Source organism: Streptomyces sp. HUAS TT7 (assembly GCF_051550175.1).
GTDB lineage: Bacteria > Actinomycetota > Actinomycetes > Streptomycetales > Streptomycetaceae > Streptomyces.
On the sequence record NZ_CP196175.1, the window covers coordinates 623,174 to 732,939 of the forward strand.

Annotated in this window: 107 protein-coding genes and 3 pseudogenes (2 of these 110 running past the window's edge); 46 read left to right on the forward strand and 64 right to left on the reverse strand. The window is 71.1% G+C overall.

What is annotated here, in order from left to right:
* Together ACSHXC_RS02945 and ACSHXC_RS02950 are read right to left on the reverse strand one after the other, a co-directional pair.
* Positions 1–681 carry the 5' portion of an alkaline phosphatase family protein gene (locus ACSHXC_RS02945; protein WP_438290007.1) on the reverse strand. Its footprint begins 198 nt before the window's first position, so the window shows 681 of its 879 coding nt (coding positions 1–681); the start codon lies at positions 679–681; its stop codon lies off the left edge, out of view.
* Between the two features lie 119 nt (positions 682–800).
* Positions 801–1,691 (reverse strand): LysR family transcriptional regulator, encoded by an 891-nt coding sequence (locus ACSHXC_RS02950; RefSeq protein WP_438290008.1) that lies wholly within the window; start codon positions 1,689–1,691, stop codon positions 801–803.
* Positions 1,692–1,797: 106 nt separating this feature from the next.
* Between ACSHXC_RS02950 and ACSHXC_RS02955 the strand changes: the two genes are divergently transcribed.
* Positions 1,798–2,163 carry a YybH family protein gene (locus ACSHXC_RS02955; protein ID WP_438290009.1) on the forward strand — a complete coding sequence of 122 codons (366 nt, stop codon included), beginning with the start codon at positions 1,798–1,800 and terminating at the stop codon, positions 2,161–2,163.
* Positions 2,164–2,407: 244 nt separating this feature from the next.
* Positions 2,408–3,079 (forward strand): NADPH-dependent FMN reductase, encoded by a 672-nt coding sequence (locus tag ACSHXC_RS02960; RefSeq protein WP_438290010.1) that lies wholly within the window; start codon positions 2,408–2,410, stop codon positions 3,077–3,079.
* 46 nt (positions 3,080–3,125) lie between these two features.
* Here the strand turns inward: ACSHXC_RS02960 and ACSHXC_RS02965 are convergent, their stop codons facing one another.
* From ACSHXC_RS02965 to tatA, 9 genes are all read right to left on the reverse strand, one after another.
* A complete protein-coding gene (locus ACSHXC_RS02965; protein ID WP_438290011.1) occupies positions 3,126–4,064 on the reverse strand; it encodes a metallophosphoesterase family protein in 939 nt (312 codons plus the stop codon).
* The gene (locus ACSHXC_RS02970; protein ID WP_438290012.1) at positions 4,061–4,525 is read right to left on the reverse strand and encodes a cupredoxin domain-containing protein; all 465 of its coding nucleotides are present in this window, start codon (positions 4,523–4,525) and stop codon (positions 4,061–4,063) included. The genes ACSHXC_RS02965 and ACSHXC_RS02970 overlap by 4 nt, the downstream gene beginning before the upstream one ends.
* A gap of 62 nt (positions 4,526–4,587) precedes the next feature.
* A complete protein-coding gene (locus tag ACSHXC_RS02975) occupies positions 4,588–5,319 on the reverse strand; it encodes a ubiquinol-cytochrome c reductase iron-sulfur subunit (protein ID WP_438290013.1) in 732 nt (243 codons plus the stop codon).
* Positions 5,309–5,956, reverse strand: coding sequence for an RNA polymerase sigma factor (locus ACSHXC_RS02980; RefSeq protein WP_438290014.1), 648 nt, complete (start codon positions 5,954–5,956; stop codon positions 5,309–5,311). Before ACSHXC_RS02980 ends, ACSHXC_RS02975 begins: the two co-directional genes overlap by 11 nt.
* 172 nt (positions 5,957–6,128) lie before the next feature.
* The gene (locus ACSHXC_RS02985) at positions 6,129–6,689 is read right to left on the reverse strand and encodes a disulfide bond formation protein B (protein WP_438290015.1); all 561 of its coding nucleotides are present in this window, start codon (positions 6,687–6,689) and stop codon (positions 6,129–6,131) included.
* A gap of 19 nt (positions 6,690–6,708) precedes the next feature.
* A complete protein-coding gene (locus ACSHXC_RS02990; RefSeq protein WP_438290016.1) occupies positions 6,709–6,867 on the reverse strand; it encodes a DUF5993 family protein in 159 nt (52 codons plus the stop codon).
* A 339-nt stretch (positions 6,868–7,206) separates the two neighbouring features.
* Positions 7,207–7,710 (reverse strand): hypothetical protein, encoded by a 504-nt coding sequence (locus ACSHXC_RS02995; protein ID WP_438297099.1) that lies wholly within the window; start codon positions 7,708–7,710, stop codon positions 7,207–7,209.
* Positions 7,622–8,251 (reverse strand): NAD(P)-binding domain-containing protein, encoded by a 630-nt coding sequence (locus tag ACSHXC_RS03000; RefSeq protein WP_438290017.1) that lies wholly within the window; start codon positions 8,249–8,251, stop codon positions 7,622–7,624. Before ACSHXC_RS03000 ends, ACSHXC_RS02995 begins: the two co-directional genes overlap by 89 nt.
* A gap of 87 nt (positions 8,252–8,338) precedes the next feature.
* Positions 8,339–8,623: a Sec-independent protein translocase subunit TatA gene (gene tatA / locus ACSHXC_RS03005; RefSeq protein WP_438290018.1), complete on the reverse strand. Its 285-nt coding sequence runs from the start codon at positions 8,621–8,623 to the stop codon at positions 8,339–8,341.
* A 150-nt stretch (positions 8,624–8,773) separates the two neighbouring features.
* Here tatA and ACSHXC_RS03010 point away from each other — a divergent pair, with 150 nt between their 5' ends.
* Together ACSHXC_RS03010 and ACSHXC_RS03015 are read left to right on the forward strand one after the other, a co-directional pair.
* Positions 8,774–10,291, forward strand: a complete 1,518-nt coding sequence (locus ACSHXC_RS03010) for an LCP family protein (protein ID WP_438290019.1) — start codon at positions 8,774–8,776, stop codon at positions 10,289–10,291.
* Between the two features lie 61 nt (positions 10,292–10,352).
* Complete coding sequence (locus ACSHXC_RS03015; protein WP_438290020.1) at positions 10,353–11,717, forward strand: hypothetical protein; 1,365 nt, start codon at positions 10,353–10,355, stop codon at positions 11,715–11,717.
* A 121-nt stretch (positions 11,718–11,838) separates the two neighbouring features.
* On the opposite strand, the gene ACSHXC_RS03020 is transcribed toward ACSHXC_RS03015, so the two are convergent.
* From ACSHXC_RS03020 to ACSHXC_RS03030, 3 genes are all read right to left on the reverse strand, one after another.
* Positions 11,839–12,198, reverse strand: a complete 360-nt coding sequence (locus ACSHXC_RS03020) for an ArsR/SmtB family transcription factor (RefSeq protein ID WP_438290021.1) — start codon at positions 12,196–12,198, stop codon at positions 11,839–11,841.
* Positions 12,199–12,375: 177 nt separating this feature from the next.
* Complete coding sequence (locus ACSHXC_RS03025) at positions 12,376–13,938, reverse strand: LCP family protein (RefSeq protein ID WP_438290022.1); 1,563 nt, start codon at positions 13,936–13,938, stop codon at positions 12,376–12,378.
* Entirely contained in the window at positions 13,931–14,380 is a 450-nt protein-coding gene (locus ACSHXC_RS03030) for a DUF6542 domain-containing protein (protein ID WP_438290023.1), read from the reverse strand. The genes ACSHXC_RS03025 and ACSHXC_RS03030 overlap by 8 nt, the downstream gene beginning before the upstream one ends.
* Positions 14,381–14,814: 434 nt before the next feature.
* Between ACSHXC_RS03030 and ACSHXC_RS03035 the strand changes: the two genes are divergently transcribed.
* The 3 genes from ACSHXC_RS03035 to ACSHXC_RS03045 all read left to right on the forward strand — a co-directional run bounded on the left by ACSHXC_RS03035 (position 14,815) and on the right by ACSHXC_RS03045 (position 17,705).
* The gene (locus tag ACSHXC_RS03035) at positions 14,815–15,240 is read left to right on the forward strand and encodes a sec-independent translocase (protein ID WP_438290024.1); all 426 of its coding nucleotides are present in this window, start codon (positions 14,815–14,817) and stop codon (positions 15,238–15,240) included.
* A gap of 118 nt (positions 15,241–15,358) precedes the next feature.
* Complete coding sequence (locus ACSHXC_RS03040) at positions 15,359–16,141, forward strand: phosphotransferase (RefSeq protein ID WP_438290025.1); 783 nt, start codon at positions 15,359–15,361, stop codon at positions 16,139–16,141.
* Positions 16,142–16,346: 205 nt separating this feature from the next.
* Positions 16,347–17,705 (forward strand): (2,3-dihydroxybenzoyl)adenylate synthase, encoded by a 1,359-nt coding sequence (locus ACSHXC_RS03045; protein WP_438296411.1) that lies wholly within the window; start codon positions 16,347–16,349, stop codon positions 17,703–17,705.
* A gap of 427 nt (positions 17,706–18,132) precedes the next feature.
* Here the strand turns inward: ACSHXC_RS03045 and ACSHXC_RS03050 are convergent.
* Positions 18,133–18,780: pseudogene (locus tag ACSHXC_RS03050) on the reverse strand (eCIS core domain-containing protein); the annotation flags it as partial.
* A 150-nt stretch (positions 18,781–18,930) separates the two neighbouring features.
* Positions 18,931–19,977 carry a glycosyl hydrolase family 18 protein gene (locus ACSHXC_RS03055; RefSeq protein ID WP_438290026.1) on the reverse strand — a complete coding sequence of 349 codons (1,047 nt, stop codon included), beginning with the start codon at positions 19,975–19,977 and terminating at the stop codon, positions 18,931–18,933.
* Positions 19,978–20,048: 71 nt separating this feature from the next.
* Here ACSHXC_RS03055 and ACSHXC_RS03060 point away from each other — a divergent pair, with 71 nt between their 5' ends.
* Positions 20,049–20,510, forward strand: a complete 462-nt coding sequence (locus tag ACSHXC_RS03060) for a type II toxin-antitoxin system PemK/MazF family toxin (protein WP_438290027.1) — start codon at positions 20,049–20,051, stop codon at positions 20,508–20,510.
* A gap of 27 nt (positions 20,511–20,537) precedes the next feature.
* Here ACSHXC_RS03060 and ACSHXC_RS03065 read toward each other — a convergent pair whose 3' ends face one another.
* On the reverse strand, positions 20,538–21,386 hold the full coding sequence (locus tag ACSHXC_RS03065; RefSeq protein WP_438290028.1) for a TIGR02452 family protein: 849 nt from the start codon (positions 21,384–21,386) through the stop codon (positions 20,538–20,540).
* 136 nt (positions 21,387–21,522) lie between these two features.
* Here ACSHXC_RS03065 and egtA point away from each other — a divergent pair, with 136 nt between their 5' ends.
* From egtA to egtD, 4 genes are read left to right on the forward strand one after another with little or no spacing between them, the layout of a single operon-like run.
* The gene (gene egtA / locus ACSHXC_RS03070) at positions 21,523–22,776 is read left to right on the forward strand and encodes an ergothioneine biosynthesis glutamate--cysteine ligase EgtA (RefSeq protein WP_438290029.1); all 1,254 of its coding nucleotides are present in this window, start codon (positions 21,523–21,525) and stop codon (positions 22,774–22,776) included.
* Positions 22,773–24,074, forward strand: coding sequence for an ergothioneine biosynthesis protein EgtB (gene egtB / locus ACSHXC_RS03075; RefSeq protein ID WP_438290030.1), 1,302 nt, complete (start codon positions 22,773–22,775; stop codon positions 24,072–24,074). Before egtA ends, egtB begins: the two co-directional genes overlap by 4 nt.
* Complete coding sequence (gene egtC, locus ACSHXC_RS03080) at positions 24,074–24,826, forward strand: ergothioneine biosynthesis protein EgtC (RefSeq protein ID WP_438290031.1); 753 nt, start codon at positions 24,074–24,076, stop codon at positions 24,824–24,826. The genes egtB and egtC overlap by 1 nt, the downstream gene beginning before the upstream one ends.
* Positions 24,826–25,788 (forward strand): L-histidine N(alpha)-methyltransferase, encoded by a 963-nt coding sequence (gene egtD / locus ACSHXC_RS03085; protein ID WP_438290032.1) that lies wholly within the window; start codon positions 24,826–24,828, stop codon positions 25,786–25,788. Before egtC ends, egtD begins: the two co-directional genes overlap by 1 nt.
* A 56-nt stretch (positions 25,789–25,844) precedes the next feature.
* On the opposite strand, the gene ACSHXC_RS03090 is transcribed toward egtD, so the two are convergent.
* Positions 25,845–26,291: a nitroreductase family deazaflavin-dependent oxidoreductase gene (locus tag ACSHXC_RS03090; RefSeq protein WP_438290033.1), complete on the reverse strand. Its 447-nt coding sequence runs from the start codon at positions 26,289–26,291 to the stop codon at positions 25,845–25,847.
* 271 nt (positions 26,292–26,562) lie between these two features.
* Between ACSHXC_RS03090 and ACSHXC_RS03095 the strand changes: the two genes are divergently transcribed.
* Positions 26,563–27,051 (forward strand): DUF2243 domain-containing protein, encoded by a 489-nt coding sequence (locus ACSHXC_RS03095; RefSeq protein ID WP_438290034.1) that lies wholly within the window; start codon positions 26,563–26,565, stop codon positions 27,049–27,051.
* A gap of 14 nt (positions 27,052–27,065) precedes the next feature.
* A complete protein-coding gene (locus ACSHXC_RS03100; protein WP_438290035.1) occupies positions 27,066–27,893 on the forward strand; it encodes a cytochrome c oxidase assembly protein in 828 nt (275 codons plus the stop codon).
* On the opposite strand, the gene ACSHXC_RS03105 is transcribed toward ACSHXC_RS03100, so the two are convergent.
* The 3 genes from ACSHXC_RS03105 to ACSHXC_RS03115 form a co-directional block, all read right to left on the reverse strand.
* The gene (locus ACSHXC_RS03105; RefSeq protein ID WP_438290036.1) at positions 27,873–29,234 is read right to left on the reverse strand and encodes an NAD(P)/FAD-dependent oxidoreductase; all 1,362 of its coding nucleotides are present in this window, start codon (positions 29,232–29,234) and stop codon (positions 27,873–27,875) included. The two genes, ACSHXC_RS03100 and ACSHXC_RS03105, sit on opposite strands and share 21 nt — an antisense overlap.
* A gap of 210 nt (positions 29,235–29,444) precedes the next feature.
* On the reverse strand, positions 29,445–29,936 hold the full coding sequence (locus ACSHXC_RS03110) for a peptidylprolyl isomerase (RefSeq protein ID WP_438290037.1): 492 nt from the start codon (positions 29,934–29,936) through the stop codon (positions 29,445–29,447).
* Between the two features lie 84 nt (positions 29,937–30,020).
* Complete coding sequence (locus ACSHXC_RS03115; protein WP_438290038.1) at positions 30,021–31,157, reverse strand: extracellular solute-binding protein; 1,137 nt, start codon at positions 31,155–31,157, stop codon at positions 30,021–30,023.
* 356 nt (positions 31,158–31,513) lie between these two features.
* Between ACSHXC_RS03115 and ACSHXC_RS03120 the strand changes: the two genes are divergently transcribed.
* Complete coding sequence (locus ACSHXC_RS03120; RefSeq protein WP_438290039.1) at positions 31,514–31,735, forward strand: dodecin; 222 nt, start codon at positions 31,514–31,516, stop codon at positions 31,733–31,735.
* Positions 31,736–31,937: 202 nt separating this feature from the next.
* On the opposite strand, the gene ACSHXC_RS03125 is transcribed toward ACSHXC_RS03120, so the two are convergent.
* Complete coding sequence (locus ACSHXC_RS03125) at positions 31,938–32,426, reverse strand: LNS2 domain-containing protein (protein WP_438290040.1); 489 nt, start codon at positions 32,424–32,426, stop codon at positions 31,938–31,940.
* A gap of 81 nt (positions 32,427–32,507) precedes the next feature.
* On the opposite strand from ACSHXC_RS03125, the gene ACSHXC_RS03130 reads away from it, so the two are divergent.
* The 3 genes from ACSHXC_RS03130 to ACSHXC_RS03140 all read left to right on the forward strand — a co-directional run bounded on the left by ACSHXC_RS03130 (position 32,508) and on the right by ACSHXC_RS03140 (position 37,832).
* The gene (locus ACSHXC_RS03130) at positions 32,508–33,530 is read left to right on the forward strand and encodes an LLM class flavin-dependent oxidoreductase (protein WP_438290041.1); all 1,023 of its coding nucleotides are present in this window, start codon (positions 32,508–32,510) and stop codon (positions 33,528–33,530) included.
* Between the two features lie 55 nt (positions 33,531–33,585).
* The gene (locus ACSHXC_RS03135; protein WP_438290042.1) at positions 33,586–35,928 is read left to right on the forward strand and encodes an ATP-binding cassette domain-containing protein; all 2,343 of its coding nucleotides are present in this window, start codon (positions 33,586–33,588) and stop codon (positions 35,926–35,928) included.
* Between the two features lie 155 nt (positions 35,929–36,083).
* Positions 36,084–37,832, forward strand: a complete 1,749-nt coding sequence (locus tag ACSHXC_RS03140; protein ID WP_438290043.1) for a glycosyl hydrolase family 18 protein — start codon at positions 36,084–36,086, stop codon at positions 37,830–37,832.
* Positions 37,833–37,894: 62 nt separating this feature from the next.
* On the opposite strand, the gene ACSHXC_RS03145 is transcribed toward ACSHXC_RS03140, so the two are convergent.
* The 3 genes from ACSHXC_RS03145 to ACSHXC_RS03155 form a co-directional block, all read right to left on the reverse strand.
* On the reverse strand, positions 37,895–38,305 hold the full coding sequence (locus ACSHXC_RS03145; RefSeq protein ID WP_438290044.1) for a transposase family protein: 411 nt from the start codon (positions 38,303–38,305) through the stop codon (positions 37,895–37,897).
* On the reverse strand, positions 38,283–38,624 hold the full coding sequence (locus tag ACSHXC_RS03150; protein ID WP_438290045.1) for a helix-turn-helix domain-containing protein: 342 nt from the start codon (positions 38,622–38,624) through the stop codon (positions 38,283–38,285). Before ACSHXC_RS03150 ends, ACSHXC_RS03145 begins: the two co-directional genes overlap by 23 nt.
* A gap of 242 nt (positions 38,625–38,866) precedes the next feature.
* Positions 38,867–39,973: a hypothetical protein gene (locus ACSHXC_RS03155; protein ID WP_438290046.1), complete on the reverse strand. Its 1,107-nt coding sequence runs from the start codon at positions 39,971–39,973 to the stop codon at positions 38,867–38,869.
* A 413-nt stretch (positions 39,974–40,386) separates the two neighbouring features.
* Here ACSHXC_RS03155 and ACSHXC_RS03160 point away from each other — a divergent pair, with 413 nt between their 5' ends.
* The 4 genes from ACSHXC_RS03160 (at position 40,387) to ACSHXC_RS03175 (ending at position 43,282) form a co-directional block, all read left to right on the forward strand.
* Entirely contained in the window at positions 40,387–40,728 is a 342-nt protein-coding gene (locus ACSHXC_RS03160) for a helix-turn-helix domain-containing protein (RefSeq protein WP_438290045.1), read from the forward strand.
* Positions 40,706–41,116 carry a transposase family protein gene (locus ACSHXC_RS03165; RefSeq protein ID WP_438290044.1) on the forward strand — a complete coding sequence of 137 codons (411 nt, stop codon included), beginning with the start codon at positions 40,706–40,708 and terminating at the stop codon, positions 41,114–41,116. The genes ACSHXC_RS03160 and ACSHXC_RS03165 overlap by 23 nt, the downstream gene beginning before the upstream one ends.
* 181 nt (positions 41,117–41,297) lie before the next feature.
* Positions 41,298–42,617, forward strand: coding sequence for a hypothetical protein (locus ACSHXC_RS03170; protein WP_438290047.1), 1,320 nt, complete (start codon positions 41,298–41,300; stop codon positions 42,615–42,617).
* Positions 42,557–43,282, forward strand: coding sequence for a hypothetical protein (locus tag ACSHXC_RS03175; protein WP_438290048.1), 726 nt, complete (start codon positions 42,557–42,559; stop codon positions 43,280–43,282). Before ACSHXC_RS03170 ends, ACSHXC_RS03175 begins: the two co-directional genes overlap by 61 nt.
* On the opposite strand, the pseudogene ACSHXC_RS03180 reads toward ACSHXC_RS03175, so the two are convergent.
* A pseudogene (locus ACSHXC_RS03180) lies at positions 43,264–43,389 on the reverse strand (epoxide hydrolase); the annotation flags it as partial. The gene ACSHXC_RS03175 and the pseudogene ACSHXC_RS03180 sit on opposite strands and share 19 nt — an antisense overlap.
* A 245-nt stretch (positions 43,390–43,634) precedes the next feature.
* On the reverse strand, positions 43,635–44,219 hold the full coding sequence (locus tag ACSHXC_RS03185) for a TetR/AcrR family transcriptional regulator (protein WP_438290049.1): 585 nt from the start codon (positions 44,217–44,219) through the stop codon (positions 43,635–43,637).
* 90 nt (positions 44,220–44,309) lie between these two features.
* Here ACSHXC_RS03185 and ACSHXC_RS03190 point away from each other — a divergent pair, with 90 nt between their 5' ends.
* The 3 genes from ACSHXC_RS03190 to ACSHXC_RS03200 all read left to right on the forward strand — a co-directional run bounded on the left by ACSHXC_RS03190 (position 44,310) and on the right by ACSHXC_RS03200 (position 46,365).
* Positions 44,310–44,756, forward strand: coding sequence for an anthrone oxygenase family protein (locus ACSHXC_RS03190; RefSeq protein ID WP_438290050.1), 447 nt, complete (start codon positions 44,310–44,312; stop codon positions 44,754–44,756).
* 224 nt (positions 44,757–44,980) lie between these two features.
* Positions 44,981–45,406: a DUF4267 domain-containing protein gene (locus ACSHXC_RS03195; RefSeq protein ID WP_438290051.1), complete on the forward strand. Its 426-nt coding sequence runs from the start codon at positions 44,981–44,983 to the stop codon at positions 45,404–45,406.
* Between the two features lie 278 nt (positions 45,407–45,684).
* Positions 45,685–46,365, forward strand: coding sequence for a hypothetical protein (locus ACSHXC_RS03200; RefSeq protein ID WP_438290052.1), 681 nt, complete (start codon positions 45,685–45,687; stop codon positions 46,363–46,365).
* A 68-nt stretch (positions 46,366–46,433) separates the two neighbouring features.
* On the opposite strand, the gene ACSHXC_RS03205 is transcribed toward ACSHXC_RS03200, so the two are convergent.
* From ACSHXC_RS03205 to ACSHXC_RS03215, 3 genes are read right to left on the reverse strand one after another with little or no spacing between them, the layout of a single operon-like run.
* On the reverse strand, positions 46,434–47,228 hold the full coding sequence (locus tag ACSHXC_RS03205; RefSeq protein ID WP_438290053.1) for a succinate dehydrogenase/fumarate reductase iron-sulfur subunit: 795 nt from the start codon (positions 47,226–47,228) through the stop codon (positions 46,434–46,436).
* Complete coding sequence (locus ACSHXC_RS03210; protein ID WP_438290054.1) at positions 47,225–49,174, reverse strand: fumarate reductase/succinate dehydrogenase flavoprotein subunit; 1,950 nt, start codon at positions 49,172–49,174, stop codon at positions 47,225–47,227. Before ACSHXC_RS03210 ends, ACSHXC_RS03205 begins: the two co-directional genes overlap by 4 nt.
* 1 nt (position 49,175) lies before the next feature.
* On the reverse strand, positions 49,176–49,880 hold the full coding sequence (locus tag ACSHXC_RS03215; protein WP_438290055.1) for a succinate dehydrogenase: 705 nt from the start codon (positions 49,878–49,880) through the stop codon (positions 49,176–49,178).
* 83 nt (positions 49,881–49,963) lie between these two features.
* Between ACSHXC_RS03215 and ACSHXC_RS03220 the strand changes: the two genes are divergently transcribed.
* Positions 49,964–50,866, forward strand: coding sequence for a LysR family transcriptional regulator (locus tag ACSHXC_RS03220; RefSeq protein ID WP_438290056.1), 903 nt, complete (start codon positions 49,964–49,966; stop codon positions 50,864–50,866).
* A gap of 21 nt (positions 50,867–50,887) precedes the next feature.
* On the opposite strand, the gene ACSHXC_RS03225 is transcribed toward ACSHXC_RS03220, so the two are convergent.
* From ACSHXC_RS03225 to ACSHXC_RS03235, 3 genes are all read right to left on the reverse strand, one after another.
* Complete coding sequence (locus ACSHXC_RS03225; protein WP_438290057.1) at positions 50,888–53,062, reverse strand: putative bifunctional diguanylate cyclase/phosphodiesterase; 2,175 nt, start codon at positions 53,060–53,062, stop codon at positions 50,888–50,890.
* Positions 53,059–53,871, reverse strand: coding sequence for an SAM-dependent methyltransferase (locus tag ACSHXC_RS03230; protein ID WP_438290058.1), 813 nt, complete (start codon positions 53,869–53,871; stop codon positions 53,059–53,061). The genes ACSHXC_RS03225 and ACSHXC_RS03230 overlap by 4 nt, the downstream gene beginning before the upstream one ends.
* A gap of 257 nt (positions 53,872–54,128) precedes the next feature.
* Positions 54,129–55,085, reverse strand: coding sequence for an SCO0930 family lipoprotein (locus ACSHXC_RS03235; RefSeq protein ID WP_438290059.1), 957 nt, complete (start codon positions 55,083–55,085; stop codon positions 54,129–54,131).
* Between the two features lie 227 nt (positions 55,086–55,312).
* On the opposite strand from ACSHXC_RS03235, the gene ACSHXC_RS03240 reads away from it, so the two are divergent.
* From ACSHXC_RS03240 to ACSHXC_RS03250, 3 genes are all read left to right on the forward strand, one after another.
* Positions 55,313–55,891 carry a hypothetical protein gene (locus ACSHXC_RS03240; protein WP_438290060.1) on the forward strand — a complete coding sequence of 193 codons (579 nt, stop codon included), beginning with the start codon at positions 55,313–55,315 and terminating at the stop codon, positions 55,889–55,891.
* A 24-nt stretch (positions 55,892–55,915) separates the two neighbouring features.
* Entirely contained in the window at positions 55,916–56,677 is a 762-nt protein-coding gene (locus tag ACSHXC_RS03245) for a DUF4239 domain-containing protein (protein ID WP_438290061.1), read from the forward strand.
* 197 nt (positions 56,678–56,874) lie between these two features.
* Positions 56,875–57,429 (forward strand): hypothetical protein, encoded by a 555-nt coding sequence (locus ACSHXC_RS03250; RefSeq protein ID WP_438290062.1) that lies wholly within the window; start codon positions 56,875–56,877, stop codon positions 57,427–57,429.
* Between the two features lie 87 nt (positions 57,430–57,516).
* On the opposite strand, the gene ACSHXC_RS03255 is transcribed toward ACSHXC_RS03250, so the two are convergent.
* On the reverse strand, positions 57,517–57,996 hold the full coding sequence (locus ACSHXC_RS03255; protein ID WP_438290063.1) for a hypothetical protein: 480 nt from the start codon (positions 57,994–57,996) through the stop codon (positions 57,517–57,519).
* Positions 57,997–58,328: 332 nt separating this feature from the next.
* Here ACSHXC_RS03255 and ACSHXC_RS03260 point away from each other — a divergent pair, with 332 nt between their 5' ends.
* Positions 58,329–58,988, forward strand: a complete 660-nt coding sequence (locus tag ACSHXC_RS03260; RefSeq protein ID WP_438290064.1) for a class F sortase — start codon at positions 58,329–58,331, stop codon at positions 58,986–58,988.
* Positions 58,989–59,000: 12 nt separating this feature from the next.
* On the opposite strand, the gene ACSHXC_RS03265 is transcribed toward ACSHXC_RS03260, so the two are convergent.
* On the reverse strand, positions 59,001–59,846 hold the full coding sequence (locus ACSHXC_RS03265) for a polysaccharide deacetylase family protein (RefSeq protein WP_438290065.1): 846 nt from the start codon (positions 59,844–59,846) through the stop codon (positions 59,001–59,003).
* Between the two features lie 129 nt (positions 59,847–59,975).
* Positions 59,976–63,248 (reverse strand): bifunctional lysylphosphatidylglycerol synthetase/lysine--tRNA ligase LysX, encoded by a 3,273-nt coding sequence (gene lysX, locus ACSHXC_RS03270; protein ID WP_438290066.1) that lies wholly within the window; start codon positions 63,246–63,248, stop codon positions 59,976–59,978.
* A 71-nt stretch (positions 63,249–63,319) separates the two neighbouring features.
* On the opposite strand from lysX, the gene ACSHXC_RS03275 reads away from it, so the two are divergent.
* Positions 63,320–63,799: a universal stress protein gene (locus ACSHXC_RS03275; RefSeq protein ID WP_053730901.1), complete on the forward strand. Its 480-nt coding sequence runs from the start codon at positions 63,320–63,322 to the stop codon at positions 63,797–63,799.
* On the opposite strand, the gene ACSHXC_RS03280 is transcribed toward ACSHXC_RS03275, so the two are convergent.
* On the reverse strand, positions 63,783–65,003 hold the full coding sequence (locus ACSHXC_RS03280) for a CapA family protein (protein ID WP_438290067.1): 1,221 nt from the start codon (positions 65,001–65,003) through the stop codon (positions 63,783–63,785). The two genes, ACSHXC_RS03275 and ACSHXC_RS03280, sit on opposite strands and share 17 nt — an antisense overlap.
* A 267-nt stretch (positions 65,004–65,270) precedes the next feature.
* Here ACSHXC_RS03280 and ACSHXC_RS03285 point away from each other — a divergent pair, with 267 nt between their 5' ends.
* Positions 65,271–65,891, forward strand: coding sequence for a sigma-70 family RNA polymerase sigma factor (locus ACSHXC_RS03285; protein WP_438290068.1), 621 nt, complete (start codon positions 65,271–65,273; stop codon positions 65,889–65,891).
* On the opposite strand, the gene ACSHXC_RS03290 is transcribed toward ACSHXC_RS03285, so the two are convergent.
* Positions 65,792–66,178, reverse strand: a complete 387-nt coding sequence (locus ACSHXC_RS03290; protein WP_438290069.1) for a zf-HC2 domain-containing protein — start codon at positions 66,176–66,178, stop codon at positions 65,792–65,794. The two genes, ACSHXC_RS03285 and ACSHXC_RS03290, sit on opposite strands and share 100 nt — an antisense overlap.
* On the opposite strand from ACSHXC_RS03290, the gene ACSHXC_RS03295 reads away from it, so the two are divergent.
* On the forward strand, positions 66,121–66,615 hold the full coding sequence (locus ACSHXC_RS03295; RefSeq protein WP_438290070.1) for a hypothetical protein: 495 nt from the start codon (positions 66,121–66,123) through the stop codon (positions 66,613–66,615). The genes ACSHXC_RS03290 and ACSHXC_RS03295 overlap by 58 nt on opposite strands.
* A 26-nt stretch (positions 66,616–66,641) precedes the next feature.
* Here the strand turns inward: ACSHXC_RS03295 and ACSHXC_RS03300 are convergent, their stop codons facing one another.
* The 4 genes and pseudogenes from ACSHXC_RS03300 to ACSHXC_RS03315 all read right to left on the reverse strand — a co-directional run bounded on the left by ACSHXC_RS03300 (position 66,642) and on the right by ACSHXC_RS03315 (position 70,721).
* A complete protein-coding gene (locus ACSHXC_RS03300) occupies positions 66,642–67,823 on the reverse strand; it encodes a sensor histidine kinase (RefSeq protein WP_438290071.1) in 1,182 nt (393 codons plus the stop codon).
* Complete coding sequence (locus ACSHXC_RS03305) at positions 67,820–69,499, reverse strand: cation acetate symporter (RefSeq protein WP_438290072.1); 1,680 nt, start codon at positions 69,497–69,499, stop codon at positions 67,820–67,822. Before ACSHXC_RS03305 ends, ACSHXC_RS03300 begins: the two co-directional genes overlap by 4 nt.
* Positions 69,500–69,576: 77 nt before the next feature.
* Positions 69,577–69,930: pseudogene (locus ACSHXC_RS03310) on the reverse strand (hypothetical protein); the annotation flags it as partial.
* Between the two features lie 44 nt (positions 69,931–69,974).
* Entirely contained in the window at positions 69,975–70,721 is a 747-nt protein-coding gene (locus ACSHXC_RS03315) for a LytR/AlgR family response regulator transcription factor (protein ID WP_438290073.1), read from the reverse strand.
* Between the two features lie 123 nt (positions 70,722–70,844).
* Between ACSHXC_RS03315 and ACSHXC_RS03320 the strand changes: the two genes are divergently transcribed.
* Entirely contained in the window at positions 70,845–71,465 is a 621-nt protein-coding gene (locus ACSHXC_RS03320; RefSeq protein ID WP_438290074.1) for an anti-sigma factor family protein, read from the forward strand.
* A gap of 7 nt (positions 71,466–71,472) precedes the next feature.
* Here the strand turns inward: ACSHXC_RS03320 and ACSHXC_RS03325 are convergent, their stop codons facing one another.
* From ACSHXC_RS03325 to ACSHXC_RS03350, 6 genes are all read right to left on the reverse strand, one after another.
* Positions 71,473–72,333: an Fpg/Nei family DNA glycosylase gene (locus ACSHXC_RS03325; protein ID WP_438290075.1), complete on the reverse strand. Its 861-nt coding sequence runs from the start codon at positions 72,331–72,333 to the stop codon at positions 71,473–71,475.
* Between the two features lie 29 nt (positions 72,334–72,362).
* The gene (locus ACSHXC_RS03330; RefSeq protein WP_438290076.1) at positions 72,363–73,697 is read right to left on the reverse strand and encodes a wax ester/triacylglycerol synthase family O-acyltransferase; all 1,335 of its coding nucleotides are present in this window, start codon (positions 73,695–73,697) and stop codon (positions 72,363–72,365) included.
* A gap of 187 nt (positions 73,698–73,884) precedes the next feature.
* Complete coding sequence (locus ACSHXC_RS03335) at positions 73,885–75,879, reverse strand: SpoIIE family protein phosphatase (protein ID WP_438296413.1); 1,995 nt, start codon at positions 75,877–75,879, stop codon at positions 73,885–73,887.
* Between the two features lie 321 nt (positions 75,880–76,200).
* Positions 76,201–77,424: a DUF6777 domain-containing protein gene (locus tag ACSHXC_RS03340; RefSeq protein ID WP_438290077.1), complete on the reverse strand. Its 1,224-nt coding sequence runs from the start codon at positions 77,422–77,424 to the stop codon at positions 76,201–76,203.
* Positions 77,425–77,512: 88 nt separating this feature from the next.
* On the reverse strand, positions 77,513–79,876 hold the full coding sequence (locus ACSHXC_RS03345; RefSeq protein WP_438290078.1) for an alpha-L-fucosidase: 2,364 nt from the start codon (positions 79,874–79,876) through the stop codon (positions 77,513–77,515).
* 174 nt (positions 79,877–80,050) lie between these two features.
* Positions 80,051–82,078 (reverse strand): prolyl oligopeptidase family serine peptidase, encoded by a 2,028-nt coding sequence (locus tag ACSHXC_RS03350; protein WP_438290079.1) that lies wholly within the window; start codon positions 82,076–82,078, stop codon positions 80,051–80,053.
* Positions 82,079–82,419: 341 nt separating this feature from the next.
* Here ACSHXC_RS03350 and ACSHXC_RS03355 point away from each other — a divergent pair, with 341 nt between their 5' ends.
* On the forward strand, positions 82,420–84,090 hold the full coding sequence (locus ACSHXC_RS03355; RefSeq protein WP_438290080.1) for an amidohydrolase: 1,671 nt from the start codon (positions 82,420–82,422) through the stop codon (positions 84,088–84,090).
* 66 nt (positions 84,091–84,156) lie between these two features.
* On the opposite strand, the gene ACSHXC_RS03360 is transcribed toward ACSHXC_RS03355, so the two are convergent.
* On the reverse strand, positions 84,157–84,330 hold the full coding sequence (locus ACSHXC_RS03360; RefSeq protein ID WP_167152006.1) for a hypothetical protein: 174 nt from the start codon (positions 84,328–84,330) through the stop codon (positions 84,157–84,159).
* A 343-nt stretch (positions 84,331–84,673) separates the two neighbouring features.
* Here ACSHXC_RS03360 and ACSHXC_RS03365 point away from each other — a divergent pair, with 343 nt between their 5' ends.
* The gene (locus ACSHXC_RS03365; protein WP_438290081.1) at positions 84,674–85,246 is read left to right on the forward strand and encodes an inositol oxygenase family protein; all 573 of its coding nucleotides are present in this window, start codon (positions 84,674–84,676) and stop codon (positions 85,244–85,246) included.
* A 70-nt stretch (positions 85,247–85,316) separates the two neighbouring features.
* Here the strand turns inward: ACSHXC_RS03365 and ACSHXC_RS03370 are convergent, their stop codons facing one another.
* The 4 genes from ACSHXC_RS03370 to ACSHXC_RS03385 all read right to left on the reverse strand — a co-directional run bounded on the left by ACSHXC_RS03370 (position 85,317) and on the right by ACSHXC_RS03385 (position 90,411).
* The gene (locus ACSHXC_RS03370) at positions 85,317–86,843 is read right to left on the reverse strand and encodes an SDR family NAD(P)-dependent oxidoreductase (RefSeq protein WP_438290082.1); all 1,527 of its coding nucleotides are present in this window, start codon (positions 86,841–86,843) and stop codon (positions 85,317–85,319) included.
* A 229-nt stretch (positions 86,844–87,072) separates the two neighbouring features.
* A complete protein-coding gene (locus ACSHXC_RS03375; protein ID WP_438290083.1) occupies positions 87,073–89,415 on the reverse strand; it encodes a GH92 family glycosyl hydrolase in 2,343 nt (780 codons plus the stop codon).
* A gap of 202 nt (positions 89,416–89,617) precedes the next feature.
* Positions 89,618–90,166 carry a Clp protease N-terminal domain-containing protein gene (locus ACSHXC_RS03380; protein ID WP_438290084.1) on the reverse strand — a complete coding sequence of 183 codons (549 nt, stop codon included), beginning with the start codon at positions 90,164–90,166 and terminating at the stop codon, positions 89,618–89,620.
* A gap of 2 nt (positions 90,167–90,168) precedes the next feature.
* A complete protein-coding gene (locus tag ACSHXC_RS03385) occupies positions 90,169–90,411 on the reverse strand; it encodes a hypothetical protein (RefSeq protein ID WP_438290085.1) in 243 nt (80 codons plus the stop codon).
* 341 nt (positions 90,412–90,752) lie between these two features.
* Here ACSHXC_RS03385 and ACSHXC_RS03390 point away from each other — a divergent pair, with 341 nt between their 5' ends.
* Complete coding sequence (locus ACSHXC_RS03390; protein ID WP_438290086.1) at positions 90,753–91,682, forward strand: DMT family transporter; 930 nt, start codon at positions 90,753–90,755, stop codon at positions 91,680–91,682.
* Here the strand turns inward: ACSHXC_RS03390 and ACSHXC_RS03395 are convergent.
* Complete coding sequence (locus tag ACSHXC_RS03395; protein WP_438290087.1) at positions 91,652–92,821, reverse strand: transglycosylase family protein; 1,170 nt, start codon at positions 92,819–92,821, stop codon at positions 91,652–91,654. The two genes, ACSHXC_RS03390 and ACSHXC_RS03395, sit on opposite strands and share 31 nt — an antisense overlap.
* A gap of 231 nt (positions 92,822–93,052) precedes the next feature.
* Between ACSHXC_RS03395 and gndA the strand changes: the two genes are divergently transcribed.
* Positions 93,053–94,495 carry an NADP-dependent phosphogluconate dehydrogenase gene (gndA, locus tag ACSHXC_RS03400; RefSeq protein WP_438290088.1) on the forward strand — a complete coding sequence of 481 codons (1,443 nt, stop codon included), beginning with the start codon at positions 93,053–93,055 and terminating at the stop codon, positions 94,493–94,495.
* Positions 94,496–94,984: 489 nt separating this feature from the next.
* Here gndA and ACSHXC_RS03405 read toward each other — a convergent pair whose 3' ends face one another.
* The 6 genes from ACSHXC_RS03405 to ACSHXC_RS03430 form a co-directional block, all read right to left on the reverse strand.
* The gene (locus tag ACSHXC_RS03405; protein WP_438296414.1) at positions 94,985–95,611 is read right to left on the reverse strand and encodes an aspartate/glutamate racemase family protein; all 627 of its coding nucleotides are present in this window, start codon (positions 95,609–95,611) and stop codon (positions 94,985–94,987) included.
* A gap of 2 nt (positions 95,612–95,613) precedes the next feature.
* Positions 95,614–95,952, reverse strand: coding sequence for a GNAT family N-acetyltransferase (locus ACSHXC_RS03410; protein WP_438290089.1), 339 nt, complete (start codon positions 95,950–95,952; stop codon positions 95,614–95,616).
* A 30-nt stretch (positions 95,953–95,982) separates the two neighbouring features.
* Positions 95,983–96,411 (reverse strand): aspartate 1-decarboxylase, encoded by a 429-nt coding sequence (gene panD / locus ACSHXC_RS03415; RefSeq protein WP_438290090.1) that lies wholly within the window; start codon positions 96,409–96,411, stop codon positions 95,983–95,985.
* A gap of 156 nt (positions 96,412–96,567) precedes the next feature.
* A complete protein-coding gene (locus ACSHXC_RS03420; protein ID WP_438290091.1) occupies positions 96,568–97,098 on the reverse strand; it encodes a DoxX family protein in 531 nt (176 codons plus the stop codon).
* Positions 97,099–97,209: 111 nt separating this feature from the next.
* On the reverse strand, positions 97,210–98,151 hold the full coding sequence (locus tag ACSHXC_RS03425) for a M56 family metallopeptidase (protein WP_438290092.1): 942 nt from the start codon (positions 98,149–98,151) through the stop codon (positions 97,210–97,212).
* Positions 98,148–98,543: a BlaI/MecI/CopY family transcriptional regulator gene (locus ACSHXC_RS03430; RefSeq protein ID WP_438290093.1), complete on the reverse strand. Its 396-nt coding sequence runs from the start codon at positions 98,541–98,543 to the stop codon at positions 98,148–98,150. Before ACSHXC_RS03430 ends, ACSHXC_RS03425 begins: the two co-directional genes overlap by 4 nt.
* Positions 98,544–98,666: 123 nt before the next feature.
* Between ACSHXC_RS03430 and ACSHXC_RS03435 the strand changes: the two genes are divergently transcribed.
* Both ACSHXC_RS03435 and ACSHXC_RS03440 read left to right on the forward strand, forming a co-directional pair.
* Entirely contained in the window at positions 98,667–99,341 is a 675-nt protein-coding gene (locus tag ACSHXC_RS03435; protein ID WP_438290094.1) for a DedA family protein, read from the forward strand.
* Positions 99,342–99,384: 43 nt separating this feature from the next.
* Positions 99,385–100,086, forward strand: coding sequence for a phosphatase PAP2 family protein (locus ACSHXC_RS03440; protein WP_438290095.1), 702 nt, complete (start codon positions 99,385–99,387; stop codon positions 100,084–100,086).
* A 46-nt stretch (positions 100,087–100,132) separates the two neighbouring features.
* On the opposite strand, the gene ACSHXC_RS03445 is transcribed toward ACSHXC_RS03440, so the two are convergent.
* Positions 100,133–100,333, reverse strand: a complete 201-nt coding sequence (locus tag ACSHXC_RS03445) for a hypothetical protein (protein ID WP_386151567.1) — start codon at positions 100,331–100,333, stop codon at positions 100,133–100,135.
* 347 nt (positions 100,334–100,680) lie between these two features.
* Entirely contained in the window at positions 100,681–101,916 is a 1,236-nt protein-coding gene (locus ACSHXC_RS03450; protein ID WP_438290096.1) for a hypothetical protein, read from the reverse strand.
* A 306-nt stretch (positions 101,917–102,222) separates the two neighbouring features.
* On the opposite strand from ACSHXC_RS03450, the gene ACSHXC_RS03455 reads away from it, so the two are divergent.
* The 3 genes from ACSHXC_RS03455 (at position 102,223) to ACSHXC_RS03465 (ending at position 104,522) form a co-directional block, all read left to right on the forward strand.
* Positions 102,223–103,227: an SPFH domain-containing protein gene (locus ACSHXC_RS03455; protein WP_438290097.1), complete on the forward strand. Its 1,005-nt coding sequence runs from the start codon at positions 102,223–102,225 to the stop codon at positions 103,225–103,227.
* Positions 103,224–104,123 carry a hypothetical protein gene (locus ACSHXC_RS03460; protein WP_438290098.1) on the forward strand — a complete coding sequence of 300 codons (900 nt, stop codon included), beginning with the start codon at positions 103,224–103,226 and terminating at the stop codon, positions 104,121–104,123. Before ACSHXC_RS03455 ends, ACSHXC_RS03460 begins: the two co-directional genes overlap by 4 nt.
* Before the next feature lie 141 nt (positions 104,124–104,264).
* Positions 104,265–104,522: a hypothetical protein gene (locus tag ACSHXC_RS03465; RefSeq protein WP_438290099.1), complete on the forward strand. Its 258-nt coding sequence runs from the start codon at positions 104,265–104,267 to the stop codon at positions 104,520–104,522.
* Positions 104,523–104,546: 24 nt separating this feature from the next.
* Here ACSHXC_RS03465 and ACSHXC_RS03470 read toward each other — a convergent pair whose 3' ends face one another.
* Positions 104,547–105,371, reverse strand: a complete 825-nt coding sequence (locus ACSHXC_RS03470; RefSeq protein WP_438290100.1) for an SAM-dependent methyltransferase — start codon at positions 105,369–105,371, stop codon at positions 104,547–104,549.
* Positions 105,372–105,843: 472 nt separating this feature from the next.
* Between ACSHXC_RS03470 and ACSHXC_RS03475 the strand changes: the two genes are divergently transcribed.
* The 3 genes from ACSHXC_RS03475 to ACSHXC_RS03485 are packed head-to-tail and all read left to right on the forward strand — an operon-like array spanning position 105,844 to position 109,432.
* Positions 105,844–107,190, forward strand: coding sequence for a discoidin domain-containing protein (locus ACSHXC_RS03475; RefSeq protein ID WP_438290101.1), 1,347 nt, complete (start codon positions 105,844–105,846; stop codon positions 107,188–107,190).
* Complete coding sequence (locus ACSHXC_RS03480; protein WP_438290102.1) at positions 107,190–108,455, forward strand: MFS transporter; 1,266 nt, start codon at positions 107,190–107,192, stop codon at positions 108,453–108,455. The genes ACSHXC_RS03475 and ACSHXC_RS03480 overlap by 1 nt, the downstream gene beginning before the upstream one ends.
* Complete coding sequence (locus ACSHXC_RS03485; protein ID WP_438290103.1) at positions 108,452–109,432, forward strand: TolB family protein; 981 nt, start codon at positions 108,452–108,454, stop codon at positions 109,430–109,432. Before ACSHXC_RS03480 ends, ACSHXC_RS03485 begins: the two co-directional genes overlap by 4 nt.
* A 1-nt stretch (position 109,433) precedes the next feature.
* Here the strand turns inward: ACSHXC_RS03485 and ACSHXC_RS03490 are convergent, their stop codons facing one another.
* Positions 109,434–109,766 carry the end of a cytochrome P450 family protein gene (locus ACSHXC_RS03490; protein ID WP_438290104.1) on the reverse strand. Its footprint extends 903 nt past the window's final position, so only the last 333 of its 1,236 coding nucleotides appear in the window; its start codon lies off the right edge, out of view — the gene reads right to left on this strand; the stop codon is at positions 109,434–109,436.

A 109,766-nucleotide genomic window follows, 5' to 3' on the forward strand; every position in this document is an offset into this window, starting at 1 on the left:
GACCACGAGCAGACTGTTGTGGCTCTGAGCCCAGTCCGCGTACGCACCCAGGTTGTTCTGCAGCCAGGTGTCACCCGTGGACACCGAGCAGTCGTGCATGTCGCTGCACAGGTTCGGCACGACGTACGACACCTGCGGCAGCGTGCTGTAGTCGGTGGGGAACTGGTCGAAGGTGTACGCCGAGTCCGTGGGCACGTTGGAGAAGCCGAACCACGGGTTGTGCTTCTGCGCGTAGTCCCCGGCCCTGCAGTCGGTCGCCCCCTGGCTGGGCAGCGACTCGTTGTAGCTGGCCCATGTCCTGCCGGCGCCGATCAGCTCGGAGGCGAGATTGGGCGCGGAGGAGAAGCCGGGGGTGACACAGCTGTCGTCCGTGATGCCCTGGGTGGAGCCGGAGAACATCGCGTAGTAGTTGGGCTGACTCGGATGCGTCTCGGCGTACGAGGCCGTCAGGTTGGCGCCGCCGGATGCCAGAGAGTTGATGTATGGGGCGCTGGAGCTGCCGATGACCTGGTTGTACGCGTGGTTCTCCATGACCACGACCACCACGTGGTCGGGGGTGGGCACCCCGGCCGCGGCATGCGAGGTTCCGCCGAGGCCGAGCCAGAGGCCGGTGGACGCGGCGACCAGGCTCAGGGCGGACAGAAACGCGGTGCGGGTACGGCGCGTGGACTCGCCGGACACAACTACCTCCGAATTGTGGGGGATATGAGGGAAGGCACCTGGAGGTTAGGAGTGTTCATGCCAACCCGACAGCCAGCGGCAGGTGAAGACCGGGCGAACGTCTCATGCGGCCCCGGCCACTACTTGGGTTCGGGCTTGGCGAAGGCTTGCCGGCTGTGCACGAGCAGCTCACGCACCGCCGGGCTGTGCGTGTTCTTCCAGATCAGGGCGAGCAACGCTGGTGTTTCGACGTCATCGATGGTGCGTGCGGTGAGCCGGTCACGGTAGTTCGCGGCCGTCGATTCGCTGAGGACGGCGGCGGCGAGCCCCCGGGCTGCGAGGTCGGCAATGGCGTCCGCCGCGCTGGCTTGCAGCGCGATCACGGGCCTGAGGTTCTGTGCGGCGCAGGCACGGTCGAGTACCGTGCGCAGCCCGGTGCCGGGTGGCATGCACACGATCGGGTGGGCGACCAGGTCGCGCAGGGTGACCCGCCGCCGCTTCGCCAGCGGGTGCCCGGCCGGAACCGCCACGACGAGCCGCTCGCTGATGATGGTCAGTGCGTCAAGCCCGTCGGGGGTGGCGCTGCCGGTCCCGATGAGAGCCAGGTCGATGGTGCCGGCGCGCACTCCCTCGACCAGCCGGTCCGAGTTGTCCTCCAGCAAGGAGAGCTCTACGCGGGGATGTTCCTGGTGGAACGCCGAGAGAGCCTCGAACAACGGCGTGATGGTGCAGCCGATGACCATCCCGACCGTGAGCCGCCCCCGGATCAGGTCGGTGACCTCACCCACCGCCTGGCCGACGGCCCCGGCCGCGGCGAGCGCCGCGCGGGCGTGTTCGAGCGCGGCCTTTCCCGCGACGGTGAGGGTTACGGTGCGTGCCGACCGGTCGAACAGCTCGGCACCGAGTTCGCGTTCCAGCTGTCGGATCTGGGCGCTGACGCCGGACTGGCTGATGTGCACCCGCTCGGCCGCCCGGGTGAAGTTCTGCTCTTCGGCGACGGCGACGAAGTATTCCAGCTGCCTCAGGTCCATGACTGACGATTCTACTTTCCAGAAGAACCATCTGTTGGACTTCTGGCCAGCCGACGACCAGGCTGGGAGTCACAGAAGCCCGATGCAGGAGGAAAGGGAAGGAACCATGCCGGAATACGAGAAGGCCATGCGTCCCGAAGACATCACGCGCCTGTTCGTCGAGCGGTCCAACGCCGGCGATGCGGCCGGGGTCGCCGCGCTCTACGAGGAGAACGCGGTGATGGCCTACCCGCCCGGTGCGGAGACGGTGGGCCGGGAGGCGATCCGGGCGCTGTGGGAAAAGGTGCTGGCCAACCGTCCCCGCTTCGAGCCGGAGCAGCCCTTGCCGACGCTGATCAGCGGCGACATCGCCCTCACTTCGACCCCGCCGAAGGACGGGAGCGGAGCCCGGGCACAGGTCGTCCGGCGCCAGCCCGACGGAAGCTGGCTGCGCCTGCTCGACCAGCCCGAGTTCGTGCCACCCGCCCGCTGATCCAGCCGGCCCTTGCGGGAGGCCGCCGGTCATCGGCCAGGAAGCCCGTCGAGATCGGTCTGGGACCCCGCGACGGGTCCCACCGCTCGGGGTGGCCTCTCTCCCGCCCCGGGTCTTGCGGCCGGCGCGCCGCCAGAGCAGCATTCCCTTGCCGAGTCGTCGGCGGTACAAGGACGAGCCACCATGGGCAGAGCGGCCCTCGCCCACCACCGTCGTCCCCTGTCGACACATGGAGGTCCATCCCATGGCCTCAGACACCGCGCACGAGGCAGAGCACGATCCTGTGAGGGTGCTCGTCTTCGGGGCGTCGATGCGTGCCGATTCCCTGAACGGCCGTCTCGCCTCGCTGGTCGCCCGGCTGGTGGAACGCGCGGGCGCGACAGCCGACCTCGCCCATATGCGGGAGTTCTCCATGCCGGTCTACGACGGGGACGTCGAATCGGCCGAGGGGCTGCCTCCCGGCGCGCTGGCCCTGCACGAGCGCATCAAGGCATGCGACGCGTTCGTGATCTCCGCTCCCGAGTACAACGCATCGGTGCCCGGAGTACTGAAGAACGCAGTCGACTGGGTGTCGCGCGTCCGGCCCCAGCCGTTCAAGGACAAGCACGCGCTTCTGGTTTCAGCCTCACCCTCCATGGTCGGGGGCAACCGCGGGCTGTGGGCACTCCGGGTCCCGTTGGAACACCTGGGCACCCGCGTGTATCCGGACATGTTCAGTCTCGCCAAGGCGCACGAGGGCTTCACCGAGAGTGGTGACCTGGCCGACTCCGGTCTCCAGGAGCGCCTGGCCGACGCGGCGGACTCCTTCCTGCGGTTGGTGGAGGCCGACACCCGTTACGTCTGCCTGCGCCGCCGCTGGTACGAGTTCCTGGGCGACCGTACGGACGCGCCCGTCACTCAGCGCGCGCAGGACTGACCGCTTCCCACGGCTGCCCCCTGCGCGGCGCTGACCACCCGGCCCCTCATGCCAAGTCGTGGTCCCTGACGACCGGAGAGCCTGAGCCCCGCTTGTAGGTCACGTCCCGGATGCCGAGTGCTTGTCGCAGCCGGCCTGCGGGGAGGGTGACCGGTGCGGGGGCGGGTCCGTCGCCGGGGTGGGGCAGGGGGTAGGCCGTGGTGGTGGCGCTGTGGAAGGTCACGTTGCCCTCGGTCTTGGTGAAGAGCTGGTGCACATGGCCGTTGAGACACGTCACCGAGGTGAAGCGGCGCAGGTAGGAGAGCGTCTGAACCGCGTCGTCCGTGCCCCATCCCCAGGCCGGGTACATGGCGAACAGCGGGATGTGGCTGAACACCACGATGGGTGTGTCGCCGGACAGCCCCGCGACGTCCTTGCGTACGAACTCAAGCTGGTCGGCGCCGAGATGGCCCAGCTTCTTCAGGTTCAGCGAGTTGACGAGCGCGATGACATGGACACCCTTGGCGTCGAAGCTGTACCACCCGTCGCCCCGGCTTCCGGCCCCGAAGGCGCTCCGGTACTTCTGCCCCGCGTCGTCGATGGCATCGTGTTCGCCGGGCACGGTGTGCACCTGCCCGGTCCGCAGGCCGGTCATCATCTGCTTCACCTGGTCGAACTGGGCAGGTGTCGCCAGATGGGTCAGGTCGCCGGTGTGCATCACGAAATCGGGGCGCTGGTCGAGGGAGTTGACGCGTTCGACGGCACGCGAGAACGACCCGGTGACGTCCGTGTTGGCGGCGCCGCGGAAGCCGAGGTGGCTGTCGCTGAGCTGGACGATGCTCAGCGTCCCCGGTCCCGTCTTCGTCGGCTCGTGCCCGGACCCGACGAGATGACTGACGATCTCACCACCGCCGACGGTCAGGACGACCGCGGACCCGAACCATGCGCTGTGCCGCAGAAGTTGACGGCGCGTCATGCGCTGCCGTTCCTCGCCCGGCCCGCTCACGGTGTCACCGTCACGGTGCCGTGCATGAAGGGGTGGATCGTGCACAGATAGGTGTATGTCCCCGGTGTGGTGAAGGTGAAGTGGTAGACCGCTCCTGTGTCCAGGCCGGGCGAGTGAAGAGGGCCGTTCGCGTCCGAGGTGACGGTGTGCGGTTCCTCGTCGTCATTGGTCCAGGTGACCGTGGTGCCCGCCTTGACCGTGAGGAGTTCGGGCGTGAAGGCGTCGTTCTTGATGGATACGGAGCCGGCGGTGGAAGGGCTCTCACCGCCGGCTCCGGTCTGCCGGGACCCACTCGCCGCAGGTGCGCCGGCGCCGGGCATCGCAGAGTGCCCGGCCGGCGCGGACGCGCTCCCACCTCCCTGTGGCGATCCGCATGCGGCGAGCAGGGCGAGCATGGCCGCCGCCGTCGCGATCGCCCGTCCACGCCTACTTGTCCGGCGTGCGAGATTCGGTATGCGCATCTGATTCCCCCGTATTCGGCCCGCCCCTACGGCGAACCCGGCAAGCCCCCGTTGTGCGGGCCTCACCCTTGAATAGGGGGTGGGGTTACACCCGATGGCGGCGGCACGTACACCTGCACCTGTCCATGCGTCTCGCGCACCGCGATACGCGGCAATGCCGGGAGAGCGATGGGGAGTTGATGGTGCAGGACTTCGCCGGTGACCGCGAAGGCGGAGTTGTGGCACGGGCAGTCGAGCTGCCGGGCCGCCCGGTCCAGGACGAGCGCACAGCCTTGATGGGTGCACACCCCCGAGACCGCTCGCAGCCGCGCGCCCTCACGCGAAACGAAGCCGGACACAGCCCCGGTCTCGAAGCCGCGCACCGCACCGCTGGGGAGGTCGGCGCCGGCCACGACCGTCCGCCACTCCCCTCGATTCGGCCGCAGCGTCGCCGATGCCGAACCCCCTTGCTCCGTCGGGCCCGTGGTACTGGCGCCGAGCGATCGCCCCACGACGACACCGACGGCCGACGCCGCCACGAGCGCCGCACCCTGCACAACGCGTCTGCGGGTACGGCCCGTCCGCCGCTCCGCCGCGGGACGGGCTCCCGGCTTCCCCTCGGTCATCTCCCGGGCAAGCCGGGCATGCAGCGCGCCGACGAACTCCTCGCGGGGTACGTCGCTCCCCGGCCGGGCCGCCCGCAGGGTGATGGCCGTGCGCAGCACCTCGGTGTCCTGGGGCCGGGTCCGGAAGGGCCGTGGCCGACCCGACCGCAGCAACGCTTCGACGTAGCGCCACAACGCGTCAGAGCTCATCGTCCTCGCCCTCCTGCTCCTCGGCGGGTGCCGCGCCACGGGCCGCCTGGCGCAGGGCACGGTGCTGGAGCACCTTCGCATGGGTCACGGACACTCCGAGTTCGGCTGCCGCCTCCTTCACCGATCGCGCTTCCAGGAAACGGAGTTCGAGGATGCGCCGGTACCGTTCCGGAAGAGCATCGAGTATCGCGCGGGCCCGCTGCGGCGCGTCCGACACCTGGTCGGAAGGTTCGCGTTCCGCGAGCTCGTCCAGGTAGCCGGCTGCCAGCGTCGTCACCTCGTGCCCCAGCACGCGCCGCCAGTACGCGGCAAGAACCGTGCGGGCGGTGGCCAGCAAGTAGGCGCGTACTTCGGGCACGGTCGCCGTCGTGCGCAGGGGACCCAGCGCGGCGAGGAACACCTCCGTGGTCAGGTCCTCGGCGTCCATGCGGTTGCCGACCCTGGAGAACATCACCCGGAACACCAGACTCACATTGTCCCGGTAGACGGATTCCCAGTCCGCGTACACCTCACCGCGCACGAGCCGCAGGCGCTGCGCATCCGCGCCTGCGTCCGCCCCGTCCCGATCCCCCGGGCACGCCGGGACGTCCCGGCCACCGGGTTCGCGCCCGTGTCGCTTCGGTCGGCGAATCGCCATGCCTCACCATCCCGGCCCACCGCTCCCCCAAGGCAACGACCTTCCCCATAAGGAGATAGCAGAGGGGGTTACACCGTGGGGCCGGCAGCCGCGCGACCGTACGGTGGCCACGTCCCTGACCATGGGCGGGCGACCCCAGCGGGTCGCCTACCGCGCGGACCGGTCCCGGACCTCAGAACAGTTCGTAGCGGACCGGGTCGTCGGGGAGGGTGAGGTGGAAGCCCTCCTCGGCGAAGGTCATCACAGTAATGACCACGGCGATGGCGACGAGCAGCCACAGCAGCGCCTTGGACGGCGTGCCGAAGGTGACGCCCTTCGGCATCAGCTGCGGGGCAAACACGAAGGCCAGGGCGCCGTAGAGGAGCACCACCAGGAAGGTCACGGCGGCCCAGGTGTACATGTGCAGGCCGAGTACCGCGGGCCCGTACCCCTTGGGATCGTTGAGGTGCAGCATCACCTGACGGGCCGCCATCAGGAGTCCGCCGAACGCCGCGACGCCGGCCAGGCCGTACCCGGCCATGTAGTCCGCGGCACTGACCGCCCCGCTGCGCGAGCGGACGATGACGTACGCGGCGCCGCCCGCCGTGAGCAGCATCGCCATGCGCTGCACGACGCACAGGGGACAGGGCATGTCACCGTTGAAGATCTGGAAGCACAGGCTGGTGAGCAGGATCGCGCAGTAGGCGAGCACGAAGAGGTGGGCGAGGAGGTAGCCGAGCCGATTGGTGGTCATTGCGCTGGCCGTTCCCCGCTCAGTAGTGGAAACCGAGCGAGTCGGTCGCGTGGTGGTTGAACATCAACAGCGCCGCCACGGTCGAGGCGAGCATCAGCCCGATCACCCAGGCACGCGGCTTGTCCCGCACGACCGCGAGCAGCGCGACCACGATGAGCAGGAAGATCAGGGTGTCCACACGGCCACCTCGGCGAGTTCGGCAACATCTCTGACAGAGCGTCAGCCGCATGCTAGGCCCGCCGCCACGGGCGTCCGGCAACCCGCCGCGCGGCATTCCGGTGAACCGTGCGGAGCCACGCGAGCCCATGGGTCTGGCCCTATGCCGCTCTCACCCGCGTTCCCTGGATCTGCTGCTCAGCCTCATCGGGCCGGGCAGCCCCGGCCGGGCGCCGAGGCGACGGGATCAGTCGGCTCTCACCGACCGATCCGACCGCGCCGTCCCCTGTTCAACCGGAGAAGCAGGGCCGGCAGGCCGTACGGGAGTTCAGTCCTGCTGCGCGGAGCGGATGCCGCGGCGCTACGCCAAGGCGAGCTCTGCTTCGTTGCGTAGCGGCTCCTCGGAAATGGCCAGCGGGATCATCAGCATGATGACGGTCTCCGGATTCCTTTGTCGGTTCGGGTCACCTGTTGCCTCTTCCACCTCGGGACGTACCTCCATGGCGGTGTGCTTGCTGCGGTCCAGGTGTGTCAGCGCATCGGTGATGTAGCGCAACTGTGCTTCCAGGACGGTGGGGACAGCGACGTTGCCGTTGAGGATGTTGGGCCCGAGGAGAAGGAAGAGATTGGGATATCCGCTGACACTGGTCCCGAGATAGGCGCGTCGGCCCTCTTGCCACCGCTCGTGCAGCGTCCTGCCCTGACTTCCGTACACCCGACGTGAGAGAGGCGTTTCGCCGATGTGGAAGCCGGTGGCCAGGACAATGACGTCCGCGTCAATCTGTCGCCCGTCGGCCCCCACGATGATGCTGCCCTCGATGTGTTCCGCACGGGTGGGGTGCAGGGTGACGTTGGGAGCCGACACCGCCGAAGGCGAGGCGCAGGGCCAGGCCGATGGCTTCTTGCGTCCAGTGGTGCATTCCCCGAACGAGGCGCCGCGCCGTGGGCCGGCGTTCCAGAAGTCTGCGAACCTTTGTGGGGAGCGCGTAGTCCGGCTTGGGCAGGACCCACGGGGCGGTGCTCTGGAATACGTCGATGTGTGCGCCGCGCCGCTGGAGTTCGGGGAGGAACTGCACGGTGGATGCCGCGTTGCCGACGACAGCGATGCGGCGGCCGTCCAGATCGGCCTCGTGGTCCCAGCGGGCCGAGTGGAAGACGGCACCGGGAAAGCCTGCCAGTCCGGGGATGTCGGGATACCGGGGCTGGTGCCAGGGGCCCGCCGCCATGACCAAGGCTTTCGCGGCATATGAGCCCGCCGTCGTGGTCACGAGCCAGCGTCGGCCGGGCTGGTCCCATCGGCAGGCCCGCACCTCGACGCCGTAGCGAATGACATCGTCGGCGCCGTGCTCGTAGCAGGAGCCGAGAAGGGCAGAAGGCGGACGTCGACGCGGGTGAGGCAGCACCACACGCCTCCTACCAGCGGGTTCCGGCCGGCCGAACGTTCCCGCCCGGCCAGGAGGTTGACCCGTCCGTGTAACGCGGCCGGGCGAGGGTCAGCGCGTGCCGTGGGAGCCTTCTGCGGCAGGGCGGGCCGAGGAGGTGTCCCCGGGGGCGTTCTGGATGGTGCGTGGTGTCTCGGGCGTGGCCGGGCTGGGCTCGGAGGAAGCCGTCGGTGGCGTGCCGCCTTCTTCCTTCATCGCCTTGGCCTCGCTCTTGAGGATGCGCATCGACTTTCCCAGCGCCCTGGCGGCGTCCGGCAGTTTCTTGGAGCCGAACAGCAACACGATCACGGTCACCAGGATCAGCAGATGCCATGGTTCCAGCGCATTTCGGAGCATTCCATCCTCGCCTTCCTCTCGCAGGGCCGGACGGGGGAGTCAGGAGCACACCCGCCGAAAAGATTGCTACATTGCGCAACTGTACAACTGTTGGGCGGGATCAACGCGTCCCCTTCTTCGGTATGGACCGCACGGACAAGGGGCGCGCACATGGCGGGCAGCCATAAGGTGTCGGGGCATCGTCGGGCTGGTGGCCGGGCCGTGGCGGCGGGTCGGCAGCGCAGGCGCAGCAGGGCGAAGAGTGGGATTGCGGTGGCGGTCTTCCTGCTCGTGCTGCTGACGGCGGGCACGGGCTGGGTCTACATCCAGCTCGACGGCAACATCGAGACCTTCGGTGCGGACGAAATCTCCGACAACCGGCCGCCCGCGTCGGCCAATGGGTCGAACGTGCTGGTCATCGGCACAGACGCACGGACCGACGGCAACAGCGGCCTGGGCGGCGGGAACAAGAGCGACATCGGCCGGTCCGACACCGCCTTCCTGCTGCATGTGTTCGCCGATCGGAAGCATGCTGTCGCCGTTTCCATTCCCCGCGACACTCTGGTCAACATCCCCGCCTGCAAGCTGCCCGATGGCAGCTGGACCAGTCCGCAGACCAACACCATGTTCAACGCGGCCTATTCGGTGGGCCGGTCCGCCAGGGGAAATCCGGCCTGCACCCAGAACACCGTGGAGAAACTGACCGGGCTGCGCGTCGACCACACCGTGGTCGTCGACTTCACGGGCTTCGCGAGGATGACCGAGGCCGTCGGCGGCGTCCAGGTCTGCCTGCCCCAGGACATCTACCAGAAGGACCTCAATCCCCACCGGCCCACCCTCGGCGACCAGATCTTCGCCAAGGGCCCGCAGACCGTCTCCGGCCAGAGAGCACTGGACTACGTACGCATCCGGCACGGCATCGGCGACGGCTCCGACATGGGGCGCATCAAACGCCAGCAAGCCTTCGTGGCTGCCCTGTTGAGGAAGATCAGGAGTGACGGCATGAGCCCCACCAGCCTGCTCCCGCTCGCCAACGCCGCCACCGAGTCACTCACTGTGGACCCCGGGCTCGGCTCCGCCCAGAAGCTGATCTCCTTCGCCATGTCGCTGAGGAACGTCGACCTGCGCAACACCAAGTTCGTCACCCTTCCCTGGCGGTACCAGGGTGCGCGGGTCGCGATCGTCCACCCGGACGCCGAGGCCCTGTGGTCCGCGCTGAAAGCGGACCACACCCTGGACGGCCAGGACGCCGGCGGCCACCACGCCGAGCAGGCCAGCAACCCGTCCCCGTCGCCGAACACCCCGGAATCCGTGTCCGGCAGCGGGATCTCCGTCGCCGTGGTCAACGCCACCACGATCACCGGACTGGCCACTCGCGCCGCGGACGCGCTCAAGCAGCACGGCTTCACGGTCACCGGCACGGCGACTGCTCATAGCCAGGACCACCAGATGACCGTCATCACCTACGGTCCCGGCAGCAACACCCGGGCCACGACCCTCGCCCGCCTGTTTCCGGGCGCGGAGCTCCAGCCCTCCACCGCCTCCGGCGTCAGCGTGATCCTCGGCACGGCGTACGCCGCCACCCCGGCCACCACCGCATCGGCCGCGCCGACCGCGCTGCCCTCCACCGTCGCAGGAGGCGCCCGCTCCGCCGACGACGACCCCTGCTCCGACCTCTCCTATGGCTGACCGCCACAGGAGAGCGAACTCAGGCCATCCGGCCACCTCTCACACCCGAGGAGAATCCCCCATGCCTGCCTGTCCCCGGGCCGCACGACCGAGCTGGGCCACGGCTCTGGCCGCGTTGCTGCTCGCCCTGGCCGCCGCCCTCGTCCCCGTACCCGCCCATGCCGCGAGCGGCACGGCGACGGTGGCCGACGCGCTGAAGAAGAGCCCGGTCTACGTCGATCCGCGAGCCGAGGCCCAGCTGCCGAAGCCGGATGCCGAGGCGCTCGCGAAGAAGATCAAGGATGCGGGTAAGCCGGTCTTCGTGGCCGTCCTGCCCCAGGGTGCCGAATTTCCGTCGGCCACCGTCCTGAAGGACGTGCGCTCGCTCACCGGCGTCACCGGGCTGTACGCGATCCGGCTCGGCGACGGCTTCAACGCGGGAGCCGATCGGCAGGTGATGGCCAAGAACGCCGTCGAGAACCTGGTGGGCGCCGTCAAGCGGTCCTCGCCTGCGGACGCGAAGACGGAGCTCAACGCCTTCGTGGACCAGGCCCTGCACCAGACCAGAGGCAAGGCCCCCGACTCCTGGTCGGGCGGCGGTAAGGACGGCTCCGCCACCGCCGCGTGGCTCGCCGTCGGCGGAGTACTCGTGGTGGGCGGCGGCGCCGGATACGCCTTGCTGAGGCGGTCGCGGAAGAAGCGCCAGGAGCGCGAGCGCGCCGAACTGGAGGCCCTGCGCACCGTGGTGGACGAGGACATCACCGCCTTCGGCGAAGAACTCGACCGGCTCGCCTTCACCCCCTCCGAGTCCGGCGCCACCGACGCCATGCGCAAGGATTACGAGCACGCCCTCGACGCCTACGACAAGGCGAAGGAGCAGATGGCGGCGGCCCGTGCACCGCAGGACGTCTCGCCGGTGGCCGAGACGCTCGCCGACGGCCGGTTCGCCCTGGCCACCCTGGAAGCGCGACGCGGCGGCCGGCTTCTGCCCGAGCGCCGACTGCCGTGTTTCTTCGACCCCCGCCACGGCCCTTCGGTGACCGACGTTCAGTGGGCCCCGCCCGGGGGCAGCCCGCGCCCGGTGCCGGCCTGCGCCGACGACACCGCACGCGTCAACTCCGGGCAGGACCCCGAGGCCCGCATGGTCCCCACCGACCAGGGCCCGCAGCCGTACTGGAATGCCGGGCCCGCCTACGCCCCCTGGGCGGGCGGCTACTTCGGCGGTGCCGGCGGCATCCTCGGCGGTCTCCTCGTGGGCACCATGCTCGGCAGCCTGATCAGCGCGCCGAGCGCGTTCGCCGAGCCGGGCCTGGCCGGAGCCGAAAGCCTGCCGGGCGGCGGCGAGTCCAGCGGCTCCGACTTCAACCCGTCCGACTTCTCGGGAAGTTTCGGCGGCGGTGGGTTCGGCGGTGACTCGGGAGGCGACTTCGGCGGCGGCGACTGGTAGCCGTCACGATCCGAGACCCGGCCCCGGCGCCGCAACCGGGGCCGGCTCCGTACTCGGCCAGTCGGCCGGTCCACCCTCACGTCACACTGCACTACCGACGGATGGTGAACCGCTCCCGGCCTCAGGACCTCACGGAACGCAGGAGAGGTTCAGGGGCTGCCCGATCGACGGCCCGCCTCAGCTGACGCACCATCAACTGCACGACGGCGACGATGTCCTGGTCGTCCACGTAGTAGATCTGGCGGCGCCCCTCGCGCCGCGAGCCCACGAGGCCGGCGAGCTTCAGCTTCGCCAGATGCTGGCTCGTCGCAGGAAGCGCTCCGCCCACCCGCTCCGCGAGCCCCGACACATCGCTCTCGCCCTGGGCGAGCGTCCACATGATGTGCAGGCGGGCGGGCGAGGCCAGCAGGCCGAACGCCGCAGCGGCGTCGGCCATGACCTCCACGGTCGGGTCCGTGAACTCGCCGCTGCCCGCTGCCATCTCGTCCGCCCTCCCATCGCGTCCCGGTCACGTCCTGTGCCCGGGGGCGCCCTCAGTGTAGGCACCGCACTGCCGCCCACAGGGAGACGCCCTCAGCAGCCTCCAGATAGTTACGCAACTGTGCGACGGAGGCTCGCCGAAGCCGCCGGAGCCTTGGGGCCCACCGATGGTGGCGGGTCAGTTGACGCAGGGCACTCCGCCGGCTTTGACCGCCGGGCCGCTGTCCCCGGTGTCCGCCGCGGAGGCGGTGTCGCTGGGAGCGGGTGAGGGCGCCTTGTTGTCCGGGGGTGTGTAGTCGCGGCCCAGGGTGACGCGCACATGTCCGGCCGGGATGGTGGAGCCCGCGGTGGCCGCGCCCGTCTTGAGGCGGGACGCGATCTGCTGGGCGGCCTGCTGGGCGCCTGCTCCGTAGGCCACGGTGGTGTGGGCCTGGGCGGGTGCGTTGCCGGTCTGGCCTGCGGTGTAGCCGAGTGCGGTCAGGGCTTTGAGTGCGGTGTCGGCAAGACCACCGCTGCCGTTGCCGTTGCGGACGTCGACGGTGGCGTGTGCGGCCTTCGCGCCGGGCTTGGAGTCACCGTCGTCGGGTGCGGTGGACGGGGCGGGGCTGGGGGCGAAGGTCTGCTGGACGATCGCCTTGATCTTCTCGGCGTCGACGAGGTTGACCGATTCGCCCTTGCGGGTGGCGAATCCGGTGATGGGCAGGGTGTGGAACTCGACGTTGCCGCCGGTCAGGTTGGGCGCTTGCTGGGCGAAGTCCAGTACCTGCCAGGTGCTGTCGAGGACCAGGTCCTTCTTGATGACGCCGAACAGTCCTTGCAGCTTGCCCAGGTCGCCGAAGAGGCCCTCGTCCTTGAGCTGGTGGGTGATGCTGGAGATGAAGGCCTGCTGGCGGCGGGTGCGGTCGAGGTCGCCGTTGTCGAGGCCGTGGCGCTGGCGGACGAAGGCGAGGGCCTGTTTGGCGTCGACCTTCTGCACCCCGGCGGGGAAGTCCGCGCCGGAATAGCGGTCCTTGACCGGGTGCTTGAGGCAGACGGTGATGGGCTCGAGGACTTTGGCGATGTCGTAGAAGCCGAGCAGGTTGACCTCGGCGAAGTGGTCGATCGGCACGCCGGTGAACTTCTGCACGGTGGCGAGCGTGGCCTCGCGTCCGGCCTCGCGGCTCTTGCCTTCGAGGTCCGGGCCCTTGATGCCCTGCTTGGAGAGGCGTTCGCTGGCGCCGGTGTAGGCGTTGGCGTACGCCTCCTTTATCTTGTGCTCGCCCTGGGAGGAGCCGTCGCCGTTGAGGGTCTCCACGTAGTCGTCCCGGGGGATGGAGAACGCGCTGACCTTCCCGCCGTCCGCCGGGATGTGCATCAGGATCAGCGTGTTCGTGTTGTAGTAGCCGATCTCGCTGGACCCGGCGTGCAACTGGTCCTGGACGAACTCCTTCGGCAGGTCGTTGCCGTTCATGTCCTTGCGCGAATCAAGGCCTATCAGCAACAGGTTCACCGAACTGTCGAGATGTTTGGGCGCGTTCTTCTTCACCGCGTCCAGGGCGTCCGACGTGGTGAGGCCGTTCGTCAGTGACCGGTACGCGAACCACGTCACGCCACACCCGACGAGCACGACGGCGGAGGTCACCCACACCAGGGCGCGCAGCGCAACGACCCACCCCGGCCGGCGCGTGCGGCCGGCGGCCGGTGAACCGGGCGACGACGTGCGGCGGCGGCCCGGCGGGCGGGAGGAAGGGGTGTCAGGCATGGTGGCGCCTCCGGCTGCGCAGGGACTCAAGGCCGCGTACCGCCAGCACGGCCAGTACCGCGCACTCGGCGGCGGCCATGGCGGGGAACACGGCTACCGCCCACCGGACCAGGTCCGTTGACGTCGACGTGCCGCCGGCGCCGGAAGGCCCTGTCGCCAGGCGCACCGCCGCGGCCAGCGCGGCAACCACCAGGGCGGGCAGCGGCGCCACCCACGACAGCGCCTTTCGCCTGGCCCCCAGCACGGCCGATGCGGCCGCACCGACCACACCGCCGACCAGCAGCCCCCACCCGGAACCGGAGCCGAGCCCAGCATCGACACAGGCACCCGTCAGCGGCGGCACCACCAGGGTCAGCGCCAGAGCAGCACGCGTCGGTCCACGGCCGCGGGCCGACCGGGACCGGCGCCCGGCCACCTCACCCGGAGATGGAGAAACGGGCACCGTCCGCCCTCCGCGTACCGGACCGGCTCCGCCGGGCTCCCGCCGCGGCGGATTGCCGCCCGGCACAGCCGGATATCGCTGCTGCATGCACCCGTCCTCATCAGTCCGTCCGAGAGGCTCCCCTCCCGCGACCCGCTACGGCCACCCCTCATGCCGTTTCCGCAGAGGTAGACGTACCGCCCATCCCATTGGTTGCAGACTTACGCAATATTGCAAGCATCGTGACCCGTGACGAGAGTCACGACCTGGCGCCAAGCACCCTGCGCCGGGACCGCATTCCGCCAAGCCGAACATCCAGCGATTCCACGACCGCGACCGACAGGGCGAACCACAGAAGCCGACGGTTCTATACTTGCGCAAGCTTTAAAGTGTTAAGGAGTGTGGCCCGTCGCGCTCGCGGCGAGCGGGTGCTTTGTCGATCAAGGAGCGAGCGGATGTTCACTGAACTGAGCCCGATGAAAGTGGTCGCCATCGCCATCGTCGCGATCTTCGTCTTCGGGCCGGACAAGCTGCCCGAGTTCATCCGGAACGCGACCGGCGTCCTGCGCAGGGTTCGAGCCTTCGCAGACAGCGCCAAACACGACCTCCGCTCAGAACTCGGCCCGGAGTTCAAGGACTTCGAGTTCGAGGACCTCCACCCGAAGACCTTCGTACGCAAACACGTGCTGGACGGTGACGGCCTCGCCGGGGTGGAGGAGATCCGCAACGCCTTCGACCCACGCCCCGAACTGGAAGAGATCACGGCCGCCGTGCGTGACACGGCCGACGGCGGGGGCCGGGCGCCGGGCGCCGTCTCACTGACCAAGGAAGCACAAGCAACACCGTCGACGCGGCACGTGTTCGACCCCGACGCCACGTGACCACCGCCCGGCTGGGCGGGATGCTCGCGGCGGCCGGGGCGGGCCAGGCGTGGGCCCCGGGCTCCACTGCCGGGAAATGCGGAGGCGCAGGCGGTCCGGCGTGCGGTACAACCAGGGCATGGATGAGCAGCGTCTGCCCGGGGGCCGGACCGTCGGTGCGGTGCGAATCGGGGATGCCGTCCACCGGCCCGTACAGCCCTGGACTCCTGCCGTGCACGCCGTGCTTCGTCATCTGGAGGAGGTGGGGTTCGGCGGCGCGCCGCGGGTGTTGGGGATGGACGAGCACGGGCGTGAGGTCCTGACCCATCTCGTCGGTGAGACCGCCGGCGAGGATCTTCCGTGGCCCGCGTGGGTGTACTCGGACACCGCGTTGGTGCACGTCGGCCGCTGGGCCCGTCGGCTGCACGATGCGACGGAGACGTTCGTCCCGCCGACCGGCGTGCGCTGGCTCGCCGGGCAGACCTGGCGGCCGGGGCTGGTCATCGGGCACCACGACGCCGCCCCGTGGAACGCGGTATGGCGGGACGGCGAGCTGGCCGGGTTCTTCGACTGGGACACCGCCAGCCCTTCCTCGCGCGAGTTCGATCTGGCGTTCATGGCGTTGACCTGGGTGCCGTTGCACGCCCGTCGCCTGGCCGAGAAGACCGGGTTCACCGCGTTCGACGACCGGGCCCGGCGTCTGCACCTGCTGCTCGATGCCTACGGCTACGACGGCGACCGGTCCGCGTTCGGGACCGTGGTCGCCGCCCGCGCCCGCACCAACGCCGACGTGATCGACCGCATGGCTGCCAGCGGCGACCCCGTCTACACCGCGCTGGCACCGGTCGCCGCCGACCTGCGCCAGGCCGCCCTCGAAGTCGAAGCGCTGCCCGCCTCCTTCTGGATTCCCGCCGGCCGCTAGACCGTATCCGCTGGTCAGCGGCCCCCATTGGACCTTCTGCTGAGCGAAATCAGCGTCCCTGGTCGGGATAGCGCATTGAGTGCGGGGGTGGCTGGAGGTTGGATTGCCGACGTCCAGACGGCGGGTCGTACCCCGGCATTGAGCGGGTCGGGGCCCGACCCACTCGGCTCGTACAGGCCCGTACAGAAGGAAGCGAGTGACATCCATGCTCAGCGGTTGCACGCCCTGGCCCGAGGAGTTCGTCGACCGCTACTGGATGGCCGGGCACTGGCGCGGCTACACCCTCGACAGCCTGCTGCGCGACTGGGCCCAGGCGTACGGACCCCGGACCGCGCTCGTGCACGGTGACACCCGCATCACGTACGCGCAGCTGAACCGGCGCGTGGACCGCATGGCCGCCGGGCTGCGGCTGCGCGGCATGCGGCCCGGGCAGCGGGTCGTCGTCCAGCTGCCGAACGTGCCCGAGTTCGTCAGCACCGTCTTCGCGCTGATGCGGGTCGGCGCGGTCCCCGTGTTCTGCCCCCTGTCGTACCGCGCGCCCGAGGTGTCCCACCTCGTGCGGGTCACCGAGGCCGTCGGTTACGTCGCCCCCTCGACGTACCTGGGCTTCGACCACACGGCGATGGCAGCGGACATCGCGGCCCAAGGGCCTTTCCTGCGGCGGGTGTTCACCTATGAACCGCCCGGCACCTCGTCCCCGTACGGCGGCTTCTCGACCGACGTGTCGAGCTGCCACTACTTCCCGCTGAACTCCCTCGACTCGCCGCCCGGTCCGGCGCTCGTGCAGAGCTCCGGCGAGGTCGCGCTCTTCCTGCTCTCCGGCCGTACCGCCGAGACGCTCAAGGTCATTCCGCGCACCCACAACGACTACGCCTACCAGGCACGGGCCGCCGCCGAGCTGGTGGCGCTCACCGGGAACGACGTGTATCTCGCCGCGCTGCCCGCCGAGTCGAACTTCACCTTCGGCTGCCCCGGCATCCTCGGCGCCCTCTCCGTCGGCGGCACCGTGGTCCTGGCCGACAGCCCGGAACCCGCCGAGTGCTTCCCGCTCATCGGGCGGGAGCGGGTCACCATCACGTCGCTCAGCCCCGACGCCGCCCAGTCCTGGATCGATCAACTCCCCACCAGACAGGCCGACTTGAGCAGTCTGCGTCTTGTGCAGATCGACGGAGAGGCACCCCGGGCGATCGCCGAACGGATCGGCTCGGAACTGGGCTGCCGCCCGCAGCGGGTCTTCGGCATGGCCGAGGGGCTGCTCACCCTCACCCGGTCCGACGACCCGGACGAGACCGTGTTCACCACGCACGGCCGCCCGCTCTCCCCGGACGACGAGATCCGCATCCTCGGCGGCGACGGCAAGGACGTGCCCGAGGGGGAGTCCGGCGAGCTCCTCGCCCGGGGTCCGTACACCCTGCGGGGCTACTACCGGGCACCCGAACGCAACGCGCGCGCCTTCACCGCCGACGGCTACCTCCGCACCGGCGTCCTCGTCCGGCGCGCCGCGGACGGCAACCTGGTGATGACCAGCCGCCTCGCGGAACAAGCGGCCGGCCGGCACAGCTGACCCGGGGTCACCTCGTCAGCGTGCCGTCCGGGACCTCGTGGACGGTGACCTTGTTGCGCTGCCGGTTCAGCGCAGTGGCCACGACGTCGCCGATGCCGTTCGGGTCGTTCAGCTGCGGGGCGGGCGACTCGGAACGCTCGATGGCTTTCGTCAGGTACTCCGGGTTCCAGGCCGAGACAGCTCCCCTGACGTCGATGGATTCCACCCGGCGCTTGCCGATGCGAGTCTTGATCGCAGGCAGGATCTGGTCCGAGTACAGCTTCCCCTCCATCCGGAACAGGCTGGCGTGGCCGCCCACCTTGCCGCCGTCCCGCAGGTACGCGGTGATGACCAGGCAACTGGTCACGCTGGGGTACGTGATGGTGCCGCCCGGGCCGACCTCGTCGACCTCCCCCTCGGCGATCGAGACGGCGGTGTCCCCTTCGGCGCGCTGTACGGCGACGTCCCCAGCCGCTTCCACGGTGCGATCCTTCTCGGCCCGCTGCACCGGCGCGCCGGACATCGCCCGCGTCGCGTTGGCCTCGGCTTCCCTCTCGAACCGGTCGGACGGATCGGAGACCTTGAGCCCCGAGCCGTTGTCCGTGCCCGCGACCGGACCTTGGCGCTGCTGGATGACGTGGGTCAGTTCGTGGGCCAGGGTGTGCTTGTCGGCGCCGCCGTCGCCGATCACGACATGGCTGCCCGAGGTGTAGGCGCGGGCGCCGACCTCCGCCGCCGAGGCCCTGGCGGCGCTGTCGTCGTGGATGCGCACGTCCGAGAAGTCCGCACCGAGCCGGGACTCCATGTCCGTACGGGTCGCGTCGTCGAGCGGCTTGCCGCCCGAGCGCAGCACGTCATGGACCGCTGACCGCTGCACTTCCGGCTCCTCGGCCTGCTGATGCCCGCACCCGGCGCCGTGCTGGTGCCGCTCCTCCGCCCAGGGGTGTCCGGCCTGGCGGAGCATCTGCACCACGGCCGCGTTCCCCGCCGTGCCCTGGAGGGCGAGGTGCGCACCACCCTCGGCCTCGGGCTTGCGGGCCGGTGTGCGCCCGTCCTTCTCGATGGCATTCTCTTTGGCGTTGTCTCGGTCGTGCAAGGGGTGCCTCTTCCCGCGCAGGAATCCAACTCCGACTCACCCTGGATACGCCCGAGTTGACCCATACGCCAGGTACGTGAGGGCAGTACGCGGCCGACCGAAAGGGCAGATACCCGGCTACGCCGAATCCCTGTCACATTCCCGCCATGTTCATACCTTCCCCAGGACCGGCCAGACCTTCGGGTCCTCGAAGTTCAGGGCCCAGATCGTCGTGTTGCGGATGCCGTGGCGGCGCAGCACCGGCAGATCGGCGGTGACGCCCGCGGCGTCCTGGTACCAGACCTCGCGGACGCTGTCGTCCTCCTCGTATGTGAAGTGCGGGGTCTGGGAGTCCGGGTCGAGGTGGTAGGGGGCGCCCTGCGCCACTCGCAGCGCCTCGGCCTCGCGCCAGGTGACATGGCGGGTCCTGCCGTCGGGCACCCAGTCCCAGCCGTAGGCCGGAAGGCCCATTTCCAGCTTGTCGGCGGGGATCAGTGCGGTGGCCCGGCGCAGGATGTCGTCGTACCACTGCGGGCTGGCCAGCGGCCCGGCGCTGCCGCCCTGCCAGTGGAGGTCGTACCCCATGATGCGGACCTTGTCGGCGGCCTTGCCGAGCGCCTGGTAGTCCCAGATCCGGCCGGTGTTCGCGGTCTGCGGGGACACGGTGAGTACGCACTGCTTGGCCAACGCGCGGAGCCGTCCGCAGAGTTCCCCGGCGAAGGCCGCGTAGGCGGCGCGCACGGCCGGGTAGTCCGCGTCACCCGTCGGGGCGATCGACTCGTAGTCGATGTCGATGCCGTCGTACGACCGGCTGCGAACAAGGGCGAGCAGCGTCTCGACGTGGGTGGTACGGAGCTGAGGGTCCGTGAGGATCGCCGCGAGCTCGCCGGACTTCATCGTCTCCATGACCGTCGGCACGACCTTGATGCCGGCCTGGTGCAGCCCGTCGATGATGCGGGTCTCCCCCGCGCCGGGGTGGCCGTCGATCTTGTCCGCCGCCTTGGCCTGGTACCAGAACGGGCTGACGGTGTGCAGTTGGGCGGCGTGCCGCAGCGCGTCCGCGTAGGCGCCTTCCTGGTCCCAGTACGGGAGCCAGCCGGAGACGGTGCGCGGGGGCGGCTCGTCGGCGATTGCCCGGGGCTGGACGAGGGTGGTGAGCAGCGCGGCGGCCGCGCACAGGACGGCGAGGCGCAGGCGTGCGCCGGAGCGAGGGATCATGTGCCCGAGCCTGCCGCCCGCTAGGCGTACCCGCCCTGTGGGTTGGGCCGTACAGGCCCTACGGTGTCCGGATGACTGCGTATCTCGACGACCGCACCGACCGTCCCCCGCTCCCCGGCCAGAGCGGCCCGGCAGCCACCACCGAAGCCGATCCCCACGCCGTGGGGACGGTCCGCATGGCCTACGCCCCGGACCGCGACGGCGACCCCGATCCCGGGGAGATCGTGTGGACGTGGGTGCCTTTCGAGGAGAACGACGGGCGCGGCAAGGACCGGCCGGTCCTCGTGGTGGCCCGTGAGGCGGCCGGTACGCTGCTCGCGGTGCAGCTGTCCAGCAAGCGGCACGACCACGACCGCGAATGGGTGCCGATCGGCGTCGGACCCTGGGACCGGGAGGGCCGCGAGTCCTGGGTGGACCTCGACCGCGTGCTGCGGCTGCACGAGCGCGGCATGCGACGCGAGGCCTGCGCCCTGGACCTCCCCCGCTTCACCCTGGTCGCGGACCGCCTGCGCGAACGGTACGGCTGGCGCTGAGGCCGTTCGGGTTGACGCCGAGCGCCGCTATCGCCTGAACGCCGCCTCGAAGGCGCCCAGGGTGGCCTGACTCTTCGTCCGGTCCAGGACCGCGAAGACGACCTCGTCGAAGTGGCCCGCGAACCGGCCCTCCCCGGTGAGGTGGTCGTGGAACGCCGCGGCCACCCGCCCCGGGTCGTTGCGGAACACTCCGCACCCCCAGGCCCCGAGCACCAGGCGCCGGTAGCCGTGCAGGGCCGCCGTCTCCAGGACGCGTCCGGCGCGCGCGTCGAGCACGGGCCCGATGCGGTGCGCCTCTTCGGGCGTACGGGTCCTGATCACTCCGGCGTTCGGGGCGGGCGAGGTCAGGAATCCGGCGAGGTAGGGCACGTCGAGGAGGCGGCCGCGGTCGTCGCGGAACACCGGGACGCCGGGCGAGTGGATGACCCGGTCGGTGTAGAACACGTCGCGGTCGCCGCGGTGGCGGGCGTAGAAGTCCGGGGCGCGCAGCAGGGTCGCGTACAGCGCGGAGGAGCGGCAGAGCGCTTCCTCCTGGGCCTGGGCGCCATTGAGGAAGCCGCCGCCGGGGTTGCGTGCGGAGGCGAAGGTGAGCACGGCGACCGCCCCGGCCTGCTCGGCCTCCCCGGCCTCGCCCGATCCTTCCGCCACCATCCGCCGCGCCGCGTCCAGGCTGCTCTCCCCCGTCACCTCGACGCGCGTCACGCGGTCCCGGTCGGGCGTGACGGCGAGCGGCTCCGGGCCGTGCAGGGTCGTGCCCGCGAGGGCGGCGGCCAGCGGCTGGGCGATCGACACGGTACGGCCGTTCTCGCTCTCGTACCGGCCGGCGTCGGTGATCTCCACCGTGTGGCGCGCGATCCCGCGCAGTCGTGCACTCATGCGGTGCATCGTGAACGTCCGCGGAAGATTGTCGCAATCGAATATCCGCCCCCGCAGGCGCCCTTGTGCGATGCCGCGACAAAGACTTAGGTAGGACGGCATGTGTGTCCAAACCCCGAAGGGAGGGCAAGCGTCCATGAACTCCAGTGAGTTGACCGAGACAGAGGCCGACGACCTGCTGCGATGTATCTGCTTCAAGACGGGTCCGCCACGCACCGTCGGCGTGGAGCTGGAATGGCTCGTCCACGATCTGCACCACCCCCGGCTTCCCGTCCGGCACGAGCGTCTGGAAGCCGCCTACGCCGCCTTACGCACCCTGCCGCTGCGGTCGCCGCTCACCGTCGAACCCGGCGGCCAGCTTGAGCTCAGCTCGCTGCCCGCCGCATCGCTCATGGAGTGCATCTCCACCGTCTCCGCCGATCTGACGGCGGTCCGCGCCGCCCTCAAAGAGCGCGGCCTCGCGCTCGTCGGCCTCGGCCAGGACCCCTGGCATCCCCCGCGCCGCATGCTGCGCCAGGCGCGGTACGACGCGATGGAGGCCCATCTCGACCGTACGGGTCCGGCCGGGCGGGCCATGATGTGCTCCTCGGCCTCCGTCCAGGTCTGCATCGACGCCGGGTACGAGGAGCCCGGCCCGCTCGGCTTCGGGCGGCGCTGGCTGATGGCCCATCTGCTGGGGGCTGTTCTCGTCGCCGCGTTCGCCAACTCCCCTGTGAGAGGCGATCAGTTGACCGGCTGGCGGTCCACCCGGCAGGCCAACTGGAGCGACATCGACCCGGTGTGTGCGCTCGCCCCGCCACTCGAAGGGCCGCCCCGCGAATCCTGGGCCGCGCACGTCCTGGACGCCCCGGTCATGTGCGTACGGGCCGAGGCGGGGCCCTGGTCCGCGCCGCCGGGTCTCACCTTCCGGCAGTGGCTGCGCACCGGCGTGCCGCGGCCGCCGACCCGTACCGACCTCGACTACCACCTGACCACCCTGTTCCCGCCGGTGCGGCCGCGCGGCCATCTGGAGCTGCGCATGATCGACGCACAGCCCGGCAACGACGGGTGGACCGTGCCGCTCGCCGTGACCAGCGCGCTGTTCGACGATCCGGAGGCTGCCGAGATCGCCTACCGGACCGTCAAACCCCTTGCCGAACGCACTGGTTCACTGCCCGCCCCCCGCAACCCGCTCTGGCGGGCGGCCGCCCACGACGGGCTCGCCGACCCCGAGCTGCGCGAGGCCGCCATCGCGTGCTTCACGGCGGCGCTCGGCGCGCTCCCGCGCCTCGGCGCCTCCCCGGAGCTCCAGGACCGGGTGGCCGCCTTCAGCGACCGCTATGTCGTACGGGGCCGATGTCCGGCCGACGACACCCCCTCGCCCGTCCCACCGAAGGACATCCGCATATGACCGACCCGGAGCTGCTCAGGGCCCGCGCCCTGACAGCGCTCACCGCTGCGCGCGCCCGGACCGGCGTGCTCACCTCCAGCGTCGACGACCGCGAACTGACCGCGCAGCACTCTCCGTTGATGTCACCGCTCGTCTGGGACCTGGCGCACATCGGCAACCAGGAGGAGCAGTGGCTGCTGCGCGCCGTCGCCGGGCAGGACGCGATCCGGCCCGAGATCGACTCGCTGTACGACGCCTTCGAGCACCCGCGCGCCACCCGTCCCGCCCTTCCGCTGCTCGCCCCCGCCGAGGCGCGCCGGTACGCCGCCGACGTGCGGGGCCGGGCGATCGACGTCCTGGAGCGCACCCCGTTGCGCGGCGGGCCGCTGACCGATGCCGCGTTCGCCTTCGGGATGATCGCCCAGCATGAACAGCAGCACGACGAGACCATGCTGATCACCCATCAGCTCCGCAAGGGCCCGGCCGCGCTCACCGCACCCGAGCCGCCGCCCGGCACCACCGAGGGCCTGCCCGCCGAAGTCCTCGTCCCCGGCGGCCCGTTCACCATGGGCACCTCCACGGAGCCGTGGGCGCTGGACAACGAGCGCCCCGCGCACCACCGCATCGTGCCCGCCTTCCATCTGGACACGACCCCGGTGACGTGCGGGGCGTACCTGCGGTTCATCGAGGACGGCGGCTACCGCGAGGAGCGCTGGTGGGAGCCGGCGGGCTGGGCGATGGTCCGCGAGCACGAGCTGAGCGCGCCGCTGTTCTGGCGGCGCGAGGGCGGCGAGTGGCTGCGCAGGCGGTTCGGAGTGACCGAGCCGGTACCGGTCAACGAGCCCTTGCTGCACGTCAGTTGGTACGAGGCCGATGCCTATGCCCGCTGGGCCGGGCGGCGGCTTCCGACCGAGGAGGAGTGGGAGAAGGCGGCCCGCCACGACCCGGTTTCGGGCCGCTCGCGCCGCTACCCCTGGGGGGATGCCGATCCCACCCCGGCCCACGCCAACCTCGGCCAGCGGCACCTGCGTCCCGCGCCCGCCGGGGCGTACCCGGAAGGCCAATCACCGCTCGGCATACGCCAGTTGATCGGCGATGTGTGGGAGTGGACGTCGAGCGACTTCCTGCCCTATCCGGGCTTCGTGGCCTTCCCCTACCGCGAGTACTCGGAGGTCTTCTTCGGCCCCGGGCACAAGGTGCTGCGCGGCGGCGCGTTCTCCGTGGACGAGGTGGCCTGCCGGGGCACCTTCCGCAACTGGGACCTGCCGGTGCGGCGCCAGATCTTCGCGGGCTTCCGCACGGCACGGGATGCCGACTGATGTGCCGTCATATGGCCTATCTAGGGTCGGCGTTGAGCATCGGTGAGCTTCTCGTGCGGCCGCCGCACGGGCTCTACCGGCAGTCGTGGGCGCCGCGTCGCCAGCGTCACGGCACGGTCAACGCCGACGGTTTCGGCGTCGGGTGGTACGCGGACGGCGATCAGGTGCCGGCCCGCTACCGCCGGTCCGGGCCGATCTGGGCCGATCCGAACCTCGCGGACCTGGCCCGGGTGGTGCGTACCGGAGCCGTGCTCGCGGCGGTCAGGGACGCCACCGAGGCGGGCGCGGACGGCGAGGCGGCGGCCGCGCCGTTCGCCTCCGGGCGCTGGCTGTTCAGTCACAACGGCGCCGTCCGGGGCTGGCCCCGCAGCGCGGCCCCGCTCGCCGCCGCGCTGCCCGCACAGGCCTTGCTCAGCCTGGAGGCCCGCTGCGACGCGGCGTTCGTGTGGGCGCTCGTACTCAACCGGCTGACCAGCGGCGACGAGGCCGGCCAGGCCATGGCCGACACCGTCACCGAACTGGCCGCCGCGGCCCCTGGCTCGCGTCTGAACCTGCTGCTCACCGACGGCGAGACGATCACCGCCACCGCCTGGGGCGACACCCTCTGGTATCTGCACTCCCCCGGCCGCTCCACCGTCGTCGCCTCCGAGCCGTACGACGACGACCCGTACTGGCGCGAGGTGCCCGACCGCACCCTGCTCGCCGCCACCCGCACCGATGTCCTGCTCACCCCCCTCAAGGAGCCCCAGTAGTGCGCCCGTTCCAGTTGACCCGCACCCTGCCCGAGGACGCCACCGGGGCCGCACTGCGCGCCGATGTGCTGCACGGGCTCACTCGGACCCCCAAGTCCCTTCCGCCCAAGTGGTTCTACGACGCACGAGGCAGCGAGCTGTTCGAGGAGATCACCCGGCTTCCCGACTACTACCCGACGCGGGCCGAGCGCGAGATCCTTAACCACCGCGCGGCCGACATAGCCGCCGCGACCGGCGCGCACACCCTGGTCGAACTCGGCTCGGGATCCTCCGAGAAGACCCGGCTGCTCCTGGACGCGCTGCCCGCGCCGCTGACGTACCTACCGGTCGACGTGAGCGAGAGCGCGCTCGCCGGGGCGGCCGAGGGGCTGCTCGCCGACCACCCGGGCCTGCGGGTCCACGCGCTGATCGCGGACTTCACCCAGGTCCTCGAACTGCCCGAGGCTCCCGGCCCCCGCCTGGTGGCGTTCCTCGGCGGCACGATCGGCAATCTGCTGCCCGCCGAGCGCGCAGAATTCCTCACCTCCGTCCGTAAGTTGATGACTCCGGGCGACTCGCTCCTCATCGGGACCGACCTGGTGAAGGAGGAGTCCGTGCTGGTCCGCGCGTACGACGATCCGACGGGCGTGACGGCGGCCTTCAACAAGAACGTGCTCAGCGTCATCGACCGCGAACTCGGCGCGGACTTCGATCCGGACGACTTCGACCATGTCGCGCTGTGGAACGGCGAGGAGGAGTGGATCGAGATGCGGCTGCGGGCCCGCCGCGACGTGACCGTGAAGATCCCCGAGCTGGACCTCGTGGTCTCCTTCGCGGCAGGCGAGGAGCTGCGCACCGAGGTGTCCGCCAAGTTCCGCGAGGAAGGCGTACGGGCCGAGCTGAGCGCCGCCGGGTTCGTGCCGTCGCGCTGGTGGACGGATGCCGCCGGACGCTTCGCGCTCTCGCTGGCGACCGCGGGCTGAGCAGCCGTGCGGGCCCCGCGGCGCTGGTGCCACGGGGCCCGCACGAGGGCCTCGGGTCAGTGGCCGCCCGGTACGGCCTCCAGGACGAAGACGGGGATCTCGCGGTCCGTCTTCTTCTGGTAGTCCGCGTAATCGGGGAACGCGGCGACGGCCCGCTCCCACCACTCCGCCTTCTCCGCTCCCGTCACCTGACGGGCCGTCATGTCCGTGTGCACGGTGCCGTCCTGGAGCTCCACCTCGGGGTCGGCGACGACGTTGTAGTACCAGACGGGGTTCTTGGGCGCGCCGCCCAGCGAGGCGACCACCGCGTACCGGCCGTCGTGCTCGACCCGCATCAGGGGGGTCTTGCGCAGCTTGCCGCTCTTGGCGCCCCGCGTCGTCAGCAGGATCACGGGCATGCCGCGCATCGTCATTCCCTCGGTGCCGCCGGAACGCTCGATGAGGTCGACCTGCTCGCGCACCCACTGGGTGGGGCTCGGCTCGTACTCGCCGTCGAGAGGCATGGTGGGGTCCCTTTCGTCGTCAGTGACCTGCGGGCCGGCCCGGCTTCGGCCGACGCCGGAACAACACCGGAGGCTCCTCCCATCTTCCCCTCGGCGACCGGCTCCGCGCCGGAAGGCACCGCCGTACGGAGCAAGAAGGCCGGATCCGGACGTACGGGACAGGACGGCCGGATCGGGACGCTTGTTCGTGCCGGGGGCGGGCAACGGGACCGGGTGTGCTTGTTCCGCGTCGGACGATCTTCCGCAGACTCCCATCGAGGACGTGCCGCCGATGACGACTCCATCCGTATCCCGCACCGCTCCACCGCAGCCCAAAGGCCTTGCGCTGCACGCCCGTTCGGCCTGGTCCGGCGTGCTCATCGGCGTGGGCATCGCCGCCTTCGTCGATGAGACGGTCTTCCACCAGCTCCTGCACTGGCATCACTTCTACGACCGCTCGACGCCGGGCGTCGGCCTGGTGTCGGACGGGCTCTTCCACGCCTTCGGCTGGTTCGCCGTGGTCATCGGCCTGTTCATGGTCGCCGATCTGCGCCACCGGGCGGGCCTGGTGGGGCGGGCGCTGGCCGGGGGCATCCTGACCGGCACGGGGGCGTTCCAGCTGTACGACGGCACCGTCCAGCACAAGCTGATGAAGCTGCACCAGATCAGGTACCACGTCGATCTCACTCCGTACGACCTGACGTGGAACATCCTCGCCGTGCTGTTCCTCGCGATCGGAGTCACACTGCTCCGTGCCGCCTGGCGCGCCAACCACCGCTAGCGGTGCGGGAGTTGATGGTCCATCCGCATGGCGGCGGGCAGCCGGGCGGAGCCGCTCTGCTCGCGGCCGCGTTCGCGCTGGGCGGCGGGGTCGCCTATCTGGTCGCGGCGGCGCGGCTGCGGCGGCGCGGGGACCGCTGGCCGCTCGTGCGCGACCTCTGTTTCACGGCGGGCGCGGCGGCCCTCGTGGCGGCGGCCCTCGTCGCGCCGCCGGGCGGCCCGTTCACGGGCCATATGGCCCAGCACGTGGCCACCGGCATGGTGGCACCGCTGCTGCTCGTGCTCGCCCGGCCCATCACGCTGGCGCTGCGCTCCCTGCCGCCGGGCGGGCGGCGCCGTCTTCTGGCCGTTCTTCGCTCGCGGCCGGTCGGGGTGCTCGCGAACCCGCCGGTGGCGGCGCTGCTCGACCTCGGCGGGCTGTGGCTGCTCTACCGCACCCCGCTGTTCGCCACCGCACACGAACGGCCGTGGCTCATGGCCCTGGTCCACCTCCATGTCTTCGCGGCCGGGCTGCTGTTCTCGGCCGTCGTCTGCTCGCTCGATCCGCTGCCGCGCCGCCACGGCGTGGTCCTCCGGTCGGCCGCGCTGGTCGGCGGGGGCGGCGCGCACGCCGTCCTCGCCAGGATGCTGTACGCGACGCCCCCGCCCGGCACCGGCTTCGCGCCGGGCGACCTCTCGGCCGCCGCCGAGCTCATGTACTACGGCGGCGACCTCGTCGAAATCGCCCTCGCGGCCGTCATCGGGCTCCAGTGGTACGCGGCCGGCGGCCGGCGCCTCGCGCGCGAGGGCCGCCGCGCCGCGGGGACCGGGGAGCCGCCCGCATCAGCCTCGTACGGTCAGTGAAGCGGTGTGTGCGCGGACCTGCTCCGGGGTCAGATAGGCGTCGGTGTACTCGAAGTCCTTCAGCGTGGCGGGCTTCTGGGCCTGGAAGCCGGTGCGGACGAAGTCGTCGCCGGCGACCGCGTTCAGCATCCAGTTGGTCAGGACCCTGGTCTTGGCGACATTGGTGCGCAGCGCCGACCAGTGGTAGGCGCGCGCCACCGCCTGGGCGGGCAGGCCGCGCAGTTCGATGCCGAGCGGCTTGGAGACGGCGTCGCGGCCTCCGAGGTCGACCACGAGCCCGAGGTCCTTGTGGACGTAGGGTTTCAGCGGCTGGTTGCGCAGTGAGGCGATGATGTTGTCGGCGAGCTTCGGGCCCTGGCGCATGGCGTGCTGCGCGGTGGGCGGGCAGAAGGCGCCTTCGCCCTTGGCGAGGTCGGGCACGGCGGCGGCGTCGCCGAGCGCGAACACGCCGTCGAGGTCCGGCACGGCCAGCTCGGGGGTGACCAGGAGCCGGCCGCGCTCCGTGTCCGCGTCCAGCGTGCCGACCAGGGGGCTCGCGGCGACGCCCGCCGTCCAGATGAGGGTGCGACAGGGCAGGACGCGGCCGTCGGTGAAGGTGACCTTGTCCGCGCCTGCCTCGGCGACGGACACCCCGAGCGACACCTCGATGCCGCGCTTCTGCAGGATCTCCAGGGCCGCCTTGCCGAGCTTGTCGCCCAGTTCGGGCATGAGCCCCGGCGCGATGTCGATGAGGTGCCACTTGATCTGGCGCGGGTCCAGACGCGGGTACCGCTTGAGCGCGGTATGGGTGATCCGCTGGAGGCAGGCGGCGGTCTCGGTGCCCGCGTAGCCGCCGCCGACCACGACGAAGCGCAGCCGCGATGCCCGCTCGTCCTCGTCGTCGCTCGCGTCGGCCAGGTCGAGCTGGGAGATGACGTGGTCGCGGATGTACGCGGCCTCCGCGAGGGTCTTCATGCCACGGGCGTGGTCGAGCAGCCCGGGGATGTCGAAGGTGCGGGTCACACTGCCGGGGGCCAGCACGATGTAGTCGTACGGCTGGTCGATTGTCTCGCCGGTGATCTTGCGGATGACGCAGATCTTCGCCTTGGGGTCCACGCCGATGGCGCCGCCCGGGATGATCCGGGTGCGGTGCTTGGCACTGCGCCGCAGCGACACGGCCACCGACTGCGGGGTCAGGACCCCGGCCGCGACCTGCGGAAGCAGGGGCAGATACAGCTGGTAGGAGAACGGGGTGACCAGGGAGATCTCCGCTTCTCCCGGTTGGAGGCGGCGTTCCAGGCGGCGTACGCATTCGACCCCTGCGAAGCCGGCGCCTACGACGAGAATCCTCGGTCGTGCCACGGTGTGCGTCCTTTCCCTGGGACCTGCGAACGGGGACGAGAACTGGGCCGTCCACTGCCCGAGTGCCCCTGACCGGCGTTCGCCAACACCCCCATAGTGATCAACGCAACGCGGCCGCACCACCGAATGCCCCAACCCGGCGACAAGAAACGGCGCCGCCCGCCCGGGGTGGACCCGGGCGGGCGGCGCCGTTCACGTGTGGGGCGGACGTCAGGCGACGGTGCCGCTCTTGCTGATGGCGACCTTGGCGCTCAGGGCGCCGCTGCGGCTGCCCAGCGACTCGATCTGCTTGACGAGGTCCTGGCCCTCGACGACCTCGCCGAAGACGACGTGCTTGCCGTCCAGCCAGTCCGTGACGACGGTCGTCACGAAGAACTGGGATCCGTTGCTGTTCGGGCCCGCGTTGGCCATCGACAGCAGGAACGGCCGGTCGTGCTTGAGGGCGAAGTTCTCGTCCTTGAACTTGGCGCCGTAGATGCTCTTGCCGCCGGTGCCGTTGCCGTGCGTGAAGTCGCCGCCCTGGAGCATGAAGTCCGGGATGACGCGGTGGAAGGCGGAGCCCTCGTAGCCGTAGCCGTTCTGGCCGGTGGCGAGCTCGCGGAAGTTGCGGGCCGTCTCCGGGACGACGTCGTCGAAGAGCCGGAAGACGATGCGGCCGGCGTCCTTGCCGTCAATGGTGATGTCGAAAAATACGTTCTGCATGGACCCCATCCTGACATCAGCCGTCCCATGACCCCAATCCCGGCTCGCCCCATCGGCCCCACCGAGGCGCAAAACCGGGCCCGCTCAGGGGAACAGCAGGGTCGTGATCCGGTCGGAAGCGGCCTTGGCGGCCTTCTTCGGGTCGGCTCCGCCGAGGACGGCCGTCATGTACGGCTTGATCGGGTTGTCGGCCTCGACGGCGGCCCACTGCGGCGAGTTGGGCGTGGCCCGCCCCTGTACCGCGCCCTTGGCCATGGCGGCGGTGCCCGCCTGGCCCTCGACCGCGTGGGCGAGCGTGGACTTGTTGGGTACGTAGTCCATCGTGGTGGCCAGATCGGTCTGCCACTTCTCGCCGGTCAGCGCCGCGACGATCTGGACGGCCTCGGCCCGGTGCGCGGTCTTGCGCGGGATGATCAGGTCCGAGCCACCAGTGAAGACCGCGCCCGGCTTGGCGTCGGTGGGTCCCGGGATCGGGAAGTAACCCAGCTTGTCGGCGAGCCGCGGGTTGGCCTTCTGGATGGCCTTGGCGGCGCCGGGCACCGCGATCATCTGGGCGACCTTGCCCTTGGCGAAGACGTCGGCCTGCGGCGGGGTCGCCTCGTCCGCGTTCCTGGGCCCCCGGCCGAGCGCCTGGAGCTGCTTGTAGAACTCCATGCCGCGCAGCGCGGCCGGGCTGTCGAGCGTGCCCTTCCAGTCTCCAGTGTCCTCCTGCGCGAGCTCCCCGCCCTCGTCCCAGACGAAGCCGGCGAGCGTGTACCAGTCCTGGCCCGCGAGGTAAATCCCTTGTGTGGAGCCGGAGTTGAGCTTCGCGGTGTCGGCGAGCCACTCCGCGCGGTTCTTCGGGGGCTTGGTGATTCCGGCGGCTCCGAACAGGTCCTTGTTGTAGATGACGACGCGGTTGGCGGCGTACCACGGGATGCCGTACTGCATGCCGTCCACGTTGCCCGGCTGGGCGAGGCCCGGCAGCCAGGCGTCGCTGCCCCAGTCGCGCAACGACTCCAGGGTCATGTCGAGCAGGCCTCCGCTCGCCGCGTACTGGGGCACCTGCGTGTTGCCGACCTCGATGACGTCCGGCGCGTCACCGCCCTTCAGCGCGGCGGTGACCTTCTCGCCGATGCCGGTCCACTCCTGGATCCGGACATCGAGCTCGACGTCCTTGTGCTCCTTCTCGAAGCCCTGATTGAAGCGCTGCACGAAGTCGTCCGATGCGCTGTCCTTCATCAGCCAGACGGTCACCTTGATGGTGCCGTCGCCAAATCCCGGAAGCGCGCCGCAACCGCTGAGTGCGCATACCGAGACAAGCGCAACGGAGCAGGCAAGAGCGCGATGGATCCTCACGAAAGGTCACCTTCTGCGTGTGGGCAAGCAGTCATGACCCGACGTGGGGGCAAGCGCGATGTGGCTTGTTCGGGTGTGGCTCGTGAGTTTGGTATGGACCAATGAGGCGGTCAAGCCCCGGAGGGGAGTGAACTTTTCCGGCCATCGCCGGACCGAACCGGACCGGGCGCGGGCCGCTGTCTCGCGGAGTGCGGCCGGGTGGGGCACGGTGGAGTAACGCGACGAGAGGAGACACCTCCATGTCCCAGCACACGTACCGCGTCAGCGAGATCGTCGGAACCTCTCACGAGGGCGTCGACCAGGCCATCCGCAACGGGGTCGCCCGCGCGGCGCAGACCCTCCGCAACCTGGACTGGTTCGAGGTGACGGAGGTCCGCGGCCACATCGAGAACGGCGTGATCGAGCACTACCAGGTCGGCCTCAAGGTCGGCTTCCGGCTGGACGACGACGCGGAAGTCTGACGCAGGGGTCGAGGATTCCGGCCAGGCAGTTCCGGATGCGATTCCGGCTCGGCAATGTGGGGCGGGTGCGATTCCGGCTCCGCACTTCGGCCGAGGTCTGACCCTGAACCTCAGCTTCAGGCTTGTGGTCGGCGGACTGGCCCCGACCGGCGCCGCCACCCGTCGGCCGGGCACGCCGAGCGACCCCCGGACGAGCGGCCCCTCAGGTGCGTCCCTCGCGCTCCTGGGCGTCCTTCAGCGCCTCGCTGGGCGCGGTCCAGCGGGCCCGTACGACCCGGAAGCCCGCCTGCTCGGCGGCGTCGCACACAAGCTCGTCGTCGTCGACCAGCATGCGGATCTCGCGGTTCCGGCCGAGCCCGCGCAGGATCTGCAGCTTGGTGACGCGCGCGGGGCGCCGGTCGTCGTTGCGCCGCATGTGCAGGGCGCCGGCCGGAAGGCCCTGCTCGGCGAGCCAGGCCAGGGTGTCCTCACGGCAGCGTTCGGGCCGCCCGGTGAGATAGACGACCTCGCAGTCCCCGGCGGCCTCCCGACACAGTGCGACGCCCTCGGCGAGCGGCGGGTCGGCGGGCGCCGCGGCGAAGAACGCGTCCCAGTCGCGGGGCCCCCGGTCGAGGAAGCGCTGGCGGTGGGAGCTGTCCGCGAGCGTGCCGTCCAGGTCGAAGACGGCCAGGGGCCGGGTGTTGTCGATCACGCCCCCAGGCTAGAACCGGCCAAGCGGGCAGCTTTCGGCGGGGCTCGGGAATCATGGCGCATCCCAGACGTTGAACCGTGTGTGACCTCCGTGATCGCGACGACTCGTTTCTCCGTGCTCGACCGCTCGCGCATCCGCGCGGGGCACGACGGACCGCAGGCCCTGCGGGACACCGTGGCGCTGGCCCGCGAGGCCGAGCGGCTCGGGTATCACCGGTTCTGGGTCTCCGAGCACCATTCCGTGCCCGGCGTCGCGGGCTCCGCGCCAGCCGTCCTGGCCGCGGCCGTCGCGTCGGCCACCTCCACGATCCGGGTCGGCACCGGCGGTGTGATGCTGCCGAATCATCAACCCATCGTCGTGGCCGAGGAGTTCGGGGTTCTGGAGTCGCTCTTCCCGGGGCGGATCGACATGGGGCTCGGCCGCTCGGTGGGCTTCACCGACGGGATCCGCAAAGCGCTCGGCCGCGACAAGAAGGACGCCGACGACTTCGGCGCGCAGCTGGCCGAACTGCTCGGCTACTTCGACGGGACCCAGACCGCCCACCCCCAGGTCCACGCCCGCCCCGCCGAGGGCCTCGCGGTCCCCGCGTTCGTCCTCGCCACCGGACAGGGCGCCCTCGTCGCCGCCGAGGCCGGGCTCCCGCTGGTCATCGCGAACGTACGCGGCGAGGAGGCGATGCTGCGGGCCATCGACGCCTACCGCGACGCCTTCCGTCCCTCCGCCCAAGCCGAGCGCCCGTACGTCGTCGTGTCCGGCACGGTCGCCGTCGCGGACACCACGGAGGCCGCCCACCGGATCCTGGTCCCGGAGGCCTGGTCGACGGCGTACTCCCGCACCCGCGGCGAGTTCCCGGCGCTGTCCCCGGCCGACGACATCCTCGGGCGGGACATGACCGACGGCGAGCGGACCCTGTTCGCGGACGCGCTGCGCAGGCAGGTGTACGGGACCGAGGAGGAGGTGGCCGACGCGCTGGAGAAGCTCATCGAGCACAGCGGCGCGGACGAGTTCCTCGTCACGACCAGCACGTACGACCGCGAGGCGCTGCTCGACTCCTACCGGCGCCTGGCCCGGATCGCGGACCTGGCGGCCCGTCGGGACGCCTGACCGCAGACTCCCGGCCGAAGACCGCGCGCCGGCACCCGAACCGTAGAATTCCGGTATGCAAACCCCCTCTGACCCGTACGTCCGTGTCCGCGGCGCCCGCGAGCACAATCTGCGCGGGGTGGACGTCGACATTCCGCGTGACTGCATCGCCGTGTTCACCGGCGTCTCCGGGTCGGGGAAGTCCTCGCTCGCGTTCGGCACGATCTATGCCGAGGCGCAGCGCCGGTACTTCGAGTCGGTCGCGCCGTACGCGCGCCGGCTGATCCATCAGGTGGGTGCGCCGAAGGTCGGCGAGATCTCGGGTCTTCCGCCCGCGGTCTCCCTGGAGCAGCGCCGCTCGGCGCCCTCGTCGCGTTCGTCGGTGGGCACGGTGACCACGCTCTCCAACTCGCTGCGGATGCTGTTCTCGCGGGCCGGCGACTATCCGGCGGGCGCGGAGCGTCTCGACTCGGACGCCTTCTCGCCCAATACGGCCGCCGGTGCCTGCCCCGAGTGCCAGGGCCTCGGCCGCATCCACCGCACCTGTGAGGAACTGCTCGTCCCCGACCCCTCGCTGTCCATCCGCGAAGGTGCGATCGCCGCCTGGCCGGGTGCCTGGCAGGGCAAGAACCTCCGCGACGTGCTCGACACGCTCGGCTACGACGTGGACCGCCCGTGGCGCGAGCTCGACCAGAAGGACCGGGACTGGATCCTCTTCACCGACGAGCAGCCGGTGGTCACGGTGCACCCGGTGCGCGAGGCGGGACGCATCCAACGCCCTTACCAGGGAACGTACTTCAGCGCCCGGCGCTATGTGATGAAGACGTTCGCGGAGAGCAAGAGCCAGACCTTGCGCACGAAGGCCGAGCGGTTCCTCACCGCCGCCGACTGCCCGGTGTGCGGCGGCAGCCGGCTGCGCCCCGAGGCGCTCGCCGTCACTTTCGCGGGCCATACGATCGCCGAGCTCGTCGCCCTGCCGCTGACTTCGCTGGCCGAGCTGCTGCGCACCGCGGACGGCGGCCCGACGACAAAGGCCCTCACAGCCGACCTGCTCTCCCGCATCGGCCCGGTGAGGGAGCTGGGCCTCGGCTATCTGAGCCTGGACCGGACCGCGCCCACGCTCTCGGCGGGCGAGCTGCAGCGCCTGCGGCTCGCCACGCAATTGCGCTCCGGGCTTTTCGGCGTGGTGTACGTCCTGGACGAACCGTCGGCGGGGCTGCACCCGGCCGACACCGAGGCGCTGCTCACGGTCCTCGACCGGCTGAAGGCCGCGGGCAATTCGGTGTTCGTCGTGGAGCACCATCTCGATGTGGTGCGGCACGCGGACTGGCTGGTCGACGTGGGTCCGCTGGCCGGCGAGCACGGCGGCCGGGTGCTGCACAGCGGGCCGTTGGCGGAGCTCGCCCGCGTCGAGGAGTCGGCGACCCGCCGCTTCCTCTTCGACCGCTCCCCCGCTCCGCGCCGCACGGTCCGCGAGCCGCGTGGCCGCCTGGAGCTGACCGGGGTCACCCGGCACAACCTGCGCGGCGTCGACGCGGTGTTCCCGCTCGGCGTGTTCACGGCGGTGACCGGCGTCTCCGGTTCCGGAAAGTCCACGCTTGTCGACGCGCTGACCGAGCAACTCCCGGGCGTGGGAAGGCTGGTGAGGGTGGATCAGAAGCCGATCGGTCGCACCCCGCGTTCCAATCTGGCCACGTACACCGGACTCTTCGACGTCGTACGCAAGCTGTTCACGGAGACCGACGAGGCGAAGGCGCGCGGCTACAGGGCGGGCCGGTTCTCCTTCAACGTGGCGGGTGGCCGGTGCGAGACCTGCCAGGGCGAGGGGTTCGTGTCGGTGGAGCTGCTCTTCCTGCCGAGCACGTACGCGCCCTGCCCGGACTGTCACGGCGCGCGCTACAGCCCCGAGACGCTCGAAGTCACCCACCGGGGCCGCAGCATCGCCGAGGTGCTCGACCTGACCGTGGAGGCGGCGGCCGAGGTCTTCGCCGACACCCCGTCGGCCGCCCGCAGTCTGACGGCCCTGCTCGACGTCGGTCTCGGCTATCTGCGCCTGGGCCAGCCGGCCACCGAGCTGTCGGGCGGCGAGGCCCAACGCATCAAGCTGGCAACGGAGTTGCAGCGCGTCCGCCGCGACCACACCCTGTACGTCCTCGACGAGCCGACGACAGGTCTGCACCCGGCCGATGTCGAGATCCTGCTGCGCCAGCTGCACGGCCTGGTCGACGCGGGCCACACGGTGGTCGTCGTCGAGCACGACATGAGCGTGGTGGCAGGCGCCGACTGGATACTCGACCTCGGCCCGGGCGGCGGCGACGAGGGAGGCCGCGTGGTGGCAGCGGGCCCACCGGCGGAGGTCGCCGACGCCGGTGCGGGCCGGACGGCGCCGTATCTGGCGAAGGTGCTGGCCGAGATCTGACCGGCCGCGGCGGCCCGAACTGGCCATCGCCGCACGTCAGTTGACCCGCAAGGCAAAGCACACGGAATGAATTGGCCTAGACCCTTGACCGGTCGTTGGTCCAGACCAATCATGGGGCGTCCGCACCCTTCTCTCACCCCCGTCGGAGAGCCCCGATGAGACGTCCGAGATCCGTCCGCGCTCTGCTCGCCACGCTCAGCACCGTCGCCGCGTCCGCCGGCCTCGTCATCGGGGCCGGCGGCGCCGCGCACGCCGCGGCCCCGCTCCCCGCGCACGTCTTCGCGCCGTACTTCGAGGCGTACTCCTCCGACAGCCCCGCCGATCTGGCGCAGAAGTCGGGAGCCAAGTACCTCACGATGGCGTTCGTGCAGGCCGACGCCAAGGGCTCCTGCACCCCGTACTGGAACGGCTCGACGAGCCGGCCGATCTCGTCGTCCGTGTTCGGCGCCGACATCTCCACCATCCGCTCGCGCGGCGGCGACGTCATCCCGTCCTTCGGCGGGTACGCGGCCGACAACGGCGGCACCGAAATCGCCGACAGCTGCACCAACGTGGACTCGATCGCGGCCGCGTACGAGAAGGTCATCACCACCTACGACCTCTCCCGGCTCGACATGGACATCGAGGACAACTCGCTGACCAACAAGGCGGGCATCGACCGCCGCAACCAGGCGATCAAGAAGGTGCAGGACTGGGCGGCGGCCAACGGGCGCTCGGTGCAGATCTCCTACACCCTGCCCACCACCACGGGCGGGCTCGCCGACAGCGGGCTCGCGGTGCTGAACAGCGCGGTCAAGTACGGCGCGAAGGTCGATGTCGTGAACATCATGACCTTCGACTACTACGACGGCGCCACGCACAACATGGCGAACGACACCCAGACCGCCGCCACGGGCCTTTACAACCAGCTGGCCTCCCTGTACCCGGGCAAGTCGTCCGCCCAGCTGTGGGGCATGGTCGGCGTGACCGAGATGCCCGGCATCGACGACTACGGCCCGGCCGAGACGTTCACCACCGCGGACGCGACCGCCGTCTACAACTGGGCCACCTCCAAGGGCATCAACACCCTCTCGTTCTGGGCCCTCCAGCGCGACAACGGCGGCTGCCCCGGCACCGGCGGGCAGGACACCTGCTCCGGCATCGCCCAGGACCCGTGGTACTTCAGCCACACCTTCGAGCCGTTCACCGGGGGCGGCGGACCGGTCCAGGACGACTTCTCGGTGGCCGTCGCGCCCGGCTCGGCCTCGGTCGCACCCGGCGGCTCCACCACGGCCACGGTGAGTACGGCGGTGACCTCCGGCAACGCCAAGTCCCTCGCGCTCACCGCCACCGGCGCCCCCGCCGGAGTCACGGCGACGCTCAGCCCGAGTTCCGTCACCGCAGGTGCCTCGGCTCAGCTCACGGTCGGCGCGGCCGCTTCGGCAGCGCCCGGAACGTACCCGATCACCGTTACGGGCACGGCGGGCACGCTCGCCCACTCGACAACCTTCACACTCACCGTGACCGGTTCCGGCGGCAACCCCGGCGCGCTGGTCAACGGCGGCTTCGAGAGCGGCTCCCTCGCGCCGTGGACCTGCGACAGCGGCGCCGGTGTGGTGTCCAGCCCGGTGCACGGCGGCTCGTACGCGCTGAAGACCGCGCCCACCTCCGCGCAGACCGGCGAGTGCACGCAGACGCTCACCCTGGCCCCCAGCACCAAGTACACGCTGAGCGGTTGGGTCCAGGGCAGCTACGCCTACCTCGGGGTGCGCGGCGGCGCCACCGGCAGCACCTGGACGAGCTCCAGCGGCTGGTCCAAGCTGACCGTGCCGTTCACGACGGGCGCCTCGGGCACCGTGACCGTCTACCTGCACGGCTGGTACGGGCAGGACGCGGTGTTCGGGGACGACCTCTCGGTCAGCTGAGCCGTTCCGCACGCCGCGGCCTGCACCAGAACCCATTGCCCGGAGGCCTATTCACGGGGGTGTCACCAGCCCTTTTTGTGGAAGGCGAGGGCTGCGACCGTCTTGATGACAGCGGGGAATCGGGTGAGGGGGCCGCGATAGCGGGTGGCGAGGACCTTCCAGTCCTTGAGGTGTGCGATGGCACGTTCGACGGCGGCGCGGAGGGTGTTGATGGACCGGTTGGCTTCGTTGTCTCCCGCGGAGCGTTCCCGGCCCGGTGGCTTTCGTCGTCCGGTATGCATCCCGGTACCGAGGTAGCCGAGGTCCCCGAGCTTCTCCCGTTCCGCGAACGCTTCGGGGAAGTGGGACTGGCCCCAGGCGAACGTGTCGTGCCGCGAGCCGGGCACCGGCTCGGAGACCGCGAGGAGGTCCCCGGCGAGCGTGGCAGCGATCTGGAGGTTGAAGCCGGTGTCACGGTGCTTGCCCGAGAACATTTCTCGTGCCCTCACTCGCCCAGTCCCAGGTCGTGACGAGCGTCCCGTCGATCAGATCGATCCGGCCGGCCGACGCCTCGGCGGGGCCCGGGACGTGTCCGGCCAGGACCTTCTCCACCACCGGCAGCAGGGTGTTCCACCGCCTGGAGACGGTGGCCTGGCTGACCCCGAACAACTCGGCCGCGACCTCCTGGACCGGGTTCTGCCGCAGCAGGAACAGCACCAGCACCACGGACTTGTACAGCCCCAGCGACCACATCCGCCCGGGTACGACCGGCGGGTCCGGCTCCCCGACGAGCACCCGATGCACATGGGCCACCAGCCCATCGAGTTGATCTGCTTCCAGCCCCGTCGTAACGTTCCAACTCAACGGCCCTGCCCCGGTACTCGCTTGATGTCGTGGAACACACCAAGCTACCGAGCAGGGCCGCCCTCATGATCGACAAGACCCCCGTGAATAGGCCTCCCGCAGTCGTCTTTCCACTTCAACGTTCCGATCGGTCATAAGTAACGGACAGCTGCGCCCAAAACCGGTTCTGCACCGGTCACCGGCGGGGCGGGCTACTTCCCGCACTTGCCGCGCGAAGCCCGCCGGGAGAGCGCGACCGCCGCCGTCCCCGTGACGAGCGCGCCCGCGCTCAGCCCGCCGAGCAGGAGCGAGGCCTTCGAGTTGGCGCCGGTGTGCGCGAGGCGCGCCGGGGCCGTCGACGGGGACGGGCTCGTCTCCGGCGCGGTCTCCTCCGGCGGAGTGGTCGTCTCCGTCGGCGTGGTGGTGGTCTCCTCGGGCGGGGTGCCGGTCGGGTACGACGGCAGGGTCGGCGTCCAGGTGGCCGGGGGAGTGGTCGGGTGGCTGGCCGGCGGGTGGCCGTGCGGCGGGGTGCTGGTCGACGGGGTGCTGGTCGACGGGGTCGGGGTGGACCAGGACGTTTCGGCCGGGGCCGGGGGCTCCTCCGGCGTGGTTTCGGACGGTGTCGGCGCCGGCCAGGCCTGAGGGCTGGTCGGTGTCGGTGTCGGTGTCGGCCAGGCCTGAGGGCTGGTCGGTGTCGGTGTCGGTGTCGGCCAGGCCTGAGGGCTGGTCGGTGTCGGTGTCGGTGTCGGCCAGGCCTGAGGGCTGGTCGGTGTCGGTGTCGGCCAGGTCTGGGCGCCTGTCGGGGGGGAGGTGGGCGTGTGCTCCCGGGGTGGGGGCGTGTCGGTCGAGACCGGCGACCACGGCGGCGTCTCCTGGCCGTAGCCGTGCTCCTCATGGCCGCCGTAGCCGTACTCCTCGTGCCCGCCGTAGCCGTACTCCTCATGGCCGCCGTAGCCGTACTCCTCGTGCCCGCCGTAGCCGGATGGCTCTTCGCCCCACTTGGCGGCGACGGCGCGCCGCCCGTGGTGCTGCGGCGGAGCGGCCTCGGACCGGTGCGGCCCGCTGTGCTGCCGGGGGGCGGCCTCGGGCCCATTGTCGTGATGCTGCCGGGGGGCGGCCTCGTGCCCTTTGCCCGAGTCGTGCGCCCTGCCCGAGCCGTGAGTCCTCCCTTCCCCGTCGCCGGAGGGGAGGACGCGCTCGACGTGCGGCGAGCCCGGGTCGGGATGGCCCTCGGCGTATGCCGCGTAACCCGTGCCCAGCGCGGAGACCAGACCCACGACGAGAGCGGCTCGCCCTGCGGGACCCTTGAACTTGTACATGCCTGCGCCCCTTCAACAGGAAAACCGGAGGGTGATCAAATGCTGATAGGCATAATTGGGATCAGCGCCGACGCGGCCCCCTGGACCACGCGAGCCGCAGCCGACAGACAACCCGTCCGGCGTAGCCCTCACCCCCACACGGCGCAACCCGCGCCCCAAGGAGATGCCGTCGGTCACCTCGCGCGATAGACGCGGGCCGCCTCCGGATTGCCGCCGCGCTCCCACACGCCGTGTGGGCAGTAGTCGGTCAGGGTCCAGGAGTGCGGGAGGCCTATTCACGGGGGTCTTGTCGATCATGAGGGCGGCCCTGCTCGGTAGCTTGGTGTGTTCCACGACATCAAGCGAGTACCGGGGCAGGGCCGTTGAGTTGGAACGTTACGACGGGGCTGGAAGCAGATCAACTCGATGGGCTGGTGGCCCATGTGCATCGGGTGCTCGTCGGGGAGCCGGACCCGCCGGTCGTACCCGGGCGGATGTGGTCGCTGGGGCTGTACAAGTCCGTGGTGCTGGTGCTGTTCCTGCTGCGGCAGAACCCGGTCCAGGAGGTCGCGGCCGAGTTGTTCGGGGTCAGCCAGGCCACCGTCTCCAGGCGGTGGAACACCCTGCTGCCGGTGGTGGAGAAGGTCCTGGCCGGACACGTCCCGGGCCCCGCCGAGGCGTCGGCCGGCCGGATCGATCTGATCGACGGGACGCTCGTCACGACCTGGGACTGGGCGAGTGAGGGCACGAGAAATGTTCTCGGGCAAGCACCGTGACACCGGCTTCAACCTCCAGATCGCTGCCACGCTCGCCGGGGACCTCCTCGCGGTCTCCGAGCCGGTGCCCGGCTCGCGGCACGACACGTTCGCCTGGGGCCAGTCCCACTTCCCCGAAGCGTTCGCGGAACGGGAGAAGCTCGGGGACCTCGGCTACCTCGGTACCGGGATGCATACCGGACGACGAAAGCCACCGGGCCGGGAACGCTCCGCGGGAGACAACGAAGCCAACCGGTCCATCAACACCCTCCGCGCCGCCGTCGAACGTGCCATCGCACACCTCAAGGACTGGAAGGTCCTCGCCACCCGCTATCGCGGCCCCCTCACCCGATTCCCCGCTGTCATCAAGACGGTCGCAGCCCTCGCCTTCCACAAAAAGGGCTGGTGACACCCCCGTGAATAGGCCTCCAGAACCCATTGCCCGCTGTCGAGCCCCGTGAGAGCATCAACGTTCAACGGTCCGCCTCCTTTCGTTTGCGCTTCGCAACGTAAATGAAGGAATGCGGGCCGTTGACATGTCAACAGTTTTGAGAAATCCACCAAGATCTGCGAATAGCAGGTGCCATTTGATGTACACAACAGAGCCAACAGAAGCCTGCATCGAAGATGCGAGCAATATCTTGGTTGCGCCTTCGATGTTGCATGACAATGACTTGGTCAGGGACTTCTTCGGGTCCACCATCACGCCAGAGGACCTTGCTTCTGGTTCGCCCAACCTCGCGCAGAAGACCGTTTACCTGTGTGGCGATGTATCCGAGATCAGCGGCCGCCAGCTGCATGCGGCTAACCGGGTATTCGTTGTCCGGGAGCTATCACACGGTTACGACGAGAACGTCGACAAACCATGGGCCCCCGTCGACCTCGGCCGAGTCCCCCTCCGCGTACACGGCGTCGGCGTGTACTACCGCCGCTTTTTCGGACTCGGCGACGATCACTTCGGGCGGATCCGTGCAGAGCACACGTTCCAGTCCCTGACGGAGTCGACCAAACCTGGAACAGCCCATCGCAGCGGAATCTATCTGACGCCGGTCACACGAAATGGTGATGAGCTGCATTTCCGCCTGCTCCGGTGCTCCACGAATCTCTCGGGGCCGACCGAGAGCTTTCGCCCGACCGATACGAGCATCGTCGAGGCTCTGAACCGCGAGGCCGCCGCCATCTTCCGGAATCAGGCGCCGCTCAATCACGTCCTCGCTCAGATCTACCACAACAACCGTGCCACGACCGAGCGCAAGCAGTCCAAGGCCAAGATCTCGGCCCATGCCGACAAGACCAAGGACATGCCTGCCAATGGCATCATGGCTTTCTGCACCTTCTATGACCGGCTCGAAAGATTGCAGCCCCTGGCCGAAGACGCCTTCGACTATGGCGTGAAGGGTGTGAGCGGGCTGACCAAACTCCACTTCCGCCTCAAGGAGCCGACCGAACAACGCGACGGGGTCTCGCTCCCCGCGCAGTTCACCCTGACTCTCCACCCCGGCTCCGTGTTCTTGATGCCGCTGTCTACCAACCGCCTGTATACGCACGAAATCCGGCCCTCGGCGTTGGGCGCCGAGTTGCTCCCGACCCGCCTGGGATACGTGGTGCGCTGTTCGAGCGCCGAAGCCGTTCACAAGAACGGCCACACGTTCCTCAAAGTGGGCGGAAATTTGGTGAAGCTGGGACCTGCCACGCCAGCCGGCATGGACGAGCTGCGCAGGCTGTACGCCGAGGAGAACAGGACCTCGTCCTTCATTGACTACGGCGACAAATTTCTCTTCAGTATGAACACGGGAGACTACGATGCCCCCCCGAGTCTAGGATCTCGGATGAGATCCTCTCGTACGCTTTGCCGACCGAGGACAATCTCTTTGCGGAGCTGTCCGCGTCGGCTTATTTGGAAGACGTAGGAAAAGGCCGGCGAGGCGCCACGCTGACCAAGGTCGACGAGGCGGGCGATGCGCCTCTCGTACGTACTACCACTCGATACGGCAGTCCGACGCAGCGTTTCCGGGCGGTGCACGAACGGCTGGCACAACAGATTCAAGAACGTGCGGCGCTGTCGGTCGGCTTCAACAACGCTCTCATCGAGAGCTACACGAACGCTTACACCACCATGGGCAGCCACTCCGACCAAGCCCTCGACCTGGCCAACGAGTCGTTCATCGCCGTCTTCTCCTGCTACCAAAACCCCGAAGCGAGCCCGCCGAGAAAGCTGATCTTCGAATCTAAGGGGTCCGGTGGTGAGAAGTTCGAGATTCCCCTCGCCCACAACAGCGTCATTGCCTTTTCTGTCGACTCGAACCGGCGACTCAGGCACAAAATCGTTTTGGACGCGCCCGTGCTGGCGGCTGACAACCAATGGTTGGGTGTGACGTTTCGAACGTCAAAGACCTTCGTCCGGTTCCGCGACGGACATGCACACCTCCCGCAGGGTGCGGGCCTCACGTCTGCCGACGATGAGCAGAGGCGAGAGTTTTACCAACTACGGCGCCGTGAGAACAATGAAACGGACTTCGTCTACCCCCTGCTGACGTACACCATCAGCGAGAGCGATCTCATGCCGCCCGTCTGACCGTACGCCGCGCGGCGTAGCCAGAAGTCGCGGGTCTCCTCCGTCCACTTGCGCTCGACCGCCGTCAGCCCGTCCGTGGTCAACCCGGGCAGTGCCTGCACGAGCGTTGGCCCACCGCGTGACCGGGCGACTGCCCACCTCGACCGGGACGACGAGGGCACTGGCGAATGACGCGGCGTCAGGGTGCGAATCGCGTCGTGATCAATGATCACCGCAGCTTGCGGGGCGGGTGCCCGTATGGGGGGCCCGGCAATGTGCGGCTGCGCCGTGTGGACGCGACTGAGCGGAGGCGTTGCAGGCAAGCAGCCGCGGGACCCGAGGGCCCCGGCCGCGTGCCCGCCGGGATGGCGTGTCAGACCACGGCGAGCCGGTCCACCAGTAGCTCCACCCTCGGCCCGGCGTCCTCCGGCAGCAGTCGTCCCGCCCGGGTCAGGGTCGCCAGGCCGTGCAGCGACGCCCAGAACACCTCGGTGAACAGCCCCGGGTTGACGCCGTCCCCGGCGACCCCGCCGAAAGTCTCCATCAGGGCGGCGAAGGCGTCCTTCAGCGGGGCGGGGGTGTCCTCAACCGCGTACGGCAGCCCGTTGTCGAGCAGGAAGATCGCGTCGTAGAGCGCGGGATTGCGCTCGGCGAAGTCGAGGTAAGCGCGGGCCAGGGCAGCGACTTGGGCGCGCGGGCCGTCCACGGCCGCGGCGGAGGTCGCGACCCGCAGCGCCGCGGCCATCTCGGTGGCGCCCTGCAGGGCGACGGCGCCGATGATCTCGCGCTTGCCGCGGAAGTGGCTGTAGAGGACGGGCTGGCTGTATTCGATGCGCTCGGCGAGCCGGCGGGTGGTGACCGCGTCCCAGCCCTGCTGCTCGGCGAGTTCGCGGGCCGTCGCCACGATGAGGCGCTCGCGGCCCGCCCGTTCACGTTCCTTGCGTTCCTGTACCGACATGGTTCGATCCTAGCACCGCTAGACATTCAAGCGGCAGCAGTACTAGCGTTGCCTCAACGGCTAGCAGTACTAGATTCCGAGAGGGTCACCATGCTCAACGCACTCGAGGTCGTCACCACCGTGGTCTTCGGCGTGATGGTGGGGGTGGAGTTCTCCGTCGCCTTCGTCATGAACCCCATCCTCAACACGCTTCCCGAGGACAGCGGCCAACTCGGCCACGCTCACGGGGGCCGGATGCTCGGCGCCGTGATGCCCGTCTGGTACATCGGCTCGCTCGCCCTGGTCGCGGTCTGGGCCGTCGCCGGATGGCACAGCGACGGCGCCGGCCTGGTCGTCACCGCGGGCGCACTGCTGATCCTCACCGTGGCCATGTCGCTCCTGCTGCTCGTCCCGATCAACAACCGGAACAAGACGTGGACCCCCGAGAACCGGCCCGCCGACTGGAAGGACCAGATGAACCGCTGGGACCGCTGGCACTACGCCCGCGTCGCCCTCCTCATCGCCGCCTTCGCCCTGCTGGCCGCCGCCCTCGCCTGACCCCGCGGACCGGCGCCGCGCAGGCGACGCACACTCCCCGGGCGCCGGCAGGCCGCCGACATCCCAACATCCGGGAATGCAGCTGCCGCTCGGCTCACACAACTGCGATCCCGACAAACACGTCCCGCGATCAGCCGCGTCCGCGCGGCCTGATCAGCCCCCACACGACTCAGCAAGCTCCACGAAGCTCACCAAGCCGACGAAGACTCGCGAGGAGAAGAACCATGTCGCTGAAGAAGATCAACACCGTCCTGGCCGCTGCCTTCATCCTCTTCATCCTCTGGTTCGGGACGGAGTTCATCCTGAGCCCGGAGACGACGGCGCCGGGCTTCGGCCTGCCGAGCCGGCCGTCCGGTGACGGCGGCGGTTTCCTGATCATCAAGGGAATCCGCGACGTCGTCCTGGCCCTGGTCCTGGGCATCCTGCTGGTGACCGGCCACCGCCGGGCGCTGGGATGGGTGCTGCTGACGGAGGCCCTCGCCGCGTACGGCGACATGACCACCGTGCTGGCCCACCACGGCTCCGTGGTCACCGCGCTCGGTGTCCACGGCCTCACCGCGACGCTGATGGTGGTCAACGGCCTGCTGATGATGCGCGAGACCCGCAAGGTCATGGCCGCTCCGGCGACGCCCACACCGCAGCCCGCCTGATCCCGTCGGTCCCAGGTTGCCCGGACCCCGGCCGGGCCGAGGGCGACATCATCGTCCGCCCGCTGCCCGACCCCACCGAGGCTCCCGAGCCCTCGACTCCCGGCGCCCCTTGCTGACGATCTGTAGCACGACACGACGCTTCGGCAAACCTGATACTCCGTCAACTTACTGGCCAGGAGCCTCCTATCCGCTCCCCCGCCCCGGACTTACTCTCAAGTCACCTCAGTTCCTCCTCGCATCCCCCCACCATCGAATCCGTTCGACCGAGGAGTCCCCCCATGGCAATACGCAGCTCCCGCGCGCTCATCCTGCTCGCTCCAGCCGCAGCGGCCACCCTCGTACTCGGCGGCACGACGGGCGCGAGCGCCCTGTCGGACGCCGGACCGACCACGGTTTCACCGGCCGGCCACTCCTTCACGGCCCAGCTGACCGGTCAGGCCACCTTCAAGGCCGGGTCCACCACCATGACCTGTACGGTCTCGGCGTCCGTCCCCACCACGGGCGCCAACAACCAGGTCCCGGCCGCGCCCGGCAACCACAACGACGCGGGCGCGGTCTCCGCACCCATCAACCCGCCCACGTTCAGCGGCTGTTCGACCAGCATCGGCGGGGTGAGCGTGACCGCCAGCAGCAACGCCGACAACGGCTCCTGGAGCATTTCGGCCCAGAACGGCACACCCGTCACTGCCGGGCTGACCATGCCCAAGGGCGGCTTCGTCCTCAAGACCAGCGGACTGGCCGCCTGCACGATCACCGCCTCACCCACCGGCCCCACCACGGTCCCCGGCACCTGGACCAACGGCGCTCCCTCGTCACTCGCCATCGCCGACGCCCCCGTACCTGCGACGGTGACCGGCGGTTTCCTGTGCCCGACGGGCGACCAGTCGGCCACCTTCTCGGCCACGTACAACGTCATCGACACGACCGATTCGGGGCAGCAGATCACCGTAACCGAGTGACGAGCCACGGCAGTTGAGCGCGCCCCCCGGATCACCGGGGGCGCGTTCTCCATGCGAGCGGGGGTGCGTCAGCGGCCCACCTTCTTCGCCTTCCGCGTCGCCCGCAGCCACTCCTTGTTCATGGCCGCGATCGACGGCAGCGGGATGCCCTTGGGGCAGGCCGTCGCGCACTCGCCGGTCAGGGTGCAGCCGCCGAAGCCCTCGTCGTCCATCTGGCCGACCATGTCCAGGACCCGGGTCTCGCGTTCGGGAGCGCCCTGCGGCAGCACGTTCAGGTGGTTGATCTTGGCCGAGGTGAACAGCATCGCCGAGCCGTTGGGGCAGGCCGCCACACAGGCGCCGCAGCCGATGCACTCGGCGTGCTCGAAGGCGGAGTCGGCGTCCGGCTTGGGGACCGGGGTGGCGTGTGCCTCGGGGGCGGCGCCGGTCGGGACGCTGATGTAGCCGCCGGCCTGGATGATCCGGTCGAACGCCGAGCGGTCCACCACCAGGTCCTTGACCACCGGGAACGCCGAGGCGCGCCACGGCTCGATGTCGATGGTGTCGCCGTCGCTGAACGACCGCATGTGGAGCTGGCAGGTGGTGGTGCTTCCCCAAGCTCTCGAATCCGCTTGAGCAGGGGAGACCCCATTGGGGCCGTGGGCGTCGCCGTTGATGACGAGCGAGCAGGCGCCGCAGATGCCCTCGCGGCAGTCGTGGTCGAAGGCGACCGGCTCCTCGCCCTTGAGGATGAGCTCCTCGTTGAGCGTGTCGAGCATTTCGAGGAACGACATGTCCGTCGAGATGCCGTCGACGTCGTAAGTGGCCATGGCGCCGGGCGAGTTGGCGTTCTTCTGGCGCCAGACGCGCAGGGTGAGCTTCATGCGTAGCTCCGCTGAGTGGGGTGGACGTACTCGAAGACGAGGTCTTCCTTGTGCAGGACGGGAGCCTCGCCGGTGGCCTTGAACTCCCAGGCGGCCGCGTACGAGAACTCCTCGTCGTGGCGTTCGGCCTCGCCGTCCGGGGTCTGGGACTCCTCGCGGAAGTGGCCTCCGCAGGACTCGGCGCGGTGCAGGGCGTCGAGGCACATGAGCTCGGCGAGCTCCAGGTAGTCGACGATGCGGTTGGCCTTCTCCAGGGACTGGTTGAACTCCTCGCCGCTGCCCGGCACCTTGATGCGGCGCCAGAACTCCTCGCGGATCTGCGGGATCCGGTCGAGTGCCTTGCGCAGGCCCGTCTCGGTGCGGGCCATCCCGCAGTACTCCCACATGAGTTCGCCGATCTCGCGGTGGAAGGAGTCGGGGGTGCGGTCGCCGTTCACCGAGAGGAGCAGGTTGATGCGGTCCTCGGTCTCGGCGACGGCTTCGGCGACCGCCGGGTGCTCGTCGGTGACGGGCTCCTGGTGCGGGTTGCGGGCGAGGTAGTCGTTGATGGTCGAGGGAAGCACGAAGTAGCCGTCGGCGAGGCCCTGCATCAGCGCGGAGGCACCCAGGCGGTTGGCGCCGTGGTCGGAGAAGTTGGCCTCGCCGATCGCGAACAGACCGGGGACCGTGGTCTGGAGGTCGTAGTCGACCCAGAGTCCGCCCATCGTGTAGTGGACGGCGGGGTAGATCCGCATGGGTGTCTCGTACGGGTCCTCGGCGGTGATCCGCGCGTACATGTCGAAGAGGTTGCCGTACTTCGCCTCGACGGCCGCCCGGCCCATCCGCCCGATGGCGTCGGCGAAGTCGAGGTAGACGCCCTGCCCGCCGGGGCCGACGCCGCGCCCCTCGTCGCAGACGTTCTTGGCGGCGCGCGAGGCGATGTCGCGTGGGACCAGGTTGCCGAAGGAGGGGTAGATGCGCTCCAGGTAGTAGTCGCGCTCGTCCTCGGGGATCTCGGCTGCCGGGCGGGTGTCGCCCTTGGCCTTGGGCACCCAGATGCGGCCGTCGTTGCGCAGCGATTCACTCATCAGCGTGAGCTTGGACTGGTGCTCGCCGGTGCGCGGGATGCAGGTCGGGTGGATCTGTGTGAAGCAGGGGTTGGCGAGGTACGCGCCGCGCCGGTGGGCCCGCCAGATCGCCGTGGCGTTGGAGTTCATGGCGTTGGTGGAGAGGTAGAAGACGTTGCCGTATCCGCCGCTGGCGAGGACGACGGCGTCCGCGAAGTACGTGTCGATCTTCCCGGTGACGAGGTCGCGGGCCACGATGCCGCGCGCCTTGCCGTCCACCACGATCAGGTCGAGCATTTCGGTGCGGGCGTGCAACTCGACGTTCCCGGCGGCGATTTGGCGCGAGAGGGCCTGGTAGGCGCCGAGCAGCAGTTGCTGGCCCGTCTGGCCCCGGGCGTAGAAGGTGCGCGAGACCTGGACGCCGCCGAAGGAGCGGGTGTCGAGGAGCCCGCCGTACTCGCGGGCGAAGGGCACGCCCTGGGCCACGCACTGGTCGATGACCTCGACGGAGATCTGGGCGAGCCGGTGGACGTTGGACTCGCGGGCGCGGAAGTCGCCGCCCTTGACGGTGTCGTAGAAGAGCCGGTGGATGGAGTCGCCGTCGTTGCGGTAGTTCTTCGCGGCGTTGATGCCGCCCTGCGCGGCGATCGAGTGGGCGCGGCGCGGCGAGTCCTGGAAGCAGAACTGGACGACGTGGTAGCCCTGTTCGGCGAGTGTGGCCCCCGCCGAGCCGCCCGCGAGCCCGGTCCCGACCACGATGACGGTGTGCTTGCGGCGGTTGGCCGGGTTGACCAGCTTGGCCTCGAAGCGGCGGGTGTCCCAGCGCTCGGCGATCGGCCCCTGGGGCGCGCGGCCGTCGGCGACCGGGTCGCCGAGCGTGTAGTTGGTGTACGAGGTCATGTCAGCTCACCACTCCGGTCATGACGGCGACGGGTACGGAGACGAATCCGGCGAACAGCACTGCCGCGAGGACGTTGGCGAGCGTCTTGAGCACCCGGTCCCGCGTGGCGTTGCCCACGCCGAGAGTCTGTGCGGCGCTCCAGAAACCGTGCTGGATGTGCAGGGAGAGGGCGGCCATCGCCACGATGTAGATGACGTTGCCGTACCAGGTGGAGAAGGTGTCCACGACGTTCTGGTAGGGGTGTCCCGGCCGGAAGCCGGAGTGCACGGTGCCGGTCGTCAGGTCCAGGATGTGCCAGACGATGAACAGGGCGAGGATGATGCCGCCCCAGCGCATCGTGCGGGTCGCGTAACTGGCGCGGGCCCGCCTGTGGACGTAACCGCTCGGCCTGGCCTTGATGTCCCGGCGGCTGAGCTGGTACGCGGACACGGCGTGCCCCACGACGGCGGCGACGAGGACCACGCGGATGAGCCACAGCGCCCACTCGTAGTGCAGGAAGGGCTCGCCGATGGTGCGCAGCCAGTGCGCGTACGCGTTGAACTGGCCGGCCCCGAAGAAGATCTTCAGGTTGCCCATCATGTGGACGACCAGGTAGGACAGCATGATCAGACCGCTCACGGCCATGACCGTCTTCTTGCCGACGGTCGAGTCCCAGAGTGTGCGCGTCATGGACGGCCGTTTGTCCGTCCGCGTTGCCAGAGCCATGTCATCGACGCTAGAGGCGAAGGGTCCAAGAGGTCCAAGACATGGTTCGGCTCATCTCCATAGAGATGGCCTATCGTAGGGCTATGCAGTTCCAGCAGCTCCTCTACTTCGTGGCGGTCGCCGAGACCCGGCACTTCACCCGGGCCGCCGAGCGCGTCCACGTCTCGCAGCCCTCGCTCTCCCAGCAGATCAAGGCATTGGAGAACGAGCTGGGCGCCGAGCTGTTCAGCCGCGCCCGGGGCAACATCGCGCTCACCGACGCGGGCGAGGCGCTGCTTCCGCTGGCCCGGCGCATCCTGGCGGACGCGGACACCGCCCGCATCGAGGTCCAGGAGCTGGCCCAGCTGCGGCGCGGCCGGGTGCGCCTGGGCGCGACGCCGAGCCTGTGCACGGGGCTTCTGCCCGATGTGCTGCGCGCCTTCCACGACCGTCACCCCGGCATCCAGCTCCTCATCGAGGAGGGCGGCTCCCACGACCTCGTACGCGAACTGGCGCGCGGCGCGCTGGACTTGGCGCTCATCGTGCTGCCGCTGCCGGCCGGCTCCCCCGCCCTCACCACGATCGAGCTGCTCCAGGAGGACCTGGTGGTGGTGTCCTCCCCTGCCGAGGCACCGCCCGGCTCGGGCTCCTCGGTGCGCATCGCCGATCTGCGCGACGCTCCCCTGGTGATGTTCCGGCACGGCTACGACCTGCGGGAGCTGACGGTGGCTGCCTGCCGTGCGGAGGGCTTCGAGCCCGCGTTCACGGTGGAGGGCGGCGAGATGGACGCGGTGCTCGGCTTCGTACGGGCCGGGCTCGGGGTGGCCGTGGTGCCGAGCATGGTGGCGGCGCGGGCCAGGGACCTGCGGGTGACCCCGCTGGCCCGCCCCGGCCTGCGCCGCACGATCGCCCTGGCCCACCGCAGCGACGTGGACCCGCCGCGCGCGGCACGGGAGTTGCAGCGGGTCCTGCTCAGCATCGGGACGGGGCAGCGGGGGCCGGTCTAGGCCCGCCCCCTCAGCGCCGGGTCACACCGCGTCGATCAGCGCCAGCGAGTGGATCCGGTCCGGCGCGCCGGGGCGCGCGTAGTACCAGCCCTGGGCCGTGTCACAGCCCAGCTCCTTCAGCTGCTCGGCCTGGGCACCCGTCTCCACTCCCTCCACGGTGACCGCCAGGGACAGGCTGTGCGCGAGCGACACGATGCCTTCGACGATCTTGATGTCGACGGGGTCGGCGGGCAGCTGCTGCATGGACTGGGTGAACGACCGGTCCAGCTTGAGCACGCTCACCGGGAGCCGGCGCAGGTTGGCGAGGTTGGAGTAGCCCGTGCCGAAGTCGTCGAGGGCTATGTCGACGCCCATCTCGGCGAGCTGGCGCAGCGGCTTGAGCAGGTCGTCGTCGGCGCCGATGAGCGCGGACTCGGTGACCTCCAGGCACAGCGCGCCCGGGGCGAGCCCGGTGCGCTCCAGCATCTCGACGGTGTCGGCGACCAGGCCCGGGTGGTAGAGCTGGGTCGGCGAAAGGTTGACGTTGATGCGCAGCGGGCCGCCGTCGGTGGCGCCCGGGTGGGCCTCCTGCCAGGCCCGGGCCTGGCGTACCGACTCCTGCATCACCCAGCGGCCGAGCGGCACGATGAGCCCGGTGTGCTCGGCGAGCGGGATGAACCGGTCGGGCCCGAGCACCCCGTGCTGCGGGTGCGACCAGCGGACCAGCGCCTCGGCGCCGTGCACACTGCCGTCGCCGAGGTGCACAAGCGGCTGGTACTCGATGAAGAACTCGCCGCGCTCCAGGGCCGCGGGCAACGCGTTGGTGAGGCCGTGCCGGGTGATCGCGCGGGCGTCCGCCTCGGCGTCGGCGAACTCGAAGCGGTTGCCGCCGGCCGACTTGGCCCGGTACATCGTGATGTCGGCGCTGCGCAGCACCTCGGCAGGGCTGCGCTCGCCCGCCGGGCCCTCGACGACGCCGATCGAGCCGCGCACGGTCAGCTCACGGCCCTCGATGCGGATCGGGGTGGCGAGGGTGTGCAGGATCCGCGAGGCGAGCTCGTCGGCCTCGTACTCGCTGTCCGGTCCGGTGGTGAGGGCCACGAACTCGTCGCCGCCGAGCCGGGCCACCATCTCGCCGGGCCCGGTCGCACAGCTCTGCAGCCGGTCGGCGACCTCGACCAGGAGGCGGTCGCCCGCCGAGTGGCCGAGGCTGTCGTTGACCGCCTTGAACCCGTCGAGGTCCAGGTAGCAGAGCCCGAAGCGTTTGCCGTCGCCCGGGGCGAGAGCCTTCTCCAGGCGCTCGAAGAACAGGGTGCGGTTGGGCAGCCCGGTGAGCGCGTCGTGGGTGGCCTCGTAGCGCAGCCGCAGGTTGAGGAGCCGGCGCTCGGTGGTGTCCTCCATGAGGGCGAGCTGGTACTGCGGCCGGCCCTCGGCGTCGCGGAGGAGCGAGACGGTGAGGTTGGTCCACAGGACGGTGCCGTCGCCCCGGTAGTAGGGCTTCTCGACCCGGTAGTGGTCGCGTTCACCCCGCACGAGCTCCTCGTACAGCTTCCAGACCTGCGGGGCGTCCTCGGGGTGTACCCACTCGCTGACGTTGCGGCTGCGGATCTGGCCCTCTATGCCGCCGAACATCCGGGTGAGGGTCTCGTTGACCTCCAGGACGCGGCCTTCGAGGTCGGCGATGCCGATGCCGATGGCGGCGCCTTCGAAGACCGCGCGGAACCGGGCCTCGGTGGCGTGCAGGGCGTCCAGGGCCGCGCTGCGCGCCGACATCGCGGAGCGCGCGATGGCCTCCTGTTCGGAGCGGGTGCGTTCGCGCAGGGCCGCCGCGAAGCCGGCCGCGAGGGCGTGCTGGAGCCGGGCGCAGCGGGCCCGTGCCTCCTCGGCGGGCAGCTCGTCGCCCGCGCCGCAGTACAGGACGAGATAGGACTCGACCACGCCGAGGGTGCGGCTCAGCGCGTCCGGGTCGGTGCAGTGCACGGCGACCAGGGCGGCGCCGATCTCCTGGGCGGGCGACGGGTCGAAGTGCCGCCCGTGCAGGGCGTCGATGAGTCGGCGGGCGAGCGGCACCAGGTGCTGCTCGAACTCGGGCCGGGTCAGCGAGGTCGCCGTCACCGGGAAGATGGCTCGGCTCCAGATCGTGGCGAACCGTCTGAGCCGGTCCTCGGGGCTGTCCGGCGCCAGGTCCGGAGCCTGCGCCTGGGGCGGGATGCTCACGCTTTGCGCCCCACACCGGCGAAGCCCGAGAAGGCGTACGGATCTTCCTGGTCGGCCTCGCTCTCCGGCCGCCACAGCGGCATCGAGACCAGACCGGGCTCCAGCACCGTGTACCCGTCGAAGAATCCGGTGATCTCCTCGCGCGAGCGCATGACCAGCGGGCTCTTGATGTCGCGGTACACGCCCACGGTGCCGCCGGCCTCTTCCTCGCTGAGCGGGATGCCTTCGTAGGAGGCGTGGGTGAGGACGAGGAGGCTGCCGGGGGCGAGCGCGTCGCGCAGCTCGGCGACCGCCCTGTACGGGTGGTCCTGGTCCTCGACGAAGTGCAGTACGGCGACCAGGAGGAGCGCCACCGGCTTGGACAGGTCGAGGAGTTGGGAGGTCTCGAGGGCGTTCAGGATGTCGTGCGGCTTGCGCAGGTCGGCCGCGGCTATCCCGGCCAGTTCGTTGCCTTCCAGGACGGCACGGCTGTGGGCGACGGCGACCGAGTCGTGGTCGACGTACAGGACGCGGGCCTCGGGGCTTGCCGCCTGGGCGACTTCATGAACATTTCCGAAGGTCGGGATTCCTGATCCGATGTCCAGGAATTGCGTGACGCCCTCGGAGACCGCGAAGCGCACGGCGCGGCGCATGAACGCCCGGTTGGCCTGCATGATCTTGGGAAGTCCCGGCATGAACCGCATGGCCTCGCGGGCCGCTTCCCGGTCGACCTCGAAATTGTGCGAACCGCCCAGGTAGTAGTCGTAGATGCGGGACACGCTCGGCACCGAGATGTCGATGCCCTGAGGGGCCCAGGCGGGACGCTCCATCAATGTCTCCAACAAGTCGCCGCAGGACGGCCATGACCATGACCATTGTTTGGGCCTGAGGCTACTGATCGTCCGCCGGGAGAGCGAGTGAAAACGGAAAATGCTCGTCCGTTATTGGTCACACGCCGAGGGCATGTGCGCCGGATCGTACGGGCGGAAGCGGGAGCGTGCGCCATCGTATCGGGGGTTGGGACACGCACGTCGGCCCGTCGCCGCGCGGGGGACGCGATGACGGGCCGACAGGGTTGGGCCCTGGGCTACTTGGGTGCGCCGATGAGTTTGCCCTCGGGGGATACGGCGTACCACGTGCCGCCCACGCCCTGGCCATTGGTGTCGCCGGGCTTGGTGTCGCCGGAGAACGTGTAGACCGGCCAGCAGGTGATGGACTGCTGCTTCACGCCGTCGGGCCGGTCGAAGGTGACAAAGCCCTTGAGGGCGATGCCCTTGGTGTTGGTCTTGTCGACCGGCGCGACCACCGGCCACTTCTGCAGACAGGCGCCGGTGCAGGCGGACTTCATGGGCCAGGCCGAGTCCTTCGTGAACCGGTAGACGGTCATGCCGCGCGCGTCCACGATGACGTCGCCGAGCTTGGGGTCCTTGCGGACGGACAGGCCCGGCATCGCCGCGGCGGGCGCCGGGGCCGCGGGCGCGGCCTTCTTTCCGTCGGGGGCCGCGGCGTGCCAAGTGCCGCCCACATTCTGCCCGTTGGTGTCGCCGGGGTTGGTGTCCTTGGCGTAGCGGTACATCGGCCAGCCTCCGATGGTGAGCTGCTTGGTGCCGTCGGCGCGGGTGACCGAGCCGAGCGCCGACTGGTCGGTGCCGGCGGCCGCGGTGACGCCGTCGGCGGGCACCGCGGGCCAGGCCTTCGCGCAGTCGCCCTCGCAATTCGACTTGGGCGGACTCGCGGTGTCCTTGTCGAAGCGGTAGAGCGTGAAGCCCGCGTTGTCGGTGACGACCTTGCCGAGTTCCTTGCTGTCGCTGACCACCAGTTGCCCGGCCTGTTTGGCGGACGATTGGGCGCCGCCCGCCTGCCCGTAGCCGCCGCTCGACCCGTAGGCGTTGTCGCCGGGCTGCTGGGCGTTGCTGGCGTTGCCCACCGGCTGGCCGTTGCCGCTGCTGTAGCCGCTGCTCTTGTCCTGGCCGCAGCCCGTCGCGGTCACTGCCAGTACTGCTGCCGCCGCTGCCGCGAGCGATGCGCTGCGCCAGGTGACCATGTCAACTCCCGTTGTCCGTAAGGCTGTTGCGGCGCCGGATGCGCCGGGTGATGGCCCTAAGTACGGGCGGCGGGAGGCGGTGTGTTCAACGCGGGCCGAAGAATTTTTCCGAACGGCCCCGAACAGCCGGTCAACGTGCCGAACGCAAATCGCCGGGATCTCCCCCGTTCAGGCGAATCGCTTCAGCACCCGACAACACGACGGCCCGACAGATCGATGATCACCCCGTGCACCGACGACACCTAGCCGGGCGGCTGCTCGCCGCCACGGCCTTCACCGTGCTGCTCGCGGTACCGGCACCGGCCGCGCAGGCCGACGCCTGTGCGTACGCCTCCGTCACGCAGGGCGGCAGCGGCTCGCCCTGGGCGGTCGCGCAGGCCGGCCATGCCCGGTGTCCGTGGCCGCCCCGGCCGAGCCCGACGCCCACGCCCACCCGGGTGCCCCCGACCCCGCCGTCGCACGCGCCGGCGCCACCGCCACCCGCGAAGCCCGCGCCCCGGCCCACGCCGCCGCGCCCGGCGCCGCGTCCGACTCCGCCGCCACCTGCGCCGCGGGCGGCGCACCGGCCCGCCGAGGCGCCCGCGCCGGCCGCGCCGCCCGCGCTGTCGCCCGCGCCCGCGCCCCCGCCGGGCGCCTCGGCGCACCCCGCGCCGCCGGCGGCGCACCGGATCACCCTGCAGAACTACCGGATGCCGCCGCGCAAGAAGCCCGCGCCGCGGCTCTCCCCGGTCACGCTCACCCTGCTCATCACCGCGCCCGCCGTGCTCGGCGCGGCGCTCCTTCGCTCGCGCTCCGGCTCCCGCTGAGCCCCATCGACCTGAGAGGTCCCCTTGTCCGACTGGCTCGTCCTGCTCATCGCGATGGCCGCCGCCTGCGCGGTGGTCCTCACCATCACCCTGTTCAGCAACCGCCGCGTCGACCCCGACGACGATCCCTCGGGAACCCCGGACGTCATCGAATACATGACGATGATGATCGGCGTGGTGTACGCCATCGTGCTCGGCCTCGCCATCGCGGGCGTCTGGGAGGGCCGCGGGGCCGCCCAGGCCGACGTGCAGCAGGAAGCCCAGGCGCTGCACCAGATCGACCGGCGGGTCCAGGTGTACCCGGCCGAGGTGCGCGACCGCACCCGGGCCGACGTCGAGGCGTACGCCTCCTATGTGGTGCACACCGAGTGGAGCTACATGGCCGAGCACGGCGACCTCACCGACGAGGGCACCCAGAAGCTGGAGAAGATCCGCCGCGACGTGACCGACTACCACCCGGCGAACGACTACGAGACGCAGGCCTACCAGCCGCTGATCGACCAGGTGGGCGCGATCGACGAAGCCCGGACCGCCCGCGGGCAGGGGGCGGGCGCCACCATGCCCGGGGTCGTCTGGTTCGGCCTGATCAGCGGGGCGCTCGTCACGATCGGGTTGATCTTCACCTTGCAGATCAGGCGCTCCTGGCGGGAGCTGCTGCTCGCCGGGCTCTTCAGCGCCCTGATCGCCTTCCTGCTGTTCCTGATCTGGGACTTCGACGCCCCCTTCGGCCGGGGGATCTCGGCGACGGCGGGGCCGTTCCTGGACCTGTTCCCCGGCATCCGCTGACGTCTCCGTCACCCGTATGGCCCCGTCGGACCGGCGGGGCCTTTTGCTAGGCCGGACGGGCGACCGCGGTGCCCCGTTCGCCGTACAGGGGTCGCGACACGCCGGGCCGCCTCCTAGCGTTTCGGGCATCGAGGTGCATCTCCCCCCATATGTGGAATCGGTTCCGCAGCTGCTCCTCGGGGACCGGAGGATCGACCATGGGCGCGATACGCATCGCATCCACCGCTCTGCTCGGCGCCGCCGCCCTGTCACTCACCACGCCGACCGCTGCCACGGCGGCCGACGGAAGCTCCAACGCGACCAACATCCCGCCGTTCGGCTTCAGCGTGACGCCCTCGGTGATCGTGCCCGGGGGCCAGGTCACGCTGAACGTCACGAACTGCCCCGGCAGTGCCACGGTGTCCTCCGGGATCTTCGACACCGTCACGATCCCCCCGGAGAGTTCGCGCAACGCGACGGTCGACTCGACCGCCAAACGCGGCGCCTCCTACACCGTGACGTTCAACTGCAACAACGCGCGGGGCACCGCGCAGTTGACGATCGCCGGCAGCACCCCGACCACCAGCTCCACCGTGCGCCCCACCGTCCGGCCCAGCGCCACCTCCCCGCTCGGCGTCCGCGGCGGCCTCGGCGGCAGCGTGAAGGACGGCCCGAGCCCCACGGAGATGACGGTCGGCACCACGCTGATCGCGACTGCGGCAGGCGGCACCGTCTACTTCCTGCGCCGGCGCTGGGCCGACCGCCGGCACTAGCCGCCCCACGGCACCCGTCGCCCCCGAGTCCTGGCCAGGACTCGGGGGCGACCGGCCGTTGGGGTCGTTCCCGGGAGGTTCGTCCGGTCAGGCCCGCACGTCCTGGCGCCGGCGGCGGGCGACGAACAGCGCGCCGCCGATCGCGGCCGTACCGACGAGGGTGCCGCCGACCGCCATCTCGGTGTCGCTCGGGCCCGCCGCGCCGCCGAGCCCGCCGTCGGCGCCCCGGCCCTCCAGGACGGTGAAGCTGCGGGTGGCGACGCGGTCGTTGTCGTTGCACTTCACCGCCAGGTTGTAGTTACCGGGGGTGGCGTGGTCGTGGACCCTGACGGTGGCGAAGTTGGTGCCGTCACCCGCGGAGAGATGGACCTCCGAGAAGGCGTTGGACGTGACTCTGCCGCCGTGACCGCAGCCCCGGGCGGTGACCCTCAGGGTGGCCCCCTGATGGACGTCCGAGGGGCTGACGTCGACGTCGACGGGGCCATTGGTCGCGGCGGCCATCGGGGCGGCGAGCCCGACCGCGGCGCCGGTGGCCAGCACCACCGCGAGAGCGCGTGAAGCACGCATCGTTGAACCTCCATGGGAGTACGCCCCAAAGCGGTGCTCCGGGATGATCGACGAGTACGCCTCCCATGACGAACCCTCACCGCCACTCATACAAGCCGCATTTCGGCACTGATCCACCCTGGTGAACCGCCGCATCCCCCGGATGGGCGGGGAATCTGACGGACCCGCAGGTCACAGACCGTCAGATCGGTTTTGCCACCGCGTTACCCGGATGGGTCAGGGGTGCCCGGCCGCCACCCGTTCGCCACCGCCCGATCGCCGAGTTGACGCCGCGCCCTTACGGTGCTCGGAAGGCGCTCTGAGGGTGGACGGCGAAGGGGATACGGAGAGACATGGCGCACTATGAGAGCGGCGTGGAGCGTCGCAGGCGCTCCCCGTGGGGAGCCCTGGCCCTGGTGATGCTCACCGGTCTGGCGCTGATGCGCAACGGTGCCGATGTCACGATGGGTCCGCCGCAGCCGGCCGCGGCGGCCGCGCTGAACGGCCGGGCGGCGAACGCCTCCTCCTCCCGTCCGGCGGCCCCGGTCCAGCCGCTGTCCTTCGCGCCCGCCTCCCGGATCCGGATCGACGAGATCAAGGTGGACGCGCCCATCATGGACGTGGGCACGGACGCCCAGGGCTGGGTGAAGGCACCCCCGCCGCAGGACCCGAACCTGGCGGGCTGGTACCAGAACGGCGTGTCCCCCGGCATGCGCGGCACGGCCGTGGTGGTGGGCCACGTCGACAACGCGACGGGCCCCGCGGTCTTCTACGGCCTCGGCTCCCTGGAGAAGGGCAACCACATCGAGGTGGACCGCTTCGACGGGCGCACCGCGGTCTTCGAGGTGTACGGCACCGAGGTGTACGACAAGAACGCCTTCCCGGGCACCCGGGTGTACGGCGACACCGGGCACCCGGAGCTGAGGGTGATCACCTGCGGGGGCGGCTTCTCCAAGAGCCACGGCTACAACTCGAACGTCGTCGTCTTCGCCCGGCTCGTCGCCACGAAGTAACGTTCCCGCTACTCATCTCCGGCGCGGCGGAACCTTCAACTCGTAGCCCTGCGCCAGGAGTTCGGGCAGATAGGTGCGCAGCGCGGCGACGCTCTGCGAGCGGTCGCCGCCCGCGTCGTGCGAGAGCACCACGACGCCCGGTGCGGCTCCGTCCAGGACGCGGCGGATGATGGTGGCCGTGCCGGGCGTGGTCCAGTCGAGGCTGTCGACGGTCCAGGCGAGCGGCTCCATGCCCATCTCGGCCTGGATCTCGAACACGTTGCGGTTCCAGGCACCGTACGGCGCCCGGAACCACTGGGGCGGCTCGCCCAGGGTCTGCTCGATGACCTCGCTGGTGCGGCCGATCTCGGAGCGGATCAGGGCGGGGGCCGTCTTGTTGAGCTGGGGGTGGGTCCAGGTGTGGTTGCCGACGACGTGCCCGTCGTCCCGCATCTCGCGCAGCAGGTCCCGGTTGTCGGTGGCCATCTCGCCGCAGAGGAAGAACACGGCGCGCACATCGTGTTCGCGCAGGGTCCTGAGGATGCCCGGGGTGTAACGCGGGTCGGGCCCGTCGTCGAAGGTCAGCACCATCGAGTGCTCCCCCAGCTCCGGCATGCTGAGGAACGGCTTGGTCCGCACCGGCGGCAGCGCCGTCTGGTAGCGCGGCGGAGTGTCGGCGGTCATGGGTTCCAGGCGGTACCCGCTGGAGCCCAGCCGCGGTACGGCGGCCTGGGGTCCCGCGGCGGGCGCCGGCCGGGGCGCGGGAGCGGGGGCGACGATGTCCTCGGCGATCAGCATGCGCACCGCGGCGGCGGCTCCGAGGCAGGCGGTGACGCGCAGCAGGGTCCGCCGACTGGGGAGCATCTGATCCCTTTTCATGACATACGGCTTTTGTTCGTCATGGCGGAAGATTAGGGCGTGCGGGTCACCGCGGAGCCGACGAAACGTCAACACCGGGATGACACGGGCACGAATGGAGTCACCCGGGGCTGTCGGCCGCCGGTGCTCTCAGGCGCGGCGGACCAGCGGGAAGGGCAGGGTCTCGCGGATGGTGAGGCCGGTGAGGAACATGACGAGCCGGTCCACGCCGATGCCGAGCCCGCCGGTGGGCGGCATCGCGTATTCGAGGGCGTCGAGGAAGTCCTCGTCGATCTCCATGGCCTCCGGGTCGCCGCCCGCCGCGAGCAGCGACTGCGCGGTGAGCCTGCGGCGCTGCTCGATGGGGTCGGTCAACTCCGAGTAGGCGGTACCCAGTTCGGTTCCGAAGGCGACCAGGTCCCAGCGTTCGGCGAGCCTCGCATCGGTGCGGTGCTGGCGGGTCAGCGGGGAGACCTCGGTGGGGAAGTCCTTGTAGAAGGTGGGTAGCTGTGTCTTCTCCTCGACGAGCCGCTCGTACATTTCGAGCACGACGTCGCCGCGCGTGTTGTCCGGGGTGTGCGGGACCCCGGCGCGGTCGCAGAGCCGGCGCAGCCTCTTCTCCTCCGTGTCCGCGCCGATCTCCTCGCCGAGCGCCTCGGACACCGCCCCGTACAGCGTCTTGACCGGCCAGGGCCCGGAGATGTCGTACTCGACGACGGTGCCGTCCGGGCTCGCCCTGCGGGCGATCGGGGAGCCGAAGGCGGCGGTGGCGGCGCCCTGGATGAGTTCGCGGGTGAGGTCGAGCATGACGTCGTAGTCGGCGTACGCCTGGTAGGCCTCCAGCATCGTGAACTCGGGGTTGTGCTTGTAGGAGACGCCCTCGTTGCGGAAGGTGCGGCCCATCTCGAAGACCTTCTCGACGCCGCCGACGCAGAGCCGTTTCAGGTACAGCTCGGGGGCGATGCGCAGATACAGGTCGAGGTCGTAGGCGTTGATGTGGGTGGTGAAGGGGCGGGCGTTGGCGCCGCCGTGGATCTGCTGGAGCATCGGCGTCTCGACCTCCAGGTAGCCCCGGTCCAGGAGGCCCTGGCGCAGCGCCTGGACGGCGGTGGAGCGGGCCCGCACCACCTCCCGGGCCTCGGGGCTCGCCACCAGGTCCAGATAGCGGCGGCGTACGCGGGCCTCGGGGTCGGCGAGGCCGCGCCGTTTGTCGGGCAGCGGGCGCAGGCACTTGGCGGTCATCTGCCAGGCGGTGGCGAAGAGCGAGAACTCACCCTTGTCGCTGGCGGCGGTCGTGCCGGAGGCGGTGATGTGGTCGCCGAGGTCGACGTCGTGGGTGAACCGCCCGAGGACGGACTCGCCCGCGCCTTCGCGGGTGAGGACCAGCTGGAGGTCGCCCGACCAGTCGCGCAGGACGGCGAAGACGACGCCGCCGAAGTCGCGCACGGCCATGACCCGGCCGGCCACGGTGGCGCTCGTGCCCTCGCCCGCGGCCCTGAGCCGGGCCAGCGTGTGGGTGCGTGCCGCGATGACGACGGGGTAGGGCTCGGTGCCGTCCGCGCGCAGCCGGTCCAGCTTGCGGTGGCGAACCCGTACCTGCTCCGGAAGTTGACGCTCCGTCACCTCGGCCTCGCCGGGCCCGGCGAGGCCGAGCGCCTCGATGGAGGGCAGTCCGGCGGTGGTGACGGGCTTGGTGACGCCCTTGGGCTGCCGGCCCTTGCCCCATAGCTTGCGCAGGCTCGGTACGGAGACGAAGCCCTCGGCGATGCCGGACGCGAGACCGACCCGGGCGAGCGAGCCGGCGTCGCCGTAGCAGAGGAAGCGGGGGTACCACTGCGGCTGGTACTTCACGTTGGAGCGGTAGAGGGCCTCCAGCTGCCACCACTTGGAGAAGAACAGCAGCAGCCTGCGCCACAGCCGCAGCACCGGACCGGCGCCGATGCGGGCGCCCTCCTCGAAGGCCGAGCGGAACACCGCGAAGTTCAGCGAGATCCTGCGGACCCCCAACTTCGGTACGGCGGCGCACAGTTCGGCCACCATGAACTCCATCACGCCGTTGGGCGCGCTGCGGTCGCGGCGCATCAGGTCGAGCGAGATGCCGTCCGGGCCCCACGGCACGAAGGAGAGGAGCGCGATCAGTGTGCCGTCGGCGTCGAAGGCCTCGATGAGCAGGCAGTCGCCGTCGGCCGGGTCGCCGAGCCGGTCGAGCGCCATCGAGAAGCCGCGCTCGGTCTCGGTGTCGCGCCAGGCGTCGGCGCGGTCGATGATCTGCTGCATCTCCTCGTCGGTGAGTGCCGAGTGGCGCCGGATCCGGGTGGTGGCGCCGGTCCGCGCGACCCGGTGGACGGCTTGGCGGGTGACCCGCATGTCGCGGCCGTCGAGGTCGAACTTGGCGACGTGCAGGATCGCCTCGTCGCCGAGCTGGATGGCGCCGAGCCCGTGCCGGGCGTACACGGTGGCGCCCTCCTCGGATGCGCCCATCACCGCGGGCGCCCAGGCGTACTGCCGCGCGACGTCGAGCCAGGCGTCGATGGCCGGGCCCCAGGCGCCGGCGTCGCCGACCGGGTCCCCGCTGGCGAGCGCGACGCCCGCCTCGACGCGGTAGGTGACGGCGGCCTTGCCGTTCGGCGAGAACACCACGGCCTTGTCGCGGCGGGTGGCGAAGTAGCCGAGCGAGTCCTGGCGGCCGTACGCGCCGAGCAGCGCCCGGATGCGGGGCTCCTCGTCGCCGTGCAGGGAGGCCTCCATCCGCTGCGAGCGGAAGAGCGTGGAGGCGGCGGTCAGCAGGGCGATGGCGCCGAACAGGCCGAGGAAGAAGTACAGCGGCTTGGGCGGCTTCCCGTCGAACTGGCCGTTGGAGACCAGGCCACCGAAGACGCGGTTGGTGGCCCACAGCAGGCGCTGGCCGCGCGGCAGGGTGTGGGGGAACAGCTCGACCAGGCCCCAGCCGACGAGGACGCCCGCCGCGAGCCCGAGGCACAGCACCCCCACCGCCCGGCGGAAGGCGCCGCGCCGGGTCTGTGCGTAGAACTGCTTGCGGGCCAGGATCATCACCACGAGCGCCGCGGCGCAGAACACCCCGTTGGGGATCCACATCCATTCGGCGACGACGATCAGCAGGACGTCGAGCAGGAAAAGCAGTCCCAGGTAGATGACGACCAGCCACCAGGCGACCTTCTTGCGGGCTCCGATGGCGGCGGCGAGCAGCAGCAGAAAGACGGCGTACGCGAGGTTGGCGCTGACCGGCACGGTGACCCGGTCGAGGAACCAGACGATCGGGTAGAGCAGCCGGCGCAGTGGCGGTATGAGCGAGATGAGGCCGCAGAAGAGACCGAGCACGCCGAAGAACATCGCGAACGCTTCGGGCACCCGCCCCAGAAAGCCGGTCCGGGACGGTATCGGCGCCGCCTCGCTGACAGTCATGCTCAGCACTCTAGGGAGACCCGGGCCGGGCCGCCTGTCGGAAGCCCCACCCGGCCGGATAGCCTCGAACAGTGACAGAGCAGCAGCCCCAGTCCCACCCTGAGTCCCAGCGATTCGAACGCGGTACCGACGGTCCGAAGGTGATCGTCGCCGGCGTCGACGGCTCGGACTCCTCGCTCCGGGCCGCGGCCTACGCCAGCGGCCTGGCCCGGCGGCAGAACGCGCTGCTCGCCCTCGTGTACGTCCAGCCCGTGATGTCGGCGGGCGCCGCGCTGGGCGCGCCCGTGGCCGACACCACCGGGGAGATCGCCGAGGGCCTGGTCGCCGAGATCAGGGCGGCGGCCGAGCGGGTCCGGGGCATCTGGGACGTCCGCTGGGAGTTCCACACCTTCCGGGGCGACCCGTACTCCGGACTGGTGACCGCGGCCGACGAGCTCAAGGCGGACGCGGTCGTCGTCGGCGCGTCCGAGTCGGCGGGCCACCGCATCATCGGATCGGTGGCCGTTCGCCTGGTGAAGGCGGGCCGCTGGCCGGTCACAGTGGTCCCGTAGAGGTCCCCGCTCTCGGCCGGCGGGGCATCGTCAGGCCGTCCTTCGCGGCGCCGCGGCCCAGGACCGCCTCGCGGATGTGGTCCTGGGCCTCGGTGTAGTCCTCGCGGCCGGGTGACTTCGCGAGCGCGTCCGGCAGGCTCATCACGCGGCCGCGCTCCACGTCGATCCACTGCGGAATGAACTCCGCCTTGGTGACCTGCCAGCGGTCCCCCCGCCGGACCGGCGGTGCGAAGGTGAAGCGGGCGATCGAGCTCATGTTGCCGCGGTGGTCGCGCGCACCCGTCTCGTTGAACATCTCGCCCGCGATCTGGTCGCCCTCGCCGTAGACGATCCAGGTCCCGTTGACCTTCTCGTACGCCTGCGGGATGTGGGCGTGGGTGCCGAGGATCAGGTCGATGTCGGGGCGGCCGCCCGTCCTGGACGCGGTGAGCGCCTTACCGAGGGTGAGCTGCTGTTCGTCGGGCTCGGTCTGCCACTCGGTGCCCCAGTGGAGGCTGACGACGACGATGTCGGCGCCGGCCGCCCGGGCCGCCCGGGCATCCGCGATGATCTTCTTCTGGTCGATGAGGTGGACCGCCCACGGCTGCCCGTCCGGCATGGGATAGCCGTTGGTGTCGTAGGTGTACGCGAGCTGCGCGACCCTGGCGCCGCCCGCCGAAAGCCGCGCGGGCGCCGCCGACTCGTCCGCGGTGCGGCCCGACCCGGTGTGCTTGAGCCCCGCCTTGTCGAAGGCCTTCAGGGTGCGGGCGATGCCGTCGGCGCCGTCGTCCAGGGTGTGGTTCGAGGCCGTCGAGCAGGAGTCGTACCCGGTGTCCTTCAGCGCGGCGGCCACCTGCGGCGGCGACGTGAAGGCCGGGTATCCGGTGAAGGGGCCTTCGTCGGCGCCGTACACGGTCTCCATGTGACAGATCGCCAGATCGGCCCGGGAGACGATCCGCTTGACTCCGGCGAGCATCGGCCGGAAGTCGTAACCCCGGCCGCCCGCATCGGAGTTGGCGCGCTCGATGGTCGACTCGTGCGGCAGTACGTCGCCGGTGGCGACCAGCGTGAAGGGGCGCTGCGCACGGGCGACTCCAGAGGCCGGGGAGCGCTGGGCGTCCTGAGGGTGCGGCGGCCGTTGCCCGCTGCTGCATCCTGCTGTGGCCGCGAGCAGAAGAGCCGCGGCCGCCGCCCTCACTCGCGCGCGCTGGGTCGGCTGGTGCATCGGGCTCCGTTGATCGAGTGCGGTGGTCTGTCTGAAATCCACCTCCCGAGAACGGGCCAGTCAAGGAGAAAAGCCGTTTATACGACTGAAGACCGCTGAAACGGACGCACCGGGACCGGCCCCCCACGGGTCGCGGACCGCTCGCCGCACCATTCACCGCTCGGTTCGACCGCTTGCCGCACGGGGCGGTGCGACGGCTGTCCAGGTCCGCCCGGATGCGCTCCGATACGGCTGCGGTCGACGGAATCCGGGGAAGGGGCGTGCACGGTGACGACGGCACTCACGGGCAGCCGGCGGTACGCCCATGAGCGGGATCTGGCCGAACTGCAGCGTGCGCACGGCCCCGCGCTGCTGCGCTTCCTGCTCGGCCTGACCTACGGCGACCGCCAGCGCGCCGAGGACCTCCTCCAGGAGACCCTGGTACGGGCCTGGCAGCACCCCGAGGCCTTCGAGGCGCCGTACTGCTCGATGCGGCCCTGGCTGTTCACCGTCGCGCGGCGCCTCGCGATCGACGCGCGGCGCGGCCGGCTCGCCCGCCCGACCGAGGTCGGCGACGAGGTGCTGCTCGCGACGGCGGAGCCCGGCGACCACGCCGAGCGCTGCACGGCCGCGCTCGACGTCCGCGCGGCCGTGAAGTCGCTCACACCCCAACACCGCGCGGTCCTGGTGCAGTTGTACTTCCGCGGACTGAGCGTGACCGAAGCGGCCGAAGTGCTCGGCGTTCCGCCCGGGACCGTCAAGTCCCGTTCGTACTACGCCCTGCGTGCGCTGGCCCGGGTGCTGCCCGGCTATTCTGCGTCAGGCCCCGAAGGGCTCTCCTCGGTGGGTTCCAGGTCCGCCTCGGTGAGCAGGGCGAGCAGCGAAGGCGCCTCGGCGACCTCCAAGTAGGCGGTGCGGCACGGCGCGCACCGGCGCAGATGCGCGGCGACGGCGCGGTCCTCGCCGGGCGCGAGGGCGCCGAGTACGTACGCGCCGAGCAGCTGCCGCACATGCATGAGCACCTCGTGTCTTGTGACGGATCCTGCCCTTCTGGCCACGGCGGGCACGCGCCCCCGGTTCAATGCTCCCTGGAGCTCCCCGGGAGCGCCGGGACGGTCGATGAAAGAGGCGAGACAGGATGCGTCCGGAGGGAAGTAGCGGGACCAGTGGTGGCGAGCTGGTGGTGCCGATGGCATGGATGTACGCCGAGTACATCGCGGATGAATTACTGCGTACCGGCGATCTGATGCCGCCGACGACACTGGAGTTCCGGGCCGGGCGCAACGCCCTCGCCCTGACGATCTTCCTGTCCGACGGGGCGGTCGGCGGCGCCCGGGTGGTGGCCCGGCTCGACGAGTGGAGCTCGCTCACCGCGGCCGGGCGGCCGTGGCGGCGCTGGGTCTGTTCCCGGCTGCGCCGGCTGGCCGGCGGCGAGGAGCAGGGGCCCGATCTGGAGATGGCGCGGACCGCCTGGCGGTGGCTGGAGGAGACCGAGCTCCTGGCCACGGATCTGGACGCGGTGGTGCCGGGCGGGGTCGACCCGCACGCGGACGAGGAGGACGAGCCCCGGGTGTGGACACCGGCCTGGGAACTCGGCCTGCCGCTCGGCCACTTGGCGATCCATCTGTTCTGAAGCGATCCCCTGTCTCTGACTCGGCGTCAACTATGCACTCCAGCACGGTACTTGGGGATGCGGGCGGTCACCTTCATGCCCGCACCGACGCCGGTCTCGATGACCAGGCCGTACGCGTCTCCGTACACCTGCCGCAGCCGTTCGTCGACGTTGAGCAGGCCGATGCCGCCCGACGGGCCGCCGTCGCCGCGCAGGATGCGGCGCAGCGCATCGGGGTCCATGCCGGCGCCGTCGTCCTCGATGACGACCTCGGCCTCGTTGCCCGCGTCCAGGGCGCTGATGGTGATGCGGCCTGCCGTGACGGCGCCCTCGATGCCGTGCTTGACGGCGTTCTCGACGAGCGGCTGGAGGCAGAGGAAGGGCAGGGCGACCGGGAGGACCTCGGGTGCGACCTGGAGGGTGACGGAGAGCCGGTCGCCGAAGCGGGCCCGGACCAGGGCCAAGTACTGGTCGATGGAGTGGAGTTCGTCGGCGAGCGTGGTGAAGTCGCCGTGCCGACGGAACGAGTAGCGGGTGAAGTCGGCGAATTCCAGGAGGAGTTCACGGGCCCGCTCCGGGTCGGTCCGCACGAAGGAGGCGATCGCGGCGAGCGAGTTGAAGATGAAGTGCGGGGAGATCTGGGCACGCAGAGCCTTGATCTCCGCTTCGATCAACCGGGTGCGGGAGCGGTCGAGTTCGGCGAGTTCCAGCTGTACGGAGACCCAGCGGCCGACCTCGCCCGCCGCCCGCGCGAGCACCGCCGACTCGCGGGGCGCGTACGCGACAAGCGTGCCGAGGACCCGGTGGTCCACGGTCAGCGGGACGGCCACCGCCCAGCGCAGCGGGCAGTCCAGGTCGTCGCAGGACAGCGCGAACGCCGTGTCGCGACCGGTGTCGAGCAACGTCCGCACCCGCTCCATGACGTGGGCACTGTGGTGCTGCTCCCCCGCCCCGTCCCAGGTCAGGATGGTGTCGCGGTCGGTGAGGCAGAGTGCGTCGGTGCCGAGCAGCGAGCGGAGACCGCGGGCCGACTTGCGGGCCGCTTCGCCGGTGAGCCCGGCCCGCAGCGGGGGTGCGGCGAGCGAGGCGGTGTGCAGGGTCTCGAAGGTGGCGTGTTCGACGGGGGTTCCGACATCGCTGGTACGCCCCTGACGTGCGGTGCGCCGGCCGAGCAGGAAACCGGCGGCCGCCAGCAGCGGGCCGAGGAAGAGCAGGGCGGCCAGGGTCATCGGTGTGCGCCCCCGTGGCGGGCCAGGGCCTCGGGCAGATGGAAGCGGGTCATGGCGGCGTTGGTGCCCGCCGGGATGCGTCCCGGGGTGGCGAGCGAGACCCCGATCATGGCGAGGAAGCCGACCGGCACGGACCACACGGCGGGCCAGGCGAGCAGCGCGTGCAGCAGGCCGGGCGGGACCGCCCCGAGGACGGTGGCGGCGACGGCGAACAGCGCGGAGCCACCCCCGAGCAGCAGCCCGGCGGCCGCGCCCGGCGGGGTCAGCCCCCGCCACCAGATGCCGAGCACGAGCAGCGGGCAGAACGAGGACGCCGACACCGCGAACGCCATCCCCACCGCGTCGGCCACCGGCACTCCGCTGACGAGCAGCGCACCGATCAGCGGCACGGAGATCGCGAGCGGCGTCGCGAGGCGGAAGTGGCGTACGCCGCGCGAGGGCAGCACGTCCTGGGTGAGGACTCCGGCGACCGCGATGGTGAGCCCGGAGGCGGTGGACAGGAACGCGGCGAACGCGCCGCCCGCCACCAGCGCGCCGAGGAGATCGCCGCCGGTGCCGCCGACGAGCCGCCCGGGCAGCAGCAGCACGGCCGCGTCGGCGTCGCCGGTGAGGGCGAGTTCGGGGGCGTACAGGCGGCCCAACGCTCCGTAGACGGGCGGCAGCAGGTAGAACGCGCCGATCAGGGCGAGGACCACCACGGTCGCGCGCCTGGCCTCGCGGCCGCCCGGGCTGGTGTAGAAGCGGACGACGACGTGGGGCAGGCCCATGGTGCCGAGGAAGGTCGCCACGATCAGCCCGTACGTGGCGTACAGCGGGTGTTCGGTGCGGGCGGCGCTGCCGGGGACGCGGGTCGCCTCGGCGAGCGCGAACCGGGTGCCTGCCTCGACGCGGTGCTCACCCGGCGGAAGCGTCAGCACCTCGCCGTCGTGGCGGCGGCCGTCGACGGTGCCATTCGCTCGGACCGGGTGGGGTTCGGTGAGGCGCAGGGTCAGGGTGTCGGCGAAGCGGACGGTCTGCTGGTGGCGCAGCGCGGCCGGTTCGTCGTAGACGGGGCGTGGCGCGCCGTCGCCCTGCCAGGCGAGGACCAGGAAGAACACGGGTATGAGCAGCGCGGTCAGCTTCAGCCAGTACTGGAAGGCCTGCACGAAGGTGATGGAGCGCATGCCTCCGGCGGCGACCGCGAGCACCACGACGGCCGCGACGAGCACCGGCCCGAGCCAGCCCGGCGCGCCGGTCAGGATCTTCAACGTCAGCCCCGCTCCCTGGAGTTGGGGCACCAGATACAGCCAGCCGGCGCCGACCACGAACACGCTCACCAGGCGGCGCACGGCCCGCGATTCGAGCCGCCCCTCGGCGAAGTCGGGCAGCGTGTACGCGCCCGAGCGGCGCAGCGGAGCCGCGACGAAAAGGAGCAGCACGAGGTATCCGGCGGTGTAGCCGACCGGGTACCAGAGCATGTCGGGGCCCTGGACCAGGACGAGGCCCGCAATGCCGAGGAAGGAGGCGGCGGAGAGGTATTCGCCGCTGATGGCGGCCGCGTTGAGGCCGGGACCGACCGTGCGCGAGGCGACGTAGAAGTCGGAGGTGGTGCGCGAGATCCGCAGGCCGAACCCACCGACGAGGACGGTGGCGAGCACGACGGCGGTGACGGCGACCACGGCGTACGTCTGGCTCACGGGGCGGGGCGGCGTTCTGTCGGGCGACCTTCCGGCAGGTCGACTCGCGCTGAGGGCACGCCTGTTGAGCCCTCCGTCGGGCGGTCGGCGACCAGGCGGGCGAAGTCGCATTCGTTGCGCTCGGCGGTGCGCACGTACCAGCAGGCGATGAGGCCGAGCGGCCCGTAGACGGCGAAGCCGAGCACCCACCAGGTGACGGTGTCGTCGTCCAGAGCTCGGAAAGCGAGCGGCAGGGTCGCGACGGTGAGGGCGAGGACCGCGAACCCGGTGAGCGCGGCGCGGAGTTGGCCGCGCATCAGGGAGCGCACATAGGCGCCGCCGAGCGCGGTCTGCTCGTCGATCTCGGACTGGGCACGGTGGCGCGGCAGCGGGCGGACCCTTCTCGGCTCCCCCGTGACCCGCTCGCGCCGCGCGGCCTGCTCCGGTGACATGGCGCGGAGTGTACGCAGCTGATCACCGCTCGGGGAAGGCCAGGTCAGCGGCTGGTGCGGCGCAGGAGGCGGTCCCGTACCGTGCGGGCGTGGCGCCGGCTGACGGGGAGCTCGGCGTCGCCGACCCGCACGCTCATGCTGCCCGCGTCCAGGCGGAGCTCGTCGATCCGGTCGATCGCGACGAGGTGGCTGCGGTGGATCCGGACGAAGCCGCGGCTGCGCCAGCGCTCCTCCAGCGTGGACAGCGGGATCCGCACGAGGTGGCTGCCGCGGGCGGTGTGCAGCCGGGCGTAGTCGCCCTGGGCCTCGGCGTACGCGATGTCGGCGACGGGCAGGAAGCGGGTGACGCCGCCCAGCTCGACGGGGATCTGGTCCGGCTCCTGGACGCTCGCTCCGCGGTCGCCGACCAGCTCGGCGACCCGGCGGACCGCCTCGGCGAGCCGCTCTGCGCGCACCGGTTTGAGGACGTAGTCGACGGCCTTGAGGTCGAAGGCCTGGACGGCGAAGCCCTCGTGGGCGGTGACGAAGACGATCAGTGGCGGGCGGGCGAATCCGGCGAGCAGGCGGGCGATGTCGAGTCCGGTGAGCCCGGCCATGTGGATGTCGAGGAAGACCACGTCGACGCCCTGCTCGCCGTCCTCCCCCGCTTCGAGCGCGGCTCCGATGAGCCGCAGTGCCTCGGTGGCGCTGGTGGCGCCTTCGGCCGAGCGGATCCGGGGGTCGGAGCGCAGCAGGTAGAGGAGTTCTTCGAGGGCCGGGGCTTCGTCGTCGACCGCCAGTACGCGCAGCATGGGGTCGGAGTTTAGGGGGTGGCCGGCCGGCCGTGGCCGGGGCCGCGACCCACCGGACGCCCCTTGGACGCGGGATGCCGGTGTGTCTTGAGTGTTCGGGACGGTTTCTGCGTACCTGCTGGCATGAGTTCGCCGCAGATCCACGAGGACGTCGGGGCCTATGCCCTCGGCGTGCTCGGTGCCGCCGACACCTTCCGCTTCGAGGATCATCTCGTCGGATGCGCCGCGTGCAGACGGGCGTTGACCGAGTTCGGGAGCGTGACGGCGCTGCTCGCCGCGTATGCCGAGGACGGGGCGATGCCGGCCGGGCCGGTCCCGCCCGAGGTGCTGCACCGGATGCTGGGCGCGGTGGCGAAGCGGCGCCGGCGCGGGCGCACGCTGCGGATCGGCCTGGTGGCCGCGGCCGGGGTCCTTGCGGTGGGCGGGATCGGCGTCGTCCTGGCACCGGCGGCGCCGCGCTGGCAGGTGGCCTCGCACGCGCCCGGCGTGACGGCGTCGCTGGTGACCGCGCCCAAGGAGTGGGGCACCGATGTGGAGCTCGGCCTCGCGGGCGCGGCACCCGTCTCGTGCACGCTGGTCGCGGTGGGCCGGGACGGCTCGCAGCAGACGGTGGCGTCCTGGGCGGACCGGGGCGGGCAGCCCGTACGCATGCGGGGCGCGGCGGCGCTGGCGCAGGACGCCATCGCACGGTTCGAGGTACGGGCCGCGGACGGAACCCGCCTCGCGACGATCACACCCCGATGAAGCGGCACTATTTGAGGAGCTTGGACAGGCGCCGGTCGGCGAGGATCTTGCCGCCCGTCTGGCAGGTCGCGCAGTACTGGAGGGAGGAGTCGGCGAACGACACCTCGCGTACGGTGTCGCCGCAGACCGGGCAGGGCTGCCCGGTCCGGCCGTGCACGCGGAGCCCGCCCTTCTTCTCCGCCTTGAGACGGCCCGCCGCGAGCCCGTGGGAGCGCTCGACGGCTTCCGTCAGGGTGGCGCGCATCGCCTCGTACAGCGTGGTGATCTCGTCGTCGGTGAGGTGGGCGACCGGCTTGAAGGGCGACATCTTCGCCACGTGCAGGATTTCGTCGCTGTACGCGTTCCCGATGCCCGCGATGAGGGACTGGTCGCGCAGCGCGCCCTTGAGCTGACGCCGCTCGCCCGCGAGCAGGGCCGCGAAGTCGTCCCGGCCGAAGCCTGGGGCCAGCGGGTCGGGGCCGAGCCGGGCGATGCCGGGGACCTCGGAGGGATCGTGGACGAGGTAGGCGGCGAGGCTCTTGCGGGTGCCCGCCTCGGTGAGGTCGAAGCCCGCGCCGCCGGCCAGCGCCACCCGCAGCGCGAGCGGGCCCTTGCCGGGTTTCGGCGGGGCCGTGGGCAGCGTGTCGTACCAGCGCAGCCAGCCCGCGCGGGCGAGGTGGACGCACAGGTGCAGCCCGTCGGCGTCGATGTCGAGGAACTTGCCGTGCCGGGCGACACCGGTGACGGTGCGCCCGGCCAGAGCGGTGTACGGCGGGTCGTACGTCTTCAGGACGCTGATCGCGACGGGCAGGGCGCCCGCGATCTCCTGTCCGGCCAGGTGGTCGGCGAGGAAGTCCCGCAGGGCCTCGACTTCGGGCAGTTCCGGCATACGTACCAGGGTGCACCGGCCGCGCGGGCTCAGCGAGCCGCGCTCGCCCCGAGGAGGTCCGCCAGGTCCTGCCCGAAGGACTCGGCGAGCCGGTCCAGGTCGGGCACGGCCTTGCCGTCGGCGACCAGGCCGATGTGCACACGGCCGCCGTACGTGGACATGGCGATCGCCAGGGACTGTCCGCGGGCGAGCGGCGCCATCGGGTGGATCGCGCGCAGCGGGCAGCCACCGAGCGAGAGCCGGGAGCGGGGCAGCGGCACGCTGGTGACGAGCAGGTCGAAGAGGATGCGGGCCGCGTTCCCGGCGAGCGGCGCCCCGAACCGGTGGGCCAGGGGCGGCAGTTGATCGGCGAGCAGGGCGACGGCTCCGGCTCCGCGCCCGGGACCTGCGGCCTTGTTGCGGTCCATGGCGGTGCGCACGGCGGCGAGCCGGGCCAGCGGGTCGGGCTCGGCGACCGGCAGGCCGAGCAGATACGCGGAGAGCTTGTTGCCGGAGCCGGGCGGGGCGCCCGGTCGGCGGCGCGAGACGGGGACCAGGGCGCGCGGTTCGGCACCGGGGATGCTCGAATCACGCTCCAGGAGCCAGCGACGCAGTCCGCCCGCGACGACGGCGAGGAGTACGTCGTTGGCGGTGCCGCCCTCGGCCCTCCGTATCCGCTGGACGTCCTCGTGGTCGAGCACGGCCGTGGCGAGGCGGCGGGTGCCGCTGGAGTCGGCGGCGAGAGCGGAGCCCGCGCCGAGTTCGAGGCGGCTGGCCCGCATCACGGAGGCGCCGATGCCCACGGCCCGGGTGAGCTCGCCGACCCGGTCGCGGGCGAACCCGGCGACCTGGCGGGGGCCCGGCAGCCAGGAGCGGGGCGGCACGGGGCGTCGGCGCCGGGCGCTCGGCGCGGCGAGCTGGTCGAGGATGCCCGCGCCGATCGCGACGGCGCGCATGCCGTCGGCGAGCGCGTGGTGCAGCTTCACCAGGACCGCGAAGGCACCGTCGTCCTCGCCGGTCAGGACGTACATCCGCCAGGGCGGCAGGCCGCGCTCCAGCGGACGCTCCATCAACTCCCCCGCCACCCGGACGGCTTCGGTGTCGAAGTCGCCCGCGGGCAGGCGGACCCTTCGGACGTGGCGGTGCACGTCGAAGTCCTTGTCGGCGACCCAGGCCGCGCCGCCTATGGGCAGCCACACGCCGCGTACGCACATCCTCAGGCGCGGGATGGCCGCGGCGCGCTCGGCGAGGAGATCGAGGATCTGCCCGCCGTCGGTGCCGGGACGCGGGTCGAAGTGTGCGAGCGCACCCAGGTGCATGGGGTGCTCCGCCGATTCGAGGTGCCAGAACGCCAGATCAAGAGGTGCAAGGAGCTCACTGCTCAAGGAGTCCTCGTGTCAGTCGGAGGCCGGTCGGGCGGCATCGGTGCCGCCCGTACAGAGTGAGCAGTCAAACCCCGGCGAACGATTACGGTCAAGTAATGAGTTGTTACGTATAGTTACCGCCAAGTATTGATCAGTTCCTGATCAGGCATTGTTCGCCGGCCGGACACGGAGTATCGGCACTCGACCCTCATCGGCCGGCGCCTCGTTCCGGGACGACGAACTCGCACCACACGCATTTGCCGCTGCCGCGCGACTCCACGCCCCAGACGTCCGCGAGCCGGTCCACCAGCATCAGACCGCGCCCCGAGACCCCGGAGGCGCCTGCCTCGCGGCGGCGCGGCAGGGCGCTGGAGCGGTCCTCCACCTCGACACGCAGGCGGCGTTCGGGGCCGGAGAGGACCCGGATGGTGACGATCGCCCCGCCGTCGGTGTGCATCAGGGCGTTGGTGATGAGCTCGTCGGCGGCGAGCTCGATCTCGTCGGACCGCTCGCGGGCGCCCCAGGCCCGGACCGCCGCGCGGATCATGTGCCGGGAGGAGCTGAGCGCCTCCGGGTCGTTCTGCGCGACGTGCTGGCGCAGCCGCCCGCCGCCCTGCGGCACCTCCATGGCGCGCCGGCGCAGGAGCAGCAGCGCCACGTCGTCGTCGCCGGCCCGCTCGTCGACCACGTCGCAAAGCCGGTCGGCGAGCGCTTCGAGGTCCTCCGGGCCCGATCTGACGAGGGACGCGAGGAGCTGCATGCCGTCGTCGAGGTCGGCGCCCGGCTGCTCCACGAGGCCGTCGGTGTAGAGCAACAGGGTCTGGCCCGGGTCGAGTTCGACCGTCGACACCGGGTATTCGAGGCGCCCGAACTCGGCCGAGAGCCCGAGCGGGAGGCCCCCCTCCACCGGCAGTCTGCGGCAGCTGCCGTCCTGGAGGCGGATCAGCGGGTCGACGTGCCCGGCGCGCACGATCTGCACCACCCCGGTGCTCAGATCGGCCTCCGCGTACGTGCAGGTCGCGAACCGGTCGGTGTCCAGCTCGTGCAGGAAGACCGAGGCCCGCGCGATCACGGTGGCCGGGGTGTGCCCCTCGGCGGCGTACGCGCGCAGCACGATGCGCAGCTGCCCCATCACGGCGGCGGCGTGCGTGTCGTGTCCCTGTACGTCGCCGATGGCCACGCCGACCCGGCCGCCGGGCAGCGGGATCACGTCGTACCAGTCGCCGCCGATGTCCCGGCCGAACCGTGCCGAGCGGTAGCGGACGGCGAGCTGGGCGCCGGGCACCTCGGGGATGCGGCGCGGCAGCATCGCCTGCTGGAGGCCCTCGGCGAGGTCGTGCTCCTGCTCGTACAGCATGGCGCGCTGGAGGGACTGGGCGATCGAACTGCCCAGCGCCACAAGGAGGTTGCGCTCGTCGCTGGTGAATCCCGACTTGTCGCTGTAGAGCAGGCCGATCGCGCCGATGGGCCGGGCCTGGGCGATCAGCGGGAGGTAGGCGGCGGAGGTGATGCCGAGGCCGCTGATGTTCGGCCACAGGACCGGATAGGAGTCGGCGAAGTCCTGCGGCGACTCGATGAAGCGGGGTGCGAGGGTGCGCACGACCTCGCTCATCGGGTACTGCTCGTCGACCCGGGTCCACCGGGTGCCCGGCACGAAGCTGCCCTCGGGGCCCTCCGCGATCAGATGGATGCGGCCCGCCTCCAGGAGGCCCATCACGAGGCTGGTGGCGCCGAGGTATTCGGGGCCCTGCGAGTCCTTCATGACGTCGATGACGTCCTGGACGGTCCTGGCGTGCGCGAGGGCGGCGGTGGTGGCCTCCACGACGCTGGTCGTGCGGCGCCGTTCGTCGTCGAGGCCGACCCGCGCGGTGGACTCGGCGAGCTCCTGGGTGGCGTCGCGGACGATCCCGATGATGCGCAGCGGGCGGCCTGTCTCGTCGCGGCGTACGAAGCCCTGGGTGTGGGTCCAGCGCAGGCGGCCGTCGCGGCGCCGGATGCGGAAGTAGACGCCGTAGTTGACGCTGCCGTTCTTGAGCGCCTGCGAGACGAGCGCGTCGAGCCTGGTGGCCTCGGCGCGCGGCACCCGGCGGGCCAGCGACTCGGGGCGGTTGTCGTACTCGTCGGGGCGCAGGTCGAACACGGCGAGCGCGGGCTCGTCCATGTGCATCAGGCCGGTGCCGAGGTCCCAGTCGAAGCTGCCCATCCGCAGGTCTCGGCCGTACGAGTGAAGGAAGCGGCAGTCCTCGCCGCCGGCCGGCTCGCCGCAGTGGCACAGTTCGGCCGCCCCTCCGCCCCCTGTGCCCGCGTCCATGGGGCCACGCTAGGCGCAGCCCGGATCGCGCGCATCAGGGAGGCGGCGGGGAGTGGCTCAGTGCGCCGGGATCAACCCTGCTGGGGGCGCGGGACTGTGACATTCCGCGGCTTCGCCGCATGTGGGCGCGACCAGCCACCCACGGTCCGCAGGGTGAAGGAACCCCCCGGTCACCGGCGCGGCACGCCGGTGACCGGGGTCGTACGCGCTGCCTCAGACGTTCTCCGACTCCGGCGAGGGCGGCCCGAACATGTCGGAGTACGACCCGCTCGGCAGGTTCGTCGTCGGGATGTCCGTGGGCAGCGAGGGCAGGTCGCTGGGCGCGCTCGTGTCGGGCGGCAGGACCGGCGCCGAGGGGACCCGGGGCGAAGGCGTCGACGGACTCGGCAGGGACGGCGTCGCGGTGACCGTCGTCGTGGCCGTCGGACAGCCGCTCGGAGTCGGCGTGGGCGAGCCCGGCAGCCGGGCCGGCGGTTCCTGCGGCTTCAGCGTGGGGGTCTGGGTGACCGTCACGGTCGGCGTCGGCGTCGGGCAGTTCGGGCTCGGCGGCGGTGAGCTGCCCGAGGGAGAGCTGCTGGACGAGGGCGAGCTGCTGGTCGGTGGGGAGGTGCTCGGGCTCGCCGGAGGCGACGGCGGCTCGGTGACCGGCGGCTTGGTCGGGTCGATGTGGATGTCGGGCCGCTTGCGGTCGTGCTGCCCGTCGTCGCCGCGCGGCCGCTCGATCCAGGTGTTGTTGGTGATGTTGACGATGATGAAGTTGTTGATGACCACCGTGGTGGGTCGCACCACGACGACGCGGTCGCCGCGGAACCCGGGCCAGGGCTCGCCCTTGTCGCGCCAGGCGCCCTGGTGGCCGTTGGCCGGCTTCAGCGGGTTCCCGCAGGCACACCGCACGCGCGGCGCACCGTGATCGTCGACCAGGACGGCGGTGCCTGCTTGGAGCACCGACTGGAAGCTGGTGGCCGAGCCGTCGCGGAACCCGTGGTTGGTGACCCGCGTGTCCACGCGCAGCACGACGGGCGTGAGCCCGCGCAGGAAGCCCGCCACGGAGCCCGGGTCGACCCCGGCGGCATCGGCGAACGCCTGGTTCTTGGCCCGGTCGCCGCCGAGGAAGCGGATCTGCTTCTCCACGTCGCAGCTGGCCACCGACTGCGTACCGCCGTACAGGCCCGGCGTGGAGCCCGAGACGGTGCTCGGCGACAGGATGCCCGGCGTCGGGGTGCTGCTCCGGGTGCCGGGCGGCGCGGCCGGGGTGGGGGTCGCCGTCGACTCGGCCGTGGACTTGGTGAACGGGTCGGGCCCGGCGGCGGCGATCGGCTGGAGGTTGAGGTCCTGCTCGCTGTCGGCGCCGCTGGCACCGCCGCCGCATCCGGCGGCGAAGGCGCCGACGGACAGCACGGCGGCGGCAGCGGCTATTCTGCGCAGAGTCGAGGGCACGTGGATCTCCCACCTGTACGCCCCGAGTTGCCCCTACATTGTGTGCCGCAGGCTCGCGCCTCGCGCAAACGGACGGGGTCCGCCCGGGTCACCCCAGCCATTCCACCCTGAACACCCAGGCGTGGCTGCCCGCGGCCCGCGCGGCGGCCGGCACGTCGATGACGAGCCCGCTGCCGCTGGTCCGCCAGGTGAGCGGCCGCCCATGGCCGAGCATCGTGACCCGGTCCCCGGCCCGGATCGGCACGGGCGCCTCGACGGTGAGGGTGGCCCCCGGCCTGGCGAGCGAGTGGATGTAGAAGGCGCGGCCGGGCCGGACGGTGAACCGGAGGTCGGCGCCGAGCTGCGGCATCCGCGCCCAGTACGTGGACCCGTAGATCGCCTCGCCGTTGGTCTTGAGCCACTGCCCCGTCTCACGCAGCCGGAGCTGCATGATCTCGGGGATGGTGCCGTCCGCCCGCGGTCCGATGTCGAGCAGGAAGTTGCCGTTCTTGCTGACGATGTCGACGAGGGTGTGCACGACCTCCTCGGTGGTCATGTACTTGCCGTCCGGGGTGGCCCGGTTGTAGCCGTAGCTGAACGGGTCCAGGCCCCGGCTGGCCTCCCACTTCGCGGTCACCACCGTGTCGTACGTGGCGTACTCGGGCGTGGTGAAGTCGTGCGGCCCGATGCCGGAGCGGTTGTTGACGGTGACCTCGATGGGGCGGCTCCGGTTCTTCGCGTGGTTGAAGTACTCGGCGAGCACCCGGTGGCTGTCGTTGGCGCCGCCGATGTCGCACCACAGGATCTCCGGGTCGTACCCCTCGACCAGCTCCAGCATCTGCGGGGCCTGGAGGTCCTTGATGTAGTCCTTGCCGGGTGTGTAGCCGGTGTACGGGAGCGGCTGGAGGGTGTACGGGTTGCGCGGGCCGTGCCCCTGCCAGGGGCTGTCGGGGTTGAACCACTCCGGCATCGAGAAGTAGAGCCCGCGGTGCAGTTGCGGCGCGTACTGCTTGGACGCCTCGAACAGGGCGCGGACCAGGTCCTTCTTCGGGCCCATCTTGACGGCGTTGCGGTCGGACACCTTGGTGTCCCACAGGGCGAAGCCTTCGTGGTGCTTGGAGGTGAGGACGTGGTACTGGGCACCCGCGTCGCGGAACAGCTCCACCCAGGAACGGGGGTCGAAGCGTTCGGCGGTGAAGCGCGGGATGAAGTCGTCGTAGTTGAACGACTCGCCGTAGGTGTTGCGGTGGTAGACGTACGTGGGGTTGTTCGGGTCCTGCATCTGGGCCCAGTACCACTCGGCGTACTGCCGGCCGACGGGTGCCCAGGCGGGCACCGAGTACACGCCCCAGTGGATGAAGATGCCGAACTTGGCGTCCTGGAACCAGTACGGCACCTGGTGCGAGGAGAGCGAGGCGTCGGTCGGGGTAAAGTCCGGTACGCCCAGGGTGAGTTGACGGGCCACGGAGGCGGCCTCCTGCCCCCGGCCGCGCGCGACCACGTGCCCGGGCCGCACCGTGCCCGGGGCGGTGCCGGTTCCCGAACGGATGCCGATGCGGACCCTGGCCTGCTCGCCGGGTGCGAGCCGGGGTATCCGGGCGGCTTCGACCGTACGGGCTCCGTCGACGTCGACCTGGACGCTCAGCGCGTCGGAGGCGAGCAGGGTGACAGTGCCCGCGTTGATGACCGTGGCCTCGACACTCTGGGCGCCGGAGGTCAGCGTCGTCGTGGTCGAGTGCGCGTCTCTCACCGTGACGGCGCGCCCGTCGGCGGCGGGTTGCAGCGAGAGCGCGAAGACATGCAGGGAGGGCTTGTTGGGCTGGGCCGGGTTGGTGACGGGGAGGGTGAGGGCGACGGCCTCGCGGGTGGGGTCCATCGCCAGCTCGGCGCTCGCGACGACGACCTGGTGCGGATCCTTCGCACCGGCCGGGCCATAGCGGTACGCGGCGGTCAACTGCCCGCTGCCGCTGTACCAGTCGGGGCCGCCGAGCGCGGCGGCGGAGGTGCTGCCGTCGGCGTAGTGGACGGTCGCCCGACCCGATGCGTCGCCGTAGCTGGATGCGACGAGGAACAGCCCGGAGAGATAGCGCCCCCGGGGCAGGTCTATGCGCTGCCCGAGGGCGACGATGTTGTTCTTCGCCCCGGCAGCCGCGCCGGGAAAGAGGTACGTGACACCGTCCAACTGGACGTTTCCTGAGGGGAGTTCCTCCCCGGGGAAGGTGTAACCGGATCCGTCGAAGTCGCCGCCGCGGGCGCTCGCGGTGTCGATCCCGTCATTGTCGAACCAGCGGTCGAGCGCGACCGGAACGGCCGCGGGAACCGTGCCCCACTCACCGCCCTTTGCGGCAGTGCCGGTTGAGGCGTCGAGGGAGTTCGCATCGGCCGTGGCCGGGGAGAGAAGGGCGGCGCCGACTGCCGCCCCCGCCGTCATTCCGAGTACTCCGAGCACGCAGCGTCTGGGAAGTTCGGTCATGACATCCGATGATTGAGGCGAGCCAAGGACGTGTCAATGCACTCCGCACCACAGAAATGCGCCTCCTGCTCGAACTCATCCGACCTATTGCCGACCCGGTCGCAGGACCGGCATGCTGGGGGCGTACCGGTCCGCTCGGCTCCATGGCTGACACACCATCAACTCACATACAGGTCACACCAGTTCGGGACGCTGCCACTCCTCCCCGAGCACATGGTGGTCGAGGAAGTTGAGCAGGGTCGCGTACCACAGGCGGGCGTGGTTCGGGGCCAGGATCCAGTGGGACTCGTCGGGGAAGTACAGGAATTTCGTGGGGACTTCACAGCGCTGGAGTTCCTGGAAGAGGGCCATGCCCTGGCCGACGGGCACTCGGTAGTCCTTCGCCCCGTGGACCACCAGCATGGGCGTGCGGATGCGGTCGACCAGGAGGGACGGCGAGTTCTCCTCGTAGCGTTCCGGCCGGGCCAGCGGGTCGCCGAAGATCCGCCGGAAGTAGGCCGAGGCGTCCGTGTCCGACTGGAACGACCGCAGGTCCCAGATCGAGGCGTGCGAGACGATCGCCTTGAAGCGGTCGGTCAGGGTGGCGATCCGGTTGGTCATGTAGCCGCCGTACGAGGCGCCCGCGAGGCCGGTGCGGGTGGCGTCGATGTCGGGGCGGGCCTCGGTCGCGTCGGTCATCGCCATCAGGTCCCGGTAGGGCCGGCCGCCCCACTGCCCCCAGCCGCGCTCGTGCATCCGCGGGCCGTAGCCGGCCGAGAGCGCGGGGTCGGGCAGCAGGACCGCGTAGCCGCGGGCCGCGAAGGGCCACGGGTTCCAGCGCCAGGTCCAGGCGTTCCACGAGGTCTCGGGGCCGCCGTGCGGGAAGACGAGCAGCGGCGCGGGCCGCTCGGCACACGCGCCCTCGGGCAGGACGAGCCAGGACCTCAGCGGGAATCCGTCGTCGGCCACCGTGTGCACCTCGGTCAGGGTGCCCGGCAGCCGGCCCGCCCCGCCGGGCGCCTTGAGCACGACGGGTTCCTGGTCGGCCGCGGCGGCATCCAGGCGTACCGGGGTGGGCGGGGAATCGACGGAGCTGCGCAGCGCGTACAGGGTGCGTCCGTCGGGTGCGACGCAGAGCGAGGTGTACGTGCCGGAGGCGGTGAGCCGGGTGACAGTGCCGTCCGCGTCGCACCGGAAGACGGGTGAGTGGCCGAGCTCGTCGGCGGCGAACCAGACGGTCGCGTCGTCGGCGCGCGGCGAGACCACCGCCCCGATCGGCCAGTTCTCGAAGTCCGGCACGAGCTCGCTCTCCGCGCCGCTGGCCAGGTCGACGCGTACGAGGGTGTAGGTGTACGGCTTCTCGTACGTCTCGATCAGCTGGCGGGTGCAGATCAGGCCGGTGCCGTCGGAGGTGAACTGCGGGGTGGAATACACGAATCCGTCCTGGTCGATCACACGCAGCTCTTCGCCGGTCGCGGAGTCGGCGACCACGACGACGGTGCGGTTGCGGTCCGGCACCGGGCCGTGGACGAAGCGGGTGTGGGCGACGCGGGAGCCGTCGGGCGAGAGGGCGGTCGCGTCCTCGCTGACGAATCCCTGGCCGCCCGCATCGACCGGTGAGCCGTGTTCGTCGCGGGTGCGGCGGACGAAGGTGTGCGGCTCGTCCGGGCCGAGGTCGCTGTCCCAGAACCGGGTGAGCCCGCCCTCGTACAGGATGGCGGAGACCTTGGCGTCGGCGCGGTCCTTGAGCAGCTTGCCGTGTGCCTCGGCGTCGGCCGCGCCGGGCAGCAGCCCGGCGGTGTAGGAGAGGGTGCCGCTGTCGCGGGCGAGGGTGAAGTCGGCGATGCCGCCGGGGTGGCGGGCTATGAGCGAGGCCTCTCCGCTCTCGGGCAACGCCCATACTCCCGAGCCCTCTTCGCCGTCCTTGGCCGCGGCGGGGTCGGTGTCCTCGCGCCCGGAGAGGAAGCACAGGGTCCCGTCCGAGGCGAACGCGGGCGCGGACTCGCCCTTGCGGGAGCGGGTCAGACGGTGGGGCTCGCGCACCCCGGCGGGGTCGATGTCCCACAGCCCGGACACATAAGCGTTGCTCTCGGCATTGAGGCTCTGCACGGCTGCCACCAGCCGCTTCCCGTCGGGTGAGAGCGCGAGGACGTTGACGCGCGGGGTGGCGAGGAAGGCGGACAGGTCGTGGAAGGCGGTGGTGTCACCGGGTGTCTCGGGCATCCGGTCATCCTGCCTTGCGGCGCTCCGGGACGACAGGGCGCAAAGGGCCGAATCCCACGCCTGATGTGCTGTCACCTCCGCTCCCCTCCCTGCCCTTCACGCCCATCGTCGAGCGGCCGGGGCACCTGGCATCCGGCGGGGTGGGACCGGCGGCTGGCCGGTTCTCCTTCTTGTGCGCGATGCGGGGCGGCTCAACACTCGGACCGGACAGCGAAGGCCGCCCCGCCTGCCCCGCCCCGAAGCCACCGATCAGCTGGGCGCTCGGCACACTCGGGCCCCGGTCACGAGTGCGCCCTCCAGGGGGCTCGGCCGAGCAGGCCGGACACCCTACGGAGGACTCCATGGCAAGCAGCAGTCCCGTCCGGGCAGTTGACACGATCTACTTCGGCGGGGACATCGTCACGGTCGACGACGCCCGGCCGACCGCGGAGGCGGTCTCCGTCAGGGACGGCCGGATCGCGGCCGTCGGCGAACTGCGCGAGGTGCTCGCGCAGGCCGGTGACGGCACCCGCTTCGTCGACCTGAAGGGCCGGGCGCTGCTGCCCGGGTTCATCGACGCGCACAGCCATCTGTCCCTGATCGGCTTCCAGGCGGGAGCGGCCAATCTCCTGCCCCCACCCGACGGCGAGGTCAACGACATCCCCTCCCTCCAGGCCCGGTTGGAGGCGTGGAAGACCACGGAGACCGGTCGGCGCTGGGCCTGGATCGTCGGATTCGGCTACGACGACGCGCAGATCGCCGGCGCCCAGCACCCCACCCGCGACGACCTCGACGCGGTGGACACCGACCGTCCGATTCTGGTCATCCACCAGTCGAGCCACCTCGGCTCGGTCAACAGCAAGGCACTCGAACTGCTCAAGTACGACGCGGACTCCGAGGACCCGGCAGGCGGCGTGATCCGACGGCGGCCCGGCAGCAGGGAGCCCAACGGCGTCCTGGAGGAGTCCGCCCTGTTCAACGCCTGGGGGTACTCGGCGGCCGGGTTCACCGACGAGGACCGGATCGCACTGATCCTGCTCGGCCAGCGCGCCATGGCCTCGTTCGGGTTCACCACCGCGCAGGACGGCCGGGTGATGACCATGAAGGACCTGGAAGTGCTCGAAACGGTCGCGGGGCGGCGGCTGTTCGACATCGACGTGGTGGCCTACCCGGACGTGTCGCTGGCCGCCGAGCTCAAGGACGCCGAGGTGTCGGTGCCGGAGTACCGCGACCGGCTGCGGATCGGAGGGGTGAAGCTGGGCCTGGACGGCTCGCCGCAGGGCCGCACCGCCTGGCTGACCCGGCCGTATCTGACCCAGCCCGACGGGGAGAGCGCGGACTACCGGGGCTATCCGGCGCTCACGGACGAGGAGGCGGTGGCCGCGGTCGGCGATGCGTACGCCAAGGGGCGGCAGGTCCTTGCACACACCAACGGCGACGCGGCCATCGACCAGTTCGTCATGGCCGTACGGCAGGCCACGGCCCGGCACCGCCCGGTGGACCCGCGCCCCGTCGCGATCCACGCCCAGACCGCTCGCGAGGACCAGCTCGACGCCATGCGGGAGCTGGGGATCATCCCGTCGTTCTTCTCCATGCACACGTTCTACTGGGGTGACTGGTACCGGGACACGGTGCTCGGCGAGGAGCGCGCGGCCCGCATCTCCCCGGCCGCCTCGGCGCTGCGCCGGAACATGATCTATACCTCGCACCACGACGCCCCGGTGGCACTGCCCAGCTCGGCGGCCATCCTGTCCAGCCAGGTCACCCGGGTGACCCGCAGCGGCCATGTACTCGGCGAGGAGCAGCGGGTGTCCGCACTGGACGCGGTCAAATCGACCACGATCCATGCCGCGCACCAGTACTTCGAGGAGGCGGTCAAGGGCTCGATCGCGGTGGGCAAGCTCGCCGACCTCGTGATCCTCAGTGCGAATCCGCTCACCGTGCCCGCCGAGGAGATCAAGGACATCCGGGTCGTCGAGACCGTCAAGGAAGGGCGGACCATCCACCCCGAGCCGCTCGGGCGGCCCAGGTAACGGCCCCTGGTACGTCCGTGCCCCCCTGTGTCAACAGGAGGGCACGGACCTGTGGTTCGTCGTGGTTCAGTCGATGCCGGGCAGGATGTGCGGCTCCGCGAGGTCCTCCTCGTAACCCGCGAGACGGATCGGGGCCGAGCGGGCCCAGACCTCGATGTTGCGAAGCTTCTCGGGCCGCCCGGCCCGTTCGCCGCCGCGTTCCGGCGTCCGGCGTTCACGCTCTGTGGTTTCTGGTGTCACCGCGCACTCCTTTGTGTCGCAATAACCCTGGGCGTCCCGGCACGCGTCGCTCGCCGACCCGGTCGTCCGCCCGCAGGGCAGGGGCAAGGGCAGTTCTGACGCGGTGGCGCCGGCACTCTGTCCGCATCACGGCCACAGGTTGTGGGACGGATCCGGAACGGGCCTGGAGGGTTGGTGGACCCGCTGTGGCTACCGTTCGCACCAGAGTAACCAAATGAGCGCGGTCGCGCTCGATAGGGCCACTTCCTTTGCGTCAACTTTCCTTCGCCGGACGTTCAGCCCGATGTTCATCCCACCGTGATCTGCTGACGGTGTCGGCTGCCGCGCGCGGGGAGGAGACCACATGGAGCTGTCGAGCAGGCCCGGTCACGACCGGCCGGTGCGCTCGGTCGACGAGCTGATGGAACTGCTTCACGCCTGCCGGGGCGCCTGGGACACCCCGGACCGCAGCGGCGATCCGGTCGATCTGCACGACCACGCGCTCCAGACCGCCCATCTGCTGCGCCGGTCCCACCCGGCCGACAAGGAGCTCCAGTTGGCGGGCCTCGTGCACGATCTCGGGCATCTGCTCCGCCCCGGTGACGACGCGGGGCACGCCGACACGGCGGCGCGCGTGGTGCGGCCGCTGCTCGGCGCGCGGGTGGCCCGCCTCGTACGGCTGCATGTGCCCGCGAAGCGCTATCTGGCGGCGGTCGAGCCGGACCGGACGCTCTCGCCGCAGAGCGCGCTGACGCTGCGGGCGCAGGGCGGGGTGATGGGGCCCGTGGAGGCGGCGGCCTTCGCGCGGGACCCGCTGGCCGAGGACGCGGTGATCCTGCGGCAGGCCGACGACGCGGGCAAGGTCGTGGGGCTCGACGTGGGCGTCATGGAGGACTGGCGTCCGGTCCTGGAACTCGTCGCGGAGTACGTCAAGTAGTCCTCGGGAAGCGCCTGTTGACGCCGAGGGGCGGCACGCGATGCGTGCCGCCCCCGAAACGCGTCACGGCCTACCAGTTGGCGGGCGCGTAGTCCTTGAGGAAGACGCTGTGCAGGTCCTCGCCCAGCTCGCCGCGCACGATCGGGTCGTAGACGCGGGCGGCGCCGTCGACGAGGTCGAGGGGGGCGTGGAAGCCCTCTTCGGCGAGCCGCAGCTTGTCGTGGTGCGGGCGCTCGTCGGTGATCCAGCCGGTGTCGACCGAGGTCATCAGGATCTTGTCGGTCTCGAACATCTCCTGGCCGCTGGTCCGGGTGACCATGTTCATGGCGGCCTTGGCGGCGTTGGTGTTGGGGTGGCCGGCGCCCTTGTAGCCGCGGCTGAAGACGCCTTCCATCGCGGAGACGTTCACGACGTACGCGCGGCCGTTAGGCGCCTTGCGGGCGGCCTCGGCCATCACCGGGCGCAGTCGGCTGATCAGGATGAACGGCGCGGTGTAGTTGCACAGCTGGGTTTCGAGCAGCTCGACCGGGGAGATCTGGTCGATGGACTGGACCCAGGTGTTGGTGTCGACGACGTCGGGGAGCAGGCCGCCCGCGTCCAGGGCGGTGCCGTCCTGGTACTTGGCGATGCTGGCGTTGCCCGCGACCAGGGCGAGGTCGGCGACCCGCTGGGCGTCGAGGCCCGAGGTGCCGACGGGGAGCGCGGTCAGGCCGTCGACCGCGCCGGAGTTGAAGGCTCCGATGACCGCGTGGGCGGGGAGCTCACCGGCCGGCAGCGGGGCGCTCTCGCCGTCCACCAGGGCGGCGTAGGCGGAGGGCAGCCGGCGCACGGTCTGCGTGGCGTTGTTGATCAGGATGTCCAGCGGGCCCGCTTCCGTCGTCCGCTCGACGAGGGCGACCACCTGGGCCGGGTCGCGCAGGTCGATGCCGACGACTTCGAGGCGGTGCATCCAGTCCGCTGAGTCCTCCATCGCCTTGAAGCGGCGGATGGCGTCCTTGGGGAAGCGGGTGGTGATGGTGGTGTGCGCGCCGTCGCGCAGCAGCCGCAGCGCGATGTACATGCCGATCTTGGCGCGGCCGCCGGTGAGCAGGGCGCGCTTGCCGGTGAGGTCGGTGCGCGCGTCGCGGCGGGCCCGGTTCTCGGCGGCGCACTTCTGGCACAGCTGGTGGTAGAACGCGTCGACCTCGACGTACCGGGTCTTGCAGATGTAGCAGGACCGGGGGCGCTGGAGTATGCCCGCGATCTCGCCGGTGACGGACGAGCTGGGCAGCAGGCCCTCGGTCTCGTCGTCGATGCGCTCGGCGGAGCCGGTGGCGGTCGCCTCGGTGACGGCGCGGTCGTGAGCGGTCTTGGCGGCGCGGCGCTCCTGGCGGCGGCGCTGCTTCACCGTCCGGTAGATGCCGGCGGTGGCGCGGCGCACGGTGATCGCGTCGGGGTGGTCGACGTCGATCTCGTCGAGTTCCGCCAGCACGCTCAGGCAGAGCGCGAGCCGCTCGGGGTCGATGCCGGGGCCGAAGTCCTGATCGACGCCCTGCTCGGGCCGCTCGTCGACACCGGGACCGTGCTCCTGGTCCTGGAAGTCCTCTGTCACCGTCATCGCCGCTGCGTTCCTCGATCAGTCGTGAATATCAAGTTCCCAAAAGCGCCATGGTACGGACCGATCCCCCCACGTACCAAACCGCCCGCCCCCGGGGGAAGAGGAGGCGGGCGGTGGTCAAGGGGCTGCGACATCGTGCGGCTCCGCCGTGTGGGGGCCTCCGCCTCAAGGGGCGCGGGGAACCGCGCGACCAGCCACGACGGACCCGCAGCCGAAAATCACGACGCGCTCAGCGCACGACAGGCGGCGCCGCGGAAGCCGCGGTGCCCCACCCGGACGGGGCAGAACCGACCGTGAAGGCCAGACTCCGCGCCGCCCTGAGGTCCGCCCCGGTGAGGTACGTACGGGCCAGATCACGGCCATCGACCCGGGCCGACTGAACATACCGGTCGGCGGAAGAGGTGCCCGGTGCCGTCACGGTGAACCCACCCCGTGGGTAGTACCGCCGGTCAAGAGAGAGGTCGACGCGGTCGAAGACAGGGGTGGACAGTCCCCAGGTGTCCGTGCCCGGCTGAACCGGAAAGATCCCGATCGAGGCCAGCACCATCCACGCCGACATCGTCCCGAGGTCGTCGTTGCCGGTCATCCCGGTCGGGGCGTCGGTGAACAGGGTCAGCGCGGCGTGCACCACGTCCGTGGTCTTCCACGGCTGCCCGGTCGAGAGATAGGTGTACGGAGCGATGAGGTCCGGCTCGTTCTGCGGGTTGTACTTGTCCGCGTTGTAGTACGAGTAGGGCCCGTTCACCCACACCTCGCGGGCGGTCTTCGCGGGGTCCGCGAGGAGCCTGTCGTACGCGAAGAACGAGTCGAGGCGCCGATTGGCCGCGTCCTGGCCGCCGATGAGGGAGACCATCCCGGGCAGGTCCTGCGGGACGAGCCACTGGTACTGCCAGGACGTGCCCTCGTGGAAGCCCTCGCTCTTGGCGGGGTCGGCGGGTCCGGTGAAGGCGCCCTGCGCGTCGCGGGCGCGGAAGAACCCGGTCGAGGGGTCGAAGATCTTCCGGTAGTTCTGGGCACGGGCGGTGTAGCGCGCGGCGTCCTCGGGGTGCCCGAGCTCGCGGGCCATCCTGCCCAGCATGGCGTCGGCGAGCGCGTACTCCAGGGTCGCGGACGCGCCGTGGTCGAAGTCGGAGTCGCCGGGCTTGGTGTGCGGGCGGTCCTTGATGTAAGGGGCGTAACCATCCCTGATGTACAGGGAGTTGGCCTCGCGGCCGACGGCCGGGGAGGCGGCGGGCGGCACCCCGTCGGCGTTCTTCTTCAGCGCCCGGTACGCCTCGTCCTCGTACCCCTTGAGCAGACCCTGCGCGTAGGCATTGGTGAGGAACGGGGTGACCGGGTCGCCCGTCATGATGTTGGTCTCGACGGTGCCGTAACCCCACTTGGGCAGCCAGCCGCTCTCCTCGTCGATCTTCAGCACGGAAATCGCCATGTCGCGGGCCTCGCGCGGGGCGAGCAGCGAGAGGAGTTGGGTCTGGGTGCGGTAGGTGTCCCAGAGCGACCAGTTCTGGTAGTAGTCGAAGCCGCTCGTGCGGTGGATCTTCTGGTCCCAGCCGGTGTACCGGCCGTCGGCGTCGCTGCCGATGTTGGGGGCGAGGAACGAGCGGTAGAGCGAGGAGTAGAAGGTGCGGCGCAGGGTGTCGCCGCCGCCCTGGGCCCGTACGGTTTCGAGCCTGCGCTCCCAGGCGCCCTGGGCCGCGCGGGCGACCCGGTCGAAGCTCCTGCCGCCCTCGGCGCGCAGGTTGCCGGCCGCGCCCGCCGCGTCCACGTAGCTCAGCGCGGTGGTCGCCTCGACGGTGCGGTCCTGGGTGGTGTCGAAGCGCAGCCAGGCCCCGTTGCCCGCGCTTCCGCTGGACCGCGTCGTACCGTCGCTGACCTTGCCGTCCTTCCAGGTGCCGGACGCGGTGAAGGGGCGGTCGAAGCGGGTGACCGTGTAGACGGTGTACGGCTTGGTGTCCTGGCAGAAGCCGCTGCCGGTGATGGCGGTACGCACGGTGCGCGCGTCCAGGATCTCGACGGTGGTGGAGATCGTCCTGTGCAGTGACTGGCCCGCGTTGAGCAGGACGTTGGCCTTGTCGGTGGCGGGGAAGGTGTAGCGCTGGACGCCGGTGCGGGTGGTGGCGGTGAGCTCCGCGGTGATCCCGGAGTCGAGGCCGACCCTGTAGTAGCCGGGGCTGGCCTTCTCCGTGTCGTGGCCGAACTTGGCGGCGTAGCGGGCGTAGTCGGTCTCGGTGATGTCGCCCGTGGTGGGCAGGGTGGGCAGATCGCCACCGAGCCCGCAGCCCACGCCCGACAGATGCACGCTGGAGAAGCCCCGGATGTGGTCCTGGGCGTGGTCGTAGCCGGTGTTGTGGCCGGTGTCCGGGGAGAGCTGGACCATGCCGAACGGCACGGCGGCGCCCGGATAGGTGTTGCCCTCGTTCTCCGTGCCGATGAACGGGTTGACCAGATCGGTCAGTTGAGTTCCACCGGCTGGTGGCGCGGCCTGGGCGGCGGGCGCGGCGAGCACCCCGGCAAGCAGAGCGAGAGCGGCGAGCGCGATGCCCGCTCCGCGCGTTCTCCGGTTCGGACGCATGAGTGGGACCGCCTCCTTGGACTCCGCGGACGACTTGGATACCGTGGACAACGTTGTCAGGGCACGATCATTCTTCGACCTCACGCATGTACGCGTCAAGGGTTCGGGCGGGGGCCGGAGCAGGGAGTGACGACTCGGCAGGAATGTCGCGCCGAGCCCCCAACCCCAGTACCAGCCCCGCCCTTTACCCATGGACGGGCATCTACACGTGGTCCGGCGCGACCCGCGCAAGAACCTCGGCGCGCAGCCCGGCCGGGTCCGTGCCCAGCGCCGCGAGGACCTCCATCCCCCGTCCCCCGTCACCGGCCGCGAGCAGGCCGAGCAGCATGTGCTCGGTGCCGAAGCACTCGTGCCCGAGGGCCTTCGCCTCACGGAGGGTGGCCTCCAGGACCTTCTTGGCGCGCGGCGTGTACGCGGGCCGGGGGTACTGGAAGGCGCCGGGCCCGAAGGCGCTGTCGGCCTGTCGCTTGATCTCCTCGACGTCGATGCCGATCGAGGCGAGCGCGTCCTTCGCGGGCTGCCCGCCGGTGCTCGACACCCCGGCCGCTTCGAGGATCCGTACGGTCTCGGCACGGGCCCGGTCCAGCTCGACGCCCCGGGCGGTCAGCGCGTCCCGGGCGGTGCTGTCGTCGGTCCCGGCGAGGCCCAGCAGGATGTGCTCCGTGCCGATGAAGTCGTGGCCCAGCGCGAGCGCCTCGTCCTGCGAGGCCACGATCGCCCGCTTGGCACGCTCGGTGAAAAACTCGAACACCTTCAGTCCTCCTTGCCCGTGGCTTTGCGCCTGCTCGCATGCTTCTCGTGCACCGACTGCCTGCTGACGTTCAGCGAGGTGGCGATCGCTTGCCAGGACCAGCCCTGGTCGCGCGCGTTGTCGACGTGGACGCGCTCCAGCTCCTCCAGGAGGCGGCGCAGCGCGACGACCGCCGCGAGCCCGACGGCGGGGTCCTTGTTGGTGACTTGTCCGGCCAGCGAGGCCGGTGTGTCCTCAGCTCCCATGTCTGTCAGGGTGTCCTGACAGGCAGGCACTGTCAAGGGATCCTGACAAGCTGCCGGGCGGTACTGCCCAGTAGGTGACAGTTCGTGCCACTGAGGCACGTACTCACCGGTGGCCGGTTTCCACCCCGCAGGCAGCGGCGTTCGCCGATCGGCGGCGAGGGGCGGGCCAACCCCCGGAAGGTGATCTTCCGAGATCCTTGACGCCCATTTTGAGCTGCGGTTTTACTGAAAGTCCGATATCTGGGACGACTTTGGTCGTACGTCCCTACTCCTCCTGGAGTACTAAGCAATCGGTGCTCAGGGACGACGACACGGGGTCCGCAACGAGACATCGTGGAGCCATGAGCGCCCTTGTCCTGGCCGTGCTGCTGTCCCTGGTCTCCGCCGTCGCGTACGCGGCGGCGGCGATCGTGCAGGAGCGCGTGGCCGCGTCCGGGCCGAGCGGCACGTACGCCCCCGTGCGCCGCCCGGCCTGGTGGGGCTCGGTCACGCTCAACGGGCTCGGGGCGGCGCTGCACGTGGCGGCCCTGGCGTACGGACCGCTCACGCTGGTGCAGCCGATGGGCGCGCTCACCATCGTGTTCGCGCTGCCGATGTCGGCCGTGTTCATCAGACGCAGAGCCGGAGCGGCCGCCTGGCGCGGCGCGGTCATGGCCACCGCGGGCCTGGCCGGGCTGCTCGCGCTGACCAACGGGGCGGACACGGACGACCTCGGCATGGGGTCGCGCCTGGTGCTCGCGGCGGCCGGGTTCGGCGCGGTGGCGGCGCTGTTCGTGGCGTCCAAGGCCCTGCGCCGGGCCGCCACCCGCAGCGTCCTGCTCGCCGCCGCGGCGGGCGGCGCCTTCGGTCTCGCCTCGGTGTTCACCAAGTCCGTCGCCGAGGACTGGCGGTCGGGCCTTCCACTCAGCGAGCTGCCCGTCCTGTTCGCGATAGCCGCCTTCGCGGTCTCGGGGCTGCTGCTCTCGCAGGCCTCCTACCGAGGCGCGGGGCTCGCGGCACCTCTGGCGACGGTCACCGTCGTCAACCCCGTGGTGGCCGCGGCCATCGGCCTGACGCTGTTCGGCGAGTCGTTCCGGTACGGGACGGCGGGCACCGTGATCGCCCTCGGCTTCGGTGTCGTGGCGGCGGGCGGACTCATTCTGCTCACCACGGAACGGCTGAGCGCCGCCCATCACGCCAAGCCGGTGCTGCACCCGGGCATACCCCCGGCGCCCGGTGAACGCCAGGGGGACACCCCGGATCAGACGGCGACGCCGCCCGCTCTCAGGTAGGCCAGCGGGTCGACATCGGATCCGTACGCCGGTCCGGTGCGTATCTCGAAGTGCAGATGCGGGCCGGTCGCGTTGCCGGTCGCACCCGAACGCCCTATCCGCTGGCCGGTGTTGACCTGCTGGCCCGCCTTCACATTGACCGCCGACAGATGGGCGTACTGGCTGTATCTGCCGTCGGGGTGGTGGATCACCACCTGGTATCCGTACGAGCCGCCCCAGCCCGCCTCGACCACGGTGCCCGAGGTGACCGCCTTCACGGAGGTGCCGGTGGCCACGGGGAAGTCGACGCCGGTGTGGTAGCCGCTCGCCCAGGACGAACCGGCCTTGTGGTACGAGGTGCTGGGGTGCGCGTCGACGGGTGCGGTGAACCCGGCCGACTTGGTGGCCGCCTTCGCGGCGGGCGGCTTGGCGGCGGGCGGCTTGGGGGTGGACTTCGGCGGGGTCGTCGGCTTCGCGGGGGCGGCGCCGGGCAGGGTCAGGTGCTGGCCGGGCCGGATGAGGTCGGGATTGGCCCCGACGACCGTGCGGTTCTCGGCGTACAGCTTGGGCCAGCCGCCCTGGACGCGCTCGCGCTCGGCGATCGTGGACAGCGAGTCGCCGTGCACGACGGTGTACGACTCCCGCGGGCCCGGCACCTTGGTGGGGCTCGGCGGCTCGGCCTTCTTCGGGATGGGCGCCGGGGACTTCGGCGCGGCAGGGGCCGCCTTCGGTTTGATCTCGGTCCGGCCCTTGCTCGCCGTGGTGAGCTGCGGGGCCGCGCCGCCCCGGGTGAGACCGGCCTCGCCCGAGCAGACCGGCCAGGCGCCGGGGCCCTGCCCCTTGAGCACCTTCTCGGCGATCGCGATCTGCTGGTCGCGGGAGGCCAGGTCCGCGCGCGCCGCGTACTGGCGGCCGCCGTACGCCTCCCAGGTGGACTGGCTGAACTGGAGCCCGCCGTAATAGCCGTTGCCCGTGTTGATGTGCCAGTTGTTGGTCGACTCGCAGGCCGCGACCTTGTTCCACACATCCACGGAGGCGGCGTCCGCGGTGCCCGCGCCGATCAGTGGGAGGGCGATGCCCGCCCCGCCGGCCGTGACCGTCAGGGACGCCCGGTTGATCCGGCTCGGCTGATACCGGCGGTGCCGGCCGCGTAAGGCCATGAGTCCCCCTCGAAGGCATCAAGAGCCGCCAAAATAGGGGCTGCGAACTGGTCATGACAAGGGGTCGGACAAGCGGAGGCCAGCCCTCTGCAGCGTCGGGACTTTCGGGCTCTCGTGTCGGGAATCCCGACCGTGCCGGATGACGTGGCGTGTTCCGTAGGGTGGGCGGCAACCGTGCGCCGTGACGGTCGCTCGTGGCGCCGCGAACCCCGAGGATCCAGGAGCACACGCATGAGTGGAACAGCCCAGATCGGCGTCACCGGACTCGCGGTCATGGGCCGCAACCTCGCCCGTAACTTCGCGCGCAACGGGTTCACGGTCGCCGTGCACAACCGGACGGCCGCCAGGACCCGCGCGCTGGTCGAGGAGTTCGGCACCGAGGGCAGCTTCGTCGCGGCCGAGTCGCCCGAGGATTTCGTGGCCGCCCTGGAGCGGCCTCGCCGGCTCGTCATCATGGTCAAGGCGGGCGAGCCGACCGACGCGGTGATCAAGGAGTTCGCACCGCTCCTCGAAGAGGGCGACGTCATCATCGACGGCGGCAACGCACACTTCGAGGACACCCGCAGGCGCGAGCGCGAACTGCGCGAGCGCGGTATCCACTTCGTGGGCGTCGGTATCTCGGGCGGCGAGGAGGGCGCGCTGCACGGGCCGAGCATCATGCCGGGCGGCTCGGCCGAGTCGTACGACTCACTCGGGCCGCTCCTGGAGCGCATCGCGGCGAAGGCCCCCGACGGCACCCCGTGCGTCACCCACGTGGGCCCGGACGGCGCGGGCCACTTCGTGAAGATGGTGCACAACGGCATCGAGTACGCCGACATGCAGCTCATCGCGGAGGCGTACCACCTGCTGCGTACGGTCGCGGGCTACTCCCCCGCGAAGATCGCCGAGACGTTCCGGGGCTGGAACACCGGCCGCCTGGACTCCTATCTGATCGAGATCACGGCCGAGGTCCTGGCCCATGTCGACGCATCGACGGGGAAGCCGTTCGTCGACGTGGTCGAGGACCGGGCGGAGCAGAAGGGCACCGGACGCTGGACGGTGCAGATCGCGCTCGACCTCGGGGTCCCGGTGTCGGGCATCGCCGAGGCCGTATTCGCCCGCTCCCTCTCGGGCCACGCCGAACTGCGCGATGCGGCCCGCTCGCTGGCCGGGCCGGCCGCCGCGCCGCTGGGCGAGGCCGAGGCGGCGGCCTTCGCCTCGCAGGTGGAGCAGGCGCTGTACGCGTCGAAGATCGTGTCGTACACGCAGGGCTTCCACCAGATCCAGGCGGGCAGCGAGAACTACGACTGGGGCGTCGACCCGGGTGCGGTCGCGGCGATCTGGCGGGCGGGCTGCATCATCCGGGCCGCGTTCCTCGACCGGATCCGCGGCGCCTACGACGCCAAGCCCGACCTGCCCAGCCTGCTCTCGGACAAGCGGTTCGGCGACGAGATCGGGGCGGCACAGGACGACTGGCGCGCGGTGATCGTGGCGGCGGCACGGCAGGGCGTGCCGGTTCCCGGGTTCTCGGCGGCGCTCGCCTACTACGACGCGCTGCGCGCCGAGCGGCTCCCGGCGGCGCTCACGCAGGGCCAGCGCGACTTCTTCGGCGCGCACACCTACCGGCGCACCGACCGCGAGGGCTCGTTCCACACGCTGTGGGGCGGCGACCGGTCCGAGGTGAGCACCGGCTGACCAGCAGATTTGCCGGACCCGGCGCCGTCAGCCGGCCGGCTCGGGCTCCGGCGGACCCGGTACGAGGTCGGGTCCCGGGGGCTGCGGCACGGGGTCCGGCAGACCCGGGTCGGGGTCCGGCTCGGGCGGCCTGGGATCGGGCCCGGGGCCCGGCGGCTGAGGGTCGGGCCCCGGCCCCGGCCCCGGCCCCGGCCCCGGCCCCGGCCTCGGTGGCGTGGGGTCCGGACCCGGTCCTGGTCCGGGCAGCGGGCCCGGCTCCGGGTCGGGCAGCGGCGTGGGCCACGGCGGGACGGGATCCGGGTGCGGGACGGTCATGGTCGGCCTCCTCAGAGTCTGAGTTCAGCTTCACCTGCGCGCCTTCCCGGCGCCCGCCGGTTCAACCCGTCCGGGGCAGAGCCTGTGTCCGGACTCCGGCCGGCTCGTACCGCGGCATCCGGGGCCGGTGTGTGCCAGGCGTCGCAGGCCCGGACGGAGTTCCGACGCCGGCTCTCAGCCCACCACGGCCGCCGCCGCGCGCAGCCCGGGCCGGGGGCTGGACAGCACGGGGACCTCGATCGTGGTCCGTGCGGCGGCGGGGGCCATGGAGGCCTGCGCCAGGACGACGACATCCACATCCGTCAGGGCATCCACCGCGCGGGCGATCTCCGCGAAGTACGCGTCCGCGTCGCCGGATTCGAAGTGCTGCCAGGCGTCCTCGGCGAGCACCGTTCGCAGGGTGAGGGGCCGGTCGCCGGCCTCTTCGCGGATCAGCTCGGCGGTCGGCTCCAGGGTGGAGGCGACCGTCGCCACGACGGCGATCCGGTTGCCGTGCGCCACGGCGGTCGCGGCCATCGGCCGGTCGACCCGGAGCACCGGGACGCCGAGGGAGGCCGCTGCCGCCTCGGCGATGCCGCCGATCGTGGAGCAGGTGCACAGGACCGCGTCCACGCCCTGGGCCACCGCCTCGGCGAGGGCGGCGTGGACGTCTGCGGTCACGGCATCCGGGCCCAACTCCCGTGCCTGGCCGAGCAGTTGCTCGTGCACCAGGTGGCGCAGTTCGAGGTCCGGGGCATCCTCGTCGCGCAGGGCGTCGAAGACCGGGATGTGGGCGGGCGAGGTGTGCAGCAGCGCCAGCATGGTCACCACAGGTCCGGGTTGGCGGCGAGTTGGGCCCGAGCCGCGTCGACCAAGGCGGCCGGGGCGGCGGGGGCCTCGTCCGGGTGGCGTTCGGCCCACTTCGCGGCGTACGGGCAGAGCGGCACGACCGGCACGCCCTCGCGCGCGGCCATGGCGTAGAACTCCCGCACCAGGGCGCCCGCGATGCCCTTGCCCTCGTACGCGGGCTCCACGACGGTGTGCACCGCGACCAGCGCGGCCGGCTCGGCGTCGAGCGTGAAGTAGGCGATGCGGCCCGCCACTTCACCGTCCTCGAAGGCCGCGAGCAGCCCCCGGGAGCGGTCGTCTCGGATCTCTGCCATGGTGCGGGGTCCTCTTCCGTGGTGGCCGGTTCAGTTCGGGGCGGGAATCCGGGCGTGCGGGCTGCGCCGCTGGTCGCTGCCGGGGACGGGCGCCGAGGCGTCGGTGCCGAGCTCGACGATCCGGTTGTCCGCGTCCACGTGCACCACGCTGGGCTTCAGGGCGCGGGCCTCGGCGTCGTCGACCTGGGCGTAGCTGATGAGGATCACCAGGTCGCCGGGGTGCACGAGATGGGCGGCGGCACCGTTGATGCCGATGACGCCGGAGCCCCGCTCGCCCTCGATGACATACGTCTCCAGGCGGTTGCCGTTGTCGATGTCGACGATGTGGACCAGCTCACCGGGCAGCAGGTCCGCCGCCTCCATGAGCTCGGCGTCCACGGTGACCGAGCCCACGTAGTGCAGGTCGGCCTGGGTCACGGTGGCACGGTGGATCTTGGACTTGAACATGGTGCGCAGCACTGCGTCACACTCCTGCCGGACAGAGGGTCGCGGCCCCGGGCGGGGTACGCGCCAACGTCTGACAGGGTACGACTCCGGATCATCGCGCGTGGAGGCGCCCGGCGGTTGGACGCGGTGACCCAGCGGAGTCGACGCCGAGCCCGGCGGTCGACCGCCTCAGTCGAACGTCTCGACCTCGGCCTCGGCCCGTCCCCTGGCCCGGCGGCCGACCACCGCCGCGGCCGCCACCGCGCTGCCGAGGAAGGCGAGTGCGACGGTCCAGGGCTGGTCGAGTACGTGGTCCGTGGCGTGGTCGAGGGAGTAGCGGCCGGCGCCCGCGAGGCCGATCGCGGCGGCGGTGAAGCCGAGGAACGCCGGGTATTCGAAGCCGCCGCCCGCGGCGAAGAAGCCGGCCGGGGCGTGCACGGAGACCGCGCCCGCCATGGCTCCGGCCGCCGCAGCCCCGGCGGCCGGGGTGGCCAGGCCAATGGTCAGCAGGGCGCCGCCGCCCATCTCGCCGAGCCCGGCGGCGATCGCGCTCTGCTTGCCCGGCCGGAAGCCCATCTGTTCCATGGAGGCGGCGGTGCCTTCGAGCCCGGCGCCGCCGAAGCAGCCGAAGAGCTTCTGGGCACCGTGCGCCACCAGAACCGCACCGGTGCCGGCCCGCAGCACGAGCAGTCCGAGGTCGCGTCGGTTGAGGCAGGTCATGACTTCTCCCGGAGCGTGGGGCGATGGGCTCGGGATCCACTCTCCGGGGCGCGGGGTGCCGACCCGCAGCGTTGCTGGGCCGTACGGGTCATGGGTGCGGACGGCACGCCCTTAGCGGCGGGCCTCGCCCTGCGCTATCTCGATCCCGCCGTGCAGATCCGCCGCCGCCTCGATCGCCGAGGCCGCCGAGACGCACAGGCAGCCCAGCAGGACGGCCGCTATGAGGCGGGCTCCGTGCGAGCGGGGCAGTCGGGGCGCGGGGCGGCGGTCGAGCAGGGCCGCGACCCTGCGCGGCACCGGCCCCGCCGTCGCGGCGAGCACCGCGCGGGGGCGGGCCGGACCGGGCGCGGCGGCCCGGGACGCGAGGGCGGCGCGGCCGATCGCGCGGGCGGCTAGCTTGCGGTCGCCAACGGCCCCGGCGGCGCACTCGTCGGCCGACCGCTCCAGGGCGAAGGCGAGGGGCGCGCGCAGCGGACGCAGCGACGGGTGGCAGTGCGCGGCGAGTTCGGCGGCGGCCAGGAACAGGTGGTGGCGGCCGGCCAGGTGGGCCCGCTCGTGGGCGAACAGGGCTTCGCGCTCGGCCGGTTCCAGGGCGCGCAGCATTCCGGTGGTGACGACGATCCGCCCGGGGCGGCCGGGCAGCGCGTAGGCGTCGGGCCTGGGGTCGCGCAGCACGGCGAGCTCACCGGCGCCGGACCCCAACTGACCGCGGGCGGCACGCAGTTCGGCGAGATGGCGCCGCGCGGTGCGCACCAGGGCGACCCCGGACACGGCGACGAGACCGGCCGCGACGGCAGCGGCCGGTATGGCGAGCCAGGCCGGGAGCGCGTCCAGCGGGGCCGTCAGGTTTTCGAGGGAGGCGAAGAAGGGCAACCGGAGCGCCCCGGCCAGCGCGATCAGTCCCAGCGCGGCGGTCGAGCAGGCGGCCAGGCCGGTGGCCGCCATGGCAAGGAGCCAGGCGGCCGGACGGGGCGGCAGCGACTCGGCGAGCCGGCGGGCGGCGGGCACCGCGAGGAACGGCACGAGCAGCGGGATCCACACCGAGAAGATCATCGCCCGTCGCCCCCCGAGTCTTCCAGGAGGGAGCGAAGCAGCTGCTCGTCCTCGTCGCTGAGCTGGGAGACGAACCGGGCGAGCACCGTCGAGCGGTCCTCCTCCTTCGCCAGCTCGGTGTGCATGCGGCGGGCGGTCAGCCCGGGCGCGTCCTCCGTCGGGGTGTACGCGTAGCCGCGCCCGGCGCGCCGACGGGTGACCGCGCCCTTGTCGTGCAGGCGGGTCAGGATCGTGGTCACGGTGGTGCGGGCCAGCCTGCCGCCGAGCGCGGCCTGGACCTCGCCCGGGGTGAGCGGTCCCTCGGCGGCCCAGAGCGCGGCGAGGACACCGGCCTCCAGTTCACCCGCGGGGCGTCGTGCGTCCCCGTGCCCGACGTCTCCCGTGGCCGTCATGGAACACTCCTCCCGCTTCATTCGTCTACAGTGCCGTAGACCGTCTACATCACTGTAGTCAGCCGGGCCGTGCGCATCCGCTGGACGAGCGGCCCGACCACCATTATGGGAGGGTCCACTGACATGGCAGTCGCACCCCTGTTCGCAGCCTCGGCCCCGCAGGCCGTGAACGTCCTCGACGCGGGCTCGCTGCTGTCCGCGTTCGGCGCGCTAGGCATCGCCGTGGTGCTGTTCGCCGAGACCGGCCTGCTGGTCGGCTTCCTCCTGCCGGGCGATTCCCTGCTCTTCACCGCGGGCCTGCTGTGCGTGCCCGGCGGCAACGGACCGGTGTCGCTCTCACTGACGCAGGTCCTGATCTGCTCGGTGGCGGGCGCTCTCGTGGGCGCGCAGGTGGGCTACTGGATCGGCCGCCGCGGCGGCCGCGCCCTGCTGGCCCGCAGCAAGTCCCGCAAGCTGCACGAGGGGGCGGCCCGCGCCGAGGAGCTGCTCGCCAAGTACGGGCACGCGAAGGCGATCGTGCTCGCGCGCTTCGTACCGATCGTCCGCACGGTGCTCAACCCGCTCGCGGGCGTACTAGGCGTACCGGCCCGGGTCTTCGCCCTCTGGCAGATCGCCGGCGGGCTCGTGTGGACCTGCGCGCTGGTGCTCGGCGGCTACGCGCTCGGCTCGTCCGTGCCGAACATCGACCGCTATCTGCTGCCGCTCGTCGCGCTGGTCGTGGCCGTCTCGCTCACCCCCGTCGCCCTGGAGATCCTGCGCGCCCGCCGTGCCCGTACTGCTGCCGAGGACTCGCGCTGATGCATGTGGACGACCAGCGGCTGCGGCCGCCGGTGACCGCTCGATGAGTCCGGCGCGGCGCACGGGCGCGGCGGCCTGCGTGCTGCTCCTCCTGTTTGTGCTGCTCACGGTGCTCGTCGCCGTACGCCACGGGGCGCCGCTGCCGGGCGACGGGGCCCTGCACCGCTGGCCGCTCGACCACCGCCCGCCGATCGCCGTGGCCACCGCCCGTGCCGTCACGGCGACCGGCTCCGGCGCGCTCCCCTACGTCCTGGCCGTCGTCGCGGGTCTGATCGCGGGCCGCGACGACCGACAGCGCCTGTACGCGGCGGCCGGTGCGCTCGCGGTACTCCTCCTCGGCCAGGCGGTGCGGTACGGCCTGATGTCGGCCGTCGCCCGGCCGCGCCCGGCCGCTCTCGACTGGGCGACCACGGCCTCGGGCCACTCCTTCCCCTCGGGTCATGCCACCACGAGCGCGCTCACGGCCGGACTGCTCGTATGGGCGCTCGCGACCCGTACCTCGGCCACCCGCCCCGCGGCCGCCCTGCTGCTGCTCTGGGCGGCCGCCGTCGGACTCTCCCGGATCTACCTCGGAGTGCACTGGGCGAGCGACGTACTGGGCGGCTGGCTCCTCGCCTCCCTCTGGCTCTGCCTCGCGGCCCTGGCCACGGCCCCTCTCGTACGGACGCCTACGGCGGACCCCGCCTCCGAGCCCGAAACGGCCGGCGGGTCAACTCCCTTGATCCGCAATGCGCTTGAGGGATGACCACGAACCCCTCACCAGCAGGCTCCCGTTCACGGGCATCCAGACCTCAGCAGGCGGCCATGCAGATCCCGCAGTAGCGGTCGGCGTTGGTCAAGTCCGGCTTCTGCGGGGTCGCCGCCTCCTGACGGGCGAGACTGCGTCCGCACAGGGTGGTGGGGTCGTCGGTGCTCATCACGTGCCACAGGAGAGCGCTGCGGTCCTCCGCGCCCGCCCGGTCGAGAACCGCTTCCGCTCGCAGTTCGCGCATGGTGTGCTCCCTCCGCCCCGGACCGCGCCGGGGCCGCTTTCCGCTCTGAGTGCCGCGGCCGCCGTTCTTCACGGCCGCGCGGAGCCGGCGCACCCTCGCACCGGCCGACCCGGCCGGGGCCCGCGTCCCTGTTCCGAGCAGACCCCGGGGTCCGCGCGTCCGCCTCCCGGCGCCGCCCGAACCGCCCTGCCGCATCCGGCGTGTTGCACTTGACGGCATACATCGCCGCAGGATGCGACGGTCAGGCCGGATCCGGGCAAAATGCGGAACCCGGCGCCCGATCGAGTGATCACGACCGGGGCACCCGTCAACTGCGCACCTCTCATGCGGCCTTGACACACCTCGGATCAGGCCGCCTTGAAGTAGGCATTCCAGCCGCCCGGGGGCGCCTGCCCCACCTGGAGGGCGCGGAGCCGGTCGAGCACCTTCGGGTCCTGCACATCGAGCCAGTCCGCGAACTGGCGGAACGACACGAGACGTACGTCCTCCTTGCCTGCCATCCCCTTCAGCGCTTCCTCGACGGCATCCATGTAGATGCCGCCGTTCCACTCCTCGAAGTGGTTGCCGATGTAGAAGGGCGCGCGGTTCGTCTCGTACGCGCGCTTGAAGCCCTCCAGATACGAGGCGGTGGCCTGCGCCCGCCAGCCGGGATAGCGCGAGGGCATGCCTTTGGTGGTGTTCTTCGACTGGTTGGCGAGGATGTTGTAGTCCATCGACAGGACCTCGAAGGAGTGCCCGGGGAACGGGATGCCCTGCAGCGGGAAGTCCCATACGCCGTCGCGCTTCTGCGGCCACCTCTGATGGCCGCCGGGAGAGGAGGCGTCGTAACGCCAGCCGCGTTCCTTGGCGGTGGGCAGCAGGTTCTCCTGGCCGAGCAGACACGGGGTGCGGCCGCCGACGAGTTCCTTGTGGTAGTCGAACGGCAGCGGGTCCTCGTCGGTCCAGCCGGTGTTGGTGCGCCATTCGGTGACGAAGGAGACCGCCTGGTCGATCTCGCTGCTCCACTGGGCGGCCGTCCAGTTGGCGACCGATCCGGAGCCGTCGCAGAAGTGGCCGTTGAAGTGCGTGCCGATCTCATGCCCCTCCGACCAGGCCTGCCGGGTGTACTTCAGCGTTTCCTTGAGGTGCGCGTCGGTGAGGTAGCCGATGTCGGAGGCGCCGACGGGGTTGTTCGGCGGCTTGTAGAGGCTCTTCTTCGACTCGGGGAGCAGATAGAGGCCGGACAGGAAGAACGTCATGCCCGCGCCGTGATTTCTGGCCAGTTCGAGGAAGCGCGGGAAGAGCCCGCTGCCGACCTCGCCCGCACCGTCCCAGGAGAAGATCACGAACTGCGGCGGGGTCTGGCCGGGTTCGAGCGGAACGGGCTTGCCGGGCTGGTTCGGCTGCTTGCCGGTGTCCGCCGTCGAACCGTCACCGATCAGCCTGGCCTGCGGCTTTTCCGGATCCGCCGGGCCCGGTCCACGCACCGGCTCACCACGTCGGCCCGAGCCCTCACCCCCTGACGAGCCACACCCGGCAAGCCCCGCCACAGTGACCGCCCCAAGTCCCGCGCCCAGCAATCCCCTTCGACTGATGCCTGGCATGCCTGCTCCCGTCACTCATCCCACGGACCCCTGATGTGTAGACCGGATGGCCCCGAATTAACCCGATATCCATATAAATTGAGTCGCTCGCCACTTCACGCAAGCCCCACGGTCACCACGAGTAACCACCCATCGACCCAGCGTTCTCAAACCGCTCGAAAATGGCTTGAACAGCACCTCCCCGCCCCGGCCGTTTACCCACTTCACCTCTCGCCAGGCAAGCCGATCCCTTCCCCCGTTCACGTCATCTTGACGATAACGAGAAGGGACCCTATCGTCGAACTGACGAAAAGAAAGGGGTCCGGCATGGCCGACATCTCCAGGCGCTTCGGCTGGCGCCATCTGCGTTCCGCGCCCACCTCGCACATCCGGCACCACAAAAACGGCCGTCCCGCCCACGACGGGGTCGGCCTGAGCTTCTGGTTCCAGCCGCTCAGCGCCGCGCTGTCCGAAGTGCCGGTCAACGACCGGGAACTGGCCATGGCCTTCCACGCCCGTACCGCCGACTTCCAGGACGTCACAGTGCAGGCGACCGTGACGTACCGGATCAGCGAGCCGGGCAGCGCCGCCGACCGGCTCGACTTCTCGATCGATCCCGACACCGGGATCTGGCGCGGCGACCCCCTGGACCAGCTGTCGACGCTGCTCACCGAGACGGCTCAGCAGCACGCCCTCGCCGTGCTCGCGCGCACCGAGCTCGCGGCCGCCCTGGCCGACGGTGTCGCCGCCGTACGGGAACGGATGACGACCGGGCTCGCGGCGGAATCCCGGCTGCCCGCGACCGGCATCGAGGTGGTGGCGGTGCGGGTCGTCGCCATCCGCCCCGAGCCGGAGGTGGAGCGTGCGCTGCGCACCCCGGCGCGCGAGCGGATCCAGCAGGAGGCGGACCGGGCGACGTACGAGCGGCGGGCGGTGGCGGTCGAGCGGGAGCGGACCATCGCGGAGAACGAGCTCGCCAGCCGCATCGAACTGGCCCGCCGCGAGGAGCAGTTGGTGGAGCAGCGCGGCACCAACACCCGGCGCGAGGCGGAGGAGGCAGCGGCGGCGGACGCGGTACGCACCGAGGCGGAGGCCGCCCGCACGGTGCGGCTCGCCCAGGCCGAGGCCGAGGCCGCCCGCGCGTCGGGCGAGGCGAAGGCCGGGGCTCAGGCGGCCTGGCTCCGGGTGCACGGCGAGGCGGACGCGGAGACCCTGCGCGCCCTGGCCGCGACCCGGCTGGCCGAGAACCTGCCCCGGATCGACAGCCTCACCCTCTCCCCCGACATGCTCACCACGCTGCTCGACCGGCTCGGCCGGGGTGAGCGGCCGTGAGCCTGGCGCCGCGGGCCGTCCTTGTCCACCGCACCTCGGAGTACGAGGAGTTGCTGGCCCGGCACGGCACGCACGGCCAGGCCGACTTCTTCCTGTCCTCGCGGGGCCGGAGCATCCGCGAGGTGGCCGAGCGGCACCACCGGACGCTGCGGGCGCTGGCCGACGTGGCGGCGGCGATTCCCTCGCAGTGGCGCCAGGCCCGGGTCGAGCGCTCCGACCTCGACCGCTTCCTGTTCGCCCCCGAGGACGTGATCGTGGTGGTCGGCCAGGACGGCCTGGTCGCCAATGCCGCCAAGTACCTGTCGGGGCAGCCGGTGATCGGCGTCGATCCCGAGCCGGGACGCAATCCGGGTGTTCTGGTGCGCCACCGGCCGTCGGCCGCCGCGGCGCTGCTGCCCGCGGCGACATCGCGGGGCTGCGCGGTCGAGGAACTCACCATGGTGGAGGCGCTCACCGACGACAGCCAGCGCCTGCTCGCGCTCAACGAGATCTACCTCGGCGCGCCCGGCCACCAGAGCGCCCGCTACCGCATCGGCCCCGACGACCCGGCCGCCTGCGCCGAGGCGCAGGCTTCCTCCGGTGTGCTGGTCGGCACGGGTACGGGGGCCACCGGCTGGCTGCGCTCGCTGTGGCAGCAGCGCGCGAACGCCCCGGCGCTGCCGGCCCGCGTGGATGCCCGCCTGGTGTGGTTCGTACGTGAGGCCTGGCCGTCGCCCGTGACCGGGACCTCGCTCGTGGACGGGGAGTTGTCCCGGGCCGAGCGGCTCCGGATCACCGTGGAGTCGGACCGCCTGGTCGCGTTCGGGGACGGCATGGAGAGCGATGCGCTGGACCTGACATGGGGCCAGTCGGTGAGCCTCGGCGTCTCGGACACGGCGCTGCGGCTGGTGGGTTGAGAGCCTGTGTCTGCGTTCCGTGCGGATCGGGCAGGGGCTCCGAGCAGCGATCGACCGCGCGTCAGCGGGCCGTGACGGTCGATTGTCAGTGGCGTACGGCATCGTGATGGGTGAGCCCGTACTGCCGAGGGAAGGCTGCCGATGACCGCCACCGCCCTGATGACGTCCCATGAACGCTCCGCCGCCCAGGCCTATCTGCGCCTGTTGAACACGGTGCGCGCCGCCCTCGACTCGCCTGCGGACCGCCCGCTGGGGCCGCTCGCTCTGGAAGGGGTCATCGCCGAGGCGGACGACGCGCTGGCGCGGGCCGGGCTCGCGGGCAATGAGGCCGAGCTGTTCGCGCTCGTCGGCAGCCTGCACACCGGCGGGGCGCCCACACAGGGGAAGCCCCGCCCGTGAACGCGGCGGTAGGGGGTCGCCGCGTCAGCGCTTGTGGCCGACGCCGCCGTACATCGCCACCTCGTCGGGGAGTGTGTCGCCCGCCTCCGGCCGCCAGCGCGAGCACGACACGACGCCGGGTTCGAGCAGGTCGAATCCGTCGAAGAACCGGGCCACCTGCTCCGGGGTGCGCTGCGTCAGCTTCGGCGTGCCGTGCTCGTTCCAGAACGCCACCGCGGCGTCGACGTCGGGCATGGCCGGGCTGGTGATCGTGTGCGAGAACACGAGGTAGCTGCCCGGGGCGAGTTCCTTCATCAGCTCGCGTACGAGCCGCAGCGCCTCGCCTTCGTCGGGGATGAAGATGACGACGCCGAGCAGCATGAGGGCGACCGGCTTGCTCAGGTCGAGGGTCTTCGCCGCGTGTTCCAGGATGGTCGCGGTATCGCGGAGGTCGGCGTCGAGGTAGTCGGTGCGGCCTTCGGGGGTGCTGGTCAGCAGGGCGCGGGCGTGCGCGAGGACCAGCGGGTCGTTGTCGACGTAGACGATGCGGGCGTCGGGCGCGATCCGCTGGGCGACCTCGTGGGTATTGTCGGCGGTGGGCAGTCCGGTGCCGACGTCGAGGAACTGGCGCACCCCCCGGTCGGCCACCAGATGACGCACGGCCCGCCCGAGGAACAGCCGGTCGGCAAGGGCGTAGTCGCCGATGCCCGGGTGCAGCGATCTGATCTGGTCGCCGACCTCGCGGTCGACGGGGTAGTTGTCCTTGCCGCCGAGCCAGTAGTTCCAGATCCGGGCGGTGTGCGGCTGTGCGGTGTTGATGCGGTCACGCACATGGTCGGGCGTCGACGAGGGGGCGGGGTTCTCGGTCACGGGTGTTGTCTCCTGGAGGTGCGGCGCTGCGTCAACGGCCAATCTAGATACTCGTGTTGCGAACTGTCACAGAGAACGTGCCGCGGCGCACAGGCATCTCGGGCAGGCCCGCACCGGCGAGTCCCGGATTCCCGCGTGGGAGGCCCGCCCGGCATGCCGGCGCCCACCGGCGGGTCCCCTCCCCGAAGCATGCACAGCCTCGCCCGGCGGGGGCCACCCCTTCCCCATTCCCCTTTGCCGTCAAAGCAGTTGAAGGTCCGGCCGAAGTACTAGTAGGAAACTTTCCTGTCCTATACGATTCCCGCGGCGGCTTGGCGCGGTGCCCGAACTCCCCCGTGGGCATGACGCGCTCAGCGAGAGCTCTGATCCGGCCGTCGCGACGCTGCTCCCCTGCCCCTCCACAAGGGCGGGGGTGCGGCGCCGCGAGCTCCGGTGTCCAGCTCTCGCCGCCCCCAAGGCAGGGAGTCCAGGTATGCGCCTGAACGCCTCCGCTCCACCCTTCTCGCCACCGCGCCGCCCCACCGTTGGCCTCGCACTGGCCGCCGTCCTCGTCCTCGTCGCCGGTCTGCTGCTCACCTGGCCCGAGCGGGCCGGGGCCGCCGGCGACCCCCTCATCTCCCGCGACAGGCCCGCGACCGCCTCCTCCTCCGAGAGCTCGTCGCTCGGCCCGCAGAACGCCGTCGACGGCTCGGCCACGACCCGCTGGGCCAGCGCCGAGGGCAAGGACCCCCAGTGGATCCAGGTCGACCTCGGCGCCACCGCCGACGTCACCAGAGTCACCCTCACCTGGGAGGCCGCGTACGCCAAGGCGTACCGCGTGGAGCTGTCCGCCGACGGCGCCACCTGGACCCGCCTGGCCGCCGAGACCGCCGGGAACGGAGGCGCGGACGACTGGACCGGCCTGTCCGGCAAGGGCCGTTACATCCGGGTGTACGCCACGGCCCGCGGCACCTCCTACGGCTACTCGCTCTACGACTTCGCGGTGTACGGCACCCTCGGCGGCACCACGCCGCCGACCGGTACCTTCACCGTGGTCGCGGCCGGAGATATCGCGGCCCAGTGCACCGCGTCCGACAGCGCCTGCGCCCACCCCAAGACGGCGGCCCTGGCCCAGAAGATCAACCCGCGCTTCTATCTGACGATGGGCGACAACCAGTACGACGACGCCCGCATCGCCGACTTCCGCGCCTACTACGACAGGACATGGGGCGCGTTCAAGGCGAAGACCCATCCGGTGCCCGGCAACCACGAGACGTACGACCCGGCGGGCACCCTGTCCGGCTACAAGGCGTACTTCGGCGCGATCGCCTACCCGCAGGGCAAGAGCTACTACAGCTACGACGAGGGCAACTGGCACTTCATCGCCCTGGACTCCAACTCCTTCGACCAGACCGCCCAGATCGACTGGCTCAAGTCCGATCTGGCCCGCAACAGCAAGGGCTGCATCGCCGCGTATTGGCACCACCCGCTGTACTCGTCGGGCGGGCACGGCAACGACCCGGTCAGCAAGCCGGTCTGGAAGATCCTGTACGACGCCAAGGCCGACCTCGTCCTCAACGGCCACGACCACCACTACGAGCGGTTCGCCCCGCAGAACCCGGACGGCAGGGCGACCGCCGACGGCATCGTGGAGATCGTCGGCGGCATGGGCGGCGCCGAGCCGTACCCCATCGAGCAGGTCCAGCCCAACAGCCAGAAGCGGATCAGCGGCCAGTACGGCGTCCTGAAGCTCGACCTCGACGACTCCGGCTTCACCTGGAGTTACGTCGGCACCGACGGCCAGGTCAAGGACTCCGCCCCGAACTACACCTGCCACTGATGTACCTGGCGACCACCGGTCGCCGGGACGCGCCGCCTCCGTCCGCCACCGGCGGGCCCGGGCGGCGCGTCCCCGCCACCGTCCTCGCGCTCGGCACGGTCAGCCTCGTCACCGATGTGTCATCGGAGATGGTGACGGCGGTCCTGCCGCTCTACCTCGTGGTCGGCCTCGGCCTCTCCCCCCTCCAATTCGGCTTTCTGGACGGCCTGTTCAACGGTGCGGCCGCCGTCGTACGCCTGCTCGGCGGGCATGCCGCCGACCGCGGCGGGCGCCACAAACGCGTCGCCGGGCTCGGCTACGCCCTCTCCGCCTGCTCCCGCCTCGGCCTGCTCCTCGCGGGCGGCGCCACCGGCCAGATCGCCGCGGCGCTCGCCGTCGACCGCGTGGGCAAGGGCATCCGCACCGCGCCCCGCGACGCGCTGATCGCCCTGAGCAGCCCGCCGCACCTGCTCGGCCGCGCCTTCGGCGTGCACCGCGCGATGGACACCACGGGAGCGCTGCTCGGTCCGCTCGCCGCGGTCGCCCTGATGTGGGCGACGGCGGACGCCTATGACGCGGTGTTCGTCGTCAGCTTCTGCACGGGCCTGCTCGGCGTCCTCCTGCTCGTCCTGTACGTACCGGGCCGGGCCACGCCGTCGAAAAGATCAACTCCTCGACGAATCAACCCACTTGGAGCCCTGCACAGCGCGGCCTTCCGGCGGATTCTGTACGCAACGGCGCTGCTGGGCGCGGCGACCGTCGGGGACTCCTTCGTCTATCTGCTGCTGCAGCGCGGCCTCGACATCCCGGTCGGGTGGTTCCCGCTGTTGCCGCTCGGGTCCGCGGCGGCGTATCTGCTGCTCGCGATCCCGGCGGGCCACATCGCGGACCGTGTCGGGCGCCGGCTGCCGTTCCTGTACGGCCATGTCGCGCTGCTCGGCGTGTACGCGCTGCTGCTCGTGCCGGCCGGCGGACCCGTCCTCGCGCTCGTCACGCCCGTCCTGATCCTGCTCGGGGTCTTCTACGCGGCGACGGACGGCGTGCTCATGGCGCTGGCCACCCCGGCGCTGCCGGACGGCGGCCGGGCCGGGGGGCTCGCCCTGCTCCAGACCGCGCAAGCGCTCACCCGGCTCCTGGGCACGGCGGGGTTCGGTGCCGCCTGGACGGTATGGGGGCCGGGCCCCGCGCTGTGGGCGGCGGCCGCCGCGCTGCTCGTGTCCCTCGCGGGCGGCTGGGCCCTGCTGCCCGGCACACCGACCGCCGATCCGGAAAGGCCCACCGCATGAGCCCCCGCGCGAAACTCGCCGTCCTGGTCGTCGCCGTCCTGCTGCTCGCCACCGGCTCGCTCGGCTATGTACTGCACTCGGCGCACCGAGGCCCCCAACAGGCCGCCGCCGACGGCTCGTTCACCTTGGACGGGCCGGGCCTCTACTTCCGGGACACGGCCACCGGCCGCATCGCCCGCCGACCGCTCGGCGCGCCAGGCGGCGCCCGCACCGGCGGCGGTCCCGTGTGCGAGCGGTTCTACGCCGCCGCGAACACCGCGGTATGCCTGCGGCGGGAGCCCGGGGTGCCTCCGCGCGCGTACGCCGTCGTCCTCGACCGGCGATTGCGCGAGGTACGCCGCATCGCCGTGCCCGGCATCCCCAACCGGGCCCGGGTCTCCGCCTCGGGACGGATGCTCTCGTGGACCGTGTTCGCGGTCGGCGACTCGTACGCCACCACCGCCTTCTCCACCCGTACCTCGATCCTGGACCTGCGCACCGGCTATCTCATCAAGTCGATGGAGGAGATCCCGCTCACCCTCGACGGTGCCCGCTATCACGCGCCCGACGTCAACTACTGGGGTGTGACGTTCGCACGCGACGACAACCGGTTCTACGCGACCGTCTCGACGAAGGGGCGGACGTATCTCGTGGAGGGCAATATGGCGGACTGGTCCGCCAAGTCCCTGCGGGAGAACGCCGAATGCCCCTCACTCTCCCCCGACGACACCCGCATCGCCTTCAAGAAGCGGATCTCGGCCGACCCCGCCGCACCGTGGCGGCTGTACGTCCTCGATCTCGCGACACTGAGTGAACACCCCCTGGCCGAGCGCCACAGCGTCGACGACCAGGCGGCATGGCTGGACGACCGTACGGTGGCGTACGCACTGCCTGGCGGTGCAGGCCGCGCGAGCGATGTGTGGACCGTGGCGGCCGACGGCAGCGGCGCCCCCCAACTCACTGCGGAGGGCGCCTCATCTCCCGTCGCGATGCGCTGAGCTACTGCCCGAGGCGCGCCGGTATCTCCTGCCAGCCGAAGGCGATGAAGGACGGGACCTGCTTCAACTCCTCTGCCTTTACCGCGAGTTCGAGGTCGGGGAAGCGGTCGAAGAGGGCCGGGAGGGCGGTGAGGGCTTCCATCCGGGCGAGCGGGGCACCGATGCAGCGGTGCACGCCGATGCCGAAGGCGAGGTGGTCGTCGGCGCCCCGGGCGGCATCGAAGGTGTCCGCGTCGGCTCCGAAGTGCGCCGGGTCGAGGCCCGCGGCCGCGTACGTCGTGATGATCGCGTCACCTGCGGGGACGGTGACGCCGTCGACCGTGATGTCGCTGAT

Excerpts from the sequence above, each read along its gene's own strand:
- ACSHXC_RS03455 (WP_438290097.1), top strand. The coding sequence starts at position 102,223 with ATGGCCGACATCTCCAGGCGCTTCGGCTGGCGCCATCTGCGTTCCGCG.
- ACSHXC_RS03215 (WP_438290055.1), bottom strand. The coding sequence starts at position 49,880 with ATGGCTCTGGCAACGCGGACGGACAAACGGCCGTCCATGACGCGCACA.
- ACSHXC_RS03155 (WP_438290046.1), bottom strand. The coding sequence starts at position 39,973 with ATGTACAAGTTCAAGGGTCCCGCAGGGCGAGCCGCTCTCGTCGTGGGT.
- ACSHXC_RS03170 (WP_438290047.1), top strand. The coding sequence starts at position 41,298 with ATGTACACAACAGAGCCAACAGAAGCCTGCATCGAAGATGCGAGCAAT.
- ACSHXC_RS03035 (WP_438290024.1), top strand. The coding sequence starts at position 14,815 with ATGTTCACTGAACTGAGCCCGATGAAAGTGGTCGCCATCGCCATCGTC.
- ACSHXC_RS03140 (WP_438290043.1), top strand. The coding sequence starts at position 36,084 with ATGAGACGTCCGAGATCCGTCCGCGCTCTGCTCGCCACGCTCAGCACC.
- lysX (WP_438290066.1), bottom strand. The coding sequence starts at position 63,248 with ATGACTGTCAGCGAGGCGGCGCCGATACCGTCCCGGACCGGCTTTCTG.
- tatA (WP_438290018.1), bottom strand. The coding sequence starts at position 8,623 with ATGCTCCGAAATGCGCTGGAACCATGGCATCTGCTGATCCTGGTGACC.
- ACSHXC_RS03255 (WP_438290063.1), bottom strand. The coding sequence starts at position 57,996 with ATGCGTGCTTCACGCGCTCTCGCGGTGGTGCTGGCCACCGGCGCCGCG.
- ACSHXC_RS03250 (WP_438290062.1), top strand. The coding sequence starts at position 56,875 with ATGGGCGCGATACGCATCGCATCCACCGCTCTGCTCGGCGCCGCCGCC.
- ACSHXC_RS03425 (WP_438290092.1), bottom strand. The coding sequence starts at position 98,151 with ATGATCTTCTCGGTGTGGATCCCGCTGCTCGTGCCGTTCCTCGCGGTG.
- ACSHXC_RS03110 (WP_438290037.1), bottom strand. The coding sequence starts at position 29,936 with ATGCAGAACGTATTTTTCGACATCACCATTGACGGCAAGGACGCCGGC.
- ACSHXC_RS03040 (WP_438290025.1), top strand. The coding sequence starts at position 15,359 with ATGGATGAGCAGCGTCTGCCCGGGGGCCGGACCGTCGGTGCGGTGCGA.
- ACSHXC_RS03045 (WP_438296411.1), top strand. The coding sequence starts at position 16,347 with ATGCTCAGCGGTTGCACGCCCTGGCCCGAGGAGTTCGTCGACCGCTAC.
- ACSHXC_RS03260 (WP_438290064.1), top strand. The coding sequence starts at position 58,329 with ATGGCGCACTATGAGAGCGGCGTGGAGCGTCGCAGGCGCTCCCCGTGG.
- ACSHXC_RS03345 (WP_438290078.1), bottom strand. The coding sequence starts at position 79,876 with ATGACCGAACTTCCCAGACGCTGCGTGCTCGGAGTACTCGGAATGACG.
- ACSHXC_RS03120 (WP_438290039.1), top strand. The coding sequence starts at position 31,514 with ATGTCCCAGCACACGTACCGCGTCAGCGAGATCGTCGGAACCTCTCAC.
- ACSHXC_RS03090 (WP_438290033.1), bottom strand. The coding sequence starts at position 26,291 with ATGCCTCTCGACGGCGAGTACGAGCCGAGCCCCACCCAGTGGGTGCGC.
- ACSHXC_RS02950 (WP_438290008.1), bottom strand. The coding sequence starts at position 1,691 with ATGGACCTGAGGCAGCTGGAATACTTCGTCGCCGTCGCCGAAGAGCAG.
- ACSHXC_RS02985 (WP_438290015.1), bottom strand. The coding sequence starts at position 6,689 with ATGACCACCAATCGGCTCGGCTACCTCCTCGCCCACCTCTTCGTGCTC.
- ACSHXC_RS03020 (WP_438290021.1), bottom strand. The coding sequence starts at position 12,198 with ATGGCAGCGGGCAGCGGCGAGTTCACGGACCCGACCGTGGAGGTCATG.
- ACSHXC_RS03265 (WP_438290065.1), bottom strand. The coding sequence starts at position 59,846 with ATGAAAAGGGATCAGATGCTCCCCAGTCGGCGGACCCTGCTGCGCGTC.
- ACSHXC_RS03165 (WP_438290044.1), top strand. The coding sequence starts at position 40,706 with ATGTTCTCGGGCAAGCACCGTGACACCGGCTTCAACCTCCAGATCGCT.
- ACSHXC_RS03355 (WP_438290080.1), top strand. The coding sequence starts at position 82,420 with ATGGCAAGCAGCAGTCCCGTCCGGGCAGTTGACACGATCTACTTCGGC.
- egtA (WP_438290029.1), top strand. The coding sequence starts at position 21,523 with ATGAACTCCAGTGAGTTGACCGAGACAGAGGCCGACGACCTGCTGCGA.
- ACSHXC_RS03095 (WP_438290034.1), top strand. The coding sequence starts at position 26,563 with ATGACGACTCCATCCGTATCCCGCACCGCTCCACCGCAGCCCAAAGGC.
- ACSHXC_RS03320 (WP_438290074.1), top strand. The coding sequence starts at position 70,845 with ATGAGTTCGCCGCAGATCCACGAGGACGTCGGGGCCTATGCCCTCGGC.
- ACSHXC_RS03290 (WP_438290069.1), bottom strand. The coding sequence starts at position 66,178 with ATGCCATCGGCACCACCAGCTCGCCACCACTGGTCCCGCTACTTCCCT.
- ACSHXC_RS03465 (WP_438290099.1), top strand. The coding sequence starts at position 104,265 with ATGACCGCCACCGCCCTGATGACGTCCCATGAACGCTCCGCCGCCCAG.
- ACSHXC_RS03015 (WP_438290020.1), top strand. The coding sequence starts at position 10,353 with ATGCCTGCCTGTCCCCGGGCCGCACGACCGAGCTGGGCCACGGCTCTG.
- ACSHXC_RS03410 (WP_438290089.1), bottom strand. The coding sequence starts at position 95,952 with ATGGCAGAGATCCGAGACGACCGCTCCCGGGGGCTGCTCGCGGCCTTC.
- ACSHXC_RS03350 (WP_438290079.1), bottom strand. The coding sequence starts at position 82,078 with ATGCCCGAGACACCCGGTGACACCACCGCCTTCCACGACCTGTCCGCC.
- ACSHXC_RS03205 (WP_438290053.1), bottom strand. The coding sequence starts at position 47,228 with ATGAAGCTCACCCTGCGCGTCTGGCGCCAGAAGAACGCCAACTCGCCC.
- ACSHXC_RS03010 (WP_438290019.1), top strand. The coding sequence starts at position 8,774 with ATGGCGGGCAGCCATAAGGTGTCGGGGCATCGTCGGGCTGGTGGCCGG.
- ACSHXC_RS03115 (WP_438290038.1), bottom strand. The coding sequence starts at position 31,157 with ATGAAGGACAGCGCATCGGACGACTTCGTGCAGCGCTTCAATCAGGGC.
- ACSHXC_RS03065 (WP_438290028.1), bottom strand. The coding sequence starts at position 21,386 with ATGAGTGCACGACTGCGCGGGATCGCGCGCCACACGGTGGAGATCACC.
- ACSHXC_RS03025 (WP_438290022.1), bottom strand. The coding sequence starts at position 13,938 with ATGCCTGACACCCCTTCCTCCCGCCCGCCGGGCCGCCGCCGCACGTCG.
- ACSHXC_RS03485 (WP_438290103.1), top strand. The coding sequence starts at position 108,452 with ATGAGCCCCCGCGCGAAACTCGCCGTCCTGGTCGTCGCCGTCCTGCTG.
- ACSHXC_RS03450 (WP_438290096.1), bottom strand. The coding sequence starts at position 101,916 with ATGCCAGGCATCAGTCGAAGGGGATTGCTGGGCGCGGGACTTGGGGCG.
- ACSHXC_RS03210 (WP_438290054.1), bottom strand. The coding sequence starts at position 49,174 with ATGACCTCGTACACCAACTACACGCTCGGCGACCCGGTCGCCGACGGC.
- ACSHXC_RS03135 (WP_438290042.1), top strand. The coding sequence starts at position 33,586 with ATGCAAACCCCCTCTGACCCGTACGTCCGTGTCCGCGGCGCCCGCGAG.
- ACSHXC_RS03235 (WP_438290059.1), bottom strand. The coding sequence starts at position 55,085 with ATGGTCACCTGGCGCAGCGCATCGCTCGCGGCAGCGGCGGCAGCAGTA.
- ACSHXC_RS03435 (WP_438290094.1), top strand. The coding sequence starts at position 98,667 with ATGGCAGTCGCACCCCTGTTCGCAGCCTCGGCCCCGCAGGCCGTGAAC.
- ACSHXC_RS03060 (WP_438290027.1), top strand. The coding sequence starts at position 20,049 with ATGACTGCGTATCTCGACGACCGCACCGACCGTCCCCCGCTCCCCGGC.
- ACSHXC_RS03190 (WP_438290050.1), top strand. The coding sequence starts at position 44,310 with ATGCTCAACGCACTCGAGGTCGTCACCACCGTGGTCTTCGGCGTGATG.
- ACSHXC_RS03385 (WP_438290085.1), bottom strand. The coding sequence starts at position 90,411 with ATGGGAGCTGAGGACACACCGGCCTCGCTGGCCGGACAAGTCACCAAC.
- ACSHXC_RS03405 (WP_438296414.1), bottom strand. The coding sequence starts at position 95,611 with ATGCTGGCGCTGCTGCACACCTCGCCCGCCCACATCCCGGTCTTCGAC.
- ACSHXC_RS02960 (WP_438290010.1), top strand. The coding sequence starts at position 2,408 with ATGGCCTCAGACACCGCGCACGAGGCAGAGCACGATCCTGTGAGGGTG.
- ACSHXC_RS02980 (WP_438290014.1), bottom strand. The coding sequence starts at position 5,956 with ATGGCGATTCGCCGACCGAAGCGACACGGGCGCGAACCCGGTGGCCGG.
- ACSHXC_RS03440 (WP_438290095.1), top strand. The coding sequence starts at position 99,385 with ATGAGTCCGGCGCGGCGCACGGGCGCGGCGGCCTGCGTGCTGCTCCTC.
- egtC (WP_438290031.1), top strand. The coding sequence starts at position 24,074 with ATGTGCCGTCATATGGCCTATCTAGGGTCGGCGTTGAGCATCGGTGAG.
- ACSHXC_RS03395 (WP_438290087.1), bottom strand. The coding sequence starts at position 92,821 with ATGGCCTTACGCGGCCGGCACCGCCGGTATCAGCCGAGCCGGATCAAC.
- ACSHXC_RS03475 (WP_438290101.1), top strand. The coding sequence starts at position 105,844 with ATGCGCCTGAACGCCTCCGCTCCACCCTTCTCGCCACCGCGCCGCCCC.
- ACSHXC_RS03315 (WP_438290073.1), bottom strand. The coding sequence starts at position 70,721 with ATGCTGCGCGTACTGGCGGTCGACGACGAAGCCCCGGCCCTCGAAGAA.
- ACSHXC_RS03280 (WP_438290067.1), bottom strand. The coding sequence starts at position 65,003 with ATGCACCAGCCGACCCAGCGCGCGCGAGTGAGGGCGGCGGCCGCGGCT.
- gndA (WP_438290088.1), top strand. The coding sequence starts at position 93,053 with ATGAGTGGAACAGCCCAGATCGGCGTCACCGGACTCGCGGTCATGGGC.
- ACSHXC_RS03420 (WP_438290091.1), bottom strand. The coding sequence starts at position 97,098 with ATGACCTGCCTCAACCGACGCGACCTCGGACTGCTCGTGCTGCGGGCC.
- ACSHXC_RS03100 (WP_438290035.1), top strand. The coding sequence starts at position 27,066 with ATGGTCCATCCGCATGGCGGCGGGCAGCCGGGCGGAGCCGCTCTGCTC.
- ACSHXC_RS03200 (WP_438290052.1), top strand. The coding sequence starts at position 45,685 with ATGGCAATACGCAGCTCCCGCGCGCTCATCCTGCTCGCTCCAGCCGCA.
- ACSHXC_RS03335 (WP_438296413.1), bottom strand. The coding sequence starts at position 75,879 with ATGGGCAGCTTCGACTGGGACCTCGGCACCGGCCTGATGCACATGGAC.
- ACSHXC_RS03055 (WP_438290026.1), bottom strand. The coding sequence starts at position 19,977 with ATGATCCCTCGCTCCGGCGCACGCCTGCGCCTCGCCGTCCTGTGCGCG.
- ACSHXC_RS02955 (WP_438290009.1), top strand. The coding sequence starts at position 1,798 with ATGCCGGAATACGAGAAGGCCATGCGTCCCGAAGACATCACGCGCCTG.
- ACSHXC_RS03370 (WP_438290082.1), bottom strand. The coding sequence starts at position 86,843 with ATGACGGTGACAGAGGACTTCCAGGACCAGGAGCACGGTCCCGGTGTC.
- ACSHXC_RS03325 (WP_438290075.1), bottom strand. The coding sequence starts at position 72,333 with ATGCCGGAACTGCCCGAAGTCGAGGCCCTGCGGGACTTCCTCGCCGAC.
- egtB (WP_438290030.1), top strand. The coding sequence starts at position 22,773 with ATGACCGACCCGGAGCTGCTCAGGGCCCGCGCCCTGACAGCGCTCACC.
- ACSHXC_RS02975 (WP_438290013.1), bottom strand. The coding sequence starts at position 5,319 with ATGAGCTCTGACGCGTTGTGGCGCTACGTCGAAGCGTTGCTGCGGTCG.
- ACSHXC_RS03230 (WP_438290058.1), bottom strand. The coding sequence starts at position 53,871 with ATGGAGCGTCCCGCCTGGGCCCCTCAGGGCATCGACATCTCGGTGCCG.
- ACSHXC_RS03300 (WP_438290071.1), bottom strand. The coding sequence starts at position 67,823 with ATGACCCTGGCCGCCCTGCTCTTCCTCGGCCCGCTGCTGGCGGCCGCC.
- ACSHXC_RS03445 (WP_386151567.1), bottom strand. The coding sequence starts at position 100,333 with ATGCGCGAACTGCGAGCGGAAGCGGTTCTCGACCGGGCGGGCGCGGAG.
- ACSHXC_RS03365 (WP_438290081.1), top strand. The coding sequence starts at position 84,674 with ATGGAGCTGTCGAGCAGGCCCGGTCACGACCGGCCGGTGCGCTCGGTC.
- ACSHXC_RS02970 (WP_438290012.1), bottom strand. The coding sequence starts at position 4,525 with ATGCGCATACCGAATCTCGCACGCCGGACAAGTAGGCGTGGACGGGCG.
- ACSHXC_RS03430 (WP_438290093.1), bottom strand. The coding sequence starts at position 98,543 with ATGACGGCCACGGGAGACGTCGGGCACGGGGACGCACGACGCCCCGCG.
- ACSHXC_RS03295 (WP_438290070.1), top strand. The coding sequence starts at position 66,121 with ATGCGTCCGGAGGGAAGTAGCGGGACCAGTGGTGGCGAGCTGGTGGTG.
- ACSHXC_RS03480 (WP_438290102.1), top strand. The coding sequence starts at position 107,190 with ATGTACCTGGCGACCACCGGTCGCCGGGACGCGCCGCCTCCGTCCGCC.
- ACSHXC_RS03220 (WP_438290056.1), top strand. The coding sequence starts at position 49,964 with ATGCAGTTCCAGCAGCTCCTCTACTTCGTGGCGGTCGCCGAGACCCGG.
- ACSHXC_RS03185 (WP_438290049.1), bottom strand. The coding sequence starts at position 44,219 with ATGTCGGTACAGGAACGCAAGGAACGTGAACGGGCGGGCCGCGAGCGC.
- ACSHXC_RS03195 (WP_438290051.1), top strand. The coding sequence starts at position 44,981 with ATGTCGCTGAAGAAGATCAACACCGTCCTGGCCGCTGCCTTCATCCTC.
- ACSHXC_RS03390 (WP_438290086.1), top strand. The coding sequence starts at position 90,753 with ATGAGCGCCCTTGTCCTGGCCGTGCTGCTGTCCCTGGTCTCCGCCGTC.
- ACSHXC_RS03145 (WP_438290044.1), bottom strand. The coding sequence starts at position 38,305 with ATGTTCTCGGGCAAGCACCGTGACACCGGCTTCAACCTCCAGATCGCT.
- ACSHXC_RS03375 (WP_438290083.1), bottom strand. The coding sequence starts at position 89,415 with ATGCGTCCGAACCGGAGAACGCGCGGAGCGGGCATCGCGCTCGCCGCT.